The 115,343-nt window shown below is 47.3% G+C and carries 102 protein-coding genes and 1 riboswitch (1 of these 103 cut by a window edge); of the genes, 39 read left to right on the top strand and 63 right to left on the bottom strand.

The annotated features are described in order from the left end of the window. The 8 genes from ABXR35_RS19425 to ABXR35_RS19390 all read right to left on the bottom strand — a co-directional run. Positions 1-282: the 5' portion of an HAD family hydrolase gene (locus ABXR35_RS19425; RefSeq protein WP_367063701.1), read on the bottom strand. Its footprint begins 558 nt before the window's first position; only the first 282 of its 840 coding nucleotides appear in the window; it begins with the start codon at positions 280-282; its stop codon lies beyond the left edge, outside the window. Further along, a complete protein-coding gene (locus ABXR35_RS19420; RefSeq protein WP_367063700.1) occupies positions 282-1,460 on the bottom strand; it encodes a cysteine protease StiP family protein in 1,179 nt (392 codons plus the stop codon). Before ABXR35_RS19420 ends, ABXR35_RS19425 begins: the two co-directional genes overlap by 1 nt. Further along, positions 1,453-2,877 carry a phosphoribosyltransferase family protein gene (locus tag ABXR35_RS19415; protein ID WP_367063831.1) on the bottom strand — a complete coding sequence of 475 codons (1,425 nt, stop codon included), beginning with the start codon at positions 2,875-2,877 and terminating at the stop codon, positions 1,453-1,455. Before ABXR35_RS19415 ends, ABXR35_RS19420 begins: the two co-directional genes overlap by 8 nt. 76 nt (positions 2,878-2,953) lie before the next feature. Further along, the gene (locus ABXR35_RS19410; protein ID WP_367063699.1) at positions 2,954-4,159 is read right to left on the bottom strand and encodes an HpcH/HpaI aldolase/citrate lyase family protein; all 1,206 of its coding nucleotides are present in this window, start codon (positions 4,157-4,159) and stop codon (positions 2,954-2,956) included. 272 nt (positions 4,160-4,431) lie between these two features. Continuing rightward, the gene (locus ABXR35_RS19405; RefSeq protein WP_367063698.1) at positions 4,432-5,733 is read right to left on the bottom strand and encodes a TerD family protein; all 1,302 of its coding nucleotides are present in this window, start codon (positions 5,731-5,733) and stop codon (positions 4,432-4,434) included. 198 nt (positions 5,734-5,931) lie between these two features. Continuing rightward, positions 5,932-6,510 carry a TerD family protein gene (locus ABXR35_RS19400; RefSeq protein WP_367063697.1) on the bottom strand — a complete coding sequence of 193 codons (579 nt, stop codon included), beginning with the start codon at positions 6,508-6,510 and terminating at the stop codon, positions 5,932-5,934. A gap of 90 nt (positions 6,511-6,600) precedes the next feature. After that, positions 6,601-7,200, bottom strand: a complete 600-nt coding sequence (locus tag ABXR35_RS19395; RefSeq protein ID WP_367063696.1) for a TerD family protein — start codon at positions 7,198-7,200, stop codon at positions 6,601-6,603. A 451-nt stretch (positions 7,201-7,651) separates the two neighbouring features. Next, positions 7,652-7,879 (bottom strand): hypothetical protein, encoded by a 228-nt coding sequence (locus ABXR35_RS19390; protein ID WP_367063695.1) that lies wholly within the window; start codon positions 7,877-7,879, stop codon positions 7,652-7,654. A 318-nt stretch (positions 7,880-8,197) separates the two neighbouring features. Here ABXR35_RS19390 and ABXR35_RS19385 point away from each other — a divergent pair, with 318 nt between their 5' ends. From ABXR35_RS19385 to ABXR35_RS19370, 4 genes are all read left to right on the top strand, one after another. Next, a complete protein-coding gene (locus ABXR35_RS19385; RefSeq protein ID WP_367063694.1) occupies positions 8,198-8,479 on the top strand; it encodes a hypothetical protein in 282 nt (93 codons plus the stop codon). Between the two features lie 835 nt (positions 8,480-9,314). Continuing rightward, complete coding sequence (locus ABXR35_RS19380; protein WP_367063693.1) at positions 9,315-10,667, top strand: DNA-binding protein; 1,353 nt, start codon at positions 9,315-9,317, stop codon at positions 10,665-10,667. A 61-nt stretch (positions 10,668-10,728) separates the two neighbouring features. Next, positions 10,729-12,048, top strand: a complete 1,320-nt coding sequence (locus ABXR35_RS19375; protein WP_367063692.1) for a hypothetical protein — start codon at positions 10,729-10,731, stop codon at positions 12,046-12,048. Between the two features lie 285 nt (positions 12,049-12,333). Further along, complete coding sequence (locus tag ABXR35_RS19370) at positions 12,334-13,728, top strand: DNA-binding protein (protein WP_367063691.1); 1,395 nt, start codon at positions 12,334-12,336, stop codon at positions 13,726-13,728. A gap of 132 nt (positions 13,729-13,860) precedes the next feature. On the opposite strand, the gene abc-f is transcribed toward ABXR35_RS19370, so the two are convergent. The 3 genes from abc-f to ABXR35_RS19355 all read right to left on the bottom strand — a co-directional run bounded on the left by abc-f (position 13,861) and on the right by ABXR35_RS19355 (position 17,067). After that, positions 13,861-15,501, bottom strand: a complete 1,641-nt coding sequence (abc-f, locus tag ABXR35_RS19365) for a ribosomal protection-like ABC-F family protein (RefSeq protein ID WP_367063690.1) — start codon at positions 15,499-15,501, stop codon at positions 13,861-13,863. 731 nt (positions 15,502-16,232) lie between these two features. After that, on the bottom strand, positions 16,233-16,400 hold the full coding sequence (locus ABXR35_RS19360; protein ID WP_367063689.1) for a hypothetical protein: 168 nt from the start codon (positions 16,398-16,400) through the stop codon (positions 16,233-16,235). A gap of 85 nt (positions 16,401-16,485) precedes the next feature. Beyond that, positions 16,486-17,067: a VanZ family protein gene (locus tag ABXR35_RS19355; protein ID WP_367063688.1), complete on the bottom strand. Its 582-nt coding sequence runs from the start codon at positions 17,065-17,067 to the stop codon at positions 16,486-16,488. A 402-nt stretch (positions 17,068-17,469) separates the two neighbouring features. Here ABXR35_RS19355 and ABXR35_RS19350 point away from each other — a divergent pair, with 402 nt between their 5' ends. Then, positions 17,470-18,048 carry a pyridoxamine 5'-phosphate oxidase family protein gene (locus tag ABXR35_RS19350; protein ID WP_367063687.1) on the top strand — a complete coding sequence of 193 codons (579 nt, stop codon included), beginning with the start codon at positions 17,470-17,472 and terminating at the stop codon, positions 18,046-18,048. Positions 18,049-18,093: 45 nt separating this feature from the next. On the opposite strand, the gene ABXR35_RS19345 is transcribed toward ABXR35_RS19350, so the two are convergent. After that, positions 18,094-18,294: a hypothetical protein gene (locus ABXR35_RS19345; RefSeq protein ID WP_367063686.1), complete on the bottom strand. Its 201-nt coding sequence runs from the start codon at positions 18,292-18,294 to the stop codon at positions 18,094-18,096. Positions 18,295-18,560: 266 nt separating this feature from the next. Between ABXR35_RS19345 and ABXR35_RS19340 the strand changes: the two genes are divergently transcribed. Next, the gene (locus ABXR35_RS19340) at positions 18,561-20,123 is read left to right on the top strand and encodes an FAD-dependent oxidoreductase (RefSeq protein ID WP_367063685.1); all 1,563 of its coding nucleotides are present in this window, start codon (positions 18,561-18,563) and stop codon (positions 20,121-20,123) included. Positions 20,124-20,383: 260 nt separating this feature from the next. Here ABXR35_RS19340 and ABXR35_RS19335 read toward each other — a convergent pair whose 3' ends face one another. Next, entirely contained in the window at positions 20,384-20,755 is a 372-nt protein-coding gene (locus ABXR35_RS19335; protein WP_367063684.1) for a YrhK family protein, read from the bottom strand. A 262-nt stretch (positions 20,756-21,017) separates the two neighbouring features. Between ABXR35_RS19335 and ABXR35_RS19330 the strand changes: the two genes are divergently transcribed. Further along, on the top strand, positions 21,018-22,313 hold the full coding sequence (locus ABXR35_RS19330; protein ID WP_367063683.1) for a homocysteine synthase: 1,296 nt from the start codon (positions 21,018-21,020) through the stop codon (positions 22,311-22,313). 137 nt (positions 22,314-22,450) lie between these two features. Here ABXR35_RS19330 and ABXR35_RS19325 read toward each other — a convergent pair whose 3' ends face one another. Both ABXR35_RS19325 and ABXR35_RS19320 read right to left on the bottom strand, forming a co-directional pair. Further along, the gene (locus ABXR35_RS19325; protein ID WP_367063682.1) at positions 22,451-22,912 is read right to left on the bottom strand and encodes an NUDIX hydrolase; all 462 of its coding nucleotides are present in this window, start codon (positions 22,910-22,912) and stop codon (positions 22,451-22,453) included. Positions 22,913-23,133: 221 nt separating this feature from the next. Beyond that, positions 23,134-23,619, bottom strand: a complete 486-nt coding sequence (locus ABXR35_RS19320; protein ID WP_367063681.1) for a hypothetical protein — start codon at positions 23,617-23,619, stop codon at positions 23,134-23,136. 226 nt (positions 23,620-23,845) lie between these two features. Between ABXR35_RS19320 and ABXR35_RS19315 the strand changes: the two genes are divergently transcribed. From ABXR35_RS19315 to ABXR35_RS19305, 3 genes are all read left to right on the top strand, one after another. Continuing rightward, positions 23,846-24,565: a 3-ketoacyl-ACP reductase gene (locus ABXR35_RS19315; RefSeq protein ID WP_367063680.1), complete on the top strand. Its 720-nt coding sequence runs from the start codon at positions 23,846-23,848 to the stop codon at positions 24,563-24,565. A gap of 108 nt (positions 24,566-24,673) precedes the next feature. Next, on the top strand, positions 24,674-25,273 hold the full coding sequence (locus ABXR35_RS19310) for an LOG family protein (protein ID WP_367063679.1): 600 nt from the start codon (positions 24,674-24,676) through the stop codon (positions 25,271-25,273). Between the two features lie 226 nt (positions 25,274-25,499). Continuing rightward, positions 25,500-25,628: a hypothetical protein gene (locus ABXR35_RS19305; RefSeq protein ID WP_367063678.1), complete on the top strand. Its 129-nt coding sequence runs from the start codon at positions 25,500-25,502 to the stop codon at positions 25,626-25,628. On the opposite strand, the gene ABXR35_RS19300 is transcribed toward ABXR35_RS19305, so the two are convergent. Both ABXR35_RS19300 and ABXR35_RS19295 read right to left on the bottom strand, forming a co-directional pair. Next, positions 25,604-27,139: a PucR family transcriptional regulator gene (locus tag ABXR35_RS19300; protein WP_367063677.1), complete on the bottom strand. Its 1,536-nt coding sequence runs from the start codon at positions 27,137-27,139 to the stop codon at positions 25,604-25,606. The two genes, ABXR35_RS19305 and ABXR35_RS19300, sit on opposite strands and share 25 nt — an antisense overlap. A gap of 56 nt (positions 27,140-27,195) precedes the next feature. Next, positions 27,196-28,143: an aminopeptidase gene (locus ABXR35_RS19295; RefSeq protein ID WP_367063676.1), complete on the bottom strand. Its 948-nt coding sequence runs from the start codon at positions 28,141-28,143 to the stop codon at positions 27,196-27,198. Positions 28,144-28,462: 319 nt separating this feature from the next. Between ABXR35_RS19295 and ABXR35_RS19290 the strand changes: the two genes are divergently transcribed. Together ABXR35_RS19290 and ABXR35_RS19285 are read left to right on the top strand one after the other, a co-directional pair. Further along, entirely contained in the window at positions 28,463-29,302 is an 840-nt protein-coding gene (locus ABXR35_RS19290; protein WP_436669395.1) for a basic amino acid ABC transporter substrate-binding protein, read from the top strand. A 13-nt stretch (positions 29,303-29,315) separates the two neighbouring features. Beyond that, entirely contained in the window at positions 29,316-29,987 is a 672-nt protein-coding gene (locus tag ABXR35_RS19285; RefSeq protein ID WP_367063674.1) for an amino acid ABC transporter permease, read from the top strand. Between the two features lie 331 nt (positions 29,988-30,318). On the opposite strand, the gene ABXR35_RS19280 is transcribed toward ABXR35_RS19285, so the two are convergent. From ABXR35_RS19280 to ABXR35_RS19260, 5 genes are all read right to left on the bottom strand, one after another. Next, positions 30,319-31,695 carry a TrkH family potassium uptake protein gene (locus tag ABXR35_RS19280; RefSeq protein WP_367063673.1) on the bottom strand — a complete coding sequence of 459 codons (1,377 nt, stop codon included), beginning with the start codon at positions 31,693-31,695 and terminating at the stop codon, positions 30,319-30,321. Between the two features lie 18 nt (positions 31,696-31,713). Continuing rightward, positions 31,714-32,889, bottom strand: coding sequence for a nitric oxide synthase oxygenase (locus ABXR35_RS19275; protein ID WP_367063672.1), 1,176 nt, complete (start codon positions 32,887-32,889; stop codon positions 31,714-31,716). A gap of 320 nt (positions 32,890-33,209) precedes the next feature. Next, complete coding sequence (locus tag ABXR35_RS19270; RefSeq protein ID WP_367063671.1) at positions 33,210-33,692, bottom strand: Dps family protein; 483 nt, start codon at positions 33,690-33,692, stop codon at positions 33,210-33,212. 174 nt (positions 33,693-33,866) lie between these two features. After that, the gene (locus tag ABXR35_RS19265; RefSeq protein ID WP_367063670.1) at positions 33,867-34,145 is read right to left on the bottom strand and encodes a hypothetical protein; all 279 of its coding nucleotides are present in this window, start codon (positions 34,143-34,145) and stop codon (positions 33,867-33,869) included. A gap of 65 nt (positions 34,146-34,210) precedes the next feature. Then, positions 34,211-34,978 (bottom strand): AIM24 family protein, encoded by a 768-nt coding sequence (locus tag ABXR35_RS19260; protein ID WP_367063669.1) that lies wholly within the window; start codon positions 34,976-34,978, stop codon positions 34,211-34,213. Positions 34,979-35,424: 446 nt separating this feature from the next. Between ABXR35_RS19260 and bacA the strand changes: the two genes are divergently transcribed. The 3 genes from bacA to ABXR35_RS19245 all read left to right on the top strand — a co-directional run bounded on the left by bacA (position 35,425) and on the right by ABXR35_RS19245 (position 38,366). Next, a complete protein-coding gene (gene bacA, locus ABXR35_RS19255; protein ID WP_367063668.1) occupies positions 35,425-36,261 on the top strand; it encodes an undecaprenyl-diphosphate phosphatase in 837 nt (278 codons plus the stop codon). A 261-nt stretch (positions 36,262-36,522) separates the two neighbouring features. Beyond that, positions 36,523-36,891 carry a hypothetical protein gene (locus ABXR35_RS19250; protein ID WP_367063667.1) on the top strand — a complete coding sequence of 123 codons (369 nt, stop codon included), beginning with the start codon at positions 36,523-36,525 and terminating at the stop codon, positions 36,889-36,891. Between the two features lie 137 nt (positions 36,892-37,028). Beyond that, positions 37,029-38,366: a hemolysin family protein gene (locus ABXR35_RS19245; protein WP_367063666.1), complete on the top strand. Its 1,338-nt coding sequence runs from the start codon at positions 37,029-37,031 to the stop codon at positions 38,364-38,366. Between the two features lie 157 nt (positions 38,367-38,523). Here the strand turns inward: ABXR35_RS19245 and ABXR35_RS19240 are convergent, their stop codons facing one another. The 9 genes from ABXR35_RS19240 to ABXR35_RS19200 form a co-directional block, all read right to left on the bottom strand. After that, the gene (locus ABXR35_RS19240) at positions 38,524-40,266 is read right to left on the bottom strand and encodes an adenine deaminase C-terminal domain-containing protein (RefSeq protein ID WP_367063665.1); all 1,743 of its coding nucleotides are present in this window, start codon (positions 40,264-40,266) and stop codon (positions 38,524-38,526) included. Beyond that, positions 40,263-41,333, bottom strand: coding sequence for an ABC transporter ATP-binding protein (locus ABXR35_RS19235; protein ID WP_367063664.1), 1,071 nt, complete (start codon positions 41,331-41,333; stop codon positions 40,263-40,265). The genes ABXR35_RS19240 and ABXR35_RS19235 overlap by 4 nt, the downstream gene beginning before the upstream one ends. Positions 41,334-41,417: 84 nt before the next feature. Then, positions 41,418-42,209, bottom strand: a complete 792-nt coding sequence (locus ABXR35_RS19230; protein ID WP_367063663.1) for an ABC transporter permease — start codon at positions 42,207-42,209, stop codon at positions 41,418-41,420. A 7-nt stretch (positions 42,210-42,216) separates the two neighbouring features. Continuing rightward, on the bottom strand, positions 42,217-43,041 hold the full coding sequence (locus tag ABXR35_RS19225; RefSeq protein WP_367063662.1) for an ABC transporter permease: 825 nt from the start codon (positions 43,039-43,041) through the stop codon (positions 42,217-42,219). 271 nt (positions 43,042-43,312) lie between these two features. Continuing rightward, positions 43,313-44,269: a nucleoside hydrolase gene (locus ABXR35_RS19220; protein WP_367063661.1), complete on the bottom strand. Its 957-nt coding sequence runs from the start codon at positions 44,267-44,269 to the stop codon at positions 43,313-43,315. 44 nt (positions 44,270-44,313) lie between these two features. Then, the gene (locus ABXR35_RS19215; protein ID WP_367063660.1) at positions 44,314-45,399 is read right to left on the bottom strand and encodes an ABC transporter substrate-binding protein; all 1,086 of its coding nucleotides are present in this window, start codon (positions 45,397-45,399) and stop codon (positions 44,314-44,316) included. Between the two features lie 202 nt (positions 45,400-45,601). Next, positions 45,602-45,961 carry a DUF2294 domain-containing protein gene (locus tag ABXR35_RS19210; protein WP_367063659.1) on the bottom strand — a complete coding sequence of 120 codons (360 nt, stop codon included), beginning with the start codon at positions 45,959-45,961 and terminating at the stop codon, positions 45,602-45,604. A 239-nt stretch (positions 45,962-46,200) separates the two neighbouring features. Next, positions 46,201-47,154, bottom strand: a complete 954-nt coding sequence (locus tag ABXR35_RS19205) for a nucleoside hydrolase (protein WP_367063658.1) — start codon at positions 47,152-47,154, stop codon at positions 46,201-46,203. 242 nt (positions 47,155-47,396) lie between these two features. Further along, on the bottom strand, positions 47,397-48,299 hold the full coding sequence (locus tag ABXR35_RS19200; RefSeq protein ID WP_367063657.1) for a diacylglycerol/lipid kinase family protein: 903 nt from the start codon (positions 48,297-48,299) through the stop codon (positions 47,397-47,399). Between the two features lie 424 nt (positions 48,300-48,723). Between ABXR35_RS19200 and ABXR35_RS19195 the strand changes: the two genes are divergently transcribed. Next, positions 48,724-49,590 (top strand): YitT family protein, encoded by an 867-nt coding sequence (locus tag ABXR35_RS19195; RefSeq protein WP_367063656.1) that lies wholly within the window; start codon positions 48,724-48,726, stop codon positions 49,588-49,590. A gap of 157 nt (positions 49,591-49,747) precedes the next feature. Here the strand turns inward: ABXR35_RS19195 and ABXR35_RS19190 are convergent, their stop codons facing one another. Continuing rightward, on the bottom strand, positions 49,748-49,921 hold the full coding sequence (locus tag ABXR35_RS19190; RefSeq protein ID WP_367063655.1) for a hypothetical protein: 174 nt from the start codon (positions 49,919-49,921) through the stop codon (positions 49,748-49,750). Between the two features lie 48 nt (positions 49,922-49,969). Continuing rightward, positions 49,970-50,953 carry a phosphotransferase enzyme family protein gene (locus tag ABXR35_RS19185; protein ID WP_367063654.1) on the bottom strand — a complete coding sequence of 328 codons (984 nt, stop codon included), beginning with the start codon at positions 50,951-50,953 and terminating at the stop codon, positions 49,970-49,972. Positions 50,954-51,302: 349 nt separating this feature from the next. Between ABXR35_RS19185 and ABXR35_RS19180 the strand changes: the two genes are divergently transcribed. Next, the gene (locus ABXR35_RS19180) at positions 51,303-52,010 is read left to right on the top strand and encodes a DNA-3-methyladenine glycosylase family protein (protein ID WP_367063653.1); all 708 of its coding nucleotides are present in this window, start codon (positions 51,303-51,305) and stop codon (positions 52,008-52,010) included. Position 52,011: 1 nt separating this feature from the next. Here ABXR35_RS19180 and ABXR35_RS19175 read toward each other — a convergent pair whose 3' ends face one another. The 4 genes from ABXR35_RS19175 to ABXR35_RS19160 form a co-directional block, all read right to left on the bottom strand. Further along, positions 52,012-52,419, bottom strand: a complete 408-nt coding sequence (locus ABXR35_RS19175; RefSeq protein ID WP_367063652.1) for a hypothetical protein — start codon at positions 52,417-52,419, stop codon at positions 52,012-52,014. Between the two features lie 292 nt (positions 52,420-52,711). Continuing rightward, entirely contained in the window at positions 52,712-54,628 is a 1,917-nt protein-coding gene (locus tag ABXR35_RS19170; protein ID WP_367063651.1) for an ABC transporter ATP-binding protein, read from the bottom strand. Next, the gene (locus ABXR35_RS19165; protein ID WP_367063650.1) at positions 54,625-56,358 is read right to left on the bottom strand and encodes an ABC transporter ATP-binding protein; all 1,734 of its coding nucleotides are present in this window, start codon (positions 56,356-56,358) and stop codon (positions 54,625-54,627) included. The genes ABXR35_RS19170 and ABXR35_RS19165 overlap by 4 nt, the downstream gene beginning before the upstream one ends. Then, positions 56,355-56,855 (bottom strand): MarR family winged helix-turn-helix transcriptional regulator, encoded by a 501-nt coding sequence (locus tag ABXR35_RS19160; RefSeq protein ID WP_367063649.1) that lies wholly within the window; start codon positions 56,853-56,855, stop codon positions 56,355-56,357. Before ABXR35_RS19160 ends, ABXR35_RS19165 begins: the two co-directional genes overlap by 4 nt. A 449-nt stretch (positions 56,856-57,304) precedes the next feature. Between ABXR35_RS19160 and ABXR35_RS19155 the strand changes: the two genes are divergently transcribed. Continuing rightward, the gene (locus ABXR35_RS19155; RefSeq protein ID WP_367063648.1) at positions 57,305-59,851 is read left to right on the top strand and encodes an S-layer homology domain-containing protein; all 2,547 of its coding nucleotides are present in this window, start codon (positions 57,305-57,307) and stop codon (positions 59,849-59,851) included. Positions 59,852-60,093: 242 nt separating this feature from the next. Here ABXR35_RS19155 and ABXR35_RS19150 read toward each other — a convergent pair whose 3' ends face one another. Then, entirely contained in the window at positions 60,094-62,382 is a 2,289-nt protein-coding gene (locus ABXR35_RS19150) for an ATP-dependent DNA helicase (RefSeq protein ID WP_367063647.1), read from the bottom strand. Between the two features lie 547 nt (positions 62,383-62,929). Here ABXR35_RS19150 and ABXR35_RS19145 point away from each other — a divergent pair. Further along, the gene (locus ABXR35_RS19145; RefSeq protein ID WP_367063830.1) at positions 62,930-63,652 is read left to right on the top strand and encodes an NPP1 family protein; all 723 of its coding nucleotides are present in this window, start codon (positions 62,930-62,932) and stop codon (positions 63,650-63,652) included. A 73-nt stretch (positions 63,653-63,725) separates the two neighbouring features. Here the strand turns inward: ABXR35_RS19145 and cidR are convergent, their stop codons facing one another. Next, positions 63,726-64,610, bottom strand: coding sequence for a cidABC operon transcriptional activator CidR (gene cidR / locus ABXR35_RS19140; RefSeq protein ID WP_367063646.1), 885 nt, complete (start codon positions 64,608-64,610; stop codon positions 63,726-63,728). Positions 64,611-64,823: 213 nt separating this feature from the next. Between cidR and ABXR35_RS19135 the strand changes: the two genes are divergently transcribed. From ABXR35_RS19135 to ABXR35_RS19125, 3 genes are all read left to right on the top strand, one after another. Next, positions 64,824-65,195: a CidA/LrgA family protein gene (locus ABXR35_RS19135; RefSeq protein ID WP_367063645.1), complete on the top strand. Its 372-nt coding sequence runs from the start codon at positions 64,824-64,826 to the stop codon at positions 65,193-65,195. After that, a complete protein-coding gene (locus ABXR35_RS19130) occupies positions 65,192-65,872 on the top strand; it encodes a CidB/LrgB family autolysis modulator (RefSeq protein ID WP_367063644.1) in 681 nt (226 codons plus the stop codon). The genes ABXR35_RS19135 and ABXR35_RS19130 overlap by 4 nt, the downstream gene beginning before the upstream one ends. A gap of 425 nt (positions 65,873-66,297) precedes the next feature. Next, positions 66,298-66,774 carry an AbrB/MazE/SpoVT family DNA-binding domain-containing protein gene (locus ABXR35_RS19125; RefSeq protein ID WP_367063643.1) on the top strand — a complete coding sequence of 159 codons (477 nt, stop codon included), beginning with the start codon at positions 66,298-66,300 and terminating at the stop codon, positions 66,772-66,774. 454 nt (positions 66,775-67,228) lie between these two features. Here ABXR35_RS19125 and ABXR35_RS19120 read toward each other — a convergent pair whose 3' ends face one another. Both ABXR35_RS19120 and ABXR35_RS19115 read right to left on the bottom strand, forming a co-directional pair. Further along, the gene (locus ABXR35_RS19120; protein ID WP_367063642.1) at positions 67,229-68,014 is read right to left on the bottom strand and encodes a DUF2087 domain-containing protein; all 786 of its coding nucleotides are present in this window, start codon (positions 68,012-68,014) and stop codon (positions 67,229-67,231) included. 170 nt (positions 68,015-68,184) lie between these two features. After that, entirely contained in the window at positions 68,185-68,622 is a 438-nt protein-coding gene (locus ABXR35_RS19115; protein ID WP_367063641.1) for a DUF2087 domain-containing protein, read from the bottom strand. Positions 68,623-69,248: 626 nt separating this feature from the next. Here ABXR35_RS19115 and ABXR35_RS19110 point away from each other — a divergent pair. After that, a complete protein-coding gene (locus ABXR35_RS19110) occupies positions 69,249-69,617 on the top strand; it encodes a GIY-YIG nuclease family protein (protein ID WP_367063640.1) in 369 nt (122 codons plus the stop codon). Positions 69,618-69,859: 242 nt separating this feature from the next. Here the strand turns inward: ABXR35_RS19110 and ABXR35_RS19105 are convergent, their stop codons facing one another. Together ABXR35_RS19105 and ABXR35_RS19100 are read right to left on the bottom strand one after the other, a co-directional pair. Continuing rightward, the gene (locus ABXR35_RS19105) at positions 69,860-71,053 is read right to left on the bottom strand and encodes an MFS transporter (protein ID WP_367063639.1); all 1,194 of its coding nucleotides are present in this window, start codon (positions 71,051-71,053) and stop codon (positions 69,860-69,862) included. Positions 71,054-71,198: 145 nt separating this feature from the next. After that, positions 71,199-71,298: riboswitch (purine riboswitch) on the bottom strand. 78 nt (positions 71,299-71,376) lie between these two features. Next, positions 71,377-72,297, bottom strand: coding sequence for a LysR family transcriptional regulator (locus ABXR35_RS19100; RefSeq protein WP_367063638.1), 921 nt, complete (start codon positions 72,295-72,297; stop codon positions 71,377-71,379). A 109-nt stretch (positions 72,298-72,406) separates the two neighbouring features. On the opposite strand from ABXR35_RS19100, the gene ABXR35_RS19095 reads away from it, so the two are divergent. The 6 genes from ABXR35_RS19095 (at position 72,407) to ABXR35_RS19070 (ending at position 79,390) form a co-directional block, all read left to right on the top strand. Continuing rightward, positions 72,407-73,768, top strand: coding sequence for an MFS transporter (locus ABXR35_RS19095; RefSeq protein ID WP_367063637.1), 1,362 nt, complete (start codon positions 72,407-72,409; stop codon positions 73,766-73,768). A gap of 266 nt (positions 73,769-74,034) precedes the next feature. Then, the gene (locus ABXR35_RS19090) at positions 74,035-75,153 is read left to right on the top strand and encodes a YrpD family protein (RefSeq protein ID WP_367063636.1); all 1,119 of its coding nucleotides are present in this window, start codon (positions 74,035-74,037) and stop codon (positions 75,151-75,153) included. Positions 75,154-75,176: 23 nt separating this feature from the next. Continuing rightward, positions 75,177-75,617, top strand: a complete 441-nt coding sequence (locus tag ABXR35_RS19085) for a copper amine oxidase N-terminal domain-containing protein (protein ID WP_367063635.1) — start codon at positions 75,177-75,179, stop codon at positions 75,615-75,617. A gap of 329 nt (positions 75,618-75,946) precedes the next feature. Beyond that, positions 75,947-76,813: a PRD domain-containing protein gene (locus ABXR35_RS19080; protein ID WP_367063634.1), complete on the top strand. Its 867-nt coding sequence runs from the start codon at positions 75,947-75,949 to the stop codon at positions 76,811-76,813. Between the two features lie 360 nt (positions 76,814-77,173). Beyond that, positions 77,174-78,676 carry an N-acetylglucosamine-specific PTS transporter subunit IIBC gene (gene nagE / locus ABXR35_RS19075; RefSeq protein WP_367063633.1) on the top strand — a complete coding sequence of 501 codons (1,503 nt, stop codon included), beginning with the start codon at positions 77,174-77,176 and terminating at the stop codon, positions 78,674-78,676. Positions 78,677-78,934: 258 nt separating this feature from the next. Beyond that, positions 78,935-79,390: a DUF4385 domain-containing protein gene (locus tag ABXR35_RS19070; protein WP_367063632.1), complete on the top strand. Its 456-nt coding sequence runs from the start codon at positions 78,935-78,937 to the stop codon at positions 79,388-79,390. A gap of 41 nt (positions 79,391-79,431) precedes the next feature. Here ABXR35_RS19070 and ABXR35_RS19065 read toward each other — a convergent pair whose 3' ends face one another. Further along, complete coding sequence (locus ABXR35_RS19065; RefSeq protein WP_367063631.1) at positions 79,432-80,193, bottom strand: pentapeptide repeat-containing protein; 762 nt, start codon at positions 80,191-80,193, stop codon at positions 79,432-79,434. A gap of 145 nt (positions 80,194-80,338) precedes the next feature. On the opposite strand from ABXR35_RS19065, the gene ABXR35_RS19060 reads away from it, so the two are divergent. Beyond that, a complete protein-coding gene (locus tag ABXR35_RS19060) occupies positions 80,339-81,394 on the top strand; it encodes a MerR family transcriptional regulator (RefSeq protein ID WP_367063630.1) in 1,056 nt (351 codons plus the stop codon). Between the two features lie 61 nt (positions 81,395-81,455). On the opposite strand, the gene ABXR35_RS19055 is transcribed toward ABXR35_RS19060, so the two are convergent. From ABXR35_RS19055 to ABXR35_RS19040, 4 genes are all read right to left on the bottom strand, one after another. Beyond that, on the bottom strand, positions 81,456-81,914 hold the full coding sequence (locus ABXR35_RS19055) for a copper amine oxidase N-terminal domain-containing protein (protein ID WP_367063629.1): 459 nt from the start codon (positions 81,912-81,914) through the stop codon (positions 81,456-81,458). A 1,442-nt stretch (positions 81,915-83,356) separates the two neighbouring features. Beyond that, positions 83,357-83,914, bottom strand: coding sequence for a GNAT family N-acetyltransferase (locus ABXR35_RS19050; RefSeq protein WP_367063628.1), 558 nt, complete (start codon positions 83,912-83,914; stop codon positions 83,357-83,359). Between the two features lie 308 nt (positions 83,915-84,222). Next, the gene (locus ABXR35_RS19045) at positions 84,223-85,533 is read right to left on the bottom strand and encodes an MFS transporter (RefSeq protein WP_367063627.1); all 1,311 of its coding nucleotides are present in this window, start codon (positions 85,531-85,533) and stop codon (positions 84,223-84,225) included. Between the two features lie 222 nt (positions 85,534-85,755). After that, positions 85,756-86,226 carry an ArsR/SmtB family transcription factor gene (locus tag ABXR35_RS19040; RefSeq protein ID WP_367063626.1) on the bottom strand — a complete coding sequence of 157 codons (471 nt, stop codon included), beginning with the start codon at positions 86,224-86,226 and terminating at the stop codon, positions 85,756-85,758. Between the two features lie 263 nt (positions 86,227-86,489). Between ABXR35_RS19040 and ABXR35_RS19035 the strand changes: the two genes are divergently transcribed. Further along, the gene (locus ABXR35_RS19035) at positions 86,490-87,551 is read left to right on the top strand and encodes a hypothetical protein (RefSeq protein WP_367063625.1); all 1,062 of its coding nucleotides are present in this window, start codon (positions 86,490-86,492) and stop codon (positions 87,549-87,551) included. 293 nt (positions 87,552-87,844) lie between these two features. Here ABXR35_RS19035 and ABXR35_RS19030 read toward each other — a convergent pair whose 3' ends face one another. The 3 genes from ABXR35_RS19030 to ABXR35_RS19020 all read right to left on the bottom strand — a co-directional run bounded on the left by ABXR35_RS19030 (position 87,845) and on the right by ABXR35_RS19020 (position 91,280). After that, positions 87,845-89,260, bottom strand: coding sequence for an MATE family efflux transporter (locus ABXR35_RS19030; RefSeq protein WP_367063624.1), 1,416 nt, complete (start codon positions 89,258-89,260; stop codon positions 87,845-87,847). Positions 89,261-89,864: 604 nt separating this feature from the next. Then, positions 89,865-90,749 (bottom strand): hypothetical protein, encoded by an 885-nt coding sequence (locus ABXR35_RS19025; protein WP_367063623.1) that lies wholly within the window; start codon positions 90,747-90,749, stop codon positions 89,865-89,867. Between the two features lie 285 nt (positions 90,750-91,034). Next, entirely contained in the window at positions 91,035-91,280 is a 246-nt protein-coding gene (locus ABXR35_RS19020; RefSeq protein ID WP_367063622.1) for a hypothetical protein, read from the bottom strand. Positions 91,281-91,696: 416 nt separating this feature from the next. Between ABXR35_RS19020 and ABXR35_RS19015 the strand changes: the two genes are divergently transcribed. Together ABXR35_RS19015 and ABXR35_RS19010 are read left to right on the top strand one after the other, a co-directional pair. Then, positions 91,697-93,514, top strand: coding sequence for an APC family permease (locus ABXR35_RS19015; protein ID WP_367063621.1), 1,818 nt, complete (start codon positions 91,697-91,699; stop codon positions 93,512-93,514). Between the two features lie 251 nt (positions 93,515-93,765). Beyond that, positions 93,766-94,371, top strand: a complete 606-nt coding sequence (locus tag ABXR35_RS19010; RefSeq protein ID WP_367063620.1) for a hypothetical protein — start codon at positions 93,766-93,768, stop codon at positions 94,369-94,371. 165 nt (positions 94,372-94,536) lie between these two features. Here ABXR35_RS19010 and ABXR35_RS19005 read toward each other — a convergent pair whose 3' ends face one another. Next, positions 94,537-95,538, bottom strand: a complete 1,002-nt coding sequence (locus ABXR35_RS19005; protein ID WP_367063619.1) for a DMT family transporter — start codon at positions 95,536-95,538, stop codon at positions 94,537-94,539. 309 nt (positions 95,539-95,847) lie between these two features. Here ABXR35_RS19005 and pdxR point away from each other — a divergent pair, with 309 nt between their 5' ends. Continuing rightward, positions 95,848-97,302 carry a MocR-like pyridoxine biosynthesis transcription factor PdxR gene (pdxR, locus tag ABXR35_RS19000; protein ID WP_367063618.1) on the top strand — a complete coding sequence of 485 codons (1,455 nt, stop codon included), beginning with the start codon at positions 95,848-95,850 and terminating at the stop codon, positions 97,300-97,302. Between the two features lie 924 nt (positions 97,303-98,226). Here the strand turns inward: pdxR and ABXR35_RS18995 are convergent. Beyond that, positions 98,227-99,024, bottom strand: a complete 798-nt coding sequence (locus ABXR35_RS18995; protein WP_367063617.1) for a hypothetical protein — start codon at positions 99,022-99,024, stop codon at positions 98,227-98,229. Positions 99,025-99,347: 323 nt separating this feature from the next. On the opposite strand from ABXR35_RS18995, the gene ABXR35_RS18990 reads away from it, so the two are divergent. After that, positions 99,348-99,776: a GNAT family N-acetyltransferase gene (locus tag ABXR35_RS18990; RefSeq protein WP_367063616.1), complete on the top strand. Its 429-nt coding sequence runs from the start codon at positions 99,348-99,350 to the stop codon at positions 99,774-99,776. A 161-nt stretch (positions 99,777-99,937) separates the two neighbouring features. On the opposite strand, the gene ABXR35_RS18985 is transcribed toward ABXR35_RS18990, so the two are convergent. Then, a complete protein-coding gene (locus ABXR35_RS18985) occupies positions 99,938-100,498 on the bottom strand; it encodes a hypothetical protein (RefSeq protein WP_367063615.1) in 561 nt (186 codons plus the stop codon). Between the two features lie 285 nt (positions 100,499-100,783). Between ABXR35_RS18985 and ABXR35_RS18980 the strand changes: the two genes are divergently transcribed. Further along, on the top strand, positions 100,784-102,151 hold the full coding sequence (locus tag ABXR35_RS18980; RefSeq protein ID WP_367063614.1) for a DUF2252 domain-containing protein: 1,368 nt from the start codon (positions 100,784-100,786) through the stop codon (positions 102,149-102,151). Between the two features lie 192 nt (positions 102,152-102,343). Here the strand turns inward: ABXR35_RS18980 and ABXR35_RS18975 are convergent, their stop codons facing one another. From ABXR35_RS18975 to ABXR35_RS18960, 4 genes are all read right to left on the bottom strand, one after another. Further along, the gene (locus ABXR35_RS18975) at positions 102,344-103,720 is read right to left on the bottom strand and encodes an amidohydrolase family protein (RefSeq protein WP_367063613.1); all 1,377 of its coding nucleotides are present in this window, start codon (positions 103,718-103,720) and stop codon (positions 102,344-102,346) included. 328 nt (positions 103,721-104,048) lie between these two features. Next, positions 104,049-104,876 carry a carbohydrate ABC transporter permease gene (locus tag ABXR35_RS18970; RefSeq protein WP_367063612.1) on the bottom strand — a complete coding sequence of 276 codons (828 nt, stop codon included), beginning with the start codon at positions 104,874-104,876 and terminating at the stop codon, positions 104,049-104,051. Further along, positions 104,876-105,742: a carbohydrate ABC transporter permease gene (locus tag ABXR35_RS18965; RefSeq protein WP_367063611.1), complete on the bottom strand. Its 867-nt coding sequence runs from the start codon at positions 105,740-105,742 to the stop codon at positions 104,876-104,878. The genes ABXR35_RS18970 and ABXR35_RS18965 overlap by 1 nt, the downstream gene beginning before the upstream one ends. 465 nt (positions 105,743-106,207) lie before the next feature. After that, positions 106,208-107,443, bottom strand: coding sequence for an ABC transporter substrate-binding protein (locus ABXR35_RS18960; RefSeq protein ID WP_367063610.1), 1,236 nt, complete (start codon positions 107,441-107,443; stop codon positions 106,208-106,210). Between the two features lie 416 nt (positions 107,444-107,859). Here ABXR35_RS18960 and ABXR35_RS18955 point away from each other — a divergent pair, with 416 nt between their 5' ends. Together ABXR35_RS18955 and ABXR35_RS18950 are read left to right on the top strand one after the other, a co-directional pair. Further along, positions 107,860-108,162 carry a hypothetical protein gene (locus ABXR35_RS18955; RefSeq protein ID WP_367063609.1) on the top strand — a complete coding sequence of 101 codons (303 nt, stop codon included), beginning with the start codon at positions 107,860-107,862 and terminating at the stop codon, positions 108,160-108,162. A gap of 57 nt (positions 108,163-108,219) precedes the next feature. Continuing rightward, a complete protein-coding gene (locus tag ABXR35_RS18950) occupies positions 108,220-108,492 on the top strand; it encodes a YesK family protein (protein ID WP_367063608.1) in 273 nt (90 codons plus the stop codon). Between the two features lie 298 nt (positions 108,493-108,790). On the opposite strand, the gene ABXR35_RS18945 is transcribed toward ABXR35_RS18950, so the two are convergent. Next, the gene (locus tag ABXR35_RS18945) at positions 108,791-110,443 is read right to left on the bottom strand and encodes a diguanylate cyclase domain-containing protein (RefSeq protein ID WP_367063607.1); all 1,653 of its coding nucleotides are present in this window, start codon (positions 110,441-110,443) and stop codon (positions 108,791-108,793) included. Between the two features lie 216 nt (positions 110,444-110,659). Between ABXR35_RS18945 and ABXR35_RS18940 the strand changes: the two genes are divergently transcribed. Continuing rightward, positions 110,660-111,286: a hypothetical protein gene (locus ABXR35_RS18940; RefSeq protein WP_367063606.1), complete on the top strand. Its 627-nt coding sequence runs from the start codon at positions 110,660-110,662 to the stop codon at positions 111,284-111,286. Positions 111,287-111,353: 67 nt separating this feature from the next. Here the strand turns inward: ABXR35_RS18940 and ABXR35_RS18935 are convergent, their stop codons facing one another. From ABXR35_RS18935 to ABXR35_RS18920, 4 genes are all read right to left on the bottom strand, one after another. Beyond that, on the bottom strand, positions 111,354-112,322 hold the full coding sequence (locus ABXR35_RS18935) for a nucleoside hydrolase (protein ID WP_367063605.1): 969 nt from the start codon (positions 112,320-112,322) through the stop codon (positions 111,354-111,356). Positions 112,323-112,479: 157 nt separating this feature from the next. After that, positions 112,480-113,286 (bottom strand): metallophosphoesterase family protein, encoded by an 807-nt coding sequence (locus tag ABXR35_RS18930; RefSeq protein WP_367063604.1) that lies wholly within the window; start codon positions 113,284-113,286, stop codon positions 112,480-112,482. 87 nt (positions 113,287-113,373) lie between these two features. Continuing rightward, complete coding sequence (locus ABXR35_RS18925) at positions 113,374-114,372, bottom strand: glycosyltransferase (protein ID WP_367063603.1); 999 nt, start codon at positions 114,370-114,372, stop codon at positions 113,374-113,376. 303 nt (positions 114,373-114,675) lie between these two features. Continuing rightward, positions 114,676-115,212: a GNAT family N-acetyltransferase gene (locus ABXR35_RS18920; protein WP_367063602.1), complete on the bottom strand. Its 537-nt coding sequence runs from the start codon at positions 115,210-115,212 to the stop codon at positions 114,676-114,678. Positions 115,213-115,343 lie beyond the last annotated feature (131 nt).

Raw genomic sequence — 115,343 nt, 5'->3', positions numbered from 1 at the left:
CAGAATATGCCCTCCATTGCTCGTAATCGCATAAGCTGGAACCACCACATCACGGAAAATATGAATGCGATGGTACAGCTCCAATACACGCGTCGTCACCGGCACAAATGGAATCTGCGCAGCGATTTCTTTTAACGTATTCAGCGCCTGAATGGAAATATGCGACACAACGCGCTCATCCACCATCTCGGCAACCATCATGATACGCGGATCGATCTCCATCCCGCGCGAGCGTTCAGAGTAAATCAGCGTCTGATCCAGATCACTGGCATATAACAGCATCAGCAATCACCTTCTCTCGGTTTAATGATGCCGCAGCAGGCATACGTCATCTCAGGCTGCACTTCTACCGTTGCTCCGCGCTCATGCGCCAATAGTAAAATATGACGCAGATGTGGATTGTCCTCGCGATTAATGAGAATTTTCCAAGGTACTCGGCGTAGCAGTACACGCGTCGTCTCGCCAACGCCCGGCTTGATCAGATTGATATCGCGCAAGCCGTACTGCTCTTGAATGCCTCGGATGTCCTCCATGCCCTGCCAGTCCGCTGGCATCGGATGCTTCAACAGTTGCTCCGCCTGCTCCTGCGCCTGCAACACCACATCTTCAAAGCAGTCGCTGATCGTATCTACAAACGCATTGGATACATCCTGCTCCAACCAGTATTTATAATATTTCGATCCATGAAAATCATCTTTCCCGATCAGATCATCCCGCAGCACCGTACGGCTCATCAAGCCTGAAACGGTCGAATTCAGACATGCGCTTGGAATTAGAAAATCCGCTCGCGTGCCATATGTATCCGAGCAGCGCCCCGGATCAGCAAGTACCGCCAGATCATCATTCAACTGCACCCCGTACTTCTCGGCAAATTGACGACATGACTCCACCAGCACGCGACGAATCGCTCCTTTGCCTGTCCAGCCGTCGATGAACTGAATCTCTGTCTCCGCTCCATGCTGCTGCAAAATATATTTGAGCGCATTGGTATCGATGCCTTTACCGCGAATAATGGAAATGCTGTAATGCGGCACATCCAGCTCATGCACCTGCTGCAAATACCGCTTGATCAAAATACCAACCGGCGTACCTGCACGCGCCAGCGATACCAGCACCAGCTTCCGCCCACGCTTACGCAAAATCAGCTCACTGACCACACCTGCCGCCAGTGCTACTTCCTGCGCTGATTGCTCAAGCGCCGCATGATACAGCTGCACATATTCGACTGTCGGCTGATATTCCTGCGGCAACATTTCCGAATAATGCGTGCCGGTCTGGATCGCTTCCTCGCGCTCCTCTGTGCCGCGTTCCAGATTCACATCACTCAGATCCTTCAGCAAAAAGACGACATCCGACCGGTCATAGCTCCCTAGTTGCGCTGGGTCAGCCAGCTTCGGCTGATTCCAATCGTCAAAAGAAACATCTGCCGCTTCACTGGCAGTCCCATTCCGCTCACTCATGGATATTCCCCTTTCCATCCACTTGCTCCACCTGCGGACCACAAACAACGATGTGAATATGTCGGAATCCGCGCGTGCGCAGTACATCAATCAATTCATCCAGATGCCCCGGACGCACATCCCGTTCCAAAAAGACAAACACATCGTCATATCCCTGACGAGGAATATTGTACACATAATTGCTCACACTGCGGTCTTCTGCCGAATGGAATACATAGCCCGAATGAATCGCATAATCCGGCGCTTCCGTTCGATATACCGGGCTGCGAGTCGTCGAGTGATACCGTATACCTTCACCCATCTGCGCCCCAATCCGCATCGGTACGTACATAAATTCTTCCGTACCCAAACATAGCGTCCGCTCGCCGCTACGCAATTCCCGCAAGCGAGCGCCTGCTGCCGCAATACTTTTATCCAGCAACAGATTATCCACCGATGCCAGACCAAACCGTCCAGTATGCTTCACAAATGGCGACGTATGCACCTGCTCCAACCCATCCACTGAAGCATGATCATGCAGCTGCTGGAACGTATCATCTAGATAGATCCATTCTACCGGCACCTGCTCATCCATTTCCTCCAGCATAAATGGCGGATGACTCAGCGCCGCCTGCCCTTCCACTGTTATATTGCCTTTGATCAATGACAGCGGCACAATACGGATATTCAGCTCCTGCTCCAGCTCGGCATAACGCTGCACATGCTCTGCACTGCGCCAATCCAGCAGGGAAGCCACATAATACGTTTGCCGTGGATATTGCTCATGAATCGCACGGATAATATTAAGCGTCGTTTTCCCAGTCGTAATCTCGTCATCCACCAGTACAATCGACTGCGTACCGTCGATCATGCCATCCTGCTGTGCATAACAACGATGCGCCACCGCATGGGAATGCTCCTCTTCAAATTGGATCACTGGCGTCAGATCAGGAATATGGTGCCGAGTCGTATGCACATAGGTCGCTTCCTGACGGAACGGCGCATACATGCTATGTCCGAGCGCAGTCGCCGTCTCTGCAAACCCGATAAATGACAGTGGCTGCTTCGCTTCCAATTGCACAGCCATCAGCTGCTCATATGCTTCCTTGGCACCTTCTCCGGTTGTTAGCGCCCGTAGTACAGATGGCAACAGAGATTCCACCATATTAGTATTGTGCTGGGCGGCATCGTCATCCTCATGGTATTCAGGTTTAGCAGCCATTGGAGAGGATAAAGTGTCATCAGTAGCCGAGGTCAGTCCATCCACAGTTGCTTGATTAAATTCATGTTCCGCTTGCCCTTTGTGCAATTCTCGATATAGCAGCAGTGACAACGCCGCACCGCTCAACAGCGACACGTACGGATCAACCGCCAGATGCTTGCCCAGCACCTTGCTGACAAATAGGAACGAGCGCTTGGGATTAATGCGTGCCGCCATGCCGAACAGCGACTCTAGTGGCAATTGAAATGGATTCTGCTCCACTTCTACCGTGACAGTCAGCTGTTCCAGCACCTTATACGTATACACGGCGTTCTTGTTCTGAGAGTAAAGAGATGAAATGTTGTTGTTCATGCAGCACCCCGTATATTTTTGATCTAGCCATTACTTTTTGCGCCCAATTCAGATGGGGCTTAATTTCGTTCATTTTGTTCGCATAGCCGCTTTTGAATACACCCAGCTCGCCGTTATTGCGCTCAATGATGCCCAGTGCATCGTCATATTCCTCGCGTGTGACCGTATACATCGATTGCACAAGCCGGATGTGGGAAGGATGGATAATCGTTTTGCCGATGATACCATTTTCCTTATCCATCATCACCTCGCGCATCAAACCGTCCACATGACGATTAATATAGTCATTGCGCAGTCGGCGTCCATCATCACCCAATGCCTCTTCAAACGGCGACTGTCGAATCTGCGGCTTCAATACACGCTCTCCGCTAAAATACTCCCATACTGGTCCTGAGATGACATACGGCGAATCCATACGTCCAAAAATATTAATAATATCTGCAATACAATCTCGAATCGGCGCAATCTCATAAATGGTCACATCCGAATTACGGCGCAATCCGAATAAGCTGGAGAAGTCGGTAGCCCCAATGCGTACATTCAGCACATATTGCTTATACTGATCTAGCACGCGCTTAATACCCAGCAGCGCTCCCAATCGACTTTCGCGGTAAATGACCTCTGCCGTTTCCAGAATCGGCAGCCCGTACAGCACCGGCGCGTACGCACCCGACAACTCGTTATACTCGGCAATCATTTCAAAATAAAGTTGTCCCTGCTCCGCCCCAAACTTAGGCAGCATAATGCCAGTAATCAGCTCCATGCACTGATCCATCCGCTGCAAAACACGTCGTAGCTGCTCCACACTGCGCACTCGGATAAACAGCAGCGGCACCCGCTCCTGTACATCTGGGTCCTCCTGCAATGCCGTACGCAGCTGCTGCAATTGCACATGCAGCGACATCTCAGCCGCCTCTACCTGCTGATCGCCAATCGCATCCTCTAGATCAAACACCCATGTCGTCAATCCCATATGCTTGCCAGACAATATGTCTGCCGCAATCGTCTGCCGAGTTGCTGGGCAATACAGCGCCGCTCCTACCGCGTATGATAACAGCTCCTGATCCGAAGCATTGCAATACCTCGTAGGTAGCGAATAAAACAATTCCTGCTCTTCAGCCGGCGACAAATAATTAAAATAACGCATAATACCCCTCCCGGTATAAACCAGCTCATATGAAGATTGGCAGTACGTAACATAGTAAAATGAAAATAAAGTCCCTCCTATTGCAGCACAGGAGGGACTCTCATCATCCGACATGTGGTATGTCGGTCAGATTACAGCTTGCTTGTTCCATACCGTATAGCTTTCGTTGCAGACCAGATCGTCATTGCCATACTTGCGAATGAAGCTGTCCGATCAATCTCACAGTTCCATTCTCCACCACATACCGATGTTCGGCATATCGCAAGCAATGATTATTTTCGTCCTGCTTTCCAGCGCATATTCCAGTTGAAGGCAAGGTCCATTTCCTGATGACCGCTAAAATACTGTACAACCTTCTCAATACTGAATGTCTCTCCTACATTGCGAATCATCGCGACCGCACACATCGTACGGCGATTATCCGGCTCATCCAGACGAACAATAATATCCGGTCCGCCCTGCTGGTAGATCGTAACGACACCATCCGCTTCCGTCCAACGGCTAATCCCTTCATAAATAAAAGAGAATACCAGCACCCGCTTAATATCAGATATGCGATTGCCGTTGATGCGCATATTCTCACCATTGGTACGTTCACCAGTGCGATCATCCGCATCCAGTGATATATAAGGTGGTACATCAATCCGACCAAAGGTGTTGCCCAGTGCCTGAATCACACCTTTGCTGCCGTCCTGCAATTCATATAGACAGCCCAGATCCAAATCTGTACCGCGACTGCTACCGCTACTACCACCAAAACCAAACAGCCCGCCGCTTTTCTTCTGCTGCTGTCGATTCCAGTTCAGGTTGATCAACAGCTCACCAAGCGAAACGCCCGGCTTTTTCTGCAAATTGATCACATCACCCTTTTTCTTCAACTCAATCTTGGACAGGTTCAACGGAGCAGACGGCGGTGTTGCCGGTGGCTGAACGGGTGGTGACGGAATCGGCGGTGCAGGGGGAGCTGGTGGTGGAGATGGAATCGGTGGCGTCGGAGTCGGTGTAGGCTGCTGCGAACCAGACGGCTCCTCCACCTCAATTCCGTAACTACCGCACAACTCCTTCAATCCACCAAAATAACCCGCTCCGACCGCAGCGAATTTCCAATCCGACTGATACCGATACAGCTCACCGATCACAATCGCCGTTTCATTGGAAAAGCCCGACTCCAAATTGTAGCGGAACAATTCATTCTGTCCCGCTTCCTGTATTCCTCGTATGTACATATGCTGCACACGACTAAAATTATTACCCGGTGCATCTGCATTATAAATCGTCAGCGTCAGTGCAATCCTATCAATATGCTGCGGAATACGCTGCAATTGAATCGTAAATTGTCGTTTGTCACTGCCGCTCGCCTGATCGATATAGCTAATAAACGAATTCCCTGTATTCCCATAAAAGATCAGATCATCATCGCCATCCACCTTGCCATTCGCACGTAACAAAAACGCCGATGTATCCAGCTCCAATCCAGCGGACGCCTGCCATCCCAGCAGTACTGTGAACTGACTCATGCCGGGATTGGTTTTGGTGATGTCCGTTTTTTGCCCTCTGACTATATTGATGCTCATCTCTCGCCCTCCCGATGTTCATGCTGTCAGTCACCAGATGCTGTAAGATGCCACAAGCAAATCATACAGCATTGTCCTGATGATAAAATGACATACAGGAACGTGCCCTGTATGTCATTAGGTAATCCAGAAAGCTCATATACAGACCTGCCGCAAAATCATCCAGCAGATCGTGTTGTTCTTCTATACAAATAGAGATTAGCCTTGCAGACCGTAGTCGCGTACCAGACCGGACAGACCATCACGGTAGCCACTGCCGATTGCGCTGAATTTCCATTCGCCGGAATGACGATACAGTTCACCGACAACTACACCAGTCTCAATAGAGAAGTCTTCACCCAGATCAAAGCGAATCAGTTCTTCATTGCTAGCGTCATTGATGATGCGTACATAAGCATTGGAGACTTGACCAAAGTTCTGGCTGCGCGCTTCTGCTTCATAGATGGTGATTGTAAAAGCTATTTTTTCTACTGCTTGTGGTACGTTTGGCAGATCGATTTTGATTTGCTCATCATCGCCATCACCCGCACCTGTACGGTTGTCACCGCTGTGTACAACGGAGCCGTTTTCGTTTTTCGGGTTATTAAAGAAGATAAAGTCTTTTTCACTGGCTACTTTGCCTGCACCATTGGCGCAAAATACGGATACGTCGAGGTCAAAATCGCCGCCGCCGTCATATTTGTTCGTATCCCAGCCCAAGCCAACTGTAATTTTCGCCAGTCCAGGGTTGGTTTTAGTCAGATCGATTTTTTGGCCTTTACTCAGGTTAATTGGCATAGTCAGTTCCCTCTTTCTTCGATTAAGTATACGTTCTGCAAATATTGGTATCTTCCTGCATGGATAGCAGAGAAATGAATACCTATTGTGTTACACATATTGGCGAGCCAAAATGTCCACATGCGCCGCCTGTTTTCCCTGACCAATCGCATTGAATTTCCAATCGGAACCGTTGCGATACAATTCGCCAGTGACAAGAGCTGTCATACCTGCATAATTGTCAGTCAGATTGTAGCGTGCCAGCTCTTCGCCGGTTTGCTCATTGGCAACACGGATATACGCGGAGGAGATCATACCGAAATCCTGACGGCGCTGTTCCGCCTGATAAATATTTACCACAACTAGAATCTTGTGAACATCTGCCGGTACTTTGGACAGATCAATAAAGATTTGCTCATCGTCGCCTGCACCTTCGCCAGTCAAGTTGTCGCCACTATGGCGCACCGAACCACACTCACTCGTCAGATTGTAGAAACAAACCAGATTGCCTTTTTTGAGCAGCTTGTCGTTTTCGCTGAGCAGCAGGGCGGATGCGTCACAATCGACATCAGCTCTCGCCTTTTTGAAGCCGAACAGACCGCGAGATTGCGATTCTGCCGGGTCCCAGCCTAGACCGACCAATAGACGGGTAAGGTCGCTTCTGCCCTTGGTCAGATCAATTTTCTGTCCTTTTACGAGATTAATCGTCATAAATGATACGAGCCTCCTCTTAGGTATTGCTAGATAATACTGCGCAGGCTGCAATTCCGTTTCATTTTTTTGTAAAAAGGAAATAAAATATGTCTTACATCAAGAGAAAGGCTTTGGCAGGAAAGCCTCTTCATTTCCATTCTAACAGACATGGAGGCAGGAATGAAAATTTGCCTTTCCGCCCCATCGCTGTACATGGTAGTTACAGGTAATATGTATGAATAATGACAATCCAATCTATGCTTATTGTCCCATAGGTTAGCAAAAAAGAATTCTCGTCCTTTTAGTTATCTACAAAGATCAAACGAGTGTAAACTTCCCGTATAACGGTATAAAAAAAGCGCCCGAATCATTGGTTCAGGCGCCTGCTTGGCGATTATCGCTAGTACGTATATAGTCGATCAACATTGCATGTGCTCGTCACCGGAATCGAGTGTAGAACTGACGTCCGTTATCCCACATGCTTGTTGTGCTTGGTTGATGAATGTCTGGAAAAGTAAAGCGAGATGATGTCCCCCAACAGCAAAAGTACCAAGGCGACCAACGCCGTACCTGCTGCCTCCTGCGCACTATTCTGTAAACCGTACATCCAGAACAGATAAACAATAGCGGCAAGAATCATGTTACCAATCAAACGTTTTTGCACAAAAGAAGTGAAGGCTGTAAAAAGCCTATTCATGGTGGACCCTCCATAAGATGTAATATGCTCCCGGCATAGTTTTTACCCGATATTCGTCATGTATAAACAGGTAAAATTGGATGAATTTCGGCAATTTTTATTATCGTCATACACTCATTTGCCGTTCACCTTGTATGCGGATACCGCAGACTCTCATTATTATGTATTTCCATGCTTGTCACCAGTGCATAATTGACTAAATCAATCATTAAATCTTTGTCGAAATATATCAATTGTTGCCTCGTAAATCTATATTTGACTAGTTCTTAGCTGCACAGTAACGCAAATAACACCTGGACAGTGTTTCAGGTGCAAGACATGCAGCAGCTCGCCTCCGACGAAAAATATTTCGGAAACTATTGGTCAATATGGAATAGTGAAAAGAAAATCAACGCAAAACAGACCTATGCAGCAGCACCGATCAGGATCGGCAGCCAAGCTGTACGCTGCTGCAAACGACAGGACGACAAAGATACTCAAACCATGTGCGTAAACGAAATGGTGCACAGTCAGGCTGGGGCGCGTAACCGGGCAGAGCTGTTTCCGCAGAATGACTCTTGTGCTCATTATGACAGATGTTTTCAAAAAACGTGTTTTTAAAGTTATATAAACAATTGTTTAATTTAAGGATATTTAGATAAAAAGAAAGAGCCCGATCATCTGGATCTGGGCCTTACCGTTGGTGTTGCTTATGAATTGCTATGGTATAGCTATGTCTTGCTACTGGTCAAGCTATGTGGTGTTCTATGATATAAAAAACGTGTTACTTATGATATATGTGCTTATGGGTGTGGCTACGGTCTTGCTACGTGGTTGATGCTACCTCTTCTTCCTGCTTCCGACGAACGAGACAAACGCTATGATTAATATCTTTCTCTATGTGTATTAACAAGCACTATGCCCCCGTCTGTTCACCGGTACAGGTTCACATTCAAACTTCGGTGAAACGTTACGACAACCATGCAGGCGACAACGCAAGTCAGTCATCTCATGAAGTAGCTAACTTGTCTCACCTACATCTCTTATTATTACAGCAGTTTACAAAAAACGAAGTTATTTTTTTTGTAATCATACCCTTTTTTTTGAATTAATGATCGTAAACTGGAATGATGAGTACTGCATATAACAAGTTACCAAAAATGAAGTTTCTCTTTTTTGAGTAACCTATATAATAATAAAAATTATCATTTTTTGGCAAAGTTGAGCACATTCGGTTGGTCTGGATACAGGCTTATACGTCTGTGCTCTAATTCGGTATCCCGATAAAGATATGGACGGATTAGCATAATTATTACGTAAGGATCATGAAAATTTTTACAACGAAAATGAAACGTAATCACTAACTAGCTACGTAATAGATGGATAAGTCGTACAATGGATTGCACCGGTGCTGCATCAGATCCGTTCTATGCCTTACAGGAAGGGAATGATCCGCATGGATAGATTAATTACACTACGAACCGAACTTGAATCCGAAATCCAACGCCAGGGTTATTCCCTGAGCAGCTTCAGCAAGGCGTCTGGGATCAACCGCGGAATCCTGAGCGCTACCCTGAATAGCAACCCGCCCAAACCGATGTCTATCAATCAGCTGGATGGCATGGTAAAGGCGCTAGGCAAGCCCGAAGGCTGGCTGTATGAACAGTTTGTTGAGGAATGCTTCAACGAGTCCGGTAAGGCAAACTGGCGGCGTGTACGCCCACTATTACTGCGTTGTCTGGACCTTCATCGAATCGATTTGATTCGCCGTACATTGGATTTGCTAATGGAGAATCCGGCACATGTCAGCCACGTGTTTGAAATGGCGGAGGAGCTGGTCGCACAAGAGCGTGGCGCAGATGCTGTGCCACTGTATCAGTGCGTGATTGAGAATGAACGCAATTACCAGTCGGAGCGATTGGCGATTAGTCAGTACCGCTTGTTTCGTGCTGCGCTGGGACATAATATCGAGGACAATTTGAAAGCAGCGCTGATCTTTGAATCGTTTCGCAATCGGCTGCCTGCGCATTTGAAGTTGGATGCGTTGCTGAAGTTAGGGAATATTTATTTTACCGTTCAAGACTGGGATGCTTTGCTGCTGACAGCAGATGAACTGTTTGTACTGGCGGACTCTCTGTATCAATATAACCGCAAACACTCTCGTGCCGTCCGCAAACAACCGTATCCGCCTGCGGAACGTCCACTTGTGTTCTACTATGCGCAGAGCTTTATATTAAAGTTTGCCGGTTATGAATTGACTGCTCGTTATGATCTAGCTCATGAGGCGTTAAAAGGTTTTAGCGATTTGAGCTGGTTTGAAGATAATCACCCTGAACATACCCCGTATGTTGAACGTTTGGAACTGGTAGCCTATTTTAACAAATTGAATCTGATGTTGCTGGAAGGCAATGACTCTTGCCTACCTGAATATTTAAAATTGATGAGAACCTATCCTGGTGAAATTTTGCCCAGTCTGATGATCATCATTCAGGCTGCTGCCGAGCATGGATTCAATATTGATCATATTTTGGAAGAACATTATGATTTGCTTTATCCAGACGATATTGTAGAGCCATTAAAATTAGGTAAGATCACCAATCAGCATTACTCGGATATTGCTGTTGGAATCAGTCGCTATATCAGTATTTATTATCACTTAACGCTGTATCAATGTAACCGCAATTTCTATGATCAACGATTAGAGAAAATTTTGGCATCGTTGGAGTCTGTTGTCGAAAAATATAATCGAGGACGTATTTTAGATTGCTTGAATCTATTAAGAAAATTAAGAGATTTAAAACATATATAATTCCTTCAACAAATCAATTCTGGAATCTAAACCGAATTTCGTATGCAAGGTGGGAATATACATGGATCACATTAAAACTTTGCGTCACGAAATAATCAAAGAACTACAAAAACAAAATTATTCTTTGAGCATGTTTAGCAATCTTTCCGGTGTAAATCGTGGAATATTAAGTTCTACTCTTAACAGTGATAATCCTAAACCGATCTCCATTAATCAGTTGGATCGAATGGGAAAAGCACTCCAAAAGCCGCAGGGTTGGCTATATGAGATTTTTATTCAAGAATTATTTGGTGTGCGTGACAATCTAAACTGGCGCAGAATTCGCGCATTATTACTTAATTGTATCGAAATCAATCAGTTTGATTGGATACGCTATATTGTTGATATGTCTCTAGAAAAATATGAATACATTGAAAAAGTATTTGAATTAGCCGAGGAACTGGTACATCAAGAAAAGTTAGATGCTGCAATGATTTGTTATCAAAGTATTGTTGATAACGAACGTTATTCACATTCAGAACGCTTGGCAATCAGCTATTACAGGATGTATATGATTAATCGCGATCAAAATATTGAGGATGATTACCAAACAGCAGTCCTTATGCAACAGTATCAAAAACATTTACCGGATCATCTTAGATTACAGGCACTTACCCATGCTGCTGGAACCTATTATTGGGTGAAAAACTGGATTTTACTTGAACAATGCGCCGATGAATTAATCAGTTTGACTAATCGTATTTTGAATAAGTTTCCGAAAACCACGTATACAGACCCCTATTTTCACCTTGATATTCCGCGACCATTTGTGCGTTATTATGGACAATCCTACTTAATCAAGGGTACTTTTTATGAACATACAGGAGATTACGAGAAAGCGTTAGAATATGCCTATAGATATTATGATTTGACTCATCTAAGGGGCATAAGCGAAGAAAGTGATTATGAAATTGATAAACTATACATTTATGCGCAAGGTAATATATATGGTATGAATCTTCATATGAGTAAATTTGAGATTCTTGATAACTATGTAGATTTCCTAAAGCAAAATCCTGAAGAAATTGTGCCTGGATTATTACTTATTCTTACAGTCGCTAACAGGCAGAATACTAATGTAGATTGGATCGTCAAACTATTTGAAAATCAGATCGATTCATTTTTAACTAATAAGAGTAAAACATACTATGCTTCTTCTGCTGTAGACGGCTATTTTGTAAATATGGTTTACCAACTAGCTTTGTATCAATCTAAACAAAAAAAGAACTATAAACAATTACAAAGAACACTCAAAACCTTTGAGCGTTCAGCTAGTCGATATAATATGAAAAGAACAATAGATATGACTCCATTACTCACAAAATTAATTCAATTACCTTAAAGCTATCTGTCTCTCCAATAAGAATCAGCTATATTGCTTATATAGCAATATAGCTGATTCTTATTTTTTGTCTATGAAACCAATTTAATATTTTTCACAAAAAAACACCTATGGTTATTGAATTGCCGCATGTTACCTATTTTTGATACCTAATTCGCTATTTTTTCATTAAAAGTAATTGACCACAGTTCAAACTGCAATATATAATGTAATAAATTTGAAACCATGGGTTTACTGGGGCGCAACAAACGGGAAACTTTCGACATAAAGGGGTGTGTTCGGTTTATGATTACCAACACCACAACCATTAGACTTGAAATTGAAAAAGGAATTCGGCAAAAAGGGCATTCATTGAGCAGCTTCGGTAAATTGGCTGGTATCAACCGCGGAATTATCAGCGGTATTTTAAATGGTAACCCGCCAAAATCCATTTCGATCCGCCAGTTGGATTTGATGGCTGAAGCACTTGGTCATGAAGAAGGCTGGATGTACGAGTATTATGTGGATGAATGCTTTATCAACGAAAAGGCAGATTGGCGCCGGATCAAAGCATTTTTGATGAGATGTACCGAGATTGGTCGTTATGACTGTATTCAAGCTGTATTGGATCGTCTAATGGAAGATTTGTCGAATACGGTTTCAGTGTTTGGATTGGCTGAGGAATTATACGAGGATGGAAAGGTAAAAGAGTCTATTCCTTTTTACGAATGTGTGATTGAGAATGAAAAACATCAGCATTCGGAACGATTGGCGATTGCGCATTATCGGGTATTTAGAGCTTCGATTGGTGAAAATACAGAACAAAACTTTAGAGCAGCCGTACGTTTCGAACCTTTCCGTGATCGTTTACCTGAACATTTTATGTTGGATGGTTTGTTAGCATTAGCTAATTTATATTATGTATTAGAAAACTGGTATTATCTCGAAAGATATGGCGATGAATTAAATATTATCAGCCAAGCCATCTATACTGAACGCCAAAAAAAATTTAAAGAAACAGGTTTTTATGAGCCCCTCCAAGCTGAAAGAAGATTAGTAGTCTATTATGGTCAAAGTTATGTTATAAAATCTATCGCATTAGAATATCTGGGTAGGTACGAAGAAGCAAAAGATTATGTTACAAAATATGCAGATCTCAGTTGGTTTGAAGAACTTGATGAAGTTGGTTTAAAAGAAGTTGCAAAATTCAAATCATTTGCTACTGCAAATATGAATAATTTGAATCTTCTTCTGGGGGATACATCCAAACTAGATGCATATGTATCTTTCTTACTGGATAATCCAAATGAAATATTGCCTAGTCTTTGCGTGATCTTACAAGCTGCGAATGAAAATAATTTTTCTATCGATAATATTTTAGATAAACTGTACTCCAAAATTTCTTTGGATCAGGATTATTATGAGGTTACTGCTTCGTTAAATAGATATATTGATTTATATTATCAGCTTGCAATCTACCATTATAAAAAAAGTTCATATGGTGAAGCTATTGATAACACTATTGAAAGTTTACGTTTATCGATTAAAATTTCTAATAAAAGCAAGATTTTAGATCGTATTCTAATATTTGAGCAGCTTAGAAAATTCGCAACTGATGAGCATCTAAATCATTATAATACTATTATAGAGGAGGCTACAGCCAATGAAAAAAGTCTTTTTTTCTTTAATTCTAGTACTTAGCTTAACTTCTCTCACACTTTCTCCAACTACTACTTATCAACATGAACGTTTCACCACACTAAGCAATGGCATAGGCGGCTAAATCAATAAAAAACCTAAACTCTTAAATCGAGTTTAGGTTTTTTATTGATTTTAACTATTTTTCTGAATTTCTTGCTGGTAATCCTCATAATTCCCCAACGTCACTTTCAACTCACCTTCACCCAAACTCCAAATCTGTCCCGCAATCCGATTGATAAAATATCGATCATGCGATACAGCCAGAATGGTTCCTGGGAATTCTTCTAGTGCTTCCTCCAATGCTTCTCTTGAGGAAATATCCAGATGATTCGTCGGTTCATCCAAAATTAGCAGGTTCGGGCGTTGGTGCATCAGAATCGCTAATCGCAATCGGCTCCATTCTCCTCCCGATAGACCCGATACTTTTTTGAACACATCGGGACCATAAAATAAGAACTTGGCAAGCTGACCGCGGGCGGCGCCTTCTTCCATACGCGCGTGCAGTTTGAACCATTCCAGTACCGTTTCGCCAGCATCCGGTGGAGCGGCTTCTTGTGCCAAATAACCAGTATCAGCACGAGAGCCAAGGCGTAATGTACCCGCATCTGGGGCTTCCTGACCGAGGATCATACGCAGCAAGGTGGTTTTACCAGCTCCGTTCCCGCCAATGATCACAGCATGTTCGCCATAGCGCAGCAAGGCAGACGATTCTTGCAGCAGCGCTTTGTCTCCGTAGCTTTTCCACACCTGATCCAGCACCAGCACACGCTCACCGGAGCGTCCTTTCTGTTTCCATTCTAGATCAATCTGGGCGCGTTCCATCACTGGGCGCTTGACCTTTTCCATGCGGTCGAGCGCTTTTTGCATGGAAGCGGCGCGGCGGTGGAAGCCGGGGTTCGGTGGATTGGAGCGATTGCCCCAATCGATAAGGCGCTTGATGGATTCTTTGATGCGTTTGATTTCTTTTTGCTGATCCTGATAGTTCTCGTATTGGTTGATCAGACGGCGTTGTTTCTCCTCGCGATACGCAGAGTAGTTCATCGGATACGCTGTAGCTTCGCCGTCTTCCAGCTCGATGATCTCCTGCACGACTTTATCTAAGAAATAACGGTCATGGGAAATCACGACAACGGTCGCGTTTGAGCCGCTGATAAATTGCTCCAGCCAGACGACGGCATCCATATCGAGATGGTTGGTCGGCTCGTCGAGCAGCAGAATATCTGGATTGGTTAGCAGCAGTGCCGCCAGCGCTACACGGGTCTTTTCCCCACCAGACAGACGATTGACGGATTCGTCGTAGCGTGACTGTGGAATGCCGAGTCCGGCAGCGATGGCATCGATGCGGGCAGACATCTCGTATCCGCCCTGATCTTCAAAACGATCCAGTGCTTCGCCGTACTCGCGCAGGGTCTTATCCATCTGCTCTGGCGATTGATCTGCATCGCTCATACGGAGCGTTAACTCCTCCATTCGCTGCTGCAATTGCAATAGATGGTGGAAGCTTTCGCGCAGTATATCCATGACGGTTGTGCCTTCTGCATAGTCTGGTACCTGTGCCAGATAGCCGACGCGTGCACCTTTTTGAATATGCAATTCGCCCTGATACGGACGTTCCTGACCAGATAACAGACGGAACAGGGTCGTTTTGCCAGCTCCGTTTAGACCAATGAGACCAATCTTGCGACCGCTGTGAATTTCAAGGGTGACGCTGGACAGCACCTGCTGAGCGCCGTAATATTGTTGAACCTGCTGACAGGCAATCATAATAGACATAGATTTCATTCTCCTCGTGTGAGGCAGCCGGACGTGTTCTGTTTGTTCATGTAGAGCTGGCATTTGAGTGTACCTGAGCGCCTGAGTTCTAGGGTTCTAGAGTTCTACATAAACAGACTATTATTTTATTGAATATAACTGTAGCTTTCGCTGTATGGGCTTGGTTATGGATTGGATCAGCGAATACAGGTATATGGAAAATAACGACAAGAACGGCTGCGCTAATTTATTGAGAAGATATACCGACCCAGCGAATGGCTGTGATTTGGTTATCTTCGTAAAGTAGATTGGTTGAGGAAATGCGCTTCTGCCTGTCAGCTCGGATTACGATGTATTCCGCATATATTCGTTGTGGGTTCTCAACACAACAAAAAAGCCGCAGGGGAAATGTCCCTGCGGCTGTCATGGATGGAGTTGCGGTAGAAATAACAACGGATATAGATCCGTGTCATTCTACTGATCCGAGTATGCCAACCATGTTGCAATGATGGACCGAGCATATCGGTTCTACCATGTGCATCATGTACGTTCGTGCGAAACAAACGATGAGTTGAGCATATTCTCGTGGGTGCAATTCCGAAGACAACTGTTCATTCACGATACGGTGTGCAGCGGATGGCTATGGATACGATTGTCGCGCAGACAATCGTATTCCGAAGCTGATCCGTGGATTAGGACGGTGATCCATGATGGAGATATCCATTCATCACACAGATTCACTGTCATAACATTTATACTGCTGAAAATCCGACCGAGGCTGAAGGCAGGAGCGGCATTTCGCCATTTTGGAAGTATTCATTTTTGGACAGACTTCTCCCGTCTTCGTAAAATGTGCCTGCAATACTATATACGCCAGCAACTTGGTGCTCTAGCGCAATAAACAATGGGAAATTCAACATCCTGCCTCACCTCCTTTGGTATAACATCGTCTGCAATGCCCCGTCGCCCCTTCCCAGAAGCAGCGGATTGCATACGATGTCGTTATTATATCTTTTTTACCACAGACGGAAACCATTTGGCAAGCTGTTTTTGTACAGCCGCGCTTCGTAGCAGTAGTCGCAGGATTGCCCAGCCTAGCATAGCGCCTGTAAAATTAAACATAATATCGTTCACATCGACCGTCCGATACGTGAAGCCAAGCAGCAGATCGATGATGCCTTGCAGCGTCTCGATTAGCAGTCCAATGCTGACCGCAAACAGCAGCATACGGCGCGTAGTCATAGAGATAAGCAGCGGCAGGATCAGACCATATGGAATGGTCATAAGCACATTCAGATAGTTCGATTTATCGACCAGAATCGAATCGTAAAATTGGGAATGAAATGGGATCAGATTCAGCCGTACCATGCCTTTATCGCCACCAGTGATACGCATGAGCTCTAATAATTGCGGATCAACGGGAAATGGGAAAAAGGTATATTTGATCACATTCAGCAAATAGATACCAAATAGCCCTGCCACAAGAAGCTCTGGCAGCGATTTATGATACAATCGGCGCAGGATCAGCAAGAACGCCAGCACGAGCACAATACCGATCAGCCAGATGGTCGTATTGAATATTAGCATAGTATCTCTCCTGTTCCGTCGATGATTGGATGGCTCGAAGATGATCCATCATCCGTTTCGTATATACGGCGCTGGATGCAAATTCTTATTGTACAGGGTTTGCGGCGTACTATGCAAAATGCCACTGCATGGCGCTTGGTTATGGTCTATGCTGACAGATGCGCGGTTCATAAACAGCATGCAGGCTAAAGCTATATGACAAGGGACAAAGAAAAAGAACATTCCAAACTAGTCGCTGACCTAATTAGGGAATAATATTAACAGTGGTTCGTACTTTGATTACTACTAGTACTGGTGTTGGTAATCATATTGTTACCGCTATTTCTAATGATACAGATACAGATACAGATACAGATACAGATACAGATACAGATACAGATACAGATTATGGAGGAAATATATATGAGCAAGCAAGATGAATATATGTACAAGAATGCGCAAGAAAATACAGCACAACGCAACGAGCAATCTATCGAAAGCAATCTATCTCATGCCAATCCCCCGCATACGAATGATACCGAACAGCCAATCGTGCTCTCCCCTGCTCTGCTAGAGCTATGGGATGGACAGCAATTGGAGGACAAGCAGCATCTGGCTATGCTCTTACTAACGGTTGGTGAGAATGGCTTCCCGTATCAGGCGATGGTAAGTGTGGGTGAAGTGCTGGCAATGGATGAGCAGCATGTGCGGATTGCGCTGTGGACAGGGACGAATACAACGGGCAATTTGCAGCGGGATGGTAAGGCGCTGCTGTCTTTTGTATATCAAGAAGTAGGCTGGACACTGCGGTTGCGGATGAAGGAGTTGCCCGCACTGGAGAATTCTATGTATCCGCGGGCGCGGTTTGAAGGTACGGTAGAGCATATCAAGCAGGATATTGCGCCATATGCCGATCTGCTGACCGGCGTGACCTTCCGGCTTCACGAGCCGGAGCAAGGATTGGAGCGCTGGAAGACGACGCTGGATGAATTAAAACTGTGATGGTTCGTCATTGTGGATCTATTGGAGCCAACACATGAGTAGGATTTATTTGCGCATACGGCGGTTGGCGAGGACGCGGCGGACGATTTTCTGAATGAGCAGCGGTAGAACGAAAGCCAATACGGCAACGACCATCAGCATATAAGCAAATACATTGTTCGGATCAGATGGGTTAGACAGTACGGTTCGGACAGCGAGACCGATCACAACGAGGCACGTAATCGCTCTCATGATAATAAATCGCATAAATGGAAATCCCCTTTGTTCAAATGGATACTAGATGCAAACTCCGCTTCATCTTACCCGAAATATCAGTGGTTCCGCAACGGTTGCAGCGATGATTTTGCGCATTCCAATGATGCGAATATGTATTGTTGCGGGGTTTGCCATATTTGACTGTATTTACATTCATCCTGAAAATCATTGCTTGTTCTGTACAGGTAACGGTTAGATTCCCTACAGGAAGTGGTAATGAATGATGATACCTAGACCACTGATACAGGAGGGACAGCATGAAGGACGATACGAACCAAGACATTACTCGCAAAGCCGCAGAAATCGAGTTACCGGAAGCCCCCTACTCCTTTTGGCGAGCAACGACGGAATTTCCGACATTCGCTCCCTTAACGGAAGAACTGGATGTGGACATTGCCGTTGTCGGCGCAGGCATTACCGGAGTGACCGCTGCTTATTTGTTAGCAAAAGAAGGAAAGCAGGTCGCGCTGTTTGAGGGCGGCAAGGTGCTGAATGGCACTACCGGCTACACGACTGCCAAAGTCACCTCCCAGCATGGCTTGATCTATGATCATATTCGCAATCACTTTAGCGATGAAGAAGCTATTCTGTATTACGAAGCCGCCGAGGAAGCCAAACGCTTCATGCAGCAAATCGTACAGGACAACGGGGTAGATTGTGATTGGCAGGAAGAAACGGCGTATGTATATGTGGAATCTGGCAGCTCGGAGCTAAAACATCTAAAAAAGGAAATGGATGCGTATCGTGAGCTGGGTATTCCCGGCGAATGGGTAGAATCCTTGCCGATTCCGCTGCGTGTGGAAGGTGCGATTGCGTTGCCGGGACAGGCACGCTTTCATCCGCTGCAATATTTGAAGTTTCTGCTGCTGGAATTTTTACGATTGGGCGGAACGATCTACGAGCATACGATGATTGAAGAAGTAGAAAATGGCGACCGTCCGCGGTTGTTGGTACAGGATAAGGATTTTGGCATTACTTGCAATACAGTGGTGTCCGGTTCGCATTATCCAGTGACCGATCAGAATGGGTTTTATTTTGCCCGCTTGCAGCCGGAGCGTTCGTATACGCTGGCGATTCGTGCGGAGACGCCATTTGAGAGTGGCATGTATATTAGTGCGGACGATCCGAAGCATTCGCTACGTTCCGCTACCTTTGATGACCAGCAGTATGTGATTGTTGGCGGCAAAGGTCATCGTACGGGGCAGGAAGAGGATACGATTGCGCATTATGCCGATCTGGAAGTATTCGCAGGCAAGCTGCTGGGCATCAAGGAAGTGCCGTATCGCTGGTCGTCTCAGGATCTATATTCGCTCGATAAGCTGCCTTGTATCGGCTATCTGACGAGCGATACGCCCAACATCTATGTGGGTACTGCTTATGCCAAATGGGGCATGACATCCGGTACACTGGCAGCGATGATGATTACTGATATGATCATGGGTCGAGATAATCGCTATACCGAGCTATTTTCCCCATCTCGCAAAACGCCAGTGCTGAAGCGCGTACAAAATGCGATTAGTCATAATTTGACGGTAGCCAAAGAGCTGGTGACTGGCAAAGTAGACTTTAATCTGCGCAAAGCAGATGAACTACAGCCGGACGAAGGTGCGGTTATCTGGCAGCGAGGCAAGCGCACCGGGGCATATCGCGATCCAGAGGGGCAGCTGCATCTGGTGGATACGACGTGTACGCATATGGGCTGTGAGGTGCAATGGAACGATGCAGAGCGCTCATGGGATTGTCCATGTCATGGTGGACGGTTTGATTATAAAGGGGAAGTATTGGAAGGTCCGCCGACGGAGGCGTTGAAGAAGCTGTAATGGTTAGCTAATGCTTGTTTTAGCTAGGTTGGCTGGTGCTTCCGCTTTAGCTTACACTCTATAAAGCCGCTATCGGATGCTGAATGTTCCAGTAGCGGCTTTATGTATGACCTTGTGCTATACGCACAACGGTCGAATATTGGATTTTATATATGGAATAACCGTATACGTGATGATTAGATTTTGGTGTACTTCATGGTACGCAATCATAGTACGCAATCTGTGTAAAATAAAAGCACACTTATAAGGACTTATTTCCATTAGCAGCCCTTCTCTTCGGTCACTTTCATCTCACTTGTTTTCTTGCCGTCATCCTCTTCCTGCGTGATCCACTCGATATGAAATTTGCGGATCATGGCGAGTATGGCACGGAATAGCGTATTGGCGTTACCGATTATGAACATGATCGTACCGGTCTTTGTATCGCTCGTAAAAAAGAAATAACTACCGATCAGGAAGCAGACGGTCGTGATGATGTCATTCAGTAGGCTGATTAGTTCATAGCAATTTTGCGTCACCAGCCGCCGATCCTTGAATTCAACGGTTAGCTTGTACGAGTCGGGGCGGCGGATACGAATACGGTTTCGTTTTAACGGCTGCGGCGACTGGGCTTTGTCTTGTTGATTGTTCATGTTGCAACCCTCCCTCCGATGCACTTACCCTTGTACGGAAGGGTTATAACAGAATTTTGCCAATCGAAAAGGGTAAACATTTGTGTCTGACGCGTCTCGTTCATGCTGAATTTCAGCAATAGGGGATTTGCAGATGTATAGCGGTGGATGTATCGAAATCTTCTATACGGTATTCATTTTTGTATAAACGTCAATTAACGATTGCTTCCGTCATGCTGACATGCGAGAATAGGTTCAATTCCAACACAGAAGGAGAATGATCATGACTGAACCGAATCCGTATTTATTGGAAACTCTCGCTATTCACGCTGGACAGGAAATCGACCCAACGACGTTTTCACGTGCTGTACCGTTGTACCAAACATCGTCGTATGGCTTCCGCGACAGTGAGCATGCTGCTAATTTGTTTGCACTAAAAGAATTCGGCAATATTTATACCCGATTGATGAATCCGACCACTGATGTGTTTGAAAAAAGGCTGGCTGCATTGGAAGGTGGCGTGGGTGCGCTCGCGACAGCATCCGGTCAGGCAGCGATCACCTTCTCCATTCTCAATATTGCGGCGGCAGGCGATCATATCGTGTCCGCAGCGAGTTTGTATGGGGGTACATATAATTTATTTGCACATACGTTGCCCAAGCTGGGCATTACCGTATCCTTTGTCGATTCGGATACACCGGATAATTTCCGAGCAGCGATCACAGAAAACACAAAAGCACTATATGCGGAAACAGTCGGCAATCCGGGCGGGAATGTACTGGATATTGAAGCAGTCGCCGCCATTGCACATGAGCATGGCATTCCGCTGATTGTGGATAATACCTTCCCAAGCCCGTATTTGCTGCGTCCGATTGAGCATGGCGCAGATATTGTGGTGCATTCGGCAACCAAATTTATCGGCGGACACGGCACTTCGATTGGCGGTGTCATTGTGGACGGTGGCAAGTTCGATTGGGCGGCACATGGTAAGTTTCCGGGGCTGACCGAGCCTGATCCAAGCTATCATGGTTTGGTGTACAGCGATGCGCTCGGTCCACTGGCGTATATTATCAAGGCACGTGTGCAGCTGATGCGCGATCTGGGTGCGCCGATCTCGCCATTTAACGCGTGGCTGTTGTTGCAGGGATTGGAAACGCTACATCTACGGATGGAACGACATAGTGAGAATGCGCTACAGGTGGCGCAGTATTTGGAGCAGCATCCTGATGTAGAGTGGGTCAGCTATCCGGGGCTGAACAGCCACCCGTCGTATGAACTAGCGCAGAAGTATTTGCCGCTGGGGAAAGGTGCGATTCTGACCTTTGGTATTCGCGGTGGTGCGGCAGCGGGTCAGAAGCTAATCGGCAATGTGAAGCTCTTTTCCCATCTGGCGAATGTGGGCGATTCCAAGTCGCTGATCATCCATCCTGCCAGCACGACGCATCAACAGTTGAATGAGGAGCAGCAGTTGTCTGCGGGCGTGAATCCAGAGCTGATCCGGCTGTCAGTCGGCACGGAAAACATTCGCGATCTGATCAACGATCTGGAACAGGCGATTGTGATTAGTCAGCAGGGATAGATCATCCGTATACAGAATTGTCGTACTTAATATCACTAGCATTCTATATCGTTAATTCACATGCAATCGCTACTTCACATGCAAAATGCCTGCTTCTTTCGCGGAAGCAGGCATTTTATGTATACCGATTGATGTCGTTAGCGATACACACCGCGCCGACCAGCGATAAAGTCGGATAGCATATCCACATTTTGCGCGTTAAACAGCGGTGGCGCTTCCGTCGGTGTAACAAAGCGCAACGCGCGCGTCTCTTCATTTTCACTCAACGGCTCTCCGCCGACAATCCGGCATACAAAAGCAACCAGCATCGTCTGCGCTTCATCTCCGTTCGGATAGGTATAATCGTATAGCGTGTACACACCTTGCAAATAGTCTACCTCCACCTGATAACCCGTCTCTTCCAGCACTTCACGAATCGCCGTCTGCTCTGCTGATTCTCCCAGCTCCATCGCGCCGCCCGGAAAACCCCACTGATCGTTGTCCCGACGATGCTGTAGCAGAATCTCACCTTGCTCGTTGACGATAATTGCTCCAGCGAAGTTGGAAAAGATTTTGGCGGTTCCGGTTTTGGAGCGAATCCAGCCGATATAGTTTGCCATCTGATTGTCCTCCTTGATCTGTACGGATGCAGTTATATGTCCATCATATCCGATTCTTGCTACCACAGACAAAAAGCCCCTTTTCTCCTTCCCATGATAGCTGCGGCTGTGGCATCTCGCCCAACCGGCAGCAGTGGAAATTTAAAAAGGGGATTTGATTTGGCATGTGTGTGCAGTAGGCAGGCTTGTCCCAGATGCAGAGTAGATAATACTCTCCTGCATCAGGCAATGACCTCAACGCCGGTATCGGCGGATACTGCGGATGCGATACGTTCATAATAGGCTTCCAGTGAACAGTCCACAATTTTATCAAATACGAGCGGGTTACATTCGGGCAACAATGTAGTTGCGTAATCCCAGGCATTTTGCTCAATCTGTAACGCCAAACGCGCGTACAGCAATGGGTCATGGCAATCGTCCAGCTCGTCTGCCAGCTGTTCTAGCAGCGGATCATGGGCATGCCCCATTTCATGAGCGAGAATGATCGTAAAATAATCGTCGATATGTTTGAGCGAACCGAACAGCTGAAAGCACTGTTCTTCGATCTCGTGCAAATAGAGTGTAATCATCCGGCTGTTCAGCGAAAATTTGCCGCCAACGGAGCGGGAACCGGGAAATTTCTTTCTGGTGCGAACCCGTACATCACTATTAGCGCGTCGAAGCAAGGTCTCAATGGTCGTTTTTACGTGACGGTGGTCCACAGGCATCCCTACGCTTTCCTGAATTTTAGTTCGAATTGGCTGTTTCAGCAAGTTCATGCAGTGCAGCAATTACTGAACCATTATACAGGAATATGTCGGATTATGTAACCAATTTCATTACCCTTTTTCCAACATTATGAAACCTTTTTTTGTTTGCATGGAAAATAGTATAATGATTTGGCGGGTTTCTGACCGGCATTATCCTTTCATTCATCTAGGAGGTTTTTATTATATGGAACTGAAACATAAAACAGCGATTATCACAGGCGCAGGCAAAGGTATCGGCAAAGCAACCGCTGAGCTGCTCGCATCCGAAGGCGTTCATCTCGGTCTACTGGCACGCACCAGCGGCGATCTGGAGCAGCTGCAATCCGAACTGAGCGCTCAATACGGCGTGAAGGTATTTACAGCTACTGCCGATGTTGCCAATGCCACAGACGTACGTGCAGCGGTCTCTTCGCTGGCACAATCTCTTGGTCACGTGGATATTCTGATCAACAACGCAGGGACAGCTTCCTTTGGCAAACTAGCGGAAATGGACCCAGAGCAATGGGAGCAAATTATCCGTGTCAATCTGATGGGCGCGTATTATGTTACCCATGAACTGTTGCCAGCGATGATCGCACAGGGCAGCGGCGATATTATCAATATCGCATCCACAGCAGGCGAACGTGGCTTTGCTACAGGTTCCGCTTATTGCGCTTCCAAATTCGCGCTGATCGGCATGACCGAAGCGCTGATGCAGGAAGTGCGCAAATCCAACATCCGCGTTACCGCGCTAACACCAAGTACGGTTAATACGCCACTGGCAGTGAATGCTGGATTGCCGATTGGCGACGAGGATCGGATGATGCAGCCAGAGGATGTGGCACAGCTCATTCTGGCAGGTCTCAAATTGCCATCCCGCGTCGTACTGAAAACCGCAGGCATCTGGACAAACAATCCGCAATAACGGATGAATTTTGCATAACTCCGGTCATTTGCGGTACTTCTGCAAATAAAAATCATGTATACTAAGGTGTACTGTAAATAATTCCCTACTACATGAGGAGTGTACAGCATGAGATCAATTTGCGTATTTGCCGGTTCGGGTACGGGTGTACATCCAGAGTACATGCAAGCAGCAGCAGAGTTGGGAACGACCATCGCCGGGATGGGGTATCATCTGATCTACGGTGGGTCACGGCTTGGCCTGATGGGAGCAGCGGCAGAAGCTGCACTATCTTCTGGTGGCAAGGTAACCGGTATTATGCCGGGTGGCTTGCTGCATGGCGAGCGTGTACACAAGGAATTGAGCGAAATGATCTCCGTGGACAGCATGCATGAACGCAAAGCGATGATGCAGCAAATGGGTGACGGCTTTATCGCGCTGCCCGGTGGACTCGGTACATTTGAAGAGCTGTTCGAGGTATTGTGCTGGTCACAGATCGGCATCCATAACAAGCCGCTCGGACTGTATAATATTCGCGGCTATTATGAGCCACTGCTCCGTATGCTGCGCCACGGCATTCAGGAAGGCTTTGTCGCTGAGTCGTGTATGAATCGTCTATTCGTCTCGACCGATCCAGCAGAGCTAGTTCAAGCGGTCAGCCATGAATTGCCGGTCACATCCGACCTGCGCTGGCTCTCGTCTGCTTACCGCAAAGATTTGCCGGAGTGACCGAAGCGATATTTACGAAGTTGCGTGTATAGAAGCGAAAAGAGCTAAGACAGGAAATCCTTGCTTTACATGCGATAGCTCGATATTCGCGATGTACATCACGATACGATCCTATGTAAAATCCCGCAGTCTGCTAATGGCAGAATCTGCGGGATTTTTTGTGCATAGGTTATATATTTTCTGACGATATTGTTCTGGATATGGCGGATAATCCGGTGAATCATCCATGTACTGGTTGGAGATCAACCTTGCCGTTATACTCGCAATCGCTTATCCACGCATCCTGCTCATGCCGCTCATCTTTTCATTCATTCATTTGCCGATAGTCGGTCAGTCTGGGCGCTCGATCAAATAATAATAAATCAAGCACATATGGCTCACAAACTGCTCATGTGGATCGTTCAGATCAAAGCCGGTAATATCGCGGATGCGTTCCAGTCGGTATTTGACGGAGTTGCGGTGGATAAACAGCTGACGTGCTGTATCCAGCAGACTGCCCCTCGTTTCCAAATAAAAGAACAGCGTGCGCAGCAGATCGCTATTGTGCTCCTCGTCGTACTGCTTGAGCTTGCCCAGCTTGCGATCAAACAGCTCGCCAAAACCACGCTCGTCCACCGTTCCACGCAGCAGGTGATAAATCTCCACATCCTTGTACGCAGTCATCGGTCCGCCGCCGCTGAGCCGTCTGGAAATGGTCAGTGCATGACGCGCTTCGCTATAGCTCTCGTGCATATCCCACAGCCATGTAGGACGACCGATACCAGCACGATAGCCAGTAAGCTTACCCTGACGGTCATTCAGCCAGCCGCCGACAATATTCGTCCACGGAATAAGCTCCTGTCGGTTCATACCGCTCTCTCCATCCGCAGCCGGTGTCGGTAGGAATAAAATGGCTCGGTTGCTACGAAACTCGACATGCGGACGTACGCCATATGTTGTCGCTTCCGGTTCTAATAGCTCGTCAATCCACTCTTCCTCTGGTGCAATCTGTCCTTCGATCACGACTACTTCCCATAGCTGCGACGGATTCATGCCCAGCTGGCGACCGCGCTGCTCTACCTCATGTCGCGGCGGTACAGGTGGCGTCATCAGCTCGTCGATAAAGTTATTACGCAGCCGATTTTCCGTATCCTCGATAATCTTGTTACGCATCAGCTCCAGCGCCAGCACAAGCCGTGCCTGCTCAACGCCAATCTCCTCCATCGCATCCAGACGTTCCTTATCCACGATCAGCCGAGCAACCGTGCGTCGATCTACATGAATATTCCAGCTAAGTGGATGCTCTGCTTGATGATAATTCCAGCCTGCTGGTGACGCGACGATGGTCATTCCGGCATTGTCGACGACAGCGACCGGCGCCTTGAGCAGATCGGATACATGATCGTTGACTGCCTGAATGCCGATGTTTTCCAGCACCATCATCGTCAGCTTGCGATACACTTCCTCCGAACGGCGCAGCATCGATGCCTGCTGATCCAACACCTGCTCCATCACTGCCTGCGTAATATCGGTATACGGAATATCCGATGGCAGCTCGATCAGCGGCAATCCATACTGCTCGCTGATCTGTAGAGCTTCCTGCGGAATCGCCTGTATAAAGGATTCCGATTTGATCGCCAATCCTGCCGCTTGCCCGCGGGCGAGCACTTGTATCATCTCTACCAGCCGAGAAGGCTCTTGGCGGATGGAATAGGCAGTCGTCATCAACAATCCGCCTTCCTTCACCCAGTCCGTCAGATCGGGCACCTCGATAATGTCGATAGATTGCACGGCACGATCCAGCCCTTGTTCTCCGCTGATCAGTCTTGCACCTTGCAGCGGCGGTATATGCAGTAGTTCTCGTACGGTTATACCTGTTGTCTTCATTCTCTTCACCGCCGTTAATTCCAAATTAGATACGATATAAAAGGTTCACCTTTCACTTAATCGACCAGTTCACCTGCACGCATAATCAAACGATCGTCCAAATACACATCCGGCTGCTTCACCACAATGTCGATATGTACCCCAGCTGCCACTGTACCGCCAAATGTATTATTGCTACCAAAAGCGACATGAATGGTACCATATACTTTTTCGTCTTCCAGCACGATACCCGTGATGCGTGCTTTGTCATTGGTGCCAATGCCAAACTCGCCCAGCATGCGTCCCTGATCATCGCCAAGCATATGCAGCAGTTCGTCGCCTTTATCACCCTCAGCGGCAACCAGACGTCCATCCTGCACGGTCAACAATAACGGGCTACTCAAAGCACCCAATCCGGCAACCGAGCCATCGGCAATTAATTCACCGGAAGCTGTTCCTTCTAATGGAGCAATATAGGCTTCGCCAGAAGGCAAATTGCCCGATTCGCCCGGGTTCAAATACAGCCCCGTGCTTGGAACGCCTTCACGGCTCTCAATGGAAAAGCTTAAACTACGTCCATCCTTTTCAATCCGAACGGTAGATGCTTCAGTCAGCAGAGCAGTGACTGTTTCAGTCAGTTCTTTGACTTTATCATATTCGGCTGTAATCGCACCGTGGGTAAACATATCTTCGGTAATACCCGGCATGGTTGCCAGACGTGCACCAGCAGCCGCTGCCTGCTTACGAGCGGACGTGTGCGTAAGGGAATAGCGAGTGACGCACACGACGACCGATGCATTCATCATGGCGGTAGCGATAGCAGCAGGGGGTTCTTCACCGGACTTGCTGCGTTCTTGCATAAGCAGCAGCATACTTTCCGCACCAAGACGTTTACCTGCTTCATACAATGATTCAGCTAATTCTTTGCGGCTGTCATCGGTGACTACAGCAAGTGTTTCTCCAGCTTGTAAACCGAGACAATCGGTGAGTACATTTTTACTAATTTCGATACGTTGTTCGTTCATGCTACTCCATCCTTTACGTTCAGTTCCCGCACCGATCAAAAGCGCGATCATGCCCTTTCTTCGATACTTATGGGTTACTGTATATTGTTCCATAAGTATATTCCAAACAGCAACCTTAATTGATGGCTGTTTTGCAAAGTGAACTGTAAATCTAATAACTGCTCTTTGATTGCAAAAATGAAAGAGATATAAAATGTACTTCACAAAGTAAAAATATCTAACATAAAGTATAAATATGCATTGTTAAATTTTTCTTTTGTTGATAAAATTACGACTATCAAATCCCGTACATGGAGGTTACATAGTGAAAAAGAACATCATGTTAATTTTACTTACACTCATTTTCGTAGTACTAGCTGGGTGTGGAACTGCTCCAGCACAAGACCCGGCTCCGGCAGCATCCAGTAGCGGGGAAAGCGATACGGCGGCAACGGATAACAGCGCGCCGATCAAAATTGCGACCGACGCCTCCTATGCTCCTATGGAATTTATGGACTTGGATCAGGTAAAGGGCTTCGATATTGATTTTATCGATGCGGTGATGAAGCAGGCGGGGCTAACGTATGAGGTGACCAACACCGGTTGGGATACGATGCTAGAAAGTGTACGTCAGGGAACGGAATATCAGGCGGGCGTTTCTTCCGTCTCTATTACGGATGAGCGCAAGGAAAGCTATGACTTCTCCCTGCCTTATTTTGAATCGACCAATGTGATTATGGTCAAGCAGGGTAGTGACATCAAGTCCGCCCTTGATCTAAAGGACAAAAAAGTGGCTGTACAAAACGGCACGACGGCGGATATTCTTATGTCCGGCATCATGGGCAAGGACAGCGCTAACCTGAGCCGATTTGAAAGCAATGCACTGGCGCTGTTGGAGCTGGATAATGGCGGAGCAGACGCTGTTGTCGCGGATATTGCCATCGTGCGTGAATATATCAAAAACAACCCAGATAAAAAACTGGTCAGCATTACCGATTCCAAAAACTTTGATTCCGAATATTACGGCATTCTGTTTCCCAAAGACAGCGAGCTAAAAGCCAAACTCGACCCGGCGATTCAAACCATTATTGATAACGGCACCTACGCTGAAATCTACAAAAAATGGTTTGGCGAGGAACCGGATCTGACGAATCTGAAAGCAGCAATGGCTAAAGGATAAAAGGAGCAGCGCCATGAGCGATTTTCGTATTGACATCATTCTGTATTACATCCCGTTACTGCTCAAAGGCACACTGCTGACGATTGGCGTCTCGATCGTCTCCATCTGCCTCGGCTCTATTCTTGGACTGATCGTTGGCTTTGGACGTATGTCCCGACATGCGTATCTGCGTTTGCCCGCGGCGTGTTATATTAACTTCTTCCGTGGAACCCCACTGCTGGTGCAGATCTTGCTTGTGCATTTCGGGGTTGTGCCACTGCTGATCGACCGTACGGATGTGCTGTTCGCCGCGATCCTGTCGCTGACGCTCAATTCGGCAGGCTATAGCGCCGAGATTTTCCGTGCTGGCATTCAGTCGGTGGAGCGTGGGCAGAGCGAAGCAGCGCTATCGCTTGGTATGACTAGACAACAGACGATGCGCTATATTATTCTGCCGCAGGCGATTAAGCGCATGATTCCGGCGTTTGGTAATGAATTTATCGTACTGATCAAGGATTCGTCATTGCTGACGATTATCGCTGCCAAAGAGCTGATGTATTATGCGAATCTGATGCGTGGACAGTATTTACGCATCTGGGAGCCGTATCTGACAGCGGCGATCATTTATCTGATTTTGACGTATACGTTGAGCAAGCTGCTGAACTGGTGGGAACGACGGATGAACCAGTCCGGCGAATCGCATTGATGCCTTACTCATAGCCATCTATTCAAAAAGCTCCCCTCTGCGGTTGCCAGATCATATCCGTGATCCAGCAGCAGTAAAGGGGAGCTTTTTTGTATATACATTCCGTTTCGTTCGACCATATGTTTGATGCGTTCATGACAGTATGATTCCTGCGTTCGTACTAGTATGCTTTATGCTTTCATATGTTTAAGACGTTGGTACATTGGATTCGCCAGCATCATCTCATGCGCTGACCTATTTCATGCACTAGCATATATGTCATGCCTCAGTATACCAATGACTATGATGAGCGATAGATACAAAAGAACACTTATGCGGCTCATGTGGCGCATCAACCAATCAGTACCTTTTCCTCTGGATAGCTGTACTTGGTCGGTTTATTGTTACGCGCTAGTGCAAATGCTAGCGCCAGTGGACCAAGACGACCGATGAACATCGTAATGACGATGACCAGCTTGCCTTCCGGGGACAGATGCGGCGTCAATCCCATCGAGGAACCAACCGTCCCAAATGCCGATACCGCCTCATAGAAGATCGCCAAAAACGAAGCGCTTGATCCACTCTCGGTAATGGTCAGCATAATCGTCAGTACGACTACGATGCCGAGCGAGATCATAATAATCGCTAATGCACGAAACGCCGTATCAAAGCTGATTTTCCGCTGAAACGCATGAATCTCCGAACGACCGCGCACGACGCTATACAGACACAGCAGCAAAATCGCAAACGTATTGATCTTGATCCCGCCGCCAGTCGAACCACTCGCTGCCCCGATAAACATCAGCATAATGAATACAAACTGCGTTGCCGCCATCAGACCACCGATATTGACCGTATTATAACCGGAGGAACGCGGCATGACCCCTTGGAACAAGGCTGCCCAGATTTTATCGCCCAGACTAAGTGGACCCAGTGTTGCCGGATTCGCCCATTCCGCTGCCAATACAAAAACAAATCCGAACACCGTCGCAATCAGCGATGACACAAGTACCAGCTTCGTATTAAGCGAGAACTTATGCCAACGCCGCTTGCGCAAAATATCCGTTACAACGATAAAGCCCAAACCGCCGATGACGAATAGCGTAATGACAACCGTGTTCACTACGGGATCGCCCACATGCTCGGATAAACTATCTGGCTTGAGTGCAAACCCAGCGTTATTAAATGAAGAAATGGCATAAAAGGCTCCATAATACCATGCCCGTTTCCATCCTAGCTCTGGTGTCCAGTGCAGTGCCAGTGTCAGCATTGCCACCGATTCCAGTACAAACGCAATCAGGAAAATATTCAGCGACAGCTTCACAAGCCCCTGCGTCGATACCGCATTGGTCGCCTGCTGAATGAGCAGACGCTGTTTCAAGCCGATCTGCTTGCCTAGCAGCACGGCAAACAAAATACCAAATGTCATAAAGCCCAAGCCGCCAATCTGGATCAGCACCATAATCACAACCTGTCCAAACAGAGAAAAGGCAGTGCCTGTATCGATCACTGCCAGCCCCGTTACGCAGACCGCCGATGTGGACATGAACAGCGCGTTCAGCCAACCGACAGAGTGCCCATGCGCGCCAGAGATCGGCAGCATCAGCAGCACCGTGCCGATAGCAATCAAAATGGCAAAGCCCATTGGAATGAGCCTTGTCGGATGGACAAAGCTCTGCATTTGCCGGTTCATCCGGCGCACGGCGGCGTTTCTACCAATGCCTAGCATGTTTTACATTTCATCCTCTCAATGAAACGGGCATCCACCTCCGCCCGTTTGCTTCCTTTGATGGTTCGTATTCGTATGATGATCGGCGTCCGAAGTTGTGCGCTCGTACGTCCGCTCTTGATAAAAGAAATTCGGTGTCACCACCCGATTGTTGTACGGGCGATGGAAAATATGCGTTGTCGCCGGAGACATAGGCGGAATAAGCCATGTCCAATTGCCGGTCACTTCGCGTCCTGACGCTTCCTCGCGTTCCTCGAATTTGCGGAACTGTGTAGCAGCGGTATGGTGGTCAACGATGCTGACACCCGCTTTTTTGTAGGAGTATAACACAGCCGCATTCAGCTCGACCAGCGCCCGATCCTGCCATAAGGTAGCCTTGCTAGACGTATCCAGTCCCATGATGCTCGCCATATCCGGCAACAGGTTATATCGATCCTCGTCGGCAAAATTGCGCGCACCAATCTCAGTGCCCATATACCAGCCATTAAACGGCGCAGCGGTATAATGAATCCCACCGATATTCAGCCGCATTTCCGACACAATGGGTACAGCATACCATTTCAAATCCAGCTCTGTAAATGCCGGAAAATCAGCATGCTCCATCTGCACTTCCAGCACATCCTCCGCCGGAATCTCATACAGCTGCGGCTTGCCGCCATGCTCGCTGATCACCAGCGGTAACACGTCAAAATCCGTCCCTTTGCCCTGCCAGCCTAGATGACGGCACAAGTCAGTAAACGACAGCGACGCGGGATCACCGGTTGTACTGCCATCTTGATTGCGGTAGCCTGCATAACGGATCAGCTGATGATTCCAGATGCGCGTCTCCTGCCCGTTCGTATCACGCGGTCGGAAAATGGTGATCGTTGGGCGGATTTTTCCATCATTGGTAGCGTAGCGAATATGCTCTAGCAGCTGCTGAGCGATCTGATCAGTGCCGCGTACATGCCGAGCATCGCGCACGTCGAGATGATCCCAGAACAGTCTGCCGATACAGCGATTGCTGTTGCGCCATGCCATTTTGGCACCGTGCTGTAATTCTTCTATTGTATGAGTATACATGCCAGTTGTCTGTATTTCGGTATGAATCTCCGCCAGTCGTTGCTCCGTTTCGGCTGCGCTTTTGCCCAGCTCCTCATAGCACTGACGAATGAATAATTCTGCTTCTTGCAGCAGCGGGTAGGTCACCGCCATCACATCCACCTCATTTTAGAATGGTTGATCTTCATCTAAGCTAACGCATATATGCAATCTATAGATCACCTGTTATACCGATTGTTGCATGTTGGACAAATCCGCCATAGAAAGGTAATGCACTTTATTATACGCCCGCATAAGTGATCTGACAGTAATATGCGAAATTTGTCACAAAAATAGCATACAAAAAGCCCTCCAAAGCCTACTATCGGCAGTTTGGAGAGCCTTTATAACAGAGATTAGCGTGTATAGGATGAAGCTTTGATGATTTCATTCTTCAAACGAAGAGTTCAGCTGATGCAGTGATCAGGCTTGGATTAGCGACCCAGATAAGCGTTCAGCATCCAAGCAGCTTTTTCCACTTCACCGCGGATACCAGTCAGCAGGTCAGCAGTTGGGTGATCGCTCAGTTCTTCTGCCAGAATAATCGCTTCGCTCATCTCACCGGACAGGGTAGCAAAGTCTTCAACTACCGAGCTAACCATTTGGTTCGCCGATTCGTTGCCGGTTGCTTCTAGCAGGGTGGACAGCTCCAGTTGTTCTTTCATAGTAGCGACAGGACGACCACCGATTGCTAGCAGACGCTCTGCTACATCATCCATGTAACCTGTCACTTGATCGTAAAGCTCTTCGAATTTGGCATGCAGAGTGTAGAAGTTCTCGCCTTTCACGTACCAGTGGAAGTTGTGCAGCTTGGTGTACAGCAGCGACCAGTTCGCGATTTGTACATTCAGTGCATTGTAAAGGGAATCCAGTTGTGTAGTCTCAGATGTATGGGTTTGGTTATTTGTAGTTGTCATAGTCAATTCCTCTTTTCTTTATTTTAAATTTAGACTTATTCTAATTCCTGATTTAATACTAACAGATAGAATGGAATTTGGCTAGTCTTTTTTCAAAATTGTTTAGAGGAGGTTTTGTTGATTTACCTTTCAACCAAATTACATATTTAATTAAAATAAGGCATATCTAATGATTTAGTTATGATTAATGTAGTCTTCATCTTCATCTTCGTCTTCATACTCTTCTTCTTCCTCGTCTTCCTCATCTTCCTCATCTTCCGGCACAATATTTGAGAAACCGCCGCTATCTTTCAACAAATCCATTGCTTCATCATATTCAATATATTCTTCAAAATAAACGGCTATTGCACTCTCACCAGTATTTCTATCAAATACCTCTTCAGTTTGGATTGTATAATGCTCATTATATAATTTGTTTAATCCATTTGATGTTACATAAATAGGTCCATACATTTAAATTCCTTCTCTCTATAAATTTTAATAAGCTATTTGCTACGCTATCTGTTAACAGTTTCCAATCAGGAGTACGCAGACAGCGGCGACAGCCAGACGGTGCCGGTGCCGCGATAGACGTTCACCAGACCTTCGCCGGATGCGGCGGAGCCTAATCTTGTTTTACCGGATTTCTCGACGGTAAATTGCAGCGTGTTCGACCACATCATTGCAAAGTTGCCATCCACCTTTAACTCGTCATTTTCCAACTGTACAACGACCGTTTCCTCTGCCGGAATGGGAGCTTCCAACGCAAGTATTCCTTTACCTTTTGCCGTCATGTTGAACAGACCTTCGCCGCCCAATGCTGCGGAGGAGAAATTGCTGCGTGCAGTCACACCGATTGTGAGTGAGGTGTCGCAGGCGAGGAACAGACCGTCCTCGATTACCACTTCGTCATGATCCACATCGATCAGCCAAATATAATTGTAGGTTGGCTCCAGCAGAATTTTACCCGTACCACGATACTGCGGCTTCACCACGCCCGTACCACTCGCTGCCGATTTGAAAATACCGCTGACCAGACCACCGACGCCTTGGATACCAGTCGTCATTTCCATCCGACCGACCGTGTACTGCATCGCGCCAGCTTTCATCATAATTTCGCTATTGTTCAATTCGATCATCAGCTGCTTACGGCGCATATTGCTTTGCGACATATAATATTGTGCTGTCGCTTCCGCTACGGACGTACAGCTGAGATCCTTTATGTATTCCAGTACGGTAAAGCCGCCCAGTTGCTCCTTGATGATCGTATTGCTGTTATCGGTCAAATTGTTAATAGTAAAAGCCATCGTTAACGCCTCCCTTATAATGGTACAGCATGTATGCCCCTCTATCTTAACCAAAAGCAATCCATTAGGGAAAGCTTGCTTTTCACAGCGTCTAGAATGTTTATCGGGAGCAAGTTAGCAAAAGATAAACAAAAAATAGATTCGACACGTTTCGACTGTTTTTCAACTAAGTCGTCATATCCGTTTCCAATGTAAGCGATTGCTTATAGTGTAAAGTTTACATCGTCTAGTGCTTTCTGTTCAGCCGCTCTCCGCTGGACCCACAGACCCCAGCTGTCAACTGGCACACAGCAAATTGACGAGCATCCCCGTTTTCTCATACTATGATAGAAGCGTGGTTTGCTGCACACAAACCGGCTCCCCGGAATATTGCACAACCAGCCATTGCAACCGGGATACCACCCAATTTGCCGCAAGGCGAATACAATGTTAAAGGAGGTCCATTCGTGGATATTATTTCAGCCATTATTATGGGGATTATTGAGGGGCTTACCGAGTTCCTGCCGGTATCCAGTACAGGGCATATGATCCTGACTGCTTATCTGCTAGGGCTTAACGAAAACTCCGAGCAGGTCAAAACATTTGAAATTGTTGTACAGCTCGGTGCGGTGCTCGCTGTCGTTGTCCTCTACTGGCGCAAGTTTATCGATATTCTGATGACGATTCCCGATGTGTTCCGTGGACGCGTGAAGCAAGGAAACGGCGTTACCGGTCCACGCCGCCTGAATATTTTACATATTGCACTGGCTATGCTGCCGGCTGTGGTAGTCGGGCTATTGCTGCATGATGTGATCAAAAAATATCTGTTCGGTCCACAAACGGTCGTCTACAGTCTCGTGGTCGGCGGTTTGCTGATGATCTATGCCGAGTGGCGCAAAGGGCGCAGCGCGGGCGAGATGACGGTTGACGATATTACGTACAAGCAAGCATTCGGCATCGGTCTGTTCCAATGTCTCGCCCTGTGGCCGGGCTTCTCTCGTTCCGGCTCGACCATCTCCGGTGGTATTCTACTCGGCGTATCACATACAGCTGCGGCAGAGTTTACCTTCCTCGTGTCCGTACCCGTGATGTTCGGCGCAACTGGACTGGATCTGGTGAAAAGCGCGCAATACCTGAGCATGGATGATTTCGGCTTCTTTGCCGCTGGTTTTATCGCTGCCTTTATCGTGGCAATGATTGCGATCAAAACCTTCCTAAGCCTGCTGAAGCGTCTGTCGCTGACGGTATTCGCTGTTTATCGTTTCGTACTGGCTATTGTCTTCTTTATTATCTTGATGGGTTAAGGTTCCCTCGTCGTTAGCGGAATAACAATACCGTCTCGGTGAAAAGTTTCATTGGATTTTGAAACCGAGTGCGGTAAAATACGTATAATGTGACAGATATCATCTGTGTGTCGTGGCATATGCCATAACACGGGACGAAGATATACTGTACAGGACTGCCGGCGGTAGGCTGGCACGGGTTCTCGTAATGATACCTGTGCGGCATACCGCCGGCAGTCATATCCGGGCGGAAAAACCGTTATAACAAATGGGAGATGCACATTGGATCATTTACCTTCACGAAGGCGGCAGATGAGTGCCCTTGTCTTCAGTCTGATCCTGCTTTTGTTCTGCTTGCCTTTTCAGTCGGCGGACGAAACAGATTATGACTTTGCGGTTACCAACGGAATCAATCCGGGCAATATGTCATGGAGCGCACCGCGCCATGCACCGAACAGCAATGACGGCAATGATGTCCCCGATCTAACGGGCGGCATTTCGCTAAGTGTGCTGTTTGCCGGATGGACGTTGCTGCCGATCATTGGCCGCACTCATCTGCTATCCTGCATACCTCTCCTGCTGAAGCGCCTACTGCTGGCGTCGCTCAAGTACCGGTCTAATTATATGGATCAGGCTGTGATGATCGTGTAGCCTGATTGTACGAACATTACGCATCGTATTTGTATATATCCATATAATTGATCGGTGACGATGCCGCTTGCACTGTCATATTGCTGTATACACGGCAATACGACAGTACTCGGCTCGCGCGAAGGGAGAGAATGTTGTTGACTGACAGTGGTATTAATATAGGACTGAATTTTACATTATTTATTATTTTGATCATTATGACCGCCTTTTTTGTGGTGGTAGAATTTGCGATTGTAAAGGTGCGGAGCAGCCGAATTGATCAGCTGATCGCCGAGGGTAACAAAAGTGCCCGCTATGCCAAGCAGGTAATTTCCAATCTGGATGCGTACCTGTCGACGTGTCAGCTGGGGATTACGATTACCGCACTCGGTCTCGGTATGCTGGGTGAACCGACGGTAGAAGCGATTTTGGAGCCTGTATTCCATAGCTTGAGTGTGCCGACCGCGTTGTCGCACATTTTATCGTATGCGATTGCTCTGATTCTGGTTACGTATTTCCACGTCGTGGTTGGTGAATTGACACCGAAGACGATTGCACTACGCAAAGCGGAAATGGTTACGCTGTATACAGCGCGCCCGATTATCTGGTTCAACCGTGCGATGTATCCGTTTATCTGGTTGCTGAACGGTTCTGCCAACCTGCTGCTCAAGGTGATTGGTTTACGTCCTGCGAGCGAATCGGAAGAAGCGCACAGTGAAGAAGAGCTGCATATCATTCTTAACGAAAGTTACGAGAGTGGTAAGATCAATCAGAGCGAATTTGGTTATGTCAGCCGAATCTTTGCTTTTGACGAGATGATCGCTAAGGAACTGATGGTTCCACGTACGGATATGGTTTGTCTGTTCACGGACAAATCGCCGGAAGAGAACCGCACGATTATTCGCCGCGAGCAGTACACGCGTTTCCCAGTTGCCGAGGGCAGCAAGGACAATATCGTGGGTATGGTGAACACGAAGCAATTTTTCCTTGCCGCTGAGGAAAAGCAAGACCTGCATGTCGCTTCCCTGATCCATCCGGTAATGTCTGTATCGGAGACGATTCCGGTTAAGGACCTGCTGAAACGGATGCAGCGTGAAGGCACGCATATCGCCATTCTGGTGGATGAGTACGGCGGAACCTCCGGTCTGATTACGATTGAGGACATTTTGGAAGAGATCGTTGGCGAAATCCGTGACGAATTCGATACGGATGAAGAAGATGAAATCCAGCGCATGGATGAAAACCGCTTGATCGTAGACGGCAAAGTATTTATCAACCGGGTCAATGATATTTTGAATATCGAGCTGGATGATGAAGAGCTGGATACGATTGGCGGCTGGCTGTACAACCAGCGTCCAGATCTGCCGGTTGGTGCGGTGTACGAGTTCGAGAATCTGACCGTTCGCGTCCTGCGCCGCGGTGTACGCCGTTACCGCAAGCTGGAGATTACCCGTCATCTGTCCGATTCGGAATTGGCAGAAAAAGAAGACGAATAAGATGTTGCTTCACGCTGAAGTACGTTTCGTGATGAAGCACGTTTGATGAAATCAAAGCAGCCGTTCATCCTTCTATGGATGAACGGCTGCTTTTTTGAATGATGGAAGAACAGAACTCTGTTCATGCTCTGCCATTGATGTATTTATTTACACACACTTACACACTCACCAGATCACCAACACGCTCCACGATCAGCGGTACAACTTTACCTTCGTTTACATCAATCAATCCGTGATCGGTAATCTTCAACGCTGGGCTAACCGGCAACGAGTGCGTACTAACAGACATAATCGGATTGTAATGCTTGTAGCCAAGCCCTCGCATCGCTGATACTAGCTGCTCCACTTGAACAGCCGTTTCTTCCAGTGGCGCTTCGGTCAGAATACCGCCCACTGGCAGATCCAATGCTGCCTGCACCACGCCCTCTGCCGCAACGCAGAATCCACCCTGCACGCCAATGACATGATTGGCAGCCGCCAGCATATCATCCACCTGATGTCCGACGACAAGCAGATTGTGATTATCATGCGAATACGTGGTTGCAATGGCGCCGCGCTGGATCGTATCTCCGCCGATTAGTCCGTAGGCGCGATTTCCGTTTTTGCCGTACCGCTCAAACGTTGCAATCAATCCGTACCCACTCTCCTGCCAGCACAATCGCTGATTGCGCACCGGAATATCCACCAATCGCTCCTCAGTAAATGTCGAGCCGTCCTTCACCATCATTACACGGCAACGGTACAGTCCATCCTGAATCGGTACATGTACGTCAAAATCCGCTGCTGTCAGCGACTGTAGCTGTACACTGCGATAGAAATGTGCTGGGAACTGCTTATCTTCCACCGTTTGTACATAGCTGTCGCCTTCGCGGTACACGAGCCGCCCCTTTTTGTATACCTCATCAATCGCAAATGTATTCACATCCGACAGCAGAATAAAATCAGCCACTTTGCCCGGCGATACCGTTCCGCGGTCGGTCATCTTCATCCGTCGTGCTGGGGTGTAGGTTGCCGCATAGATCGCATCTTCAGGGCTCATGCCCATATCAATCGCTTTGCGCACAATATGATCCAAATGCCCTTCCCAAGCGAGTCGGTCGGTCATCACATCATCGGTAACAAAGCAAAAATGCTCGGAAACCTCATGACGGATCACATAATCCATCACTTCGCGCGTCATTGATTTCTCCTGCAATTCGATAAACATACCAGCCGCAATACGCGCCGTCATGCCTTCCATACTCTGGTGTGTATGATCCGAATCGACACCTGCCAACATAATGCGATGCAGATCTAGATCGAGTAGCTTCGGCGTATGCCCTTCAATAACCAGCTGTGGATAGTTGGCTTTGACATGACGTAAAATATGATTTGTTTTGCAGTCTGGATCACGGATCACATCGACATAGTTCATAATCTCGCCCAGACAGGCGATATTGCCCGATGTCATCAACTCGTCAATATCCGCAATTTCAATAGAGCCACCAGTCGTTTCCAGCGGTGTCGCCGGGACTGAGCTTGGAATACCGTAGAACATATCGCAGACGGTATTCTGACTAGCCGCCATCATTTCCTGCACACCCTTGATGCCGAATACGTTCGCCATTTCATGCGGTTCCGGCACAATCGTCGTCACTCCGCGGCGGATAATCCCATGGGAAAAGGTCGCCGGTGTCACCATCGAACTCTCAATATGCAGATGAATATCGATCAGGCCGGGGATCAGGTGTCGTCCCTGTCCCTGCACCGTGATCGCAGCGGAAAAGCGATCCGAATCGCCATCGCCAATATAAGCGAATTGACCATTCTTGACCGCAACCATACCGTGGCGAAATTGCTTGTAATAGCTATTGAACACCTGCACATCCTTGATCAGCAGATCCACTTCGTATCGGCTCATAGATTCACCATCACGATCTTGTCTGCCGGAAAATGAACCCCAACCTGCATCCCCGGTGCCAGCGGCGCATCCATCTCCTGATTCACAGTGAACATACCGAGCGGTGTCTCCACCTCGTACTGGTAGCTGCGCCCCAGATAGGTACTGACTTTGATTACACCCGGTAGCGTATTATTCGTTGCTGTCAGCGATGCCTGTTCTGCTGTAGTCAGTTGCAGATCGTCAGGACGAATCGCACCTTTGTACTGATCTGCTGTCGATTGTCCGGGCTGTAGGGTAGCGGCAAAGCCATATTCGCCCGCTGTCCACTCCAATCCTTGTAAACCCTGACGTGTACCGCTGAATACGAGAAAATTATTAAACCCGATAAACCGAGCCACGTATTCCGTTTTCGGATACTGGTAAATGTCCGACGGAGCGCCTAGCTGCTCAATCCGACCTGCATTCATAATTGCTACACTGTCGGAAATGGAGAAGCATTCTTCCTGATCATGTGATACGTACACCGCGGTCATGCCCAGCTCCTGCTGCAAGCGGCGAATCTCCACCCGCATCGTGACACGCAGATTCGCATCCAGATTGCTAAGCGGCTCGTCGAACAGCAGCAGATCCGGCTCAATTACCAACGCCCGCGCAATCGCTACCCGTTGACGTTGCCCACCAGACAGCTCCTGTGGAAACCGTTTCTCAAATCCGTTCAGATTGACGATTTCCAGCATGCGTAGCGCTTTGGCTTTCACGTCTGCTTCCTTCAGCTTGCGCAGTCGCAGACCAAAGGCAACGTTATCGTACACCGACAGATGTGGGAACAGCGCATAGTTTTGAAAAACAAAGCCAAAATTCCGTTTACTCACCGGCAACCTAGTATAATCGCGTCCGTTGAACAAAAACTTGCCATCCTTCGCTTCCAGAAATCCAGCGATGAGACGCAGGGTTGTCGTTTTGCCGCAGCCGCTCGGACCGAGCAGGGACAGCAGCTTGCCCTCTGCCAGTTCCAGATCAAAATGTTCAAGGATCAGGTGGTTGTCATACGCCACCGATACCTGTTCCAAGCTGAGTAATGCCATAGCCGTATGCCTCCATTCGATGTAATCCGGCAGCGTTGCAAGCCGGTTTGCTTCTATATCTTCATATCGTTCCCAACCGATACGTCAGCGTTTGGTAAAGTAGGACAGCCCGCCCATCAGTCGTTCAATTCCGAACATGAGCAGTACAGTCAGCAGCATCAATACAACCGAGATGGCTGCAATCGTCGGGTCAAAGTAATTTTGTACATAGGTCAGCATCTGGATCGGCAATGTACTGATTCCCGGACCTGTCATAAAGACCGAAATGTCCACATTGTTGAACGATTCCAAGAAAGCGATCAAGACCGCCGCCATAATGCCGGAGCGAATATTCGGCAGTACCACCTTGAAAAAGGTTTCGATCCGACCTGCGCCGAGGCTGATCGCCGCCTCTTCAATGGCAAAGTCAAAGCTCGACAGACTGGAACCGACCACCCGAATAATAAACGGCATCATGATGACCGTATGCCCGACTAGCAGACCGGTATAAATCGGCAGATGATACATCACCAGCACATATTTGAGCATGGTAAAGCCAAGCACGATACCGGGAATCAGCACTGGCGAGAGGAAGATCGCATTCAGTAGATCGCGTCCCTTGAACCGATAGCGGCTGAGTGCATATGCCGCTGGAATACCAAGCACGAGTGCCAGCAGATTGCCGAGCAGCGAGATAATGATCGAGGTGACGAATGTTTTTGGGAACATGCTGACGTGCCAGATATTTTGATACCATTTCAGCGAGAAGCCGTCTGGCGGAAACTTGAGTACCGTACCCGGACCAAATGAGGTTACCGAGATAATAACGAGCGGTCCTAGCAGAAACACAAACACAAGCGTGCTGAAAATCGCCAGTCCGTAATGTCGTTCTTTCATACTAGGCTCACCCCTTCGGATTCAATTTCACGGCTGCCTTGTTCATCAGGGCAACAATGATCAGTGTAATAACAATCATGATAGTAGCGATGACGGACGCCAGATACCAGTCGTTTAAGGTCATCGCATTTTGATACAGAAAGGTCGAAATGACCCGCTCCTTGCCGCCGAGCAGCGCAGGCGTTGTATACGCAGTCAGACTGCCGACGAATACAAGCACACTGCCGATGATCAGCCCCGGAATGGTGAGCGGGAACAGAATTTTGCGCAATGCGGTCAAGCGGGATGCACCCAAGCTTTCCGCGGCGCGGATCAGTTCATAGTCAACATTCTCCATCACACCGACTAGCGTGATGATGATGAGCGGCAGGAACAGATGTACCATACCGATAATCATCGCTGACGGCGTGTACAGAATCTCTAGTGGCTTATCGACGATACCGATGCCGGTCAGAAACTGGTTCACCAGTCCGTTACGACCGAGTATGATCATCCAGCTGAACGAGCGCACAACCGGGCTGGTCAGCAATGGGAAAATCGACAGTGCCAGCAAAATTGCCTTCGGACGTTTGCCCAGCCGGGATATGTAAAAGGCGACTGGATAGCCAAGCACGATGCAGATTAACGTGGTAAGCAGGCTGACTTTGAGTGTGGTCAGCAGAATTTTGTTGAAGTACGCGTCTTTGAAAAAATGCAGATAGCCGTCCAGCGTCGGTCTGCCTTCCTGTACAAAGGTGGACCCGATCGTCAGAATGATCGGCACCAGCATGAAGACGGTCAAGAATAGCAGACCGGGCAGGAGCAGCCAGTAGATGTGCCTTGATTTGGTCATGGGCGCTCCTTGAGTTTTAATTTAGTTGGTGGTTGGTGGGATTGCAGGGCGTCCGCTGCGGGAAGGGATAGGGGAACGTCCTCCGGTGGAACGCGGGAATCTACGAATGGTTTATGAAAACTGTAGATTCCCGCGTTCCAAGGTCGTCCTTATCCCCTATTCCCTTCCCTCCGCTCTGTGCTGAATCCCACTTTGGGTGGTGGGGCAAGGTAGAGATTAAAATCACTGCGCTTTGGGTCTTACAGTTTGATTTGTTAGTTGTGTCTAGATACTACAACCTGCTTAGAGCGCTTAGGAAGTAGTGGAAGAATTCGATATGGTCTACGGTTAGGGCGACTTGAATGTTGGGTTGTTTGCCCAAGCGGTTTTGGAAATCGCAGACGGTTTGACCGTCGCAGAGGTCGCTATTGGTTTCGACGTCGACGTGGTAGGCGGTTGTGCCTAGCAGGTCGGGTTTTAGGGCGGCGGCTACGGCTAGTGGGTCGTGCATGGCGCAGGCTTGTACGCCGTTGCGTTGTTCGTAGCGCTGCATATAGTCGGATGTGCTTTGGCGGACGTAGGCAGCGATATCCGGTTTGGCGGTGCGTGCGAGAGCAGCCAGATGGTTGCGGTCGAGCAGTACACGCCGAGTGACGTCGAGCGGAACAAGTACAATATTCTGGAATCCGGCGGCGAAAACTTGTTTGGCGGCTTCGGGATCGACGTAGATGTTGTATTCGGCAGTTGGTGTGATGTTGCCGTATTCGTTGACTGCGCCGCCCATGATGACCACCTCGCGCACATATTGTGGCAGGTCGGGCTGACACAGCAGAGCGCGTGCTAAGTTGGTCAGCGGTGCGGTCATGATCAGAGTGATTTCGCCGGGATGTTTCATCACCTGCTCAATAATAAACTCATGCGCAGGCTGTGCCTCGGTTCCTCGCTGCACATCCATGTCTCGCAGTGCGCCGCCGATTCCATCATTGCCATGCACGGCATGTTCAAATGTTGGCTTGCGCACCAGCGGTGCGTTGGCACCGCGATAGATGGGAATCTCGTTATGCTGGATCAGCTGCGTGATTTTCAACGTATTGTTCGTTGCCTGTTCCAGTGAGACATTGCCATTCACAGTCGTAATGCCGAGGATGTCGCAGTCGCCACTACCGACGGCAAGCATGATACCAAGTGCGTCGTCAATTCCAGTATCCACATCCATGATGACGGTACGTTTGCTGCTTTGCGTATTCATGGGTTGCAGGTTCATCCTTTCCATAGTAGGATCAGCGCGATCTATCAGCCGCCGATTTCACGGTTCCAACGGTCGGTCCATGTTGGCATATTGTCGTTGACGAATTTCATATCGAGCTTGCGTAGGCTTTCGATCACGTCAGCACCATATGTCAGTCCCTGTGCTTCCTCGTCGGTCAGTACCACTTGCGTATTGACTGGGGAATCGACCTTTGCTTTGGCGGAGGCTTCCTGTACATCCTTGCCCAGCTGCCAGTCGATGAATTCTTCTGCCAGTTCTTTGTTGGCACTGCCTTTGACGATGTTCACGGTGTTGATGACTGCATACCCGCCATCTTCTGGTGAGACGAATTTGGCGTTTGGTACGGCTGCTTGAATATCTTTAAAGTACATTTCCATAATCGGTCCACCAGCGATCTCGCCTTGACCGATCATATTCACGTATTCGGAGGTCTGACTGTAGTATTTGACTACACTGTCATTCAGCTTGGTCAGTTGGGTAAATGCAGCGTCCTCGTTAAATTGCTTGTCGCCTGCAGTACGGGAAGCGGCATCCACCATCATCGGACCAGCAGTGGCGGTAATAGCTGGCATGGTCAGATTGCCTTTGAATTCCGGTTTCCACAGATCGGACCATGATTTCACTTCGCCGCTGACCATATCTGGGTTATAAGCGATCCCGAGTTGCGCGACGGTATAGGCAGGACCGTACTGGTCACCATTTGGCGCTTTGGCAATGTCATAAATGTTGTTGATGTTCGGAATTTTGCTGCGATCGATGGTGTCAAACAGACCTTCGTCGATGCCCTGCTGTGCGTAATAATCAGACAGGTAGATCAGATCGACGTTGGAGCTGCCTTGACGAATCTTGTTCAGACGCTCGGCGTTATTGCCTGTCTCCAGCACAATGTCGACGTTATGCTCCTTTTCAAACGGTTCAAATACCGATTGTTGCAGAAAATCCTCGGAGAAGCCCCATGTCGAGATCACCAGCTTCGGCTTGCCGTCACTGCTGCCAGAGCTGCTGCTTGTGCTGCCTCCGGGTCCGTCAATCGTCGTGCCGCAACCAGCCAATCCTACTCCAGCCAGCGACAGCGCTAGTATTCCACTCATCCACGTCTTTTTGAACATTGTCAAATCCCCCTTTAAAATGATCAATCGGCTTGCCTGTAAAAAACAAAAAAGAAAAGTATTCTTGTCAGAGAACAAGAACACTTTTCTTCGATAAACAAAGGAAAAGCGGTACCCGTTGCAGCCTGTGCCATGCGGTCAACCTTTAAGATAGATCAAAAAGGGAAATCCGCCAGCCAGATCAACATAGCGCAAAGCGTTCTTACGCCTGAGGCTGCTTCACCAGAATCACATTCGTAAATGCCCACTGGGTCGGCGCGTCATAGTCACGCAAAATCGCTTCAATATTCAATTGCATGTCCTGCTCTAGCTTTTCGCGGAATTTGCGCTTGTATACCATTGATAAGCGAAAATCCACTTCCTGCTTGAGCGCAAGGTCTTCCCCTTCCAGCGCTGCCGAGCGCGGTGAGCGTCGGTGTCGTGCTTGAAAGGTAATCAGTCCATCCTCCACGGTCACACGCAGCAGCGTCGTTCCGTAACCGAATAGCTCCTTGGATACTTCGTTATACAGCTGTGCCATCCGTTTCTTGGACTCATTATGGTCCAGAGGGAGAGGATTCATGTTATCACCTTCGCCGGAAAATGTCGTACATTGTCGTGTACTGACCCTGTTATTATACATAAATGAATCGGTACAAGCAAGACAATATCATTTTAAAATTCAGATTATGCTCCAAAAGCGAACATTACATGTAAACATGCAAACCAATGATCACGTAGGACGATCAGCGGGCTACGGAGAAAGACGAGACGCAATGGACACGCGCCTGCGGCATCTTCAACCGCACACCCGCTTCTGGATCAGTAACGCGCTGGTGCAGATTTTTTTGCCAATTCGATCATATAGTCGGCAAATGCTTCTGGATCAGTATCGTATACCAGATTGACTGGACGACCATCTGCCTGCTCCACCGTTCTGCCTTGTGATGGACCATCAGGGATAACGACGCAGTCGATCGTTTTTTTGCTAACCAGCTCTGGCTTGCCAATCGATAGCGTCGTCAGCACATCCCAGAAATAATATGTGGAGTTGTTCTCCATATGCACAAGCGGCGGACAACAAGCGTAACAGTTACCGAGGAAATCTACACCCTCGTACCGACGCTCCGACGACCAGCGTTTGCGGATCTTCAGATCCAGTGGAACTTTGATTGTGCTTTCCAGTGCAACCAGATCAATCTCGATGCCGCTTTGCCATACGCGATGCGCAGCTTCTGGGTCCCAGAATACATTCCATTCAGCAGTACCGTCATGCTCTGGCTCATCGACATTCCCACGTTCAAAGCCGCCGCCCATCCAAACCAGCTTCTCGATCTTCTCCTCGATCTCTGGTGCTTCGTCTAGCGCGCGCGCTAGATCCGTCAGCGGACCAGTGAACAGCAGCGTCGTTTTGCCTTCGGTTTGCAGCAGTTGTTGGATCATATGACGATGTGCTGGAAGTTCCGACAATGGCGCTTCCATTTTGCCGGATTCATTCAGGATCGGCAGCGCATCCACGTAAAAGGTGTGCATACGCCATGCCGGTGGAAATGGGTTTTTACCGCGCGAATTGGATTTGGCAGTTTCAGGCGCATACGTACCGAAACGGTCAATGATTTTGCGGCTGGCATCGGCGCCCGGCTCTAAGTAACCGTCGGCTGGAATAACCGATACACCGGTCAATTGCACATTGTCCATTTGCAGCAGCATAAACAGGGATACCAGGTCATCGACACCGGCATCATGGTTAAAATATACGGATTTGGTCTGTGACATTGCGTTTGATTCCCCCAGTTTGTTTGCTCAATCAGTCCGCAGCTGTGCCTGTCGCAATCGGTTGCTATAAAGCAAGCAATGGCGACGAATGGCGATCCAGAAGGCATGTGATTCCGGCAATGGCTTCATACGGAGAAGCGTACTGTCGGCATACCATACGGCTTGTTTCTATTATGAGGGAAGCGCGCGGGATGTTCCACAGTCATTTACTGGAAGCTCAATACGTGCACATCATGCCACCATTATGCACCGACATCTCCCGGTTCACCGACGAGAAAAGTTAGCTTGCCCGGCAACACACCCAGCTTGCCCGGTGTTTCCAAATAAATCTCTCCATCCGTGTCCGCTGCCATCGGCTTGTCGGTGATCAGATGCAGGCGCGAAGTGCGGATATATTGAATATTGTCATTTTGCGGTGTCCATTCTCCCGGTACCTTGCGGCTAAGCAGCTCGCGCAGCAGCGGCAATCCTGCTTCGCGGATCACGAGCACATCAAGCAGCCCATCCTGTAACGACTCATCATGAAATGGCAATGGATTGGTACCGAGATAACGTCCATTTGCCGCATAGATCATCACCGCTTCGCCGGACAGTTCTCCTTCGTCATACTCCAGCTGGAAATGAAATTGCTGCGCGGTCCGCACCGTTTGCAGCGTACTCAGAAAATAACTCAGCTTGCCAAATGCACCCTTCATATCGGTATTGATATTTTGCGACGTTTCCGAGATCAGCCCGACCCCATAGAAATTCGTAAAATAATGACCGTTCGCCGTACCAATATCCAGTGTTCGTGTATGGCGCAGGATCAACGCCTCCGCCGCGCGCTGCAACTGCTGCGGCATCAGCAGCGCGCGAGAAAAGTCGTTGCATGTACCACCCGGCAGTACGCCGATCACCGGTGGATGCTCCAAATCGGCTAGACCGTTAATGCACTCATGCACTGTACCGTCACCGCCAAAAATATACACTACATCATATTGCTCACCCAAATCGCGACAGATCTGCTTCGCTTCACCCGGCTTAGAGGTACGCCGTACATTCAGCTCTGGCAGCTCAGGCGATAGAATACCAAGCACCATACCCAGCTGTCCCTCATCAACCGAACCAGCATTGCCGTTATAAATAAAAAGCCCTTTCTCGTACATCGTATAACCCCCCTTTTGACTCATTGGTACATGACAACGTACCGACGATATGATTTTTTTATATGATTTTGCGACATTGGCGTATATTTTGCGTGCCTTGTTGCGATATAATGTAAATTGTTCGTTAAATCTGGCTTTTTTGCAAAAAATCGATTAAATTTTGCGTTTTATTGGGTTTGCACGATTTTTTATGCTATAATTTATATAGGTAGATTATCATTACAATTTAAAGATAAAATGTTTGTTGAGTAGTTCGATAAAGCCGCTTCCGGTTACAGATTGGAGCCCTACAGAGACAGATATTGCGGTAATCCGGCGGTCGGTCACTTGTTCGCTGATGTAACTTTCGTAATCCGGAACTCCACGCAGCGCTATGGAATTAATCAACAATCCTGCCAAACTATTCTGGAAATGAGGATTGTGTATGCCAAGAAAACACCGTAAAATGTCGTTGACCCAATTGCTAGCCAAGTTTATCTTTATCACGACCGGCGCCGTTCTGATGGCGGTAGCACTCGAAATTTTCCTGATCCCTAACAGCGTGATCGATGGCGGTATTACCGGTATCTCGATTATCCTGTCCGAGCTTAGTACAGTCCAGCTCGGTATCTTCATCTTCATTATCAACGTGCCGTTTCTGATTATCGGGTATAAACAGATCGGTAAAACGTTCGCTGTATCTACCCTATACGGTATCGCCGTCATGTCGTCGATGACCGCTTATCTGCACCATGTACCGGCACTCACCGATGACAAAATGCTCGCCAGTATGTTTGGCGGCGTCATTCTCGGCTTCGGGATTGGTCTTGTTATTCGCTTCGGCGGTTCCTTGGATGGAACCGAGATTGTAGCGATTCTGCTCTCCAAAAAGTTCCACATGCCGGTCGGTCAGATCGTCATGATTATCAATATCTTCATCTTTACCGCGGCAGGCTTTGTATTCGGCTGGGATTCCGCAATGTTCTCCATCTTCACCTACTATATCGCGGCAAAAGTCATGGATATTGTGGTAGAGGGTCTGGAAGAATCCAAATCGGTTACGATCATCTCGCAGGAATACAATGAGATTTCGCAGGCGATCATGGACCGTCTCGGTCGCAGCACCACATTCATGTATGCTAGAGGCGGATATTCCGGCGAAGATACGCAAATGATCTACTGCGTGGTCAGCCGTTTGGAGCTTGCCAAACTGCGCAATATTGTGCACGATGTCGATCCTACTGCCTTCCTTGCTGTTGAGCATGTGAGCGAGGTTATCGGCGGCAATTTCGAGAAGAAAAGCATTCACTGATTCCGCGTCAGACGCTGTATATTTGGATGTTAGGTCAAATGCTTCTAGTAACCATAACCCAATCCATATAGCATCTGATTCAATAAAAGAAGCTTTTTCTCCATACAGAGAAAAAGCTTCTTTTTTCATACTTTTCAGTGGAACGAAAAACCTGATTCTACCAGACAGTACAAATGCCTAACGAACGGCGATGTCGATGGAAATCGCCTTTGACGTACCAGACGCGGCGATTCAGACAATAATGGCAGACCTCGCAAATGTTTAGGCTGGAGGTCAACACACGAATCGTTCCAAAATGAACGGTTGCCTTTGGATTGACAATCCGTCCCATACATCCCCTCCCTTTCTATATAAAAACTAAAAACGTATACCTAATATCTTATAAAGAAAGATAAGGACGGCTTTGCTCGATATTCTCTTTGGCAAAACGAATGTAATCTTTTGTCCAATCGTCCATCAAATCTGGATGCAAACTACGATAGATAGCAGAGAATAGCACCATCTCGCGTAATTTGAGTAATACCGGTAGATATTTCAATTGATATGCTTCTAAATGATTCTCCCTGCTATAGCCCTCCATGAAATGTTCGTAGAAATGACGCGCTACTTCTAAACGCTTTGTTTCTCCTCTCCAACTAGGTAATGGAGTCGCATAAAAAAGTGCAATCGCTATGTCACTCATATACCAACCGTATTCGCACTCATCAAAGTCGATTATGGATACACTTCCTTGCTTCACAAGAAAATTCCCAAGACTTATATCACCATGGATCAGTCCATATGTATTTTTATTTTTGGGTAAAGACTGTAGATCTTGTAAAAGCTGTTCAAATCTTTTGTGAACGATTTCCAATTCGATAGGAACATAGTTTTTCACTCTACGAAGATAATGATTATCATGCCACTCATACCGTCTATGTGTTGGTGATGAAGGTCGATAGCTTTTCGATAACGCATGAATTTTACCAGTTATTTCCCCTAATTCTTGGTATAGAACAGGATTGTTTTCGTATGAAGGAGGAATATGCCCCTCTAGCTTTTCAAAAGCACATGCAACAAAATAAGAATCACTCATTTCAATACATTCTACAAATCTACCAGCTAATGAAGCTACTGGTTTCGCACAAGGTACTCCATGTTCATAAAGATAGTTCACCCACTCTAATTCTCCTTCCACCATCTCAGCAGAGCGATGAGATTGATGCGCGATGCGCAAAATAAGTGGTTTGTTCTGTCCAAACGATTCAAACACAAAGTTTTGAAAACCGTGAAGATTGTGTAGTTTCTCTATATTCATTCCGAAGCGTTTTGCTGCTTCGTGTAAGATTGCTGGCTGAAACAATGGGATAATAGCTCTTTCCATTTCATAACCTCCTTGGTATTATCCTTAGTTTTTCACAATTTCTTCTGACTCTCATTGATATATAGGAACTGTATTTGTTGGGATGCAGTCAACCGCGCTACGGCGACATAGAGTGTAATGCCTAATTTCTGTAGGTATTATGCAGATTAGGAGTCTTTCGATGTATGATCGTGTTCTGTATGCCGTTCCTTTTTACGATACAATATAAAAGTACAACGTTCGTGCCGAGCACCTCTATGGATGCTGATTGGTATGATCAACGTATTAACCAGCAAGAAGCCCTCTCGTCAGAAGTACGCCAAAAGAACATGCTCATTCTTCAACCAAACTCTATATAGGAGGCATCAACATGTCTGAACATCATACACATACTAATCGCAAGCCAGCTACATTACAGCTCTCTCTCGATCATGAGCAGATGCGCCAACTGATGCAAGCCGATCCTGTGCTAGGGCGATTGATCCAATTGATCGGACCGCTGGATATTCCGCTGCGCGCCGATCCATTTATGTCACTCGTCTCGTCTATTATTTCACAGCAATTGTCTGTCAAAGCTGCCGCCACCATCTGGGGACGTGTCGTGGAGCTATGCGGCGATCCTATGAATGCCGATACAATCAGCCAATTGAGCGACGAGCAGCTACGCGAAGTTGGCGTATCTATGTTCAAAATCCGCTATATCCGCGATCTGTGCCATCATGTACAGGAGGGGATGCTACCGCTAGAACGGTTGGATGAGCTATCTGATCAGGAAGTGATGAAGGCGCTGATTGCGGTTAAAGGTATTGGACGCTGGACAGCAGAAATGTTTCTGATTTTCAGCCTCGGTCGTACGGGGATTCTCTCGCACGGCGATGCCGGATTGCAGCGCGCCGCCCGTTGGCTGCATGGCATGGAAGAACGCCAAGATGGTAGCTACACCCAGCAGCATGAGATCAACTGGACAGCATATCCAACCGCCGCGTCCATTTACCTGTGGGAAGCGATCAATATCGGCTGGGTCGATTCGGGCAAGCGTTTTGCCGATTATGATGTGCCAAATGACTCTACATCCTAACTCAGCGGGCTAAATAATCCAGTGGAAGCGGAGAATATACCAGCGTCTCTCCATCCGCTTCCAGCTTCAATATAATGACAAAATCAGCACGCCCACTGGCATCTCCGCGTGGCAAAGCCATCATTAGCGGCGGACAGCGCAATGCAGTCGGTGTCGTCGCTTGCGCATCTTCAAGCGCCAATCGCAGCAAACCGTCGATCTCCGTATAGATACGATCCAGACCGCCAGTGACGTGTTCATACCTTTGCTCAGACAGCGCATATTTGCGCGCTAACATATCCTTGTACTCCGTAATATCGTAAAAGCACAATTCCCAATCCAGCGGAAACAAGGAATGCCCCAGCGAATATACATAGATATTCCGCTGCTCATAGGTAAGGATATCGTCTCGTTGATCATGTTGATCCATATTCTCTACTCCCTTTCCATCCTATCTATCACTTACATCACTTACATCACTTACATCAGCTACATCCTAACTCAGCGAGCTAAATAATCCAGCGGAAGCGGAGAATATGCCAGCGTCTCCCATCCTTATTGTACGACTTCCTTCACAAAAAATCCCGCCGACCAATCAGCAGATAAGCTGTCAGTCAGCGGGACAAGTCTAGCCTTTTTCCAAGTACTGTATTACCTATTCTTCATCCTGTTCACTATACCTCACCATGCTCCATCATCCTTCTCAATGAAGCATTCCCACGTCAACCAACCGCCTGATCGGAAAACTGACTGTTATACAGATCCGCATAAAAGCCGTTTTGCTCTAGCAGCTGGTCATGCGTACCTTGCTCGATCACTTCGCCATGATTCATCACCAGAATCAGATCGGCACCGCGAATCGTGGACAAGCGGTGGGCAATTACGAAGCTGGTGCGATCCCGCATCAGCTCGTTCATCGCTTGCTGGATCAGCACTTCGGTTCTCGTATCGACACTGCTGGTCGCTTCATCCAAAATCAGAATCGACGGATCAGCCAGAATGGCGCGCGCGATGGTCAGCAATTGCTTTTGTCCTTGTGAAATATTCGACGCTTCCTCATTCAGCACCGTATCGTATCCATCCGGCAGCGTACGGATAAAATGATCCGCCCGTGCCGCTTCGGCTGCCTGTACAACCTGCTCCATACTCGCGCCTTCTCGCCCATAAGCGATATTGTCGCGAATCGTACCACTGAACAACCATGTGTCTTGTAGCACCATACCGAACAGACTGCGCAGTTCTCCGCGCGGCATATCCGTAATGTCACGCTCGTCAATCATAATGCGACCGCCGTTCAGCTCATAGAACCGCATCAGCAGATTGATCAGCGTCGTCTTGCCCGCACCAGTCGGTCCTACAATCGCTACCGTCTGCCCTGCCTGCACGCTGATACTCATATCACCGATCAGCAGTTGCTCCGGCTTGTAGCCGAACTGCACATGCTCGAAGGTCACATCTCCACGGACTGCACGCTGACTACCAACCGTCGTAGCCGACGTTTTCCCTATAGAATCAGAATCGACTTCCGCAGCAGCTGGTGCAGGCTGTACCTCCTCCTGCTCATCCAGCACTTCAAATACGCGTTCTGCCGACGCAATCACCGATTGAATAATATTCGTGATATTCGCCAGTTGCGTAATCGGCTGCGAGAATTGGCGTGCATATTGGATAAACGCCTGAATGCCGCCGATGCCAATCGCACCGCGTGTTACCATAATACCGCCGACTACACAGATCAGCACATAGCCGATATTGCTTACAAAGTTCATCAGCGGCATGATAATACCGGAGATAAACTGAGCGCGCCAGCCGGATTGATACAGTCGGTCATTTAACGTATCAAACTGCGTCAGTGACTGCTGCTCCTGACCGAATGCTTTGACGATAGGATGACCTGTATACATTTCTTCCACATGTCCATTCAGTTCACCCAGCGCCGCCTGCTGCCCGGCAAAATGCTTTTGCGAACGTTTGGCAACGAAGATAGTCGCGATCAGACTAAGCGGGATCGTCAGCACAGTGATCAGCGTAATCAGCGGACTAAGCGACAGCATCATAATGATGACACCGACCAGCGTTACCGCTGATGTGATCGTTTGGGTCAAGCTTTGCTGAAGCGTAGTATTAATGTTTTCCACATCATTCGTTACACGGCTCAGCACCTCGCCATGACTGTGCCGATCATAATAACTTAGCGGCAAACGAGTTAGCTTTCGCTTAATCTCGCGGCGCATCTCATACACGGTATTCTGCGCAATGCCTGCCATCCAGAATTGCTGAATATACGAAAAGAGGGCGCTACATATATACAATCCAGCGAGCATCAATAGCAAACGCGAGATCCATCCAAAGTTGATCTCTCGCCCACTGCTCACACTGTTAAACAATTCATCCGTCGCCATCCCTAGAATACGCGGCGAGATAATACTAAACAATGTACTCAAAATTGCCGCCACCAGCACACCCGTCAATTGCAAACGGTGTGGCTTCAAGTAACGTAGCAATCGGCGGAGCGTACGACCGAAGTTTTTCGGTTTATCGCCCGGCATCATCATGCCTGGATGACCGCCAGGAGGTCCTCCCATCGGTCCGCCCGATGGTCTGCGGGAAGGTGGTCGTTTGGGTTGCTGTTGATTCATGCGCTCTCCTCCTCCGACAACTGCGACGATACAATTTCACGATAGACCTCACTATGCTCCATCAATTCGTGATGATTGCCCATGCCAACAATAGCGCCATTATCCAAGACGATGATGCGATCGGCATCGCGAACCGTACTCACTCGCTGCGCGACCATCAGCACTGTAGAATCAGTCGTTTCCGTCTTCAACGCCGCGCGCAAACGTGCATCCGTTTTGAAATCCAGTGCTGAGAAGCTATCATCGAAAATATACAGCTCTGGGCGACGCACCAGTGCACGCGCAATGGACAGCCGCTGCTTTTGCCCGCCAGAGACGTTTGTGCCGCCCTGTGCGATCATCGATTCATATCCATCCGGCATAGCAGAGATAAACTCATCTGCCTGTGCAATGACAGCCGCATGGCGGATCTCGTCCGCTGTCGCTTCACTCGCACCGTAACGAATATTATCCGTAATCGTGCCTGTGAACAGCAGCGCCTTTTGCGGTACATAACCAATATGTTGGCGCAGCTCTGCTTGTTTCATCTCGCGAATATCCACCCCATTGATCAGAATGGAACCATCGCTCACATCGTAAAAGCGCGGAATCAGATTCACCAGCGTTGATTTGCCTGAGCCAGTACCGCCGATAATCGCGATCACCTCACCGCGTTTTGCCGTAAACGAAATCTGACGCAATGCTGGCTGTTCTGCACCCGGATAATAAAATTCCACATTACGAAATTCTAGCACTGCCGCAGTTGTACTTTGTCCAGCCGTAGTCGGTTGCGTAGGGTCAACGATGTCTGGCTGCATATCCAATACTTCATTAATACGCGAGATCGAAGCCATCGCCCGTGGCACCATAATGAAGATCGCTGACAGCATCAGAAAGGAAAACAGAATCTGGGTCGCATACTGAACAAATGCCATCAGATCACCAACCTGCATCTGTCCATGATCAATCTCAATACTGCCAAACCAGACAATCGCGATAATTACTAGGTCAAGAATCAGCATCATCATTGGCATCATCAATGCCATAAGCTTGTTCACGCGAATGGCGGTATCCGCCAGATCACGACTCGCACCGTCAAAGCGTGTATTTTCATACCGATCTCGGTTAAAGGCACGGATGACACGAATACCAGTCAGATTCTCGCGAATAACCATATTCAGTCGATCTAGCTTTTGCTGGATCACCTTGAATAATGGAAAGCCCTGCCGTCCGATCAGCCAAATAGTCAGTCCCAGTATCGGAATCGCTACGATAAAGATCAACGACAGCTGTCCCTGCTTGGAGACAGCCATAATAATGCCGCCCAGCATCATGAGCGGCGCCATGAGCATCATACGCAGCATCATGGTCAGAACCTGCTGCAATTGCGTAATATCGTTCGTCGTGCGCGTAATTAAGGAAGCGGTACCAATTGTATCGAATTCCTGTAACGAAAAATGCTCTACATGCGCAAAAATACGGCTACGCAGATCACGTCCGAAGCCGAGCGATACGCGCGCTGAAAAAAAACTTGCCGAAATGGAACAAATCATTCCAATTGCTGCAACAATTAGCATGTAAATGCCGATATTCCATATATACGGAATATTCCCGCTCATAATACCCGTATCCACAATGTCCGCCATCAAGGTCGGCAAATACAGTTCAGACATTGTTTGAACAAATGTTAATAAGAGAATAAAAATTGCGGCCCCATAATAAGGCCGCAATAGACGAAGCATTCTGGTCATCCTCGACCATCCCCTTTTTGGGTAGGCTCCAGCGGTTCAAATACTCGTTCTTCAAAATATTGATAAGCACGTCCAAGCAGTTGTGCCAGCTTGCGACTATCTTCCTCGCCTAGATATTCAACCAATCCCTCAAATGAACGTTTAAACCCAGACAGCGATTGTTCCATGATGGTTTCGCCTCGGTCGGTCAATGTCACACGAACCGCACGACGGTCACTTGGGTCCATATTGCGTTCCACCAGCCCGTCATTTTCCATCCCCTTGATCAATTGGGTGACGGTCGGTGAGGTTACTCGCAGCATGCGACTCAATTCGGATACTTGAATCCCACAGCTTTTGCAATCCTCTTGGTTCCCAATACAAATCAGCGCCATAATCTCACTCGGTTTATAACCATCCACGCCTTTTTGCTTCCAATCTGCCTTTCGGAACATCCGAAACGCGCGCAGCAGTTCTTCGCCCACCGGCGAGATTCCTTCAAATTTTATATCTTCCATATTATTCACCCCGAAATTTCATCACGTATTTTGTAGTTAACGGCAATTATTTAGCATTACTATTTATTAGGTTATCTAATTTTAGAACTTTCAGTAAATCCTTGTCAATCATTATCTCTATTATAATACCATTACTTGCGTACTTTTTAAGCTTATTCTTGCAAAATAACGTATATTCGCACCAATATATTTGCATAATAGGGGATACGATTTCCTTTTGCTTCCTTTTGATTTGGCTTGTGGCAGCATCGTGTTAGGACGGAGCGGGAACTTCCGTATCTTAATACCGGTATTACTTGTTAAAAAAGTGTTAAGATATGACTTTTTTGCAAACTTGCTAAATTTTTTGACAGTTAAATGTTAAAAAACCTTAATAACTGTACGATAAAGATACTATGGGATTTGCAACGACAAGCAAAGCTCGCGAATGATAAAGGAGGTATATTAAAATGAACAAAAGCAAGCTGCGTTCGCATCAGCACAGAACCCTCAGACGTGGCGCATGCGGCTGGCTGGCTCTTCTGTTATTACTGCCCTCTGTACCAACTCATGCGGAAAGTATTACCCGGCATGGACAAGTTGGTCAGGATACCTTTTTAGGCGGTCAATACATGGAATTAGGCATTTCGGGCAGCGGTACGCTGGGAACCACCGGCAACAGTCCCGGAGGCTTTCACCCCGGACAGCTTCGCCAGACCATCGGTTTGAACACAGACAGTGAAGGTTACGACACTGGCAAGGACATGAGCAGTGGAGATTATGTACTGCCCGGTAGTCCATCAGAAGGCTTTATCGTCGGATACAAACCACAATCCTCCAGTACATCCGCCAAAAGCTTTATCAATGAAGAATTAAACGGCAATATTGAAATCCCCGGTACAACGCAAGATATATCCTCGGATGACCAACTTGCCGCACGCACAGTCGGCAAAACGCTAGATAACGCCCTAGGAGTAGATCAAACCATTTCATTCAAACCAGGAGATTCCTTCTATAAAACTACTATTACTCTGACTAACACCAGCGTAACCGACTCCGTTTACGATGTTCACTATATGCGTTTCCTTGATCCTGATATGGATGCTGATCTGAACAACGATAACAGCACCATCAACTGGGTTCCTTCCAATCCACCACAAGACTCCGATGCGATCGCCGTAGCGATGGGCAATGTGAGCGATAATGTATTTATGTATGTAGCAAGCGACAAGCGTGCACAAGCATCCGTCGGCTTCAGCCGTGATGCTTACAGCGAACCAGCTTTCCGTGCAGATGGTGGACAGCATACCGATGCACAACTAGCGGATGACTGGCTGACCTTAACCTTTAACGCTGGCGATCTCAAGCCGGGCAAATCGACTGAACTGGTCTTTTACAGCAGTGTGAACCCGAATATGAATGCTGCATTGTCCGCCATTCATGCGGATTACCAAACAGCACCAGAAGACCTGCCAACAGACATTGCACTCTCTAACGATGCGTTGACTTGGGATTCTGCCGCAGGTGCAGTGGTTGGTCAACTAAGCGCAACCAGCAGCAACCCAGACGATGCCTTTATTTTCAGCCTTGTATCTGGTGAAGGCAGCGAAGGCAATACGTATTTTGATATTAACGATAATCGTCTTGAAGTATCCAACGCACTCGTACGCGGCGTAAGCAGCTATCCGATTCGCGTGAGAGTGACTGGACCAGAAGGCGGCACATTTGAAAAGAACTTCGTCATTCATGCTACCGCACCGGAACAAAGCTCCGAGCTGACAGCACTGTCGCTGCAAAATGGCACTTTACAGCCGTCATTCCAGCCAGATGTCACATCGTATACTGCCAGCATGAACGCGGATGCGTCCAATGTAACGGTATTCGCTAGCGTCTATGATCCAGAATCTACACTGTCCGTTAATGGCGTCGCTGTTACGGATGAAGTGTATGGTACGGGCGAACTGCAATATACCGCTCCACTCACAGACGATCTGACAACACTCGAAATGAAAGTAACAGCTCCAAATGGACGCTCCAAAACGTACAACGTCGACATTATTCCAGCGTCCCTGCAAGCACCACAACAAGAAGCACCAGCAACCGAGAATCCAGCAACACCGGATAGCGAACCTGTAACAGGTACTGAGCCTGCATTAGGCGGCGCACCACTCTCTGACACACCGGTAAGTGATACGTATGTACCTGCGGAAGCACCAATTACGATCACCTTCCCATTCCTGCCACAATTGCCGATTGATCCAATCACCAACATTCCAGTAATCTTGGGCGGTGGTACTGGCAACGATGGCGCAGGTGCATCCCGACTAGATGATGTCGTCTCGTCTGGCTCAAGCACATCCGGCAGTGCAAGCACTCCAGCAACAACGGATACAGCCAAAACAACCAACACCTCTGCCAAAGCTTCCACAACCGCAGACAAAGGTAACACAAGCAAAGCAGCCGTTGTACGCAAAGGCTATATCCAAGGTTATGAGGATGGTACCTTCCGTCCAGATCAACAAGTCACTCGTGCAGAGCTGGCTGTGATGCTGCAACGTCTGATCGGCGACAATAGCGACAGCAGCGCAGTTAATTTCAAAGATGTTCCTGCTTCCTACTGGGCATCCAATGGCATTCAGCTGGTTGAAAATAACGGCTGGATGAAAGGCTATCCTGATGGCAGCTTCCAACCAGGACAAGCACTGACCCGTGCCGAGCTGGCTTCCCTAATCTCGCGCTGGAAAGGTTTGGACAGCAGTGATACTTCCGTTGCAACAGCTGCCGATGTACAGAGCAACTGGGCAGCATCCGATATTAACAAAGTCGTTTCCGCTGGTCTAATGAAAGGCTTCCCAGACGGCAAATTCTATCCGAACCAACCGGTGACTCGTGCTGAAGTGGTTACCGTACTGAATCGCATTCAAAGCAGCAATGCAGCGTCTGGTACAGCTCCTTCGTGGAAAGACGTAACGCCGCAGCACTGGGCATACGACGCGATTAACAAAGCTTCGGAATAAATTGCAGCTTTGAGATGTGAAGATCACCTTCCGATCCAAGCAAGCAGAATGATCCAGTTGAATACTGAATACAGCAAACATCCCCCGATGCGCTTCCTAGCGTCGGGGGATGTTTTGCTTCTCTATTCTCTGTGTCTACCCTATCGAAGAGATCCGATAACAATAGATGAAGGAATTAGAAATGTGGTGAGTTAGATTTAGAGATACTATAAAACGCTCCACAGATCACGCAAGTCACCGTTTCAATGCTCCGGCTTCCACTCCGGCGGCAGCAATTGCGCATACGGATTTTGCAAAAATCGGTCGTCTACCAGCATCAGCAACCCGTGATCCTGCTCGGTACGGATCAAGCGCCCTCCTGCTTGCAGTACCTTGTTCATGCCCGGATATACATACGCATAGTTGTACCCGCTATGCCCTTCCCGTGCAAAATGTTCACGGATCAGCTCACGCTCTGGTCCAAGCTGCGGCAAGCCGACACCGACGATAATCACGCCCGTCAAACGGTCGCCTGCCAGATCGACCCCTTCACTGAAAATACCACCCATCACTGCAAAGCCAGTCAATGTACGCTCATTATCGGGACGGAATGCCTCTAGAAACTTGTCCCGCTCCTCCTCCGCCATACTCGACTGCTGCACCAGAATATCGCTATCCGGCTCTAGCGCTTCAAAGGCTTCCAGCACATCCCGCATATACTGATACGATGGGAAAAAGGCGAGGTAATTACCACTGCGCCCATTAACTAGCTCCGCTAGTAGCCGTGCCAGCTCGTCACGCGTCTTATCCCGATCTCGATAACGGGTAGATAACGGCACGATCCGTACTTCCAATTGCTCTCGCGAAAATGGCGACGGGATGGAAATATTGTAATCGTCCTCCTCCGCCCCCAGCATATCGCGATAATAGCGAATCGGAGACAGCGTTGCCGAGAAGTGAATCACCGAGCGATAGCCCTTGGCAGTCTGACGCAATTGCAGAGATGGATCAATGCAGAACATGCGCAGCAGCACCTCACTGCCGTCCACCTCTACATACGTAATATGGCTGGACAGGTCATACAGCCGCCCAATTCGCAAAAAGGTCTGGGTAGCAAAATACGTTTCCAGCAGCAATTCAATTTCGCCGTCAGCGCCCTGCTCCAGCAGTGTTACCTCCGCACGAATCACAAACTCCTCCAACAGCTTGAATAGGTCCTCCGGCGCTTCGCTACGGCTAATCATATCCTTCTCGCCCATTTGCTTACGCAGTCGCAGGAAGTACGCATTGATCGCCCCCGCGATTTTGGAAAGTGGATCAGAGGACGTCTGGAAGTCTCTTTTCAGATTGAGAAAGGACGACTTGTTCAGCTGAGCGGAAAACATATTGCGTCCGCGGTCAACCAGATTGTGTGCTTCATCGACGAGCAGGACAGTGTTTTTGCGCTGCTCGTCGGTCAGGCGCTTGAGTGAGACACGCGGATCGAATACATAGTTGTAGTCACAGATCACGGCATCTGATGCGTACGAAGCATCCAGTGACAGCTCAAAAGGGCATACAGTATGCTTTTGCGCGTACTGCTCGATAATCTCGCGATTCATCAACGTCTCATGGGTTAACATATCGAGAATCGCTTCATTGATCCGGTCATAGTAGCCATCAATATACGCGCAATTCTCGCGTCCATTCATGCCGTCAGCGGTGCAAAAGCAGACCTTATCCTTAGCGGTAATCGTTACGCCATGCAAATGCAATCCATTTTGCTGCATCCGCTGTAGCGCGTCCTCAGCGTTGGCACGGGTTACCGTTTTGGCAGTCACATACATTAGTCGCTCGGCACGCTCGCTGCCGATGCTTTTAATAACCGGAAATAAAGTGGAGATCGTCTTGCCTGTTCCGGTTGGCGCTTCGGCGAACAGATTCACCTTTTCTCCGACCGTTTTGTATACCGCTCCCGCAAACTGCCGCTGCCCCGATCGATAGCCTGAAAATGGAAACGGAAGCCCCTCAATGCTTGCATTGCGGCGGCGACGGTGCTCGGCAAGCATCTCCGCATATGGTGCATACTTGGCAAGCGTATCCATCGCAAAATCATGCAGTTCCTGCCGAGTACGAATCCGTTCCAGCTTCGTTTCCCGTCCGCTGCTCTTATGCACATAGGTTAGCTGGACGCGCACCTGCTCCAGCTCGCGCTGCTCTGCCAGAATATGCCCGTACATTTGCGCTTGCGCCCAATGCACCTCGCGTCCATCACCAATATCCTCCGCAGAAATGGAGGTGGACTTGATCTCATCCACCGTCAGCAGCCCATGCTCATCGGTCCACATCCCATCACATCTGCCTTCAATGCGGAACACCAAATCACGGAATGGAATCTCGATTTTGAGGTGCACTTCCTTTTCTCCGTGCTCGTCATAGCCCTGCTGAATCTGCTTGTGAATGCGCGTGCCTTCCTGCATCGACTGCGCCACCCGGAAGCCGGATTCAATACTGCCCGTCCGGTACACATACTCCACCAGCGGTCGTACTGGAATTTCGATCAGGGTTGTCATGGGCGGCACTTCCTTTCTCTATTGTAAAATTCACTAGAATATAGTTGTCGTTAAGTGCGGGGTGATCAATGTTCATAAGATTGGTATCTATCTGCTTGTGTTCCCCGCGATGTAAACGTCATTTCTCATCATACCAGATTTGCTCTGTTGTCACTGCGCATCATCATCGCAACCATGCAACATACTGTCGTCCAAGCAACATGAATAGCTATAAGCATGACATGTCATGCAACGGGTATCGAAATATAATATGAAAATCCCCATTCGCCCGGTATTCTACTTGTATCTATACAATAGGAAAAGACCAATCCTATAGATGAACATCAAGATAATCTGCAAGGTGCTTCTGCATTCCTTTACCCTTTATCCAGCGGGATGATCAATGCAGAGCGATATTGCTTTTACAATTTCTGCTTTGTTCAGCTCACAACCGTTTACCACTATCCCTTGCTCTATATATTCATATAGACAGTACGATCCTCCAAACTGGATAATATTGCTGGAAATTGGAAAATTATCTTTGGAGGCGATACATATGAAACATGTAATGAGTAAGCTGTTATTATCCACTGCTCTAACCGCTACCGCTTTTACCGCTGTGATGCCCATGCCTTCCGTTCACGCGGCAGTCATCGACCATGACAAGGTGGTTGGCTTTAACGAAGTGACGCCGACCAATGATTCACAAAAAGCTGCCAAAACCTTTCAGCCTTTTCTAAAGGTATATAATGGCAGTGTTCCTTTCCCAGCAGTCGATGCACAGGGCAATACAAGTGGCGGCTTGCAGCCGACTGGTTCTTCGAATGGGCAAAGCAGCAAAAGCACAGGACAGATTTATGCCCGTTCTGGCTGGTATAACGGTGTGTGGGCAATTATGTATGCGTGGTATTTCCCCAAAGACGAAGCATCGCCAAGTCTCGGTCATCGCCATGACTGGGAAGCCGCCATTGTGTGGATCGACAACCCGGCAGTAGCGAATCCCAAGGTGCAGTCCATCTCGTATTCGCAGCATGGTGATTTTAAAAACACAGCGCCAACTAGCAGCAATATGAGCGGCACGCATGCGCTGATCGGCTACCGCAGTATCTGGCCGCTGAATCATTCGCTGTTCAGCGTGACGGATATAGGTGGTACACAGCCATTGATCAACTGGGAACAGCTGACACCAGCAGCACAGACGGCGCTGAATACGACCGATTTTGGCTCTGCGAATGTGCCGCTGAACGATTCGAATTTCACCAACAATTTGCAGAAAGCATGGTTTAAATAATGAGATAGCCCGCAACAATCTTACACAAAACAGCCCGGACTTCGTGTAACGACACGATCCGGGCTTCTATTACCTATTGCCGCATCTTCTCCCGCGTAAACCGCAGCCATTCCCGCGCCGCAAACGACAAATACCGCTCCCGATGCCAGATCATACCGAGCTGCCACGGGATGACTGGCTGAATGCCGGGGATGATGTGCAGATGCTCCTGATTGATCTGATTGCAGATCGTTTCCGGCAGCAGCGCAATCCCCAGCCCAGCTCCCACCATCTCGCTAATCAGATCCCATTGCGAACTCTCATAGATCACTCTTGGCTGAAAGCCCGCTTTGATACACGAATCAATAATCCGTCCATGCAGCGTAAAATCCTCGCGGAAAATAATAAAGGAATCCTCCGCCAATTCCTGCATCTCCACCTGCTTGCGTCCAACAAAACGATGCGTGGTTGGCACGAGTAGATTCAACTTTTCCTCTCGGAACGAAAAATGCTCTAGCACATTCTCCGCCACCGGCAGTACAGTCATGCCAATATCAAGCGATCCGTTCACTACATCACTCTCTACCTTTTTCCCACCATCCTCGAACAATTGGATCGTCACATTCGGATATAACTGGTGAAACTCTCCAATAATCTGCGGAAAAAAACGTGACCCGATCATCGGTGGCAATCCGATGCGTAAATGACCACTTTTCAGATTACGCAGATCGTCCAACTGCGAGGATAGACTTTGAAACGACTTCACAATATTTTGCGCCTGCTGCTCGATGACTCGACCCGCGTCGGTCAGCTCCACCGTACGCCCAATCCGATTGAACAGCGGCGCTCCCAGTTCTTCCTCCAATGAGCGAATCGTCTTGCTAATCGTCGGCTGAGTGATGAATAGCGCCTCTGCTGCTCGCGTGAAACTGCCCGTCCGTACCACTTCCATAAAATACTCCAGATGCCGAATATCCATCCATTTCCCTCCTGTTACCGTCCTATTTGTGATTCATTCCAAAACGGAATACATTTCATGCCATATATGAATTTTACCTATGAAAGAAAGAGATGTAAACTTTTCATATCAACCGGTATGGCTGGCAGCATTCAAGCGTCGGCTGCGCCGGTTTCATTATTACAAATTCAAGGCGAATCTAGCCTGCATGATACAGAAAGAAGGATCTTAGTCATGAAAACAATAGGGAAAGGCATTTTACAGGTCGCTGTGCTGATGGGCTTCTCGCAATTGTTGAATCTGCTCGTGAACTGGCTGCACCTGCCTGTTCCCGGTAGCATTCTCGGTATCGCTATTCTGTTTATCCTACTACAATCCGGTGTCGTTAAGCTGGAATGGGTCGATATTGGAGCCAGCTGGCTGCTGGCAGAATTGCTGCTCTTCTTTATCCCCTCTGCGGTCGGCGTCATGAATTATATTCCGATGTTGGAGCAGGATGGCGTGCGCATTATGGCAATCGTCATTTTCAGCACTATGCTTGTTATGGCAAGCTCAGGCTTACTTGCAGCTATTATGTCCAAAAGAAAGGAGCGTCACGCTGAATGAACAGTATTATATTCCTGCTCTCTACCCTGATCGTCTACGCAGGAGCCAAAAAGCTATACCGTCGCTTCCCGCGCGTCTATCTGTCTCCCCTGCTGACGACTCCGCTCGTGCTAGTGATCGTGCTGCTGAGCATGCGTATTCCGTACACACATTACAACGAAGGCGGGCATCTGTTGTCTCTGCTGTTACAACCAGCAACGATCGCCTTTGCTATTCCATTGTATAAAAACCTGCATACACTCAAAAAACATGCAGGCGAGATTGTCGCAAGTGTCCTGTTCGGCTCCATCGTTGCCCTCGGCAGTTCGGCACTATTGGCGCGGATGATGCACTTGGATCACGATCTAATGGGCAGTATTATTCCACGCTCGATTACTACTCCGATTGCGATGAACGTATCGCAGGCAATCGGTGGCGTACCGACCATTACGGCTGTGTTCGTCATCATGACCGGCTTGATCGGCAGTATGATGGGACCATATATCGTCAAATGGCTACGCATCGAAAGCGAAATTGCGCGCGGCATTTTGTTCGGAACCGCCGCTCACGGAACAGGAACCTCGAAGGCATTTGAACTCAGTTCATTGACCGGTACAATCTCCAGTATTTCTATGATTTTATCCGCCTTATTCACACTGGCGGCAACTCCATTACTCACATTAATGATGCTGTCCTAACAAGGACAGCATTTTTTTGTATATTTACTACGCTATATACATTATAATCTTAGAACGACCAGTTGATTCCTAATCTAGATTACATTATTTATACATATTATTGCATTTTTATTAATTTATTTAAAATTTGCAATATATAAATTGTATCCATTCTGTTCGTATATTCTATTAATAAATCCCTTATTGTATAAGGTAAAATCTGCCCTTCTCGTTGTTAAATCCATTTTTACCCATTTTAGTTTAGCGTATGAATTATGACATTTTCCATTATTTTTATGAACATCCAATTCCGAAAGGTGAATTTCATGCTAATATTGTTGTATATTTGTATAAGGGCAGCCTGCTGCTGGAGCCAACAGGTACAAATGAACAAGCAACGCCTAATGTTAATCAATTTAAACTGACCAAAGCGGAGGACCTTTATTATGAAAAAAACAGGTATGGTACGTCAGTTGGACAGTCTCGGCAGAATTGTAATCCCTAAAGAAATTCGGGATACGATGGAAATCGGCATCAGTGATCCTATGGAGTTCTTTATTACGGAGAAAGAAATCATTTTCCGTAAGCACAAAGGTATTCAGTGCATTTTTTGTGGCAGCTTTGATGATCTGGTCTATTACAAGGATCAATTTATCTGCGGCGAATGTGCCGGACAGATGGGCGATGAATCCCAGCATATTCCGCTGGAGGAAGTGACCGAAATACCTGCTGTGAATCGTAATTTACAGTCATCATTGAGAAAATCACGCAGCAAACGGGGGGAAATGCTGACCAAAGTCGAAACTGCCATGCAAGAAAATCCGGGTGCCACCCAGAACGAGTTGGCACGCATTCTGGGCATCTCGCAAAGCCGGGTATGCCAAATTCAAAAGGAACTTCGTTCCGCGAATTACGAGCGCTAATCCTTCGTTTTCTTCCGCTTCACAACTAAGCAAGCGCTTCACGGGTAACTAACAAACGCCAGGAATGACGGCAGCAGCTTCGGCTGGCTCCACCGGCATATGCGGTTGGTATCGATTCCATTACTTGCTGCGTTTGTGCAAAGCAAAGAGAGCCAAATAAACCCCACGTTTCCTGTTATACGGGAAATGTGGGGTTTGTTGTTGTGAGATAGCTTGTGAAGATGGAATGGATAGACTTCATGCTGGAATCCCAAGGCATGGTTTCGTGACGATGTTTGAAAAAGCCTCCGAGTCGTCAGTGAATATGTTGACGGGCTGACTATACGAAAGGCATATTGTTCTAGGGCTACTTCTACTTCTACTTCTACTTCTACTTCTACTTCTACTTCTACTTCTACTTCTACTTCTACTTCTACTTCTACTTCTACTTCTACTTCTACCTGATTGTGTTCTGTTATTCCTTAACCCAGTAGGCGCTACCGTCTTCCTGACGATCCATAAAGCCATATTCGATCAAATAACGGCGCAGCGTTACATAGTCGGCATACGCCGCAGATAGCTGCTCGTTGACCTCTTTTTCTGTATATTGCCGTCCGCTTGTAAACCGCTTCATCAGATGGCGCAGGATCGCGATCTTGCGCTTCTCCTTGCGTGGGAATTCGAATAATGCTCCATCCAATCCCTCTTTAAAATACTGCTTTAGAATCGACGCATTCTCCTGCTCGGTAATGTTATATCGCTCGTCCACCATCGTCGCCGTGCGATGAATCTCGATAAATGGTGCCGGATCATTGTTCTGCTGCTCTAGCAGCTCCATAATCGCCAGCAGCACACGCGCCTGCTTTGCCTTTTCCCGCAAGGCGAATCGGTGATTGCGAATCGTCGATTTGCTGCTGCCATGTGTCGCTACTAGATCGGCATCGCTTTTGCCTTCATAAAAGGAACGCAGCAGCTCACATTGCAGATCGGTCAACCCGGTCAGCTTTTTGTTTAAGGTGAGCAAATAATGAAACATTGACACATATTTCGTCCGAATATGCTGCTGCATAAAACGCTCTGCTTCGTAAAAATATCCATCCTGCTCATAGATTCGCCCTTTTTCAAATACTTGTCCGTCGATCAGACAGACAAAGCCGCCAAACGGTCCTACCTGCCGATCCTCCATATATCCCTGCTTCAACTCTTCCAGAGAAGCCTGCCAGAATCGGTTGGATTGCTGCTTATCCGTACTTTCGCTCATGATCTTCTACTCCTTCGTATCCGTTCCATTGGACGTATTCCTCTTGTTGCTTTGTATAGTGATGTGTTGATATTGAATCGTGAAAGCTGCTGTTGGCTCATTTTGCTGCTAGTATTTTGCTGCTATTGGCTATCCTTCCTGTGTTCTTACCTATACGTCATCGGCTGATGTTATTCTTTCACCCAGTACGCACGTCCATCCTCCTGCCGATCCATGAACCCATATATGATCAAATACCGGCGCAAGGTCGCATAATCGTCAAAAGCAGCTGCCAGCTGCTCATTTATCTCTTGCTCCGTATACTGACGTCCACGTTCAAACCGCTGAAGCAAATGACGTAAAATGATAATTTTGCGCTTTTCCTTGCGTGGAAATTCGGATAGTCGTCCAGCTAGCCCCTCTTTAAAATACCGCTTTAATATCGATTCGCTCTCCTGCACTGTTATCGCATAACGCTCATCCACCATCGTTGCCGTCTTGTGAATGGGTATCATAGAGGATTGCGTATCGCTCTGCTGCTCTTCATTAGATGATTGGGACGGATGTTTAGATATATCCGACGTCTGTCTAGACAAATCATGTTCCTGTCTATTCGTTGTTTCACTCATTATTATATCTCCTTTGGTTGATGATTGGCGTATTTGTTTGTGTTTGCCGCTAGAATGGCTCTCTTTTGCAGCGGGATCTGTAGAATTTGATTCTTTTGATTTTCCACAAATATGGAATTGACTTCTTATGATCTTGAGTATATTATCTAGTTAAATAATAGTCAAATAAAATTAAATCTATTAATAAAGCAAACGGATATACTATTTGTTTATTAAAAAACAAAGAAAGGTTCTGGTACAAGGCTTACAGCCACGTTGCCTATGTATAACGTATCTAGGCAGCCATTACACACCTAGAGGAGAAAAATATGACCATACACGTTGTACCAATCAACGATATCCAATTGGCTTATGAATGCTTTGGTAGCGAAGCAGATGACACCATCTTACTAATTGCGGGACTAGGAACTCAGACGATCCACTCTTCTTACCAATCTGCGGACAAGATACCGCTCTATCTATTCCGAACTCCGAGTGGATGTTAATAAAGGGAATGGAACATGATCTTCCGTAGCAACTGTATCCATTAGTCATCCATGCTATACAGACATGAACAAACCACTGATCCAAACAAGAGATACAACTAGCAAAATGAACAACATATTACTGAAAAGAAGGGGTCTATCATGAATAAACAAACACGAAAAGAATTGCAAGAGCAGTACAAGCAGATCAAAACTTACATGGGCGTTATCCAGATTACCAACACCAGCAATGGCAAAATCTATCTACACAGCTATCCCAATCTAAAAAACAAATGGCTTACCTTAACAATGCAGCTCAATCAAGGCAGATTCGCCAATGCTGAACTGCAAAAGGATTGGACTGCTTGTGGAGAAGAAGCATTTCAATACGAGGTATTAGAGCAGAAGGAAACCGATAAAGTCACCGATATCCGCTGGGAGCAGAAACAGATGCTCAAGCGATGGCTAGAAAAGCTTCAGCCTTACAGCGATCGGGGATACAACAAACTACAGCCGACAGATCAGCCATAGAACAACGCGAATACTGATATGGATGCCTATATCGCTCCCGATAGAGACCAAAAAGCCCCCTTCCATGAATCGGAAGAGGGCTTTTGATTTCACCTGTACATGCACATAAAGCTGTATACTAGGCGCTTCAATCTATATGATCACGTACTTTATTGATCTCAGCACATACTATATCTATTTCATTTTACACTATATATCTTATTCTATACTGTATCTATCTCATCATACGCGCGGATACGATCTTACGAAGATTGTACCGGTGTCTGACCTTTGACAGTCGAAGACGATGCTGGTACGGCTGGGCGCGACAGCGAGTATAGTGCACACAGGAAGGACAGCACGACGATTCCCGCGCCAACCCATGCGTTAATCGTAACCGCACCGGTGTTTTTAATCACGATTCCGCCGAATGCAGAGCCGATAGCGATACCGATTTGCAGAGCGGAGAAGTTGAAGCTTTGTTGAATATCCGACGTTTCCGGTGCCACTTCGATCAGGTAGCTTTGCTGTGCCGGAGACAATGCCCAGCTCAGTGCGCCCCAGATGAACAAGACAACAGGGAAAATAAAGACCGATTTCGCAGAGAATGGCAATACGAACATTGCCAATGCGAATACGCCAGTTACGATCAGCATACTTTTTCTACTACCTAAGCGGTCGGACATTACGCCACCAATCATACCGCCGCTAACAGCTGCAAGACCGAAGACGAAGTAAACGATACTGATCCAGTATGCGTTCAAGTGCATTGTGCTTTCCAAAAATGGAGTCAAATACGCATACATGGTATAGTGACCTGCCAGCAGCAGCATCGTAACGAGATGCGCGCTGAGGATTTTGGAGTTTTTCAGTGAAGCCAATTGCGCACGCAGCGGCATGGATTTTTCAACAGGAATCGGAGCCAGGAACAGTGCGATAATCAGCATCGCAACCAGTGTCAGCAAGGCAATCGCTAGAAACAGCACGCGCCAGCCCAGAGCTTCCTGAATCAGTACACCGACCGGTACGCCGAGTACGATTGAGGAGCTAATCCCCATCGAGATAATACCGATCACACGAGCGCGGAACTGCGGAGCAACCACTTTTACCGCAATGGTCAGTGACAATGTCGTGATCAACGAGCCACTAGCAGCCGTGATCATACGGGAGATAAACAATACTTCATAGTTCGGGCTCCAGAATGCCAGCAATCCGCCAGCCGTAAACGCGAGCATCGACCATAGATACAGCGCCTTGCGCTCCACCTTGGATGTCAACGCCAGCAGCGTCGGTCCCGAAATGGCATAAACCAGTGCATAGATGGTGATCAGCTGTCCGGCAGTCCCAATGGAGACATTCAGATCGCGAGCAATCTCTGGCAGTACACCACCGATAATCAATTCAATCAATCCCACCGTAAAGGTGGCAATCGTCAAAATCAGTACTTTAAAATTCAAGTTGCCTCTCTCCTTCGCATTCAACGTTTCTCTTCTAACATGCATGCAGGTCGATCATGTCGTCACAGACCGCTGCTTATGTTCAAAACGGGAGCGCCGGAACTTCGCAAATCCATAAAAAAATCCTGATTACGACAGGATGCACGGACGATGCACCATCTGTAGTAATCAGGATTGTTCGGTTCCTGGTAGAGACCCTCAAACCATATTATTGAGGTTATACACGATGTATTATGAAATTCCATTACTCATTCAGTTGTTAGTCAATTGTTGATGGGACGTCACATCAACATTACATACCTTACCAGATCGGAAATCGGATTTCAACAGTTATTTTCATAAAATGTTGGATTTTCTGCTAATCCTGCAAAATGCTCTCGAACGACTCTGCGAAACTCCTGTGCCGCCTGTGAGATATACTTTTCCCGTCGCCAGACCAATACAATCTGGCGCATCAATGCAGGCTGAGATGGAACAAACCAAACCTTGCCGTTCTGTGCATCGTCAGACTGAATTCCCGTTGCCGGAATGAAGCCAATGCCAATGCCCGCCTCGATAAAAGCACCCAAACGCGCCGGTTCATTGCCCTCCAATACATATATCGGCACGAAGCCTGCTTTTGTACAGGCTTGATCGACCAAATCGCGCGTATGATACCCTTTTTTCACACCGATTAGCGGCTCATTGGCAAGCATCTCTAGTGGCAAAACATCACCACGTTTTTGCGATAATTCGTGAGTCTTGGGAATAGCGATCAGGATGGGATCATTCAAAACAATTTCATATTCTAGCTTGTTGTGATGGATAGGTAGCGAAGCCAAGCCAATATCCACCTCACCCTTTTCCAGCAGGCTCTCCATCTCGCCAGTCGCGCACATCTGCACATGAAAAGGAATCTGCGGATACTGATCACGAAACGTCTGCAAGATCTGCGGCAATGTACTCGCATTGGTTACCGCAAGGCGAATCGACGATTGTTCTGGATGACGCATATCCAGCAGTTGCTGCCTTCCCTGCTCTAGCTCGAATAGTGCCTGTTCTGCCCTCGGCAAAAAAGCTTGTCCGTACGAATTTAGCTTGAGCTTTTTGCCGATTCGATCAAATAGGGGTACACCGACACTCTCCTCCAAGCGCCGAATTGTTCGACTTAGCGACGATTGCGTGACATACAGACTCTCCGCTGCTTCGGTCATATGCTCTAGATGCGCAACTCGAACAAAATATTGCAGCTGCAACAGCTCCATACTCCCACCTCTTATTCCTTTGAATACATTAATTTAGACATACAAATGAATTGGAGTAAATAATGAGTTTCTTTTATGATCAGTGTAATGAACAGAGGGGGTTACTGCTATGGAAATACGTCGTAACAGCATGGTGCTAGCGATCAGTCTGGGGATGCTGCTCAATCCGCTAAATTCATCCATGATTGCTGTCGCCATTCCTTCGCTGCAACAAGCGTTCGGACTGTCTCTAACAGCGGTTGTCTGGATTGTTTTTGCTTTTTATATTTCCGGTGCGATTACGCAGCCGATTATCGGCAAATCCAGCGATTGGATTGGGCGACGGCGATTGTTTTTGCTAGGCTTAGTGATAGCTTTAATTGCTTCGCTGGCAGCTCCGTTTGCACCTAACTTCGGGACACTTGTAACGATGCGGATTGCACAGGCAATCGGTACAGGTATGACGAGTACCGTCGGCTTGGCTCTCATTCGTTTTCATGTGACGTATAGACGGGAGCAGGCATTGTCTATGATCTCGGCATTTCAATCCGGCGCTGCTGCACTCGGACCGTTTATCGGCGGTGTGTTGATTCACTGGTGGGGATGGTCATCGATCTTCTATGTTAATTTGCCCGTTATGCTGGTCAGCCTTATACTCGCATGGAAATTGCTGCCGCTGGAAGCACCTGTGCAGCGAGCGCGTATGTCGCTGCGGGATTGGCTTTTGCAGATTGATAGCAAAGGGGTACTGTTATTTGCTGCCGGACTGCTTATTCTGCTGGGCAGTGTATTGTCCGGCAAATCCAGCACGCATTGGTCAACGCTGCATATCATCGGCGCTGTTGTCGGATTGCTGCTGCTTATCCTACTCGTACGGCATGAATGGAAGGTCGACAAGCCCTTTATTCCGCTGCGTACCTTTGCCCAATTTCCGGCACTGAGCTGGATCAATGGCGGATTTATGATTGCCAATATTTTATTTTATGCACTCTTTTTCGGTTATCCGTCCTATTTGCAGCAGGTGGTGCAGTTGGATTCGCTGCATACCGGTATGATGATGCTGACGCTCGGCTTGGCATCTGTGGTAGGCGCAACGCTAGCAGGTTATGGAGTTCGTCGTTATTCGTCGCGATCTGTACTATGGCTAGCTGTCGCATTGATGCTACTCGGTACTGGGCTGCTGCTGACGATTCAGATTCAGTCGCCGCTATGGATATCATGTGTGATTTTACTGTTATTTGGCTTGGGAAGTGGGCTGAGTACGGTGGCAATGCAGACCGATCTGATGCAAGCAACGCCGGAATCGGTCGTCGGCGTGGTGTCTGGACTGTTCAATATGGCGCGCAACTTTGGCGGGATTCTCGCTTCGACCTTGATTAGTATTATTGCAGGAGCAACATTTACAGCAGGCAATTTTCATGGGCTGTCCATTGTGCTGCTGGGGTTAGTAGCGTTGTATGCAGCGGTACTATATCGATATACTTTGAAGTGATAGAGTGGTATTAGGAACTAAGATTATACTGAAGAAAGTATTAAAATCCTACTTGCTAAGGCTAAATTCATATTACTTCTAGGCAAGTAGGATTTTTAAATTTTCTTAATTAAATGCTTCAAATACAAGCATTTGTATAAAAATCTATCAAAGTCCATAAAATGGATCTTTTCACGCATATTGTTTAAATACCATATTTACACATAAAGAAATTCCTTGTATATTTATTAAGTAATTAAATACATATATACTAAAGGAGATTCAAAATGAGAAAAAAAAGGACTTCGTTTATTTTGGCTTTGATAACATTTTCCTGTGTAGTATTTCCATTCCCGCTTAGTGTGCAAGCCTCTCAACAGTCAGCTACAAAAATGCCTTTAGATGTTACAATAAGCAATCCATATGGGGTCTCAGAAAGTAATATCGATAATGTTTTATCAGAAATAAAAACTGGGATTGAGCAAGATAAAGCACAAAACAATCAGCAGGTTTTATCACTCAACAAAATTACTGACAAAAATACAACCAAAGCAATATATAATTACATAGTTTTAGACTCTAGCTATGTTTACTCATATGAAGAATCGCCAAATCAAAATCCACAACTAAATATACAAAAAGTAGATCTAAATTCTTTACACAGTATAGAAAATCTTCCTACAGTTTCTAATAACACGTATGCGAATACTATTTCTCCAACTTCTCTTGCTGCCTCAAATCCTTCTTTTGTCATTAATGACGGGATAGGTGGTCGTCAAAGTATTAAGCAATCAGGTGGATATCTTTCAACCATGCTTCACCTTCCGAGTGATTCACAAGTGCAAGAAGAAATAGCTGCTTATAATTATTCAGGATTTTCTTCCGGTAATTATGAAGCAGATATGGGATTATTATATGATTCAACAGTAGGTCCTGGTTCAACTTCTAAAGGCTGGAAACCAAGTATGGTAGTTAAAAAAGGAACAACCGTTGTAAGTCCTTCAAATTTGATAGCCGGATATTCAAGTGTACAATCCGCCAACGCTTATGCTTCAGATTCTGACGTTGTTCTCTATGTATGGCATAACTATGAAGGGAAAGCTAGAATGAAGATTACAGGTACTGCTATTTGCGCTGATCAAAGTTGTTCACATTCACAAAAAACTTCTCTTACTACAATTATGGAAACAGCTAGTTCTAGTCTTAATATCGCTGATGTAGAAAGTTGGAAACTTCTTTCTACTGTGGTTTCTTCATCTAATAAAGGAAAAAACAAAGCAATTTATTCAAGTATTAAAATTGATGGAAATCCTGTATCAAGTTTAAAGTTTGATACTCCATTGACAGAGAAGGCAACAATAACAAGAGATTCAAATAATACGGTAACAATAACTGTTTCAGGTTAATCAATTATATGAAAGAGGCGATTATGTTGAAAAAATTCTCTATACTATTCGCTTTATCCATGTCACTTGTCTTGGGAGCCATGGCGCCGCAAACCTATGCCAGTAACAAACCGGTCATTCCCACTATTCTTGTGAACAATCAGACATTCAAAAGCCATGCCCTCATTTCGTATGCTGGTTATGCGATGATTTCGTTCCGCGATATTTTCACCAAATATGATATGAATGTAACGTGGGATCAAAGCAAGCAAACCGTGACCGCTACGACCAAAGATGGGGCAAAATCATTCGTCTTAACAGCCAACTCCAATACCGCCTACATCAACGGCAAAAGCTATGATCTTGCGCAATCACCATTTGTGCAAAATGGCGTATTGTATGTGAACCTGCGATTTATCAGTGAATCGTTGGGAGCCACCGTTCAATATCAAAAAGCTACTACCACGATTTCCATCACAACTTAACTAAAATTATTTTCGTCATGAAAATGTGCAAATGTTATTGACGATGACGGTCATACGTTATATGCTACTTATGAAATCGCAACCAATCGCATAACGACCGTACATCGGCGTGTTACCAGCAATGGGCATGAGCCAAGCAACGGAGCGTAGTTCTGACATACGTATATCGTATGTACTACCTCCTTTGTCTTGGCTCTTTTTTGCGTTTCAGCAGGGGTTCTACGTCTAGCGGTAGGTAGGAAATTCGCAATGTGGTGTCTGCAGCCCTTCATTGTTCTTTTCCATCCTCGTCCGGCGTGGTATTCTGCAAGCAAGAGGTGATTGTCTCCATGAACAGAGAACAGCAGATGTTACAGGTAGATCGGGTGGTCGGCAACAATATTGTGATGGCAACGGATGCGTTTACCGGCGTGGAGTACGTGCTGCTCGGTAAAGGTCTGGGCTTTGCTGCCAAAAACCTGCAAGAGCTGGATACAGCAGATGAACGGATTGAGAAACGATTCCGACTGGAAGATCGGGAGCAGATGATGAATCATCCGACCTTTTTTGAAGATATGGATGCACCAGTGATGGAGGTTTCTGACCGGATCATTCAGTTGATTGGACAACGGTTTCCAGAACAGTTGAATGACAAAATCTATCTGGCGCTGCCCGGTCATATTCAGTTCACCGTCTACCGGATGAGGCATAGCATTGAGATCGTGAATCCATTTTTGCAGGAAACGCAGGTGTGTTTTCCGCAGGAATACGAGGTTGCGCTAGAAGCGCTGAATCTGATGCGCGAGACGTTTGCGCTGGATATTCCAGAGGATGAAGCGGGCTTTTTGACGTATCATATCCACTCGGCGATTACGCATGTGCCAGTCGGACAACTGGTGAAAATGTCCTCGCTGCTGAGCAAATTGCAGCGCATGATCGAGGACGACCGCCAGATTACCTTCAAGCAGGGCAGCATGAATCAGGTACGCCTGATGATTCATCTGCGCTTTGCGTTGGAGCGAATGGTACAGGGTTCGTTAGTGGATAATCCGCTGATCCAGCATATTCGAGAGCAATACGCCGAGGAATACGAGCTAGCGGTACGGATGAAGCAGGTGATGGAACGAGAAATGAAGCTGACGGTGCCAGAGGATGAGGTTTGTTTTTTGGCAATGCACTTGTATCGTTTGTTCCGCACGTATCAACGTGAGGAATAGACAGTAGGATTTGTATTGCCGAAAGGCAGTGAATGTATAGGAATGCAGCGCGCATTTACGATTCATTTACTGAAAATGTTTTTCACGCAGTTCATTCCAATCCGCTATATGCTCTTACACGTCACAGGTATTATTTTCACGTTGAGCATAGCTGAGCATATCAGTATTGCTTTCGGTGATCCTTTCGCTTGGGATACTGATTGTCTGATCGCACCTAGCGTCCCGTCTGTGCCTATACTTGCTCCTTTGCTAGCCTTGCTGCGTGTTCCCAATCAAGATGTTCGTCGTTAGGATACAACTGCAATTCAATACACTGATCGCCGGGATGGGGATTCGGCATCAGTAAGGAGGTTTATGCCCATGCTTCAATTTTTGCAAAAGATCGGTCGCTCGCTGATGCTGCCGGTTGCAACGTTGCCAGCCGCTGCTATTTTACGCGGATTTGGTTTGTTAAACTATGAAACGGATATTCCGCTCGGCTCGGCGGTCGGTGGATTTTTGAACCATTATATCGCGCCGCTGTTGACCGCTGGGGCAGGTGCCATTTTTGACAATCTGGCGTTGATCTTCGCGGTTGGTATCGCTATCGGGATGGCACGCGATGCGGTAGCGGCACTGTCCGCTGTACTGGGTTACATGATTTTGACTTCCATTCTGGGAATTATTCCTGGCATGATGGGCTACATACCGGATGACGTGAAGCTGAATATGGGCGTACTTGGCGGGATTCTCGTCGGTCTATGGGCAGCGTATATGTATAACCGTTTCCACAATATCAAAATGCCAGACTGGCTCGGCTTCTTCTCCGGTAAGCGTTTTGTACCGATGGTTACCGCAGCCAGCACGATTGTATTGGCAACACTGGTCGGTATGATCTGGAGTCCAATTCAGGACGCAATCTCCGTATTCGGCATGTGGGTTGTTGGTTTGGGTGGCTTTGGTTCGTTTGTATTCGGTGCAGCAAACCGCTTGCTCGTGCCGATTGGTCTGCATCACGTACTCAACTCTATTGCATGGTTCCAGATCGGCGATTACACCAATGCCGCTGGTGAAGTGGTGCATGGTGACTTGACCCGCTTCTTCGCTGGCGACAAAACGGCAGGCATGTTCATGTCCGGCTTCTTCCCGATCATGATGTTCGCGCTGCCGGGTGCGGCGCTTGCCTTTATCCATACAGCGCGTCCAGAGAAGCGCAAAGCGGTCGCCGCAATCTTTATCAGCGCAGCGATTGCCTCGTTCCTGACGGGTATTACCGAGCCGCTGGAATTTGCTTTTATGTTTACCGCACCGCTGCTGTATGTCGTACATGCACTGCTGACAGGTCTGTCCGGTCTGATCATGTACATGCTGAATGTGAAACTGGGCTTCGGCTTCTCCGCTGGTCTGATCGACTATCTGATCAACATGAAGCTGGCGACCAATCCGCTGCTTATGATTCCAGTTGGGCTTGCCTTTGGCGTTGTGTATTATGTATTGTTCCGCTTCCTGATCGTCAAATTCAACCTGAAAACACCGGGTCGCGAAGACGATGATCTGGCGGTTACCGCAGTTCCTGCTAGCGGTAATGCTGGTGAAGTTCCTGCTGCTGCGATTGTTGCATCCGACACTGCCGGAGACAGCAAAGCCGCACAGGTACTAACTCGTCTCGGTGGTTCACAAAACATCGACAGCATTGACGCTTGTATCACTCGTTTGCGTCTCGTTGTAAAGGATGACCGTCAAGTCGACGATGCCGAGCTGCGTAAATTAGGTGCAGCTGGTGTGATGCGACTCGGTCGAGGTGCCGTTCAGGTCATTTTCGGCACTCAATCCGAAACGCTGAAGGATGAGATTAAAGACATCATGGATCATCGCGGCGCTTGATATTTCGCATCGAAGACATCCTACATACAGTTGTCTTCGATTGGATTCGATAGCATACGTAACCGCTACAGAGATTGATCAAACGGCATCTCCCCCACTTCATGTTCAGTGGTGCGGAGATGCCGTTTTTGTTATCCTTTCATCCTGTAACGAAATGAGTAGAGATGTTAGTGGGTATATAGAAACTATAGATCCATACCTATTGGCTGCTAGATACATCGATTGTCATACCATCATTCACGTTCAGGAGGAACCATCATGCCCGACAAATTCGACTACGATCTGGACTACCCCAACCTTAATCTGCGCGAGCATCCTGAGCTGTACCGTGTGGGCAAGGGCGAGCAAGGCGTGCTGATGGTAGAGCCTTACAAAAGCGAGATTTTGCCACACTGGCGTTTTAAAAATCCAGACATCGCCAAGGAATCGTCCGAGAAAATCTACGCTATGTTTTTGGAATATAAAGAAAACGACGACTTTGTCGGTATGGATATGGCACGCAAATTCCTGCAAATGGGCTATACCCGCGCCCGTCGCTATACCAATCACAAAGGCGGTCGCAAATACGACGAGGATGGCAATGTTCTCCCCTATACGAGCGATCCGATCAAAGCGGAATCAGCACGGATTTTCAAGGTAAAATGGGATGAAGCTAAGGTAGATGCCGATTATGTACGCATGAAAAAAGAGCATCAGCAGCGCTACGGCGGCTGATGCTCTTTTCATTTCATCATGAGTTAACCTTACCTTATACCTTATACAGCGTTGCATCCCAGACTACGGAACAATGTCTCTACAAAATCGTCACCGTAAATGTTCTTCATATGCGCCGTATTCCATATGTATTGCTCCATGTGCTCTAGCTTACGCAGATAACGAACCAGCACTTTTCGCTGCTCCTCCGTCAGATTAGAATCATCGTTAATCACCGCCATCGCATGGCGTGCGCGTTCCGATACCTGTTCCACATACAGATGATTTTTGGAGGTGGGCGGGATACATTCCGTCAGATCGCAGCCGATAAATTGAACACCATCAAGGATACAATGCTCAAAGTTAGCAATCAGCTTTTGCTTGCCATTCCCTTCAAACGTAATATCCACCAGCTTGCCCGTAAACGAACAACGAACGATATTCTCTACTTGTAAAATTCGATCATTGAATCTACATTTATAAAATGTGCAGTCGATAAATGTAGCATTCTCCAATGTCATTCCCCTCATATCACAGGAGGAAAATGTGCAATGGGTGAACACAGCTTCACCTTGGGCAATACCGACAGCGCGCAAATCGCAACGTGTAAAGGTACATTGATCTATCGTACAGCCCGCGAACAATCGCGCATTGTTCAGATCACACGAATCCAACACAAGTTGCTGTAATTGACAGTTCCAAAAGATAGGCGCGCCCATATTGGAGTTGCTCACGGTCGCTCCGCTTATCGTTTCGTGCTCATACCTCACCATATCAGAAAATAATGCGTTGTCCGCTGACATACCGGATTCAAGTCTGCTCATTCTCATCACCCTGTCGTTTTTCAGCATGTTTTATCATCATGAATCATACGGTAACACTGCTCATCCAAACCTACTACCTCTTATCATACCAAATAGCTCCACAATCAGCATGTTCGGTATCTATTTCTTCGCAAAGGAGACGGTCATGAAAATCAATGAACTCGCAAGCAAACTGGGCATCTCCACACGGACGATCCGCTTTTACGAGCAACATGGCTTGCTGCCAAAGGTAAAGCGAGAGCAGAACGATTACCGTGTATTTGACGAGCAAGATGTATGGCGTCTGCAAACCATTATCGCGCTGCGCGAAGCTGGCATGGCGGTGAAGGAAATACGCGAAGTGCTGGATGTAGAGACTATGCCAGATCATGAGCGGCTTCGGTATGTGTTGGAATTGCAGCAGGCGCTGTTAACCGGACAATGGCTGGAAATGCGGCGGATGGCGGAGACGACGGCGCAGATGCTGAACTTGCTGCGCAGTGAACAAGAGCTGCCGGTACAGGAGTTTTTTGATATGGCGCAGCAGGCGAGACAACTGCGCGAATTGCGGCAAAATTGGCGAGATCATTGGAATTTTGACCAGCGTGCAGGCGAACATGATGTCTACGTACAAACCGACAGCCCCGAATATCCCGGCTATGATATCGCCTTAGCACATACAGCGGCAACCATTCGTGCTACCAGTGGGGAGCACGGGCTGGATCTAGGAACGGGAACAGGGAATCTCGCTGGAGCGTTGCTAGAGTATGGTGCAACCATGTCCGGCATTGACCAATCGCGCGAGATGCTCAAGCAATGCCGCAGCAAATTCCCGCAGATGGATGTGCGAATCGGCAATCTACTATCGATTCCCTACGCTGACGCTAGCTTCGACTTTGCCGTATCCAGCTTTGCCTTTCGCCATCTGACGCGATCGCAGCTGCCACTGGCACTGGAAGAACTACACCGGGTACTGCAAAAGCATGGACGAATCTGTATCACCGACCGCGAATCAGAATCCGAACGGGAGTCGGAGTTGGTTGAAACACAATCCGATCGTGCAGAGACGAAACATGTAGGTGTTGTGGCGGATGAGCAGCATTTCACACTATCCGATATGCTGTATCACTGGCTGGAGCAACATGACTATATGGTGCAGCGCACCTCGCCCTATCCAGCTGTATTCACTTTGCTGGCTGTGCCGATTCATTCACGGGCTTGAGGATATAAAAGTACAGAAAAAGAGCACTAGCAGCATAGCGGCTAATGCTCTTGGCTTCATATTATAGAGTGGCGTTTTTAGCAGTCTGAATATAAACACTGGCATCATTGCCTTTTTTAGACCATTGTACCTTTGCACCCATCGTTTCCGATATGAAGCGCAAATTCACGTTGAATGTTTTATTCGTAGGATCAATAAATGGCGGAGCAATTAAATCAACGGTCTTTCCATTCACAATTGCGTGACTCGAATTGTTTGTTAGCACAATCGTTGTAACTCCGTCGGTAGCAGTCACTGCTTTTTTACTATTATCCCAACTCACAAGCATATTGAACTTTTGAAAGATAAGTCGAAACGGTACATATGTAACCCCCGCGTAGCCTACCCCAGCAAAGATGTCCAACTTCTCATTATTAAAATAAACTGCCGGTTTTTCAGAAGAAGCATAGATTGTAGATGTGCTCACTGTACAGAAAATGAGCAGCAAGCAAGCGATCGTTACACTCTTACATGTTTTCATTGCAATCCTCCTAGTATGTAATATGAATTGGATATGGTTATACTTATGCGGTTGTGCTTTATTGTATGATACTTATCATTATAATATCTACTGATCCCTTCTATATCAGCTTTGGATGTAAGCAATACGTATTCTCTGTTGCGTTTTAACATATAAAAGCACAGAAAAAGACCGCTTTTTCGGATTGATCGTGATGTCAGGGAAGAAATCCGAAAAAGCGGTCTATAATTATGTTTAAAATACAGATTCATTATGTCGAGGAAAGAAAATTGCGAAGAAGATAGAGGATATTTTCGATACAAGTGGACTTACGCCTTGATAATAATAATGACACCACGATCCATGGTATTGGACATCGACTTACCTCCTTTGACTGCGAAATAGGATGGATACGTTGTTATTCACAGGGATAGATTACTTAATGATGATGATTACATTGCGTTGGTTTGTCATGTGTGTTCCCTCCTTTACTTTAAAATTGAACCTGCTATTTTGCCTACCTGCCAGCACCAACCTTACTTCGTTACGATGATGATCACGCTGCGTTCGTTTGCCATGAGAATTCCCTCCTTCACCTTAAAATCGAACCTCCTACTTTGCATACTTACCAACACCAACCTTACTTCGTCACGATGATGATTACACTGCGTTCGTTTGTCATGTGGAGTCCCTCCTTCGCTTCAAAATCGAACCTGCTACTTTGCCTACCTACCAACACCAACCTTACTTCGTCACGATGATGATCACGCTGCGTTCGTTTGCCATGAGAATTCCCTCCTTCACCTTAAAATCGAACCTGCTACTTTGCCTACCTACCAACACTAACCTTACTTCGTCACGATGATGATTACGTTACGCTCGTTTGTCATGTGGAGTCCCTCCTTCGCTTCAAAATCGAACCTGACACTTTACTCACCTACCAACACCCACCTTACTTCGTCACGATGATGATTACGTTACGCTCATTTGTCATGTAGATTCCCTCCTTCACCTTAAAATCAAACCTGCTAATCTGCCCAACTACCAACCCTAACCTTACTTCGTCACGATGATGATCACGTTGCGTTCATTTGTCATGGGGATTCCCTCCTTCACCTTAAAATCGAACCTCCTACTTTGCGCACCTACCAGCACCGGCCTTACTTCGTTACAATGATGATCACGCTACGCTCGTTTGTCATGAGTGTTCCCTCCTTCGCTTCAAAATCGAACCTGACACTTTGCACACCTACCAACACCAAACTTACTTCGTCACGATGATGATCACGTTACGCTCGTTTGTCATGTGGAGTCCCTCCTTCACTTTAAAATCGAACCTGACACTTTACCCACCTACCAACACCCCCCCTTACTTCGTTACGATGATGATCACGTTACGCTCGTTTGTCATGCCGCTCACCTCCTTGATGGAATATCAGTTGCCACTTTGCTCACGCTGTTAGTCAGCGTGCTATCGCATACGGCTTGAGCTTAGATGGATATACAACCGCAGATTTTAAAATGCTATACATGTACATATCGCGATGCTCGCCTTCGCGGTAGACATGATCACGCAGCACACCCTCCTGTTCAAAGCCAAAGGAGTGGATCAGGCGCATCGCTCCTTCGTTATGCAGATGAACCTCGCCGGACACTTTGCGCAGATTCAGGTAGTTGAAGCAGTATTGCAGGATCAGCTCGGTGACATACGTACCGACTTTTTTACCGACAAATTTTGGTGTCAGCACCAGACCATATTTGCAGCGTTGGTGAATGTAGGATGTCTCGTACAGCATCGCCATACCAGCACGTTCGCCGTTTACTTTGACGATAAACATCTTGTTGTCGCCGGATTCAAATACCGCCACCGTCTTGTCGATGCTACCTGCGGAGATTGGGTAATCCGACGGCTCCAAGGCGTTCATGACGACTGTCGGGCTATTGTACAGCTGCAACAAAAATCCTTTATCGGCTTCCTCGACACCAACCAGCACAATACCTTGCTCTGCATTCATCAACATAAGAATCCCTCCATTATTTAAATTGGGTATAATCATCCATCGCGGTCTAGCCTGCTTGCATTACCTAACGTAAAGCTGTCTAACGCTGTATGACAGCAGGCACAACGGCATGTTCAGGATGTGGATTCCAGATGAGTGGGCCGGTGACACTGCGCAATAATGATGGATCGTCACTCTAAAGCGGATCGTTGCTGTACCTATGTTGGATGTAGATGGAATCGTTATTCACAGATGAGCAGTTTGCAAATGAACGGCTAACGACTTGCTTACCGGTGAACGATCATTTACGAAACGAACAACAGCAGCGGTTATTCTGCCAATCCCAGCACGGCAGGCGTCATATCCTTTGCTGGCGGCATGGCACGAGTATGCTTGTTAAGCAGCCAGTACGCCGAGTTGATCACGACAATCACACCGCAGGAGATGATCAGTACCGAATTACCTGCCCATGCTCCAAGTACTCCACCGAGAATGGCTCCAAGCGGTGCGATGGCGGCGGATAATCCGATAACGGCTGCCATGACTCGTCCGATGAGCTGCGGCGGTACGATGGATTGGATCATGACTTGAGACAGTACGTTGATCATGCCCGCTGGAATCCAGCCGATGGCGAATAGCGCAATTGCCATCCACGCCGAAGGTACAAGACCGGTGAACATCCAGCACAGCCCGCAGATGAAGATGAGTAGACAGTACAGCAAGCCCATTTTGAAGCGGTACAGCTTGAGCATGGAAGCAGCGTATGAACCGGTTACGATCCCAACTCCCGCAGCAGCCATGAAGAATCCGTAGTATTGCGGCCCTCCCCAGCTTTCACCAAATGCGGGTAGTACTGCATAGATGGAAACACCGGCGAGATTGACGAAGATGATGCCGAGCAGCATGCGGGTGAAGACGGGTTTTTTCAATACATCCAGCCCTTCGCGCAAATCGCTCATATATTGGCGGAATACGGTTTGCAGAGTCGGTCGTGCCGTAACTGGCTGTTCCGCTTCAGATGTAGAGGAACTTTGATCGTCAGCCTGTGGAGCATGCTGCTTCTTATTTGCTTGTGGCAAGCGTAGCAGCGTGAACAGCAACGCGGTAAGTATGAAGGTCATGCTGTTCAGATAGAAGACCGATACAGCACCGATGAGGGCGATAACAATACCTGCTAGTGAGTTAAAAGCCGCGTCACTCCCTTGATAGGCGATGGCGAATAATGAATTGCCCCGTGTAAGCTGCTCCTTGGGGAGTACCTTCGGCAGCAAACTCAGCTGGGTCGGATAAATGAATTGATTGAGCAGCGAGATGATTGGCATTAGCGTCAGTACAACAGCGATGGTTAGCAGCTGATAGGAATACAATGCTGGGATAATGAGCAGCAGCACCGCTTGGGTTAGCTGGGTGAAGATCATTAGCCGTTTGGCGGGAAAACGGTCGATCAATGGACCGAGTACGATTTGTGCCAGCGCTGGAAGGGAAGTCAAGAATAGCGCCAAGCCCGTATACAGTGTCGATCCTCCCAGTTGATACACCATCCACATGGCAGCGATGGCGTAGAAGCTATCGCCCATATTGGCTAGAAAACGTCCACTTAGCAGCAGGTTAAAGTTCCAGTTTCGGAATATTGAACTCATGTGACTTTCTCCTTTCATGTTTATTAAATTGTTCGGTCATATTTTTTTGACCGTTTTGGTGAAATAAAAACCTACACTCTTTCAAGTCATAGGTTTGTATTCGGCAGCCGTCGTGCATCACGGTTATAACGCGTCATGCGGTCCTTCTTCTCGACCTGCCTTGCTGTCGTATCTGCGACGTTCGTTGCAGATGCGTGTGACACTTTCAGTTGTCAATGAGCTTCAATCGGCAACTTTAGCTGTACTCAGCTCTGCCCACTGAATCTTCACTTCATAGCTAGACGTTTCACCATCTCCGCCCTTGCCATTCAGTTCCTTGTACAAACGATCCACGCCATCCAAGAATTGCTGGAGCGATTCGGCGTTACCTTCAAATTGGTAATCCTTCTTCGTCAGCTGCGGTACACCGCTGAAGCTGAGCAAATCCTCGCTTGGAATGATTGCCTTCGCAATCGGGCTGTAGAACTTTTGCAAAATTCCATTCTTTTCTTCCCGACGGACCACTTCGATAATGCCGTTCTTTTCCAGCTCTTGTAGATGGTAATGAATTTTGGAGCGGGATAGATCCATCTTCTCCGCCAGTTGTTGACCGGTCATTGGCTCTCTGCCTAGATGATACAGCAGTTGAACCCGGAATGGATCGCTGACTGCGCGTAGTTGGTTTAACTCATCAATAATCAGAACATCTTTCATTTGCAACTCACTCCCACTTTTTTGAAACCGTCAGTTTTGTTTGACCGTGTTGTTTGATTGTATTGTATGATTTTGGAAGTAGTATTGTCAACAGGTTTTTGGATTTTTTTTCAAATTATTTTTTACAGGGTTTGGAAACGAAATTGCTGGGCTATCTACACGCTGAATCTTAGAGAAGGAAAAGGTTATAGCTACGTGTAGATTTCCAGTATACTGGAATGGTTGCAGCCCAATCCTGAAAGAGTGAGAGGAGTCGAAATACGATGGCGCATTCCCTTTATCATCGTTCCGTGTGGAACGAGCAGAGCAGTGAGCAGCGGTTGGAATGGTTGAAGCAGTTGGAACAGCAGCTTCCAGCTGGATTTGTACTCCAACGGTTGGAGACATTTAACCGTTATGGACAGACGATGGAGATAGGAATTTTTACATATGAAGACTGTGAATTTGTATATGTTCCCGGCGATACGGTGACACTAGGCTGGGATCAGTGGCCGCTGGAGCTGGATCAAGCATCACGGGATGATCTGGAAGCAGGCTTGAGCGAACTGGATTTGGAGGTTGATGAAGCGGGTCCGATGATCCGGCAGCAAATGTCGCCGATGCGACAGATTGATGTGGCGGCAATGCTGGTAGAACGGCAGACGCATTCGGTTGGCTGGGAGCGGTATGAACCAGAGGAGCTAGATCCACAGGAGGATGACGATATTTTGGAGGCACTAGAGAGATTCCGAGCGGCATCTCACAGCAGCTACGAAATCGACCAGACCTGTCTACTAGAGCGGGACGGCGAACAGGTGAAGCTGTATCTATTTGACGAGAGCGAAGATGTACAGGAATGGACCGAGGAGCATCTATCAGCGCCGTTTGCCTTGCTAACAGAGGATGAATGGGAATATGTATATGGTGGTGGATGCCGGACATTGTTTCCGTGGGGAAACAGCTTTGATTATACGATGAATGTGCGGCATTTTGGCGATCTGACGGAGTATCAGACGGCGAATGATGCAGAATCGGAAGCAGCGGCAAATGACGTTCCTTCCACCTCCAATCGTCAAACGCGTCTCTACGATCTGGAGCTGCCCAATGCCTTTGGGCTTTATTTTGCTGGCGACCCGTACCAGTATGAGCTAACTCTACAAGCGGACGGACAGGAGCTGGATAAAGGTGGCGATGGCGGTAGTGCCATCTGCGGCGGTGTAGGCGTTATGCTGAGCTATCTGCCAGTGGCGACCTATTATCGCAATCCGTATCAAGAGGATTTGGATTGGTCCGAGCGCATCGGCTATATGCGGTATCGCCGGATTGTGCGGCTGGAAGATCAATAACCTTTATCATCGCCTATATGCGGTATCGCCGGATTGTGCGGCTGGAAGATCAATAACCTTTATCATCGCCTATCCCTTTCCTTGATCAGTGAGGTGGCTGCGCATACGTTCGCGTAATGTACCTAGGAAAGCAGTCTTTCTCCATAGATATAAGGCATAACACATAAAAGGAGATACAAAAACCCCCGTCCGCATCTATGCGAACGGGGGTTTTACGATAATATCCTGTATGCTTATACGATCAAGTAGCAGGACACAAGCATATAGAATGATATAAGAATGAATCCATATCCTTACACCGGAGCCGGAACAGGTACACTTTCTGTGGTTTCCGGTTCGTCGTGTTGAACAAGTGCGTGTTTCTCCCATGCTCTGCTCTTCCAGCGGAAGTACATAATGACCGCACGTGTCCATTCATCGGCTGCAATCGCCAGCCAGATGCCTGCCAGACCAAGATTCATTTTGAAAACGAACAGGTAGCCCAGCGGCAGACTCATACACACCATCGAGATCAGTCCCATGTACACCGGGAACTTGGCATCACCGGATGCACGCAAGGAGTTGATAATAACGATATTGCATGTACGACCAGTTTCCAGTAGGAAGCTGAGCAGGATGACCTGTGACGCCATACGGATAATTTCTGGATTGCTAGTAAACATACCGATCAGCGGCTCGCGCAGCAGGATAATGATCACATCCATGACCAGCGTAGCAGCCATCGCCCATTTTACACTTTTCCAAACGCGATGGTAGGCTTCATCCTTACGACGTGCACCGACCAAACGACCGACGATGATCGCTGTACCCATACCAATTGCAATACTGAACAGATAGATAAAGGTGGAGATGTTATTGGCATATTGACGCGAAGCCATTGCTTCACTGCCTAGATATGTTACATAGAAGACGAACACGAGCTGGCACAATTGATACATAATTTGCTCAACAGCGGACGGAACGCCGATTTTCAAAATTTTCATGACATATTCTTTGGACATTTTGAAGTAGTCGCCGATCATGATGCGTACTTCCATCACGCGGTACATGAGCCAGAAGAAGATCAGTACACAGACGAGACGGCTGACGATGGTCGAGATGGCAGCACCTTGCACGCCCATTTGCGGCAGACCCCAGTGACCGAAGATCAGCAGATAGTTCAAGCCGATGTGCAGCACGTTCATAAAGACCGAGACGAACATCGTTTCTTTCGTAAACCCGTACGTACGGATCACCGCCGCCAATGTGTTGATCAGCGCTTGTAAGAAGATCGCGCCGCCGACAATGGCGATATAGCTCTCAGCAAGTGCCAAAATATCGCCTTGCAAGTGCATAGCTTGCATAATATGACTACCAAACAGCAAGAAGGTGCCACTGAGCAGCAAACCGACCGACAGATTCAGTGTAATGGCAACCGCCGTAATGCGGCTTGCCTCCAACAGCTTACGTGATCCGATATACTGGGATACAACGATTGCTGCCCCGTTACCGATCACCTCTAGTACCAGTATTGCGATTGAAATGACTTGGTTGGATGTACCAACCGCTGCAACGGCGTTATCGGACACGTCGCTCAGCATTAATGTATCGACAATCCCCATTAGCATAAATAAGAATACTTCGAGGAAAATCGGCCATGTGAGTTTGAATAGGTTAAATTGTTTGTCTGCGGCTGGAGCTGTGTTTTGTGTAGGGTTCATAGCGCTCATGATGTCACCTTCCTTTTGCTTGTTTCTTGTGATTACATCTTGCATATAGCAGTCTACGCTGCAAAAAACCTTCTGGTCAAAACCACCGTTTTGCGTGAAGGTTTATAGGCTGTTCCGACGGGCATCTCGTAAAACTCAATGTATCTTAGCACATCCATTTTCACATTGCACTACTAAAATTGAAATTTTCTGAAAAATTTACAGACTTTTTGATTCAGCCCTTTTGTGCAAGGGTATATACATTGTTTATGTGAAAAAATACGCATGAATACCGACGATTTTCATGATTTTCACAAGTCGACAAGATAGCAAAAAAGGCATCGTATCTTCTCCTGATAGATCAGGGAAAACGATGCCTGTTTGTATTGTAATCGCTTATTTGCACGCATTTGTTAACATAACTTCATGAAAATGATACATGGATGCGCGTTCTATTCTCCATTATGAAAGAAAATGACGTGTTAGCTGTTGGGTTTCTTCTATATGAAGAATATACTGCACCATTGCACTGCCGAAATACGTTCGATATTTTCATTATTGAAAATTATCTGCCGTTCCCATCATTCCATTTCAACGTGTTTGCAGACGCTTCTTGCTACTATTTTTATTGCTCAGCAAGGGTCACAGAAACACTATTGTACCCCGGACGCAGCGACATCGGGTTCCCCTGAATGGATACACCAAATTCATCGCTAACCGTACCGACAAGACTAATGCCGGAGCTGTCGATCTGTACCGCGCCAAAATTCATATTATAGCTAGTGAAGTAAGCAACATATGCGTCACCGACCGTTTGCAAATCTGCTTGGGTGCTATAGACGAGCAGCAGTTGCTTTTTGCCGCCAACGGCTTGCTGAACGAGCTTGATCTTGGTTGCATCGGCTGGGAAAGGGAAGTCTGCGGACAGGTAAGGATTTTGGATCGTGCCGGTGGTCATACCAATAGAAGAAGAAGTTGAAGGAACCGGGGCGGCATTATCACTCACACTGTCAATAGGACCGGGCAGTACTTCTACCGGCGCAGTGACTCCTTTGGATAATGTATTGGAGCTACTAGACTTGGACGTAGCAGAACTGGAAGAACTGCTGGTTGAAGGGTCGGATGTGCTACTACTGGAAGTATTGTCGGCTGATGCAGTGGGGGAAGCAGTATTGGAAGAAACGGCTTTCTGCTCGGTATACGTATCCGAATCAGTCGTCGCACCGCCAATCATAACTTTATTATTCACGGCATCGTACAACACCGATGTATTCAGCGATTCGCCAATCGAACGAATAGGCAGGTAGGTGGTGCCTTCATACGTAATCGGCGCCAGTTTATCACCAGTAGCACTAACCGGTGTGTAGGCTTTGCCTTTCACTTCGACCTGAATCGCGTGGTTTTTGAATGCTTGTACTTTTTCTAATTTGGTACCGGCATATACGCCTGCGGAGCTGGACAGCAAGATACCTGCCAGCGTCATGGGAATCAGCCATTTTGCTTTTTTCATAAGTTGTCCTCCTGTTGGCTTCCTGATTCGCCGTCAACGGTAGGGATAGAGTGTGTCTGTCGGCAATTCACATGGATACATGGTGATATTAATATCGGCTGAATACACACAAAGAATTATATGTTATCAATGGATTATATTGTCATCTTTAAAAATAATAAAAGCCGGTACAGCAACGGATACACCGTGCGACCGACTTTTATTATTTGAAGATTCCTCTAATAGACATCCAAACTCGTGTCATTTACGTTTCATTAAGACAAGTGGTTGGTGAGACACCGTTCTTCAATCTTCCTCTCGATGCTGCCGATAGCGTTCGGCTTGGTCATGAATATGACGATCATAGCCATTTCGGTGCATCCACACTCCATTATTGACGCTTGCCAACTGTCCCAATCCAAAAGCAACCGCCAAAATCAGAAAAATCAAACCGTACGCGTACATGAAATATCCGAAATAAAAGCAGGCGACAATGCCTGCCAGTATCAACAGCAGTGTGATCAGCAGGACGCGGATCATGATTTTTCTCATCGTTGTTCTCCTCTGTTTCGTACTTCTCTGCCATGTGTAAAAAGCCGCTAGCAAGCGGGTCTTGCCTCTCTGTCGTTCCTGTTGCTTATAGAGCCATACGTACCTGTTTTTATTTTAACAAAATTGGGCAAAATTTAGCATGACTTTTTGCGTGCGAGGAGTATAATGATATACGCTGTTCTATCCAGCGTCTAAGCGATGGAACAGTGCGTGAATTGTGCCAAATGGGTGTATATAAAAGTTAACGTATGGCATCGTGATTCGCACGAAATGGGATGCTATACCAAAAGGTATAGGTATACATGTATCCGCCGCTTTTTTATACGTTCATATTGACGCAAACCTGTATTATCAGTATGTTGTTAAAGGCATCCAAAAATCGTATTTAAATTTACACAATGAAGGGGTACACACAGATGTTAGGCAAGTTAAAGCGTATCTTAATCGGAAGACCTATGAAATCTGCAGAACTTGAAGCTGAAAAACTGGGCAAGCTGAAAGCACTCGCAATCCTGTCTTCCGATGCGCTATCTTCGGTTGCATACGGAACCGAACAGATTTTGCTCGTATTGATGGTAGCGGGTGTAACCGCACTCTGGTATTCAGTTCCCATCTCTATCGCGGTATTGGGATTGCTCGTCATTCTCGTTATTTCCTACCGCCAGACGATCTTCGCCTATCCAACCGGTGGCGGGGCGTATATCGTCGCCAAGGATAATCTTGGTCAAGTTCCCAGTCTTATCGCGGGTGGCTCGCTGCTCGTCGACTATGTACTAACCGTAGCGGTAAGCTCGTCCGCAGGTACGGATGCAATCACGTCCGCCTTTCCTGCATTGCATGATCATCGGGTATTGATTGCGCTGATCATGATCGTATTTTTGACACTAATGAATCTTCGCGGGGTGACCGAATCGGCATCCGTGCTGGCGATTCCGATTTACCTGTTCGTGATCTCTATCTTTTTCCTGATTATTAGCGGTATCTTCAAATATATGACCGGAGGCATCGTAGCCGCCACACCGGAATTGACGACAACCGTGTCCAATGTCAGTCTATTCTTGTTATTGAAGGCATTTAGTTCCGGTTGTTCGGCGCTGACCGGGGTTGAAGCGGTATCCAATGCGATTCCAAACTTCCGTCAGCCTGCTGAACGCAATGCAGCTGCAACACTCGTTATGATGGGTGTGATTCTCGGTAGTATGTTTATCGGGATCAGCTTGCTCGCCTACTGGTACGGCATCAGCCCGCGTGCGACGGAAACCGTCATTTCGCAAATTGCGCGTATGACCTTCGGCAGCGGTGTGGTCTACTTTATTATTCAGGGGGTTACTGCCCTTATCCTGTTCTTAGCAGCGAATACCGCCTACTCGGCATTCCCGCTGCTGGCATTCATGCTTGCCAAGGACAAATACATGCCGCATATGTTTATGGTGCGCGGTGACCGTCTTGGCTTCTCGAACGGTATCATTTTCCTCAGTCTGGCGTCGGCATTGCTCGTTATCGTGTTCCACGGTGAAACGGACAGTCTGATTCCACTGTATGCAGTCGGTGTATTCATTCCGTTTACATTGTCTCAGCTTGGGATGATGATTCGCTGGATCAAGCACAAACCAGCACATTGGGTACTGAAGCTGATCATCAATACAATCGGTATGCTAACTACGCTGTCGATTACACTGATCTTCATCTTCACGAAGTTTGCGCAAGTATGGATCATCTTCATCTTCCTGCCAATCGTCGTGTATCTGTTCTACAAAATCTATATCCACTATCGTAATACGGCAGAACAGCTTCGGATCGATCTGGATACCGACAAACCGCAAGCCAAAGGCAATACGATTATCATTCCGGTAGCTGGCATTACGCAGGTCGTCAAAAATACGATCAGCTATGCGCAGACGCTCTCTCCGAATGTCGTCGCTGTCTATGTCGGTTTTGACGAAGAATCGACCGAAAAGATGGAACGCAAATGGGAGCAATGGAATCCGGGCGTTCGTCTGATCGTACTTCGTTCTCGGTATCGCAGTATTCTCGGTCCATTGCGCCGGTTTATTGATACGGTCGAATGGAAACAGGGCGAGAAGGATCATATTACGATTCTGATTCCGCAGTTCGTCACCAAGCACTGGTGGGAAAGCATTCTGCATAACCAGACCAGTCTGCTGATGCGTGCGTATCTGATCAACTACAAGGATGTCGTGGTAGCGACTGTACCATTCCATTTGAAAAACTAGACCGATCTTCATACCGACTTCTTGTTACTATAGAGTCGTGATGGTATCGTAATGTAGGATCACACTGCTGTTCGTTCACATTCTATGTATCATCTAAGCCGCATCTCGGATATTGTGCCGGAATGCGGCTTTTTTATATGCTTTCCTGCGCCTTCTTTTTACAAATTTTGTAGGATGATGGATCACATAATGCTAAAATGGGTACAGATAGACGAGGATTACACAAGGACGATATTCCAACTGGAGGGATCATGATGAATACGAAACGAACAACTGCACTATCTGCTGTAGCCGCACTGGGCATCATCTTGTCGGTTCCCGCATATGCGTCTGCTTCATCCAATTTGACCGTTCCGGCAGTGAGTGAGGCGACTGTGGCAGCACCTACCGCTCCTACAGCCCCAACCACACCATCTACACCATCAATTTCATCCAGTTCTAGCAGCTCTAGTAATTCCAGCTCCGGCAACAGTTCCAGCTCATCCAGTAGCAGCAGTAGCCAGAATTTGAGCCAGCGACTGGTAAATATAGCGGGCTTTAGCACAGCCAAGCAGTTTACCGGTTATTACATCAACCTTCAGCGCGCCGTAGCTAACGGCAATCGCAATGCAGTGGCGAAACGTGTATCCTTTCCGCTGACGGTGAATGCTAGCAATGGCACACGCCGCAGCATTTTGAACGAATCGCAATTTCTGAACGAATACACCTCCATCATGACATCCAGCGTACGTCAGGCATTGGCGAAGCAAAATGTGAATGATGTGCTGGTCAATGCAAGAGGGGTCAGTGTTGGCAATGGTACACTGTGGATCAGCCCGATCAATGATCGTCCGGGCATTTACGCTGTGAATCAGTAAGGTATATCTATATCGTTATGAGATGAACGTCGAGCAGCAATGAATGTTAGTATATGAAAAAGAGCAGACCTTTTGCGGTCTGCTCTTTTTATATATGTTCTTCTCTATTTTACGTGTTTCCTTTTCTTATAAGTAGTTCTTTACAATACTACTCGTCTACTTCTGTCACTCCACCGTTCGACCACTGGCACTCAGCGCCTGATGGCGTGCTTGTATTGCTGAGGAAGGATCGGATACTGAAGCTTGCGGCGTTTGCTGCTTCAATTGCTTTTGGCGAAATAGCGATTGCAATGACTCGAAGTTGGTCAAAACCACTCCGAACAATACCACCACTGCTCCTGCTGCCACTAACCAGCTCAGTGGTTCTCCATAGAACAGCCAACCAAATACCAATGCTAGTACGGGCGAAATGTACAGCCATGTCGATGGGAATACCGGATTGGTGCGCGACACCAGCCAGTAAAATAAAGTATGCCCACCCATCGAGCCAACAACGATCAGGTAGATCAGCGAGCCGATGGCAGACGGTGACATCATCGCTTGTAGATGAATATCGTTATGCTCGGTGATCAATGACAAGACCAGCAGCATCCAACCGCCGTGCATAAGTTGGGCAGCATTTTGTGAAATAGGCGAGATGTGCTTCATATCGGTACTTGCCTTTTTGGAATACACTGCGCCGCTGGCATAGCCAATCTCCCCTATAATGACAACCGCACAGGCGATCATCCACAGCATATGTACATTGCCGGACAATCCGGGCAGCATTAGCAGACCAACGCCTGCCAGTCCGATCACTGCACCAACAAAGGCAAGCGCAGGCACTTTAACCTTTAACACAATAGCGCGAATCAACAGCACCATCGCCGGACCCGTTGCCGACAATAGCGCGCCAACGCCAGAGGTCACATACTGCTCTGCCCAGTACAACGCTGCAAATGTAATAAAGGTCATACTTCCACCGAGCAGCAGCGTCTCCTTACGCCAGAATGCCGAAAAGCTGGCTTTGCCGCTTAATCGCATAATGATCATCAGAATCAAACCCGCCAGAAAAAAGCGCACCCCTGCACTCCAGAATGGTGGCAAGCCTGCGTCCACTCCCACCTTGATTGCCAGAAACGTCGTGCTAAAGATCAAGCACATGATGGCATAGCCCAGCATAATCATCTGTCATTCCTCCTCTTTGTTCTGTTATTGTAAAGGAGACACAATAGAACAGATGGAGTAAGACAGAACAGTTTCTGTTCTGCGTACTTATTCAACGTATTATGATGAACGTACACCTAGCAGGGGCGAGCCTTATATATCGGTATGTTAACGACACTGTCGATTACATGATCTTCATCTTATGAGGAGCATCTGCTGCTAGCAGATACGTAAGCATTTCTATGAATCTACACCAACCGCATCATGTTAGATAGAAGCATGATGTTAGACGTACATGTTAGATATGAATTGGAAAGGAAGTCGAACAGCATGACATCTTCACGCTCTCGTTCCCAGCAAAGCAGTAGCTCTGGCAGCCTATCTATCGCATCCGATAGCCGTCACTCGTTTCGCCAGATTAGTGCCTATATCGAAGCACGCATTGGACGCGGTGACTGGCAGGCGCATGAGCGATTGCCATCGGTACGCCAGTTATCGCAGGACAGCGGTATGCACCGATTGACCGTATTCAAAGCCTACCAACAGCTCAAAGATCAGGGCACGATCTACGCGCGCAACAAATCTGGATATTATGTCGCTCCACCTGCTGTGCACCAAATGACCAATGAAAATGAGCTAGAGCCTGCGCTATTTGAAGGCAATATGGGCGAATTGCATCGACTTCCGGCACGATACCAATTTTCGCAAGCATTGATCGATCCGAATCTGCTGCCCAATCATTATTTTGCTGAATATACCAAAAAGGTATTTGATCTGTATCCGAAGCTGCTAGGCATGTATGCTCATGTGCAGGGTGATTTGGAGCTGCGCCAATTGTTGGCACGATATTTTAGCCGCAATTCTCGATTCCATATTGATCCGTCCGAGCTGCTCATTGCCAGCGGCGCGCAGCAGGCGATTCATCTGATCGCTGAAGCATGGATTCGTCCGGGCGATTATGTGGTGATCGAGTCGCCGACCTATGCGACGGCACTGGATGTCTTTCGGCAAAAGGGCGCTCGTCTACTCACTGTTGATATTGACCACAATGGCTACCGGATGGAGCAGATCGAACAGATCATGCAGCGCTATAAGCCGCGTCTGTTCTATGTGAATCCGACCTTTCATAATCCGACGGGGCTGTGCATTCCTGCCGAGCAGCGCAAGCAGGTCGTCGATCTGGCAGCGCAGCATCAATGTCTGCTGATTGAGGACGATACATGCAGCGATATTTACTTTGACCAGCAGCCACCGCCACCGATGTTCGCATATGATACCGAAGGCTATACCATCCATATTCGCAGCTTTAGCAAATACATCTCGCCCGGTCTGCGGATCGCCTGTATCGCAGCGCGACAGCCGTGGTTCAAGGCGCTGCTATCCGCCAAATCACTTGTGGACGGCGGTACACCGCTGCTCAATCAGAAGGTGTTTTTGCATTATTTTATGTCGGATCGGCTGCATCGTCATCTGGATACATTGCGGGTTGCGCTGCGGATTCGCAAAGAGATTATGCAGCAGGAATTGCAGCAAACGGGCTGGGAATATAACGAGCCACAGGGCGGACTCAGTCTATGGGTGAAGCTGCCGGATCATCTGTCTGTGCCGCGACTGCTTAGCCGCTGCTTGGAGCGTCAGATTAGTTTTGTGCCGGGTGCATTATTTGAGCATAATGACCAACGTTCGCAGCAGCAGATTCGGCTCAGCTTCTCCTTTGCCAGCGAGCAGCAGATTCGCGATGGTATCCGTGAATTGGTAGACATCGCTCGCGAGCTGGATAATTAGAAAATGGAACAATGAGAAGTCTGCAACGGGCAGATCACATAGCGGCTGGAAGCCTCATTGTGAGACTCCGACTACACCATTCAATGGCGTGCACTGACGATACAATCCGATAAAAAGGTACGGCAAAAAAGCAGATCATGATCCATTTTTTTCAGAATTATACGTCTTTTTTGAAAAAAACAGGGATCTGCGCCGTGCCTTTTTTTGTTGTTTTTGATCAAACTAACGTTGCTTTAGATGCTGGTAGATTCGATTACAAGTTTGAATGACAGCACAATATAAGCCTTGGAGGGCTAGATTTTCAATAGATTGATTAGGCTTGAATCGGTGCTTACGATGTTTATTTCCACTGTGATTTTGCTGATATTGAGCTAGTCTTTTTTGGGCTTTCTAGCCGATTTTTTGCATCGAAATGGAATGTTTTTTGATGCCTTACCGCTACATAAGGATATGATTTTCTCCATATGATGATGCCAAAAAGCTAGTATTTATTTTCGTTTTCCATTCATTTGTTAGTCGTTTTTCTTTTGTTTTCCGTGTCATTCCTCTTCGTTTTCCTTCTCTGTTACTCGTTGTTCTACTACATGTACATCCGTACTCGAAGTGTTTTGGAGATCATTGCAGTGCCATTTTGCTATAACCATTCTGCTTCGATACACCATACGAGGTGATAGGTTTGCCACTCCTATCCCCATTATTTTCATGCTGAAAAATCGTTACAAACAGATTGCTTTACCCGTCATGATCATCATTGCCCGGGTAATATTGCGTTCATAATAACTTCCTTTCTGTCGCTTCTTGTTGTGGGTTAATGCTTGATTACAGATAACCAATTGCTGATTCTTCCGATGAATCCTGCATGGTTCTTCGTTCATTATAAGGATGGATTGACCGTCAACAAGCGCAACAGCGCTCATTCCTTTTTTACTGCAATTCGAGACTAGCTGGTGCCAGTTGGAGTGTTCCGTTCTCATACTTGTACTCGGCGTCGAGTTCGCCAATATACGTCATCATGCCGACTTGCAGTGAGTATGTCGCAGACAATGTATTGCCTTGGACATCATATTGCTGTACCGCACCACCTGTCACGGGTGCATTGCCCTGCGTTACATCTGGCTGCTCTGCCAGCTGCTTGAGCGGGATCTGACTGGTTTTGCCGTTTAACGTAAGCTCCAGATTGCTGCCTTGTACAGTGGAGCTGAATTGATTGTCGATTGCTTCCTTCAACGATTGAACCGGAATGCTGTCACCATTCTGGCGGAATACGTGTACTGTATTGGTTTCGACTCCGGTGCCATAGCCGGACGTCAGATTAATGATCCATTCTTTCTGTCCATCACCATCCAGATCGGCGGTGAAAATCTGCGGAGCATAGGTCGGGTTCTGTACCTGTGTGCCAGACAGGCTACATTGGAAGACCGATGTACGCAGAGTCAATTGTTCATACATGCCCTCCTCGTCAGCGATACCATCGATTTGCACACCGAGATCGCTATCCGATGCGATGATTTGACGATTGCCACGATCGTCGTCGCCGATTGCTTCGTCGTTATCACTCACCGTATCGCTCACAGCAACTGCGTTGTTTGGAACCGACTGGTTCGCCATACTGGCTTGATTCTGGCACGATTGCAAGCGTGCCGCCGATACCGTTTCAATACATACTGCACTCAAAATCAAAGCCAAAAACAGCCATTTTTTCATATTCTTTTTTATATTCAAAGGATTGCCTCCTGAAGGATTACACTGATAATATTACAAGTTAAGGCTCCGCTTCGGAAAATCAGACAGTGCGGAGCAGCCTGTCTGACTGGATTATTCGGTTTCTACTTCTATGCTAAGGCTTATTAACCATAATTACCAGAAAAAATTGAAAATTTCCGAACAACAATTCAAAATTGGAGCGTTGTATCATAATATAGAACAAACGCTCCTAGTTTCGATTCCTTGATCCATCTTTTTCGTCTGTTATCCGATGTGTATATACGGAAATAGACGATCCATTCGCTCTTATCACATCACCCTCTGCAAAGGAGAATTCATACGTGCTTACCATTCGTGAAATGAACATCACTGACTACAAAGATATGATTCAGCTCTGGCAAAACACCGAAGGAATGGCATTAAGTGAAGCCGATTCCCAAGACCACATTCAGCGTTATCTGGAACGCAATGCTGGTTGCTGTTATGTAGCTGTCCACACCTATGAAGACCGACATGAACTGGTCGGTACACTGCTTGCCGGGCATGACGGTAGACGCGCGTATCTGTATCATATGGCTGTGCATCCCACCTGTCGCGGTCAGGGTATTGCTCGCAAAATGCTGGATGCCAGTACAGCAGCGCTCGCAGCGCAAGGCATTCACAAAGCGCATCTATTCGTTATGGACAGCAACACCAACGGACAGCAATTTTGGAGCGCCAGCGGCTGGCAAAAGCGCGAGACATTTGGTGTATTTTCCAAAGACCTGTAATACGGCATACACATACATTATGCAAAGCTGACTACGAAGCTATACAAGCACATCCGTACCATACACAAAACAAGCCCTTCCGATCTTATGAACGGAAAGGCTTGCTTCTAGAATGAGCATCCTATAGTCATTTTCCTTCGCAGAGATTCCTTCAACAAAGATTATTTCAACAGATAGCGCTTGAATCCCGTTACAGCAATCGTAAACAAAATCCAGTAAATTACGCCTCCAAGCAGAAGGTATTGGTAGATCATCATTCGATTCATACTTTCACTGCTATTCGTGCCAAACATCGCCAACCATATGATCAATAACACCGGAGCCGACATAATGGTCAGAAACGTTCCCCATCCATTCCGAAAAATTCCTTTGAAATCCTTCAGGCTAAAAATCGTTCCATACAAAATGCAAATGATAGCGATCAGAACCAAAGCACTGAACGCAGCTCCCATCCATAGCCCACCTGCAACAAAGGAAGCACTAAATAACAGCGTATACGCCGCACTGCGCATGATATTCTGGCGGATGCTCACTTGTTCACCTCTGCTAAACCATTGAATGCCCTGTATGACGGCACTGGTGTACAGAATACAAAGGAAGATAAGATTGAACGCCAGATCCATTTGATCATATCTATCTAGTAATATCGTATACATGCCCGCCATCAATACGCCTAGAACAACGACACTCGCACTCATTTTCCATGAAGGTTTCCAGTTCATTGTGATGTCTCCCGTCTATATGTATTGTTGTTGTCTATGTACTGCTTCTCTTCGATTCGATCTCTTCATGCTCGCTTCTGCTTCTTCTTACTTATACGCACACCTACATTTACTTACATCCACATTATACCTTTTATCCCTATCAACGCCAACTACACAGACGCTAACAACGCATTGTATCATCCTATGATGTAGAAGAAGATATGGAATATTGCACTTTTACCAGTGCATCCTTTACGCTATGATTAGAGCAACATGGAAGTGGAACGAAGGGAGCGGATCAGGATGAACAATAGCATAACGCAAAATGTGATTATTACGCGTAATAAGCTGCGCCGCGATACATTGATCTCAGTGCTGGATGAATTTGACGGCAAGATCATGCAGCTGGATACCGATAAACGGGCGGAAAAGTATCGCAAAATGTCGCAATCGGCATTTTCGTTTTTTCGCGGGAGTGCGTATTTGTTCTATTTTGACGCAACCCGGCATTATTTTCCGTATCATACACCAGTAGAGCGACCGACGTGGATTCAAGGGGATTTGCATTTTGAGAATTTTGGCGCATTTCGTAATGAGTCCGGCGAGATCGTCTATGATGTAAATGATTTTGACGAGGGGTATGTAGGCTCATATCTGTACGATGTGCTGCGTATGTCGGTTAGTATTGCGCTTGTGGCTCGGCAGCTGGGATACGATCAAGCTCAGCAATTGGATGTGTTAGAGCATTATGCCCGCTGTTATTACAAGCAGATTCACCGCTTTGCACAAAAAAAGGATGATCCGGGCAAATACGTTATGGATGAGAAGCACGCTAGCGGTCCAGTTCGCAAGTTGCTACGCAAGCTAGAGAAACGCCGTCAGGGACATTTTCTGGAAAAGGTAACGGCGGTCATGCAGAGCGACCGTGTCTTTTTGGAAAATAGTGAGCTGGTCGTGCCCTCTGCTCAAGAACAGCAGCTGCTAGAGCAGGCATGGAGTGATTACCAGCAGACTTTATTGTGCTGCGAGGATGATGTGAACCATTACCGGATCAAGGATATTGCGATCAAGCATGGCTCCGGTACGGCATCCATCGGATTGGATCGCTATTATGTACTGATCGAGGGCGGTGCAGCGCAGGAGGGCAACGACGATTTGGTGCTGGAAGTGAAGGAAGTACGCGCACCTGTTCCGGCTTATTTCCTCCCGTATAGCGAATCGTTCTGGCGTACATTTGCCCAGCAGGGCAAGCGCGTGACAACAACGCAGCAGGCAATGCACCATCATGCGGACGCCTATCTCGGCTATATTACGCTCGATGGACGCGACTTCTACGTGCGTGAACGTTCTCCTTACAAAAAACGTCTCAAGCTGGAGCATATTACCGATACCGATTGCATGAACAAAATCCTGTCTGTCATGGGCAGTCTGACTGCCAAAATGCACGCTCGCGCTGATTCTGATCTCAGCAGCGGCATTCTGGATTACCACAGTGAACGCGAAATCGCCAAGGCGATGGGTGACAAGCCGGACGGCTTTGTCCAGCACATCTCCCGCTGGGCGTACGGTTATGCCGATCAGGTAGAAAAGGATTATGCGTTATTCTGCGACTGGTCCGCTTCGTTTCAAACGCCAACCTCCAATGCTGAGTTTGCACGAGTTGAGCAGTGAGGTTGGGGAACTATAAATAACGATAAAGGTATAAAATACCGCAAGCTCGGACTATTCCTATCGTCAGGGCTTGCGGTATTTGCTGTTCCCTATTCAATGAAACGTGTGCTCGTTATCCTGAATGTTACTCAACGACTAACCTGAGCAGGCTCCTGCAATTACCAGTTATAAATATAAGTTATCTGTTATCTGTTAGGAATACAGCACACGATCTGCATCGCTCAAGGTATACTGCGAAGCCAAATAATCACGGCTTTCCTGTGCCAGACGGCGAATGCGCTCCATATCGATACCCACCAGCTTGCCGTGACGTTTCACCGGACGTCCCGCTACGAAGACGGTATCCACATTGGACGCATTGGCGAATTGCACAACCGCCCCAACCGGATCAATCACTGGGAACAGATTGAGTTCATCTGTGCGAATCATGATCACATCGGCTTGATGACCCGGTTTCAAGCATCCGATGCGGTCGTCTAACCGCAGCGCCCGCGCACCTGCCGTGGTAGCGAATTCGAGCGCCTGTCCAGCGAGTACATTCAGCTCGCCCGGCATTTGCCCTTCCGCTAGAATCTGTTCATTCACTCGTGCTCGTTCCGCCTGCAACGCAAATTTCATCTGAGCGAACAGATCGCCCGCAGTCGATGTCACCACATCCACTCCAAGTGTCGGAATGCCGCCCTGCTCTAGGAAAAAGCCAGTCGCTGGATAGCCGTGTCCCATCATCATCTCCACCTCCGGTGTAACGGATAGCGAAGCACCAGCGTCCACGAGCATTTTATATTCATCGGTTGCCATTTTGTTGCCATGCACCATGTTCAAATCCGGTCCTAGCAATCCGGCTTCATACAAGCGTGTTACCGAACGATCCTGTGCTCCCCAGCTGCCAAAGCCGATGTGCATCGAACAGACCGCATGCAGTTCGCGGGCAATGCCAATCTCCTTCACCGTTGTATCCCAATGACTAAATTCTGGACCACGAATCGCTAATCCCATCGTCAATAACTGGTTATCTGAAGCAAAATACTGCTTTTTCACTCGATATACATCATCCGAGATGACGAGCTTGCTGTCACGGTTCCAATATTCCGTCTCCCCATTGACCCCCATAGCAAATACCGCTCGGATGCCGGATTCCTGCAAGCCGTGGATCAAGGCATCGGTATGCTCCGGCGAATACGGCATACTCCAATCAAGCAGCGTTGTCACGCCTGAATGAAGCGCTTCCAAAGAACCGAGTAGATTAGCAATATAACTATCCTGCGGGCGTAACTTGCTGCCCAAACCGCCATAGTACAAATTTTGCAAATAAACGGGCAACGACCAGTTGGTTCCTGCTGTGCGCACGAGCGACTCCCATACATGCCGATGCGTATCGACCAAGCCCGGCAACACAATCATGCCAGAGGCATCGATCACCTCGTACCCTTCCGATGGCAGCTGAATATCCGTTCCAATCTGTTCAATTGTATTGCCGCGAATCACAACATCCGCTTGTTTCAAAGAACCAAGTGAAGATTCCAGCGTCAACACGGTACCATTTTTCAACATATAGCCTTCATTGTGCATGGAAAAACCCTCCTTGATAAACTGGATAAGATGGATAAATAAGGTATACATCACCATCATATATTATACTAATTATAGTTACAATATAAAAGTTAGTATAATATATAGGAAATGAAATGCTCCCTATACTCTACCTCTCTTGCCCATGATTCCAGTGCAACATTCCATCAAAAAAAAGCCTGCTACCGCAACAACTGCGATAACAGGCTTATTTTTGTTGTAAACATCAGGCTCGTAGGCTCTCCTCCCATTCATATGGCAATACAGGAAGCCTACTTCTTACACCAGCGTATGCTACCATACGATACGTTTGATGATCCCATGACGTTTATTTTACCGAACCGCGCGTTACGCCGCTAATGATCCATTTCTGTGCAAACAGATAGATGATAATTATCGGCAACATTGCCAGCAGGTACGAAGCGAATGCCAGATTGTAGTCTGTATTGAATTGCCCTTGGAAAATGTACTGCACCAGCGGCAGTGTGTACATACTCTGGTCGCTGATAATAATGAGCGGCAGTAAAAAGTCATTATACGTGGATAGACAAACCAGAATCCCCACCGTTGCATTGATCGGCGCCATCAGCGGGAAAATAATACGCCAGAATGTACCCCATGTACTCGCACCATCCACTGTCGCCGCTTCCTCCAATGCCACCGGAATCGAGCGAATATAGCCCACATACACAAACACGTTAAACGCGAGCGCGTACACAGTATGCAAAATGGTCAGCCCGACCAGATTGGTCATATGCAGAGCAGCGGTCAGCTTGACGATCGGCAGCATAATGATCGGAAATGGGATAAACATCGCACTGACAAAGTAGAAATACAGACCTTTGAAAAACTTGCTACGCTCCATATTGCGTCCAATCGCATAAGCGACCATCGAGTTTGTCAGCAGCGTCAGTAGCACCGTTGCAGTTGTAACCATCACACTGTTACGGAACGCTTGGAAGAAGTTGGTCACTTTGATGGCGCTGGCAAAGTTGTCAAACCGCCACTGCGTCGGCAAGCCGAACAGCGATTGCGCCATCTGCTGCGGGTCTTTTAATGCAATCGTTACCGCCATATAGAGCGGGAACAGAATAATAATTGTACCGAGCGCGACCAGAATATTAACTGGCCAATTCGTTTTGGTAAATTCCTTCATTACATATCCATCTCCCTTCTTTGCAGGAAGCGAATTTGCAGAATCGAAATGATGGCAATTACGATAAAGTAGATGACTGAGTTCGCAGACTGATATGCAAACTCTCCGCCCTCAAACCCACCAGTATAGATCAGAAATGAGATCGACTGTGTGGCACGTCCGGGTCCACCGTTGGTCAATGCAACGATCTGGTCAAACACCATCAACGCATTCTTCATCGCCAATACCATATTGATCGTGAAAAATGGAGCGATCAGCGGGAAGGTAATGCTCCAGAACTCGCGCCATTTGCTCGCTCCGTCCAAACTGGATGCTTCATACACATCGCTCGGAATCGTCTGTAACCCAGCAAGATACAAAATCGTATTGAGCGCGATGCCCTGCCAAACAGCAACGATCACGACCCCGATCCAAGCAAGACTTTCGTTACCAAGGATGTTGGTAGACAAGGCGTTGATGCCCAGCGATTGCCCCCAAACGGTAAACACATTGGAGAACAGATAATTGAATATGTAGCCGACGATCAGCACACTGAGGATATTGGGTAGAAAGTAGATTCCTCGGAAGAAGTTGCGGAATCGAATACTTGCATTCAATCCCAGTGCAATGACCAGACTAAAAATGTTCACGAGTATAGTGACCACAACAGCGAACTTGATCGTAAACCAGTACGCGTCACCGACGACATTGTCGGTAAACAGATTGATATAGTTACGCAGTCCGATAAAGTCGTACGTTTGACCGAAGCCGTTGTAATTGGTGAACGAGTAATATACGCCTTGGATTGCTGGTAAGGTCAGGAAAAGAAAAAACAGCAGCACGGCGGGTATCGTCATCCAATAGTAGGTGTACATGCGTTTGGACATAAATAACTCCTTTCTGCTTGGCTGTGGTGGAACAACTTTAGCTTGGATGCGGGGGAGCGCTTCGGGAAGGGATAAGGGGACGGGACTCCGGTGGAGCCGCGGGAATCTTTTGGAATGGGAGTGAATGAAGATTCCCGCGGCTCCAAGGTCGCCCTTTCCCCTTATTCCCTTTCCTCCGCTCCGTGCATCTTGCTTCATGTTTCCAACAGCCTTGCTCGCCCTGTGGGCGTAGCGGGTGGTAGGTTGAAGAGATTTAGAGATTGAAAAGCGTTGGTTACTGGTAAGGATTTTGGTGAGAGTTGATTGGTTTGGTATTAGTGGGACGGTTGTTGATTGGGCTAGGGTCGGTTGATTGGTTTCGATTAGATTTTAGGATGTGGCATGGGTTGCTTTTTTTGTTTTTTGGATTGTAGAGATTGGTAATGTTTTATGATGGTGGCTGGTTGTTGAATGTTTGTTTTTGAACTAACTGGCTCGGCGGGCGGCTACTTTGTCCCATTCTTTGTCCAAGGTGCTTAGGAAACCGTTGATGTCTTTGTTTTGTAGGAAGGCTTGGACGGTTGGGTTGAGTTGGACGGCGCTTGGGATGTAGTGGTCGACGAAATCGACGATTTTGCCTTGTTCAAAGTAGGGCAGCAGACCGGAGACGCTTTCGTCTTTTTGCTGCACGCCATCTACGGCGGAGAACAGGTTTTGTTGGTCGATGTATTGTTGGCTGTTTTCTGGTTCCAGCAGGAAGGATATGAATTGCTTCGCTTCCTCTGGGTGTTCGGTTTGGCTGGAGATGGTTAGCAGTGTATCGACACCAGCGGTTAGTTTGTTCTGGGATTCGTCATTGCTTGCTGGTAATGGGAAGAAGCCCAAGTTGATGTCTGGATTGACTTTGCGGATCTCGGAGATTGCCCAGCTGCCTTGAATGTACATGGCGGCTTGACCGTTGCCGAATGCGCGGTTGCCGTCGGCGTAGCTTTTACCGAAGTTGTCGTTGTGACCGTAGTTCAACAACTCTAGCTGCTTTTTGGCAACTTCCTGATATGCCGCCTGAAAGGTGGTTTTGTTCTCGCGGCGTTCTTTGTAAAAGTCGATACCGACGAGAGAGCCGCCCATATCGTTGAATGGCAGATTGGTTTGCCAGTCGTCTTTGTAAGTGAAGTAGAATGGAATCGTTCCGCCCTCTTTGGCTTTTTTGGCAGTGGCGATTAGCTCATCCCATGTTTTCGGCACGGACAGACCGAGCTTTTGGAAAATGTCCTTGTTGTAAATGACACCGCTCGCGTTGAGTGCGAATGGAACACCGGTGACTTCCTGCATGCCGGTCACATCATTCAGCATCTGTACGTAGTTGGGTTCGACCTTTTGCAGCAATGGATCGCCGGTTAGGTTGAGGAAAATGCCGCTCTGAGCGAGCAGCGAATATGTATCGGTTGCACCCAAGCCGATAATGTCCGGCACGTCATTTTTGACGACACGCGTCTTCAGTACAGTTTCGGCATCCGGTGGATTCACTTGTGTCACCACGATATTCGGATGCTGTTCATTGAATTTGGCAACCAGCTCGTCAAAGCTTGCTTTGGCTTCCGGTTTGTTCTGGAAAAATTCCAGCTGAACGACATTGCTGTTAGCGGCATTACCGCTTGTGCAGGCAGAGAGTGTCAGCATAAGCAGCAGACCTGCCAAACATGCACTTCCCCATTTTCTCATATTCACATCCCCTTCAAGATTGATACATACGGCATTGTCGGTTACTACCATACCGTTATTGTAAAGCGCTTACAATATGCTTAAAGTGGCAAATGATACGGATATGTTTGAACTGTGATGTGATTTTGCACATTTTAAGCAGTACTCTTTTCCTACACTAAGATAACCTTTTCCTTGTCCTAAGAAACCGTTTACAACGCATTTTTTATAGATATGACGAAAGGAATTATTTCCCATTCGTCTGTTAGCGAGTTTGCGCAATATGATGAGACATAAAAGTAAAATTTATCCTTTTCAAGCAATGAGATATGAAACGTACGAAGGGATCACAATGGTTACAGACAGGGCGTTTTTTATTGCTGTCAGGAATGGTAAACTGAGAGGGAGTCTGTTTTCCATGAGAGGAGTCTGCCAAAATGCAACCTATTCACCCGCTTGTCTATGCCGGACTGGGTGCCGGGGTGATTATTTATGTGATCGGACTGCTGCTGGTGCGATTGGTACCGCAGCCGCGATTTTTCCGTTTTGTACCGGGACTGCTTAGCCTGTTGGCGAGTCTGATTATACTGTATTTGAATTTGAGTGTGTACGCACAGTCGGCAGCTTGGACAGGGCTTGCAGCCTTTACACTGTCATTGATCGGCACATCGCTGATCGGTCTGGTGCTGCTGATGTTTCAGCTATTTTATCAACAGTCTAAAGGACGAACGAGTTCGTAACATGACTCAATATGAAACATAACGTTTGGAGATCGCAAGCGCTTAGGAGATGATGAGATGGGAGCTTGGTTACTTGCGGGCGGGACGGCGGTTGTGCTGCTGCTCGTCAGTATTATTTTGAGTGTGCGGAATCGGAATTCGCGCAATATTCAGTTTATTCCGGGGTTGATCGGCGTGCTGGTTGGGGCGTTGCTGCTGCTATTCAGTCTATTTCAATCCGGTTGGGAAGGGTTGGGCTATTTGATTATGGCAGTTCTGGTCATTCTCGGGTCATTAGCTACACTGTTTATTATGCTGGTCGTCGGTAAACGAATTGCGGGTCAGCGGTAAGCGTTATGAACCGTTCGTGTGGATCATGAATATATGGTCTGTTGAATAGCAACTATTAATTTATGAATCCAGTAGGAATTTGCCTGAAAGTAAAGTTTGAACGAAACAGCGCGTTTGGTCCTGTTCCATAGGATCAAACGCGCTGTTTCCTTTCTATTTTCGTTTAATGACCTGAACGTATCAGAGATGCGCGATGAATGCTGCACTTTTTGACAAGTTGAGGTTTCGTATGCTTGGTTTATTGCGCTTCTACGCGCTTCAACCATTCGTTGCACCCGCTAGTTCCTACATTTTATGCTTACTCGCCTGCCGCGCACAACTGCTCCTCATTGTAAAAGGTCATCCGGTTCTTGCCTGCACGTTTGGATCGGTACAGCGCCTGATCTGCCATGCGTACAATCTCAATCGGATTGTCGCTGTCGGTTGGATATAACGCACCGCCAATGCTGCATCCGATCATCACTTTCTGGTATTCCAGCATAAATGGGCGATTCAGCTGTTCAATTATAGCGGCACCATATTCCATGCCCTGCTGGTGCGATTGCTCGCATGGCGTATGCAGCACAACCAGAAACTCATCTCCACCCAAACGCACCGTAATATCGCCGTCGCGGGACAAATCGGTCAGTCGCTGTGCTACCTTTTGCAGCAAATGGTCGCCTGCCTGATGTCCCAGCGTGTCATTGACCTTTTTGAATCCATCCAGATCAATATACAGGAAGCACAATTGCTGCTGTGTATCATCCAACGTCGCCAGCGTTTGCTCCAAATATTGCTCCAATGCATTGCGATTTGGCAAGCCAGTCAAATGATCGTAATGCGCGATCGTCTGCATCTGCCCCAGCTCCACATCTTTTTGCGTAATGGAGCGAACCATGCGTTTGAGCGAGCGAGACAGGATAATAATCTCCTGAAATCCGCCTTTTTCCGGTAATTCTACCTCTTCACCCGCAGCAAGACGGTTGGCACGATTGGTCAAACGACGAATGGGCGCAGCGATTTTGCCTGCCGTAAACCAGCCGATGAGTGCAAACACGACAGCAGCCCCAATAGCTGCCAGCGTAGTAAAGCGATTCAACTCCGCCACCGAAGCAAGCGCGGTAGATTCTGGCTGGCGTACAAGTACAGTCCAGCCAAGACCTTTGTAATCCATATAGCCATCACCGTAGGCATAACCAGTCAGATAGCTTTTGCCGTCTGGCCACTGCTCTAACTGCCAGCCCGATTGACCGGATTGCGCCAAGGTCACACTTTCGAGCGGCAGCGCTTGACCGACCATCTCATCCGGTCCGAGCAATATGGTGCGGTCTTTGCGACTGACGATGAACAGATCGACGTCCTTTTCGTCATGACGTAGCGAGGTGAGCATGGAACGCTTAACCTCGCGCGCCCATTCCCAGCTCATATGGGCCGCCAGTACGCCAATCGTACGTCCCGAATTATCCGTGACTGGCAGACTAATATCGACGAATTGCAGTGGCTCGCCACTTGGATTCGGAAGCAACTTGGCAAGCAAAACGGCATCATGGACGTCACCGATAAACTTTTGCTTGATCCCCTCCTGATAGACGGGGCGCTGCGACAAATCTTGACCTAGTAAAATATCCCCCGTTGATGCCAGTACTTTGCCTTTCGTATCCATATAGCCGATCCATGAAAACGATGGGAAACTGGTTTGCAGCTGATTCAGCATTTCGTGAATATCCTGTGTTTGGATATTGTCGATCAACACAGGCAGCCGTGCCAGCATGTCTATTTCCCCCGAACGCGTCCACATAAAATTATCCAGCTTATCCGCCGTATCATGTGCCGTGCTGGACAACGATTCCCCTATTTCGGTTTTGACACTATGCGCCGCATAACGATTGAGCACGAATCCCAATGTTAGCGACAAGACGAGCGACATCACAATAAATGTAATGATCAGACCCGTACGTAGCTTTACTCCCATCCCATTTCCCCCACCTATGTATATGATTGCTAGATAGCTTATAGTAACTGTATCGGTGGCAGGTATAGTTTATTGAAGATTTATTTGTTGAAACATGTATATTTTTGATTTTATATGTCGAAAATATATTACTTTTTGTTGTATCTAGGTATATTATTCTTTGATTACTTATTGCTAATTTTTCAATTTAAATTATGAAGGAGAAAAGTCGATAAAATGGATACTACAGAAAAATTAGATTTGATAGTTACTGAAGCATGGAAGATATTTAATCATCAGTTTCTAAATGGTCGTATACAAGTAGAGAAAGAAGCGCCATTCCAACACCATTTAGCTAATATCATTCGAGATTTAGGAAATTTGTATTGCTTTTCAAGATCCGAGACTTTTATAGTTGATTTGGAAACAAAGGAATTAAATATACGTAAAAAAAATAAATTCATCGATATCACATTCGGCTTCTATGATGGTCCCAAATTACTTGCTAAAGCAGCTATGGAATTAAAATTTAAAAAGAAAATTCAGGGAGCCGAAGATTTTGCGAGAATTGATTCTTATCAAGACATAGAGAGCCTGGAATATTTTTTAGAACGAGGCTATTCTAATGCTTATTTTTGTATGATTGCAGATGATTTAATTTATTCCAAAGCTTCCAAAATAGCAACTACAGGTGATATTTTTTCTATGCGAGAAGGTTATGTAACTCCTATAAATATCCCAATTTCAAATGCTAACTGTAAGGGTAGGAAAGATGTTATTGTAATGTTCAAAAAAGCACATACATTTGAATGGCAAGTGCAAAATGGCTATTTATTTTTGTGTATGTTTCTACATAAAGACTGAATTTCAAAATAGTAAAGCAAAGCTTGTTTGATGGACAAACAAGCCTTGCTTCAATCTAATAGTCACATTACTGAATATCCTTTAACACATCTAGTAGCATCTGTTTAAACAATGGACGATCAATGCCTTCGCATACTCGTACATTCGCCTGCTGACCCAGTCGTCCGTTAATATCGACCACGCTGTAGCCGCGCGTCCATTCGCCCTTCGTTTCCACATCGACAAAGTAATCATGCGATTCTGTCATGACCGCTTCATTCGCCGCTACTGCCATCAGCAGCGTATCGGGATGTGTCGTGCCGTTCAGACGATGCACCTGCTTGTTGAACTGCATCACCACTCGATTCACATCAATGAAAAATTGCGAGCCAGATGTACCTAGCGCCTGAATCTCTGCATGATCATCATCGTCCATTAAAGAGTGACGCGTACACATTTCCCAACCAACCATCGTGGTCGGAATGCCGGAGCGCAGAACGATATGCGCCGCTTCAGGATCAACGTAGAAATTATACTCTGCCGCAGGGGTAATATTGCCGAGTGCGTTGTTGGTGCCACCCATCACGTACAAATGTGGAATTTTCGGTACTATGGTAGGGTCTTTTTGAATCGCCATCGCGATATTGGTGAGCGGTGCAATCGCGAGCAGATGGATCTCGCCCGGATATTGGTGCACCGTTTGAATTAGAAAATCGACAGCATGACCGTCTGCTGGACGCTGGATGGCTTTCGGGAAATTAGAGCCGCCCATCCCGTCGCTGCCGTGCACATCCTCCACTGTCCGATGATGCTCTGCGTTCCATGTTGTCAGCAGCGGACGTTCACAGCCTTTGTAGACGGGAATCTGTCCGTTTGCTCCACCTTTACCAGCAACCTGAATCGTATAGAGCGCATTCTCCACTTCTTGGTCAAATTGTACATTGCCGCCAGTCATCATGATGCCCTGTACATCAAAATGGTGCAATGCAGTTAAAATGGCGATTGTATCGTCACCAGCGGTATCGGTATCAATAATAGCTTTACGTAAGGTCGTCATAGCGTTCTCTCCTATTCGGGTATGGATACATTTCATCGGAACATAATACATTGATAGGAACGGCATATAGATAAAGGCATGAGCAATGACATATTGGGCAAACAGAGATATAGCATCATGCTCCACACCGTTTTTCTTTTCTTCTCTTCTAAAGTTGCTATTGATCTCGCAGTGCCAGACCTGTACGAAGCGCATATGCCCAGTCATGTCGTCCAAGCATGGCTGCTTGCGTTGCCGCGTGCTCCCAATCATAAACGATAGAGCGGTGAGTCACATTCCAGCTTCCGTCGGTATAGTCCAGCACAGCATACTGAGCATGTGGAACACGCGATTCCATCACATGCTCGTACGGCAGATCATCATGGTAGGCAGGTAAGCCGACACTGCCCGGATTGATGATCATGCGACCGTCAGGTAAGTATTTTAGATTCGGCACATGCGTATGCGCGCACAGAACAATCGGCTGCTTAATCCCTTCCAGCAGTTGGATCAGTTCTTCGTCGGAACGCCAGTGTACGCCATCGGATTGAATCGTTTCCAGCAAAGGCACATCGTCTATCGTTGGCTGCGCATGACACATGTACAGGTCTTGCGTCGTTCGTGTTAGGGGCAAATCTAGTAGCCACTTCATCTGCTCCACACTCAATTGCTTGATCACATAGTCAAATGTGGCATTGGGTGGCGTGATTGGCTCGGTACGCTTTTGTAGACCATCCGATTCATCAGCGTTCCTTAGGAGTCCAGCTTGCAATTCGCGATCCTGATTACCGCGTACGGAGAGAATTGTTCTGTCCATCAGCCGTTGCGCCGTTTCTCGCGGATACAGCGCTCCATATACGCTGTCGCCCAGATTGTAAATGTCTGTAATCCCCTGCGCATCTATATCCTGTAGCACGGCATCCAGTGCAGCGATATTGCCGTGAATATCCGCGATAACAGCGATCTTTTGCCCTTCGGTTGCCATACCATTCACCTCGAGTATAGTTTGTCCTGCATGTGTTGGGATCGTTTGCTATGTGCTAGCGTGTGGCTACTGTTGTGGCGTTGCTTATCACTTCAGCCAGTCGGAGTAGAAATTCTGGTAGCCTTCCTTCATGATCCGACTCGCAAAGGTTGCAAAGGCGTAGTCACGGTTGTCCTGTGAATATTTGCGCGGCGATGAAGCTGCCATATTGACTAGCTCGAACCAGTTACGCTCATTACCAGCAAAGGAATGGGTAGAACTGATATGGTCGTAGCACGGATGCTCCGGCTTGACGACGATTTTGCCCATAGCGAGCGCTTCGGTCAGCGGCATCGCAAATGTATCGAATCGCGAACAGCTCCAATATACCTTCGAGCTATTCATCAGCTGAAATACTTCATCCTGCGACAGCGCGAATTGCAGCTTCACATTGGACGGAATATCGTACTTCTTCATACTTTCACGGTATCGTTCCCCGCCGAATACCATGTACACTTCCTTGTCTGGGTTATGGCGCGCGTATTCGATCACCAGATCGGGACGACGATTTTCTTCATCCCTACCGATCCATAGGATTCGATTCTCGACTACCTCGTCGGGGTTGAAATGCTTTTCAGCTAGCTGTTCACTGAATCCGATGGGAATCACATCCACATTGGTTACGTTGAATTGCGATGCCATTTGTCTTTTTAGAAACGGGGTCTGTACGACTGCCCGATCCACCATACTGTAAAAGGGCTTCATCATCTCGTACCCAGTCAGCGCCGGATCAGGGAAGCTATGCGGAAATAGCACACTTTTCGGCAAAAACATCTTCAAAAAGGTAAATCCAGACACTGTATACAGCACATGCTCAATATGATGATTATGTATCTGATCCAGCACGATGTCATAATTGACCAAATCGCCCTTCTCATGCTCATAGCCGGGCAACCAATCGTACCCGCTCACATGACGCTCTGGCGAAATAAAGACCACTTCTACACCCAGCTCCGCACTCAGCGCCTTCAGTCGTTCGGCAAACACCCGTGGCCCCTGATTCTCGGTAAACTGGATTTTGCGCATAACCAATCCGATCTTTGTCATGAATCTATTCGTCCTCCCGTTAGCCTGTCATCGTCATTACCACTATATCGAGTTTGCCGCCATCTGCCAACTGTACGACTGGATGTGTACACGCCAAAAGCCCTGTCGGATAATGTGGTCATTATCTTACAGGGCTGTAGGTATCGTGTTGGATAGGCACGGATAAGATCAGCATCGTATGCTATATAGTGATGGATTATTCCGAAAGGATTACCATTCTACATTGTTGCTTATGTCTACCTATTTATACTTTTGGTTGTATGGATCATTGGATGGTCAGACTCATCGTCTTGTAGCATCTCACTACGCTTGGAAGCCCTTTGTACTTGGGTCTTGAAGTAATTTGTAGTACAGATTGGTCGCATCCAAACCGCCATGTTCCGAGATAGCGAAGTATGGAATCTGCCCTGCCTGAATATAGCCGAGCGACTGGTACAGCAGATTGGACGGATCGCCATCACGCGTATCCAATACAAGTAAAATACGATCCGCCTGCTCCGCAACCTGCTGCGCCTGTTCCATCAGCAGACGAGCGATACCGCGGCGACGAAACTTTGGATGTACCATCAGCTTGGCAATATCCGCACGATGCGCACCATTTGGTTTGCCGCATAACTGTACCTGCACCGTTCCTGCCAGCTGCCCATCGACCTCGGCAATCAGCACAATCACCCCCGGTGTCATCACGCCCTGCCAGTATTGCTCCGCTTCCTGCTCAGACAATGGTGGCAAAAATCCAATCGATGCTCCATCGTGTACGACCGCAATCAGCATCTCCGTTAATGCTGCCAAGCGGCTGTCCAGCTGCTCTACTGTATGAATATGAACCGATGTTGTCATATGCCCTCTCTCCCATGCAGACAGTACCACCACGAAGGATGAACCGCTGCTGTCTATATCTCATATTTCGTTACCATCAGCGCCTGTCGGTTCTGTGTCAAACGATATCGTTAGTATAAAATCCGTTGGTG

This window comes from Paenibacillus sp. JQZ6Y-1, assembly GCF_040719145.1.
Lineage (GTDB): Bacteria > Bacillota > Bacilli > Paenibacillales > Paenibacillaceae > Saccharibacillus > Saccharibacillus kandeliae.
Note: the sequence above shows the minus strand (reverse complement) of the source record. Positions and strands in the feature narration are given on the sequence as shown.

Coding starts and splice junctions, on each gene's coding strand:
- ABXR35_RS19300 (WP_367063677.1), bottom strand. CDS start 27,139: ATGAAGACAACAGGTATAACCGTACGAGAACTACTGCATATACCGCCG.
- ABXR35_RS19285 (WP_367063674.1), top strand. CDS start 29,316: ATGAGCGATTTTCGTATTGACATCATTCTGTATTACATCCCGTTACTG.
- ABXR35_RS18930 (WP_367063604.1), bottom strand. CDS start 113,286: ATGGCAACCGAAGGGCAAAAGATCGCTGTTATCGCGGATATTCACGGC.
- ABXR35_RS19050 (WP_367063628.1), bottom strand. CDS start 83,914: ATGTTGATGAATGCAGAGCAAGGTATTGTGCTGGTTGGTGTCGAGGAA.
- ABXR35_RS19125 (WP_367063643.1), top strand. CDS start 66,298: ATGAAAAAAACAGGTATGGTACGTCAGTTGGACAGTCTCGGCAGAATT.
- ABXR35_RS19390 (WP_367063695.1), bottom strand. CDS start 7,879: ATGAATAGGCTTTTTACAGCCTTCACTTCTTTTGTGCAAAAACGTTTG.
- ABXR35_RS18920 (WP_367063602.1), bottom strand. CDS start 115,212: ATGACAACATCGGTTCATATTCATACAGTAGAGCAGCTGGACAGCCGC.
- ABXR35_RS18985 (WP_367063615.1), bottom strand. CDS start 100,498: ATGAACTGGAAACCTTCATGGAAAATGAGTGCGAGTGTCGTTGTTCTA.
- ABXR35_RS19240 (WP_367063665.1), bottom strand. CDS start 40,266: ATGAGCCGATACGAAGTGGATCTGCTGATCAAGGATGTGCAGGTGTTC.
- ABXR35_RS19135 (WP_367063645.1), top strand. CDS start 64,824: ATGAAAACAATAGGGAAAGGCATTTTACAGGTCGCTGTGCTGATGGGC.
- ABXR35_RS19190 (WP_367063655.1), bottom strand. CDS start 49,921: ATGGGACGGATTGTCAATCCAAAGGCAACCGTTCATTTTGGAACGATT.
- ABXR35_RS19265 (WP_367063670.1), bottom strand. CDS start 34,145: ATGTATGGACCTATTTATGTAACATCAAATGGATTAAACAAATTATAT.
- ABXR35_RS19200 (WP_367063657.1), bottom strand. CDS start 48,299: ATGTACGAGAAAGGGCTTTTTATTTATAACGGCAATGCTGGTTCGGTT.
- pdxR (WP_367063618.1), top strand. CDS start 95,848: ATGACATCTTCACGCTCTCGTTCCCAGCAAAGCAGTAGCTCTGGCAGC.
- ABXR35_RS19060 (WP_367063630.1), top strand. CDS start 80,339: ATGAAAATCAATGAACTCGCAAGCAAACTGGGCATCTCCACACGGACG.
- ABXR35_RS19175 (WP_367063652.1), bottom strand. CDS start 52,419: ATGGATCAACATGATCAACGAGACGATATCCTTACCTATGAGCAGCGG.
- ABXR35_RS18940 (WP_367063606.1), top strand. CDS start 110,660: ATGGATACTACAGAAAAATTAGATTTGATAGTTACTGAAGCATGGAAG.
- ABXR35_RS19110 (WP_367063640.1), top strand. CDS start 69,249: ATGAATAAACAAACACGAAAAGAATTGCAAGAGCAGTACAAGCAGATC.
- ABXR35_RS19345 (WP_367063686.1), bottom strand. CDS start 18,294: ATGCGATTTATTATCATGAGAGCGATTACGTGCCTCGTTGTGATCGGT.
- abc-f (WP_367063690.1), bottom strand. CDS start 15,501: ATGTCTATTATGATTGCCTGTCAGCAGGTTCAACAATATTACGGCGCT.
- ABXR35_RS19020 (WP_367063622.1), bottom strand. CDS start 91,280: ATGAGAAAAATCATGATCCGCGTCCTGCTGATCACACTGCTGTTGATA.
- nagE (WP_367063633.1), top strand. CDS start 77,174: ATGCTTCAATTTTTGCAAAAGATCGGTCGCTCGCTGATGCTGCCGGTT.
- ABXR35_RS19395 (WP_367063696.1), bottom strand. CDS start 7,200: ATGACGATTAATCTCGTAAAAGGACAGAAAATTGATCTGACCAAGGGC.
- ABXR35_RS19210 (WP_367063659.1), bottom strand. CDS start 45,961: ATGAATCCTCTCCCTCTGGACCATAATGAGTCCAAGAAACGGATGGCA.
- ABXR35_RS18955 (WP_367063609.1), top strand. CDS start 107,860: ATGCAACCTATTCACCCGCTTGTCTATGCCGGACTGGGTGCCGGGGTG.
- ABXR35_RS19045 (WP_367063627.1), bottom strand. CDS start 85,533: ATGAGTTCAATATTCCGAAACTGGAACTTTAACCTGCTGCTAAGTGGA.
- ABXR35_RS19170 (WP_367063651.1), bottom strand. CDS start 54,628: ATGAATCAACAGCAACCCAAACGACCACCTTCCCGCAGACCATCGGGC.
- ABXR35_RS19035 (WP_367063625.1), top strand. CDS start 86,490: ATGGCGCATTCCCTTTATCATCGTTCCGTGTGGAACGAGCAGAGCAGT.
- ABXR35_RS19340 (WP_367063685.1), top strand. CDS start 18,561: ATGAAGGACGATACGAACCAAGACATTACTCGCAAAGCCGCAGAAATC.
- ABXR35_RS19180 (WP_367063653.1), top strand. CDS start 51,303: ATGTCTGAACATCATACACATACTAATCGCAAGCCAGCTACATTACAG.
- ABXR35_RS19150 (WP_367063647.1), bottom strand. CDS start 62,382: ATGACAACCCTGATCGAAATTCCAGTACGACCGCTGGTGGAGTATGTG.
- ABXR35_RS19145 (WP_367063830.1), top strand. CDS start 62,930: ATGAGTAAGCTGTTATTATCCACTGCTCTAACCGCTACCGCTTTTACC.
- ABXR35_RS19385 (WP_367063694.1), top strand. CDS start 8,198: ATGCAGCAGCTCGCCTCCGACGAAAAATATTTCGGAAACTATTGGTCA.
- ABXR35_RS18970 (WP_367063612.1), bottom strand. CDS start 104,876: ATGAAGGAATTTACCAAAACGAATTGGCCAGTTAATATTCTGGTCGCG.
- ABXR35_RS19325 (WP_367063682.1), bottom strand. CDS start 22,912: ATGGCAAACTATATCGGCTGGATTCGCTCCAAAACCGGAACCGCCAAA.
- ABXR35_RS19295 (WP_367063676.1), bottom strand. CDS start 28,143: ATGAACGAACAACGTATCGAAATTAGTAAAAATGTACTCACCGATTGT.
- ABXR35_RS19040 (WP_367063626.1), bottom strand. CDS start 86,226: ATGAAAGATGTTCTGATTATTGATGAGTTAAACCAACTACGCGCAGTC.
- ABXR35_RS19195 (WP_367063656.1), top strand. CDS start 48,724: ATGCCAAGAAAACACCGTAAAATGTCGTTGACCCAATTGCTAGCCAAG.
- ABXR35_RS19360 (WP_367063689.1), bottom strand. CDS start 16,400: ATGTTGAATTTCCCATTGTTTATTGCGCTAGAGCACCAAGTTGCTGGC.
- ABXR35_RS19220 (WP_367063661.1), bottom strand. CDS start 44,269: ATGAATACGCAAAGCAGCAAACGTACCGTCATCATGGATGTGGATACT.
- ABXR35_RS19100 (WP_367063638.1), bottom strand. CDS start 72,297: ATGGAGCTGTTGCAGCTGCAATATTTTGTTCGAGTTGCGCATCTAGAG.
- ABXR35_RS19400 (WP_367063697.1), bottom strand. CDS start 6,510: ATGCCAATTAACCTGAGTAAAGGCCAAAAAATCGATCTGACTAAAACC.
- ABXR35_RS19410 (WP_367063699.1), bottom strand. CDS start 4,159: ATGCGTTATTTTAATTATTTGTCGCCGGCTGAAGAGCAGGAATTGTTT.
- ABXR35_RS18925 (WP_367063603.1), bottom strand. CDS start 114,372: ATGACAAAGATCGGATTGGTTATGCGCAAAATCCAGTTTACCGAGAAT.
- ABXR35_RS19260 (WP_367063669.1), bottom strand. CDS start 34,978: ATGGCTTTTACTATTAACAATTTGACCGATAACAGCAATACGATCATC.
- ABXR35_RS19215 (WP_367063660.1), bottom strand. CDS start 45,399: ATGTTCAAAAAGACGTGGATGAGTGGAATACTAGCGCTGTCGCTGGCT.
- ABXR35_RS19355 (WP_367063688.1), bottom strand. CDS start 17,067: ATGCTAATATTCAATACGACCATCTGGCTGATCGGTATTGTGCTCGTG.
- ABXR35_RS19270 (WP_367063671.1), bottom strand. CDS start 33,692: ATGACAACTACAAATAACCAAACCCATACATCTGAGACTACACAACTG.
- ABXR35_RS19370 (WP_367063691.1), top strand. CDS start 12,334: ATGATTACCAACACCACAACCATTAGACTTGAAATTGAAAAAGGAATT.
- ABXR35_RS19120 (WP_367063642.1), bottom strand. CDS start 68,014: ATGAGCGAAAGTACGGATAAGCAGCAATCCAACCGATTCTGGCAGGCT.
- ABXR35_RS19275 (WP_367063672.1), bottom strand. CDS start 32,889: ATGGCGGTGACCTACCCGCTGCTGCAAGAAGCAGAATTATTCATTCGT.
- ABXR35_RS18945 (WP_367063607.1), bottom strand. CDS start 110,443: ATGGGAGTAAAGCTACGTACGGGTCTGATCATTACATTTATTGTGATG.
- ABXR35_RS19030 (WP_367063624.1), bottom strand. CDS start 89,260: ATGAGCGCTATGAACCCTACACAAAACACAGCTCCAGCCGCAGACAAA.
- ABXR35_RS19380 (WP_367063693.1), top strand. CDS start 9,315: ATGGATAGATTAATTACACTACGAACCGAACTTGAATCCGAAATCCAA.
- ABXR35_RS18935 (WP_367063605.1), bottom strand. CDS start 112,322: ATGACGACCTTACGTAAAGCTATTATTGATACCGATACCGCTGGTGAC.
- ABXR35_RS19065 (WP_367063631.1), bottom strand. CDS start 80,193: ATGAGCAGACTTGAATCCGGTATGTCAGCGGACAACGCATTATTTTCT.
- ABXR35_RS19290 (WP_436669395.1), top strand. CDS start 28,463: ATGTTAATTTTACTTACACTCATTTTCGTAGTACTAGCTGGGTGTGGA.
- ABXR35_RS19330 (WP_367063683.1), top strand. CDS start 21,018: ATGACTGAACCGAATCCGTATTTATTGGAAACTCTCGCTATTCACGCT.
- ABXR35_RS19080 (WP_367063634.1), top strand. CDS start 75,947: ATGAACAGAGAACAGCAGATGTTACAGGTAGATCGGGTGGTCGGCAAC.
- ABXR35_RS19010 (WP_367063620.1), top strand. CDS start 93,766: ATGATGAATACGAAACGAACAACTGCACTATCTGCTGTAGCCGCACTG.
- ABXR35_RS19095 (WP_367063637.1), top strand. CDS start 72,407: ATGGAAATACGTCGTAACAGCATGGTGCTAGCGATCAGTCTGGGGATG.
- ABXR35_RS19235 (WP_367063664.1), bottom strand. CDS start 41,333: ATGGCATTACTCAGCTTGGAACAGGTATCGGTGGCGTATGACAACCAC.
- ABXR35_RS19205 (WP_367063658.1), bottom strand. CDS start 47,154: ATGTCACAGACCAAATCCGTATATTTTAACCATGATGCCGGTGTCGAT.
- ABXR35_RS19315 (WP_367063680.1), top strand. CDS start 23,846: ATGGAACTGAAACATAAAACAGCGATTATCACAGGCGCAGGCAAAGGT.
- ABXR35_RS19025 (WP_367063623.1), bottom strand. CDS start 90,749: ATGAAAAAAGCAAAATGGCTGATTCCCATGACGCTGGCAGGTATCTTG.
- ABXR35_RS19090 (WP_367063636.1), top strand. CDS start 74,035: ATGAGAAAAAAAAGGACTTCGTTTATTTTGGCTTTGATAACATTTTCC.
- ABXR35_RS19055 (WP_367063629.1), bottom strand. CDS start 81,914: ATGAAAACATGTAAGAGTGTAACGATCGCTTGCTTGCTGCTCATTTTC.
- ABXR35_RS19375 (WP_367063692.1), top strand. CDS start 10,729: ATGGATCACATTAAAACTTTGCGTCACGAAATAATCAAAGAACTACAA.
- ABXR35_RS18960 (WP_367063610.1), bottom strand. CDS start 107,443: ATGAGAAAATGGGGAAGTGCATGTTTGGCAGGTCTGCTGCTTATGCTG.
- ABXR35_RS19225 (WP_367063662.1), bottom strand. CDS start 43,041: ATGACCAAATCAAGGCACATCTACTGGCTGCTCCTGCCCGGTCTGCTA.
- ABXR35_RS18950 (WP_367063608.1), top strand. CDS start 108,220: ATGGGAGCTTGGTTACTTGCGGGCGGGACGGCGGTTGTGCTGCTGCTC.
- ABXR35_RS19310 (WP_367063679.1), top strand. CDS start 24,674: ATGAGATCAATTTGCGTATTTGCCGGTTCGGGTACGGGTGTACATCCA.
- ABXR35_RS18965 (WP_367063611.1), bottom strand. CDS start 105,742: ATGTCCAAACGCATGTACACCTACTATTGGATGACGATACCCGCCGTG.
- ABXR35_RS19320 (WP_367063681.1), bottom strand. CDS start 23,619: ATGCCTGTGGACCACCGTCACGTAAAAACGACCATTGAGACCTTGCTT.
- ABXR35_RS19350 (WP_367063687.1), top strand. CDS start 17,470: ATGAGCAAGCAAGATGAATATATGTACAAGAATGCGCAAGAAAATACA.
- ABXR35_RS19070 (WP_367063632.1), top strand. CDS start 78,935: ATGCCCGACAAATTCGACTACGATCTGGACTACCCCAACCTTAATCTG.
- ABXR35_RS19305 (WP_367063678.1), top strand. CDS start 25,500: ATGTACTGGTTGGAGATCAACCTTGCCGTTATACTCGCAATCGCTTAT.
- ABXR35_RS19185 (WP_367063654.1), bottom strand. CDS start 50,953: ATGGAAAGAGCTATTATCCCATTGTTTCAGCCAGCAATCTTACACGAA.
- ABXR35_RS19005 (WP_367063619.1), bottom strand. CDS start 95,538: ATGATTATGCTGGGCTATGCCATCATGTGCTTGATCTTTAGCACGACG.
- ABXR35_RS19230 (WP_367063663.1), bottom strand. CDS start 42,209: ATGAAAGAACGACATTACGGACTGGCGATTTTCAGCACGCTTGTGTTT.
- ABXR35_RS19420 (WP_367063700.1), bottom strand. CDS start 1,460: ATGAGTGAGCGGAATGGGACTGCCAGTGAAGCGGCAGATGTTTCTTTT.
- ABXR35_RS19165 (WP_367063650.1), bottom strand. CDS start 56,358: ATGACCAGAATGCTTCGTCTATTGCGGCCTTATTATGGGGCCGCAATT.
- ABXR35_RS19130 (WP_367063644.1), top strand. CDS start 65,192: ATGAACAGTATTATATTCCTGCTCTCTACCCTGATCGTCTACGCAGGA.
- ABXR35_RS19405 (WP_367063698.1), bottom strand. CDS start 5,733: ATGAGCATCAATATAGTCAGAGGGCAAAAAACGGACATCACCAAAACC.
- ABXR35_RS18980 (WP_367063614.1), top strand. CDS start 100,784: ATGAACAATAGCATAACGCAAAATGTGATTATTACGCGTAATAAGCTG.
- ABXR35_RS19155 (WP_367063648.1), top strand. CDS start 57,305: ATGAACAAAAGCAAGCTGCGTTCGCATCAGCACAGAACCCTCAGACGT.
- ABXR35_RS19015 (WP_367063621.1), top strand. CDS start 91,697: ATGTTAGGCAAGTTAAAGCGTATCTTAATCGGAAGACCTATGAAATCT.
- cidR (WP_367063646.1), bottom strand. CDS start 64,610: ATGGATATTCGGCATCTGGAGTATTTTATGGAAGTGGTACGGACGGGC.
- ABXR35_RS18975 (WP_367063613.1), bottom strand. CDS start 103,720: ATGCACAATGAAGGCTATATGTTGAAAAATGGTACCGTGTTGACGCTG.
- ABXR35_RS19115 (WP_367063641.1), bottom strand. CDS start 68,622: ATGAGTGAAACAACGAATAGACAGGAACATGATTTGTCTAGACAGACG.
- ABXR35_RS19335 (WP_367063684.1), bottom strand. CDS start 20,755: ATGAACAATCAACAAGACAAAGCCCAGTCGCCGCAGCCGTTAAAACGA.
- ABXR35_RS19085 (WP_367063635.1), top strand. CDS start 75,177: ATGTTGAAAAAATTCTCTATACTATTCGCTTTATCCATGTCACTTGTC.
- ABXR35_RS19280 (WP_367063673.1), bottom strand. CDS start 31,695: ATGCTAGGCATTGGTAGAAACGCCGCCGTGCGCCGGATGAACCGGCAA.
- ABXR35_RS19160 (WP_367063649.1), bottom strand. CDS start 56,855: ATGGAAGATATAAAATTTGAAGGAATCTCGCCGGTGGGCGAAGAACTG.
- ABXR35_RS19415 (WP_367063831.1), bottom strand. CDS start 2,877: ATGGCGGCACGCATTAATCCCAAGCGCTCGTTCCTATTTGTCAGCAAG.